We start from the raw sequence: 115,343 nt of genomic DNA, 5'->3' as shown, positions 1-115,343 counted from the left end.
TGTATCTTTTAAAAAGTCATCCAGTACACCTATTAATGACGGAATATCCTTCACAACAAAGGCTACCCGGTTTTCCATGGCATCTCTTCCTGTTTGTAAAGTATAAGCGATATCCACCAATGATAAGGTGTTATCTTTTTCTAAACTATATTTTAAGTTAAATACCTGTTCCTGAAGGCGTTCTTCATTTTTAGCTGATAAGACAATGATCGCAGGATCCTGTTCTAATTCATTTTTAGAAGTCTGTTCTGGTACTCTGAATTCTTCGATAATAAGATGAGCATTGCTTCCTCCAGCACCAAAAGAACTTAGCATCGCTCTTAATGGCAATTCTTCAGACTGTCCGTTCTGATTAATGAGCACAGGTCTTTTCCATGGCGCTAAATTCTGAGGAACATAGAAAGGCGTATCTTCAAAACTGATATTCGGATTCAGTGTTGCAGAATGAATAGATGGTACTAAATACTGATGTTTAAACTGTAACAATATTTTTGTCAGTCCTGCAATACCCGCTGCGGCTTCTAGGTGCCCGATGTTTGATTTTACAGAACCGATGGCACAAAATTGTTTATCATCTGTATATTCATCAAAAGCTTTACAAAGTCCCGTCATTTCAATAGGATCTCCTAAAGAAGTTCCTGTTCCATGGGCTTCTACATAAGATATGGTGCGTGGATCGATTCCTGTCTTTTGCAAAGCAGACTGAATCAATTCCCCTTGTAAATTAGGACTTGGTACGGTATATCCATTGGTTCGTCCATTATGATTAACGGTAGTTCCTTTGATCACCCCATAAATCTGATCACCATCAGCAATTGCTTTTTCCAGAGGTTTAAGCAAAACTGCACCGATTCCTTCACCTGGCACGTAACCATCTCCGATCCCGAAGCTTCTGCAACGGCCATCACTGGCTAAGAAATTATTCTGACTGAGGAATAAATATTTGCTCAATGACAGCGATAAGTTCACTCCTCCGGCAATACAGCTGTCTGATTCTCCGCTTCTGATGCTTTCACAGGCATAATGTAAAGCCGTTAATGATGCAGAACAAGCAGTATCTATGGCCATACTTGGCCCTGTCCAGTTAAAGAAGTAAGAAACCCTGTTAGGAATACTGTATAAAAGTCCGCTCGGTGCGACAGGATTTCCTTTTGCTGTTTCTTCTATTCCAAGGTTAACGTATGGCTGCCATAATGCACCTACGAAAACACCTACTTTTTTAGATTGTTCTGTGAGTTTCTCACGGGTAATTCCGGCATCCTCCAAAGTGGACCAGACTACCTCTAAAAATAATCTTTCCTGAGGATCGATTTTCTCTGCTTCTCTTGGTGAGATGTTAAAAAATAATGGATCAAATTGATCAACATCATTGATAAAACCGCCCCAACGGGCATATAGCAGTCCGTTTTCTCTATCTTCATCAAAATGTCCCTTATAATCAAAACGATCTTGCGGAATTTCCTCAATGCAGTCGTCTCCTTTTTTCATCAAATCCCAGAAATCAGAAAGTGTATTCGATTTTGGATATTTTCCACTCACTCCAACAATAGCAATATCTTTATTAGTGCTTTTTTCTGTTGAATGATCAACAGGAGCAATTTCTTCTACCCTTTCCGGTGTTGAATCAATTTCTTCCGGTTCTCCTAAAAGATCCTTTAATACACCCGCATGTTTTTTCTGGAAATACCCTGCCAGCTCATTGATATTGCGGTATTCAAAAAACAGGGTCTTGGATAAATTTCCGAAAGTTTTTGCCAATAATCTGTTCAGATCGATGATCATTCTGGAGTTAATTCCCAGTTCTTCAAAAGATGTTTCAGCATCCATTTCTTCTTCTTCCAACCCAACGCCTTCGTGTAACAATGTTTTCAGTAGGTTCTCAATACGGTCTATCGCAAGTTCACCACTTTCAGCAACTTTTATTTTTGGAGCTGCTGATTGAGCTGAAGCTACAGTATTGGATGCATTGGTTGTCTCTTTGATTGAAAACCCATTAAGTTTGGCTATAATATTCCCTTCAGTGTCCATCACCTGCGCATCAAATTTTCTGATGCCGCTTCTGGTTTTATTGGCTTCGTGCGCTACAGTATGTACATAACACTCAGCAGGAATCTGACCTGTAAATACAATCTCATCTATGGCCACCGGAATGTATTTTGAGTTTTCCAAACCATTAGGCTTATTATTGATAATTGCGGTCTGGAATACACCAGTTAGCATACTCGGATGTAAGATATAATCTGGTAATGTTTCTGCTACATGTAAAGGTAGGATCAAGTGTCCTAATGCTTCTTCTTTGTTGGTCCACAGTTCCTTCATCGGCATAAAAGAAGGTCCTACATGTAATCCTTCCGCGATGATTTGTTCATAAACCGTTTCTCTGCTTATTGTTATGTTTAATCTTTCTTGGGCTGCCTGAATATCGAAAGTTCCCAGTTCACCCGGTTCAATGGATGTTTCCATATTGACATCACCCATTGCATGTACTGTTTTTCTGCCACTTGTATCTTCACTGAATATTTCGTAAGCATACAATGAACCCTTTGGTACCATCTGAATATATGCATTGATTGCAGGTCCTTCAGAAGATAATACTTCCGGCCAATAATTATTGGATAAACTGCAGATCCTTTTTCCAAGCAATGTGGCAGCCTGTCTGCCCATTTCAATATAGCAGGCTCCCGGAACATTGTATTTCCCATCCACGACATGATCCTGCATGAAGAATTCTTCATTGCTGTAACGTTTTCTAAATAGTAAGTTCTTTACATCAGACCTTTCTGCATCTACCAATGAAGTAGTTGCTATATAACTTTTTGCAGTGTCGTTTGATAGAGATTCTCTGATCTTTTCAGGATCAAAAGATGGAACCTCGTTGGCAATATTAGCAGCAAGATTTTTGATGGTATTGTATTCAATCAATAAAACCGGATTGATTGTTGCTCCCACATATTCAGTCAATTTTGCAGAAAGCTTTACCAATCCTGAAGAATCAAGACCTAGTTTATTAAAGCTGTCTGTATCTGTTATAACTGAAGTTTTAGGTAAAATATCAGCAATCATATTTCTAAGTACCGAAGAGAAATCACCTTTTTCAGAATCTCCTCTTTCAATATGGGTCTGATCAAATACATGCTCGACACTAAGGTGAGATTTTATTTTAGCTGCAATTCCTTCAATCAATACGGCCTGACCAGATATTGAGGTATTGTCTGTGCTTAATAATTTTACGAAACCTTTTAAGGCATCTTCATTAAGCATCGGTTTCATTCCGAATACCTGCCATAAATGCTCTCTTTCTTCATCGGAAACGGTAATTCCACCGCTTTCCCATAAAGGCCAGTTAATAGCCAAACTTATTCCATGATTTCCTTTTTCTATTTCTCTTCTGTTCCTGATCTCCATCATATGATCAAGGAAATTGTTAGCAGAAGCATAGTCGCATTGTCCCTGATTAGGCATCAATGAAGCTATTGAAGAGAATACGATAAAGAAATCAAGCGTTTCATTTTGAAGGCATTCATCTAAATTAATCGTTCCATATACTTTTGGAGTGATTACCCTTTCAAATGAATCCACTTTTTTATTGATGATAAAAGAGTCTTCAATCAGACCAGCTGCATGAATGACTCCATTAATCGTTTTAAATTTCTTTTTGATTTTGGAAATGGCTACTGATAAAGCTCTTTTATCAGCCACATTAGCTCTGTAATATGCTGCATTTCCTCCAAGTTGTTGTAATTGCTGAAGTTTTTCTTCAATGGCTTCATTCTTTAAACTTCGGCCGATCAATACGATATTGGCCTTATAATGCTCTGCCAGGTAGGCCGCGAATACCATTCCTAAACCGCCAGTACCACCGGTAATGATATAGCATCCGTTTTCTTTTAACAACAGTTCTGATGATGAGTTGTTCAGTTGTTTTACTGGTACAACAGTTCTCTCCTGTCTTAGTCCGTTACGGTAAATTACTTCCAGGAGAGGAGCCATCACATAGTGTGTCATCTCCTGTACAATGATATCCTGATAGGAAGGTGCATCTGCCTCACTGATTCCCAATGTTAGAATTGAAATTCTTGGATTCTCATAGGCGAGCGTTCTCGCAAATCCACCTGCCATTTGCTGTATCGCAGCAGATTTTGTATCATTATAATTGTATGCAAACAGCAATTTAATGCGCCCTGAATATTCAGCAGTAATTAAAGCTTGTGACAGATATAATAATGCATAAATATCCTGCATATTTTCAGCGACCTGCTCACCACGGCTCATCCCCCATCTGTAGATCCAGTTATCTGTAACAATTCCGTCTTCTTCAAGATCTTTAATCAAATTTTTAAAAGATGCCGCATCTGTAACATCAAGCTGATAGGTATACTGATCTTTTTTCTCATAAGAATCCCCAGGCAATACCAAAACTGGTTTTGTATAGGCTAGTTCTCCCTTTATCTTTTCATATAAGGAAGCATCCGTATCAAAAATAATAACGGAAGCAGGTCTTTCTGCATGGATTCCTAATGGTCTTTCTAACCAATCGGCTGTATAATGTAAGCTCTCAATAACCGGTACAACCGTTTCCTCAATGGCTACAGGTCCTGATTTATAAGCTCTTTTCATAAATTCATTAAATTCAAGGATCACATTTCCATGTTCGTCACACAAAAACAGATCAAATGAAAACCTGTTTCCATTCTGGTATGTATCGGATTTTTTTACATAGGCATAATGAGCATCTGCCAGATTACCGTAACAACGGATCGCTTTTAAATAGAATGGTAACAGCTGATGTTGAGTTTCTACATTACCCCAGATGCATAATCCAACTACGGTCTGAAAAACCCCATCCAATAAAGACGGTTCCCAGACTTTTGAGGAGACCGGATTTTCTTTTGCAGTGGATTTTAATAGGCATATTGCTTCATCAGCGGCAAAAAAGCCTTCTGTGATGGTTTGGAAAGTTTCCTTGTAAGCCAAACCTTCTTTTGCGAATTCATGATAGATTTCTTCTGCTGTTTTTACAGTGGAGCAACGTTGTTTTATTTTTTGCAAGTCAATAGATCCTGCAGAAGCTGTATTGCTTTTCAATAAGACATTTCCATTGGAGTGAACCCCTTCAGTAGTCGTAATTTCAAATGAAAATCCAGTATTTACCGGAGTAAGCTTTATCTGTAAAGGAACATTCTCTTCATATACTTTTACTGAATGCATCCAGCATACATCATTCAGTTCATTAACCGGACGTCTACAAGCCTGTTCTGCTACCGATCTGGCAATTTCCAGATAAGCAACACCCGGCATCATGCACTCGCCTTGCACTACATGGTCATGAATAAAATAATCAGTTGATTTTAATAATGTTTCATATTCCCATTGTTGCTGATCTTTGTTTGAGAACTGCATCAAAGGTACTCCCAGTTCCTGAACAATTGCTGAATTTGAAGTGGCCACTGAAACAGAAGCTCCATCCATCCAGCATCTTCTCCTTTCAAAAGGATAGCCCGGTAAAGAAATTCTCACTCCATCAGCCAATTGATTTTCAGCATCCGTTGCGGTTTTGTTAATTTTTCCGGTGGAAATATATTCCTCTAGTTGTTTAATAAGATCTTCTACGTCAGAAACTACTAAAACAGCTTTAGCAGCCATTGTATCTCTTCCGTTTTGTAAGGTAAAGGCAATATCTTGTATGCGTAGTTCCGCACTATTTTTTCTTATAAAATCTGTAATTCTTTCAGTATATGCTTTTAATTGTTTTTCTGTTCTTGCTGATAATGGGATACTATAACTCTTTAACTCTTCCTCCGTATTCCTTTTTTGTTCTCCATCATATGCCTGCAAAATAACGTGGGCGTTCACTCCCCCCATTCCAAAAGAACTTACTCCAGCTGTCAGAGCTCCACTTTGAATTCCGTTTTCAGAAGGTTTCCATTCTGTGGTCTCAGTAGAAATAATAAAAGGGCTTCCTTTTAAATCAATATAAGGATTCAATTTTTTATGATGCAAAATCCCGGGGATCTTCCCATGTTTCATACAAAGTAAAACTTTGATAAGTCCAGCTATACCTGCTGCACTTTCCAGGTGTCCAATATTGGTTTTCAATGCGCCTAAAGTGCAATTGATATCATCTTCTGTTTTATATTGGCCAAAAACTTTTTTTAAAGCACTGATCTCGATAGGATCACCCAAAGGTGTTGCTGTTCCATGTGCTTCAATATAACTCACCTGTCCGGCTTCTAATTCTGCATCTTCTAAAGCTGCATTAATTACTTCAGCTTGTGCACGAACACTTGGGGAAGTCAGTGAATTGGAACGACCGTTATGATTAACTCCGGTTCCTTTGATCACTCCAATGATCCGATCATTGTCAGCGATTGCTGCAGCCAATGGTTTTATGAAAATACATCCTACTCCCTCCCCACGTACATATCCATCAGAACTCTCATCAAATGTTTTACACTTGCCCTCTGAAGATAGCATGCCAGATTTTCCGTGAGACAAATACATCGTAGGGGTGATCAATGCATTAACCCCTCCAACGAGTGCAGATTCGCAATTTCCCGAACGAATATCACGAATGGCATTATGCAGAGCGACTAAAGAACTGGAACAGGCGGTATCTACGACCTCACTTTTTCCTCTGATATCCAGGAAAAAAGAAACTCTGTTCGCTAAAATTGAATGTACTGTACCAGTAGAAACAAACGAGCTGATTTCCTGATGGGTAGATTGGAGCATTTCTGCGTAATCATTTTTAGAAACCCCAACATATACTCCTACTTTTTTTTCGGATAAACTCTCTGTACTATATCCGGCATCTTCTACCGCATGCCATGCGGCTTCTAAAAAGATCCTGTGTTGAGGGTCAATATATTTCGCTTCTTTAGGGGATATATTAAAGAATAAAGGATCGAATTTATCCATATCATTGATAAACCCTCCCCATTTACTGTTGGTTTTTGGTATGTCTGAAGCGGGATCGCCATAGTATTCCCTCCAATCCCAGCGGGATTCCGGAATCTCCGTTACACTGAAGGTTCCATTGATAAGGTTGTTCCAAAAATCATGATAGTTATCCGCTCCGGGAAACCTGCATGACATTCCGATAACGGCAATATCTGTACTGTTCAGCCGGTTTTCCAGCTGAAGATTATTTTTTGAAGTATCTTCCATGTTTATATATTTTTAAAAAATAGAAATAAGCTATCCTGCCCACCTGATTGCGCAATCATTGGGTTGTTCTAAAATAGCCTCACGCTAAGTGTATTCTATAGGGTATTTAGCAGTAGATAATTAATGCCGTATTGTATTCAATATTTTGGAAGAGTGAATGTGATCCGTAGATGAAAATTCGTTCAGGTTAGGATTGAAAATATCAAACATCCTGAACAGGTGTTTAATTTTTTTTTGTGTTGGCACATTTTTCATAGAAATTTAATTTTTGTTCATATAGTTTTAACATGCAAAGCCCGTATTTATGGGCATTTCATACTTTTTTGTTCTTTATGTCTCATTTTGGTGATATGCTAATGTAAGTTTTTTATCAATACAAACAGCATTAAAATAATATTAAATTATAAGGTTGTTTAATTAAATTACGCATAACAATTTGAGATATTTAAGTTAGTTTATTCATTATAAAGCTTTTAGACTAATATTATACTACACATAATAATAATCACATCGAGGTGAATTTTTTTTCAACCGTAAAGCTTTATTGCTTAACTATATAGTCAGATATGACCTAATCGATGATTTGGAATTAAAAAGGCTAAAAATAAAAATCCATTGCTGATTTCATTTTTAACCTTTATTAATATCATTTTTCATGTTACGGTGAAACACCATAATAGAGTATCCTAAATCTTCAGCCTGCAGCCCTAAATTTGGTTTATCGGCATAATTTTATGCTGTTCACATTTTATTAATTAACTGATAAATTCTGGTGATATTTGTTTCAGACAATCAAAATAACGGGCTCATGTATTAGAAAATATTTGCGGCCAACCCAATCTGGATTTGTCTGCTTTTTGGAGAATCACCAATTTCACTTATTTTACTAAAGCCCCAGGTGTATCTGCCATACAATATAAATGGTTTGAAATTGACTTCAACGCCTGCAACCAGACCAAAATCTGTTTTCTTAAAAAGGCGCTTACTGTTTTGAAGAGTGGTCTCATCACTATTGGCTAAAAAACTAAATTGAGGGCCTCCTACTATGGTTATCAGTCCCTTGGTATTAAGGCGTAGCAAAACCGGTACAGAAATATAGTTCAGCTTTTTCTTTTTATCAAAGACATTAAAAAGAACTTCTGAATATCTTTCTTCGATCTTCGTATTGGATTGATTAAACTGAACCTCCAGCTGCAATCCAAAAGCTTTTGAAAAATCATAATAAGCATATCCTCCCAACTGATACCCCAGTGCGAATTTATCCCTGAAAGCCTCCCCATCAATTTTTGTAAGATTGGCGCCTGCTTTTGCTCCTAAATGCAATTGAGCACTTCCTTCCGCTAAACCTGCAAACAACAAGATTGCAAAAAACATTTTTCTCATAATAGTATATTTAATGTGTAATTCTGGTAAAGTTACATGGTGATGAAATTGTAAATACCGAGAATTATACATATCCACCTAATTACTATACTAAACTCGAAAATATCTGATGGGAATAACGATTATTTTACGATAAGAACCGGAATAATAAAAGGGATAATCAGCTTACAGAGAATGTTTGGCAAAGAAATCATCCCTAAAGCTTTTCCCTAAGGTTATTTCAATTTCCTTAATCCACACAGTGGTGTTATCAAAAGACGTAACAAATCGATTATTTACAATATGGCTTCTGCTGATTCTGATAAATTGGTCCTGAGGCAATTTTAAATACATATTCTTGAGATTCATCCAGGTGATATGTCGTTTTTCATCAGCTGTATAAATAATAACATAATCTTTCAGGGCTTCTATATGGGTAATATTATTATAGAATAATTTATGAAAACGTTTATCCGCCCGAACAATAATATGGTCATCAGAAGTATTTTCAATACTATATTTATCATTTTTCAGGAGTGCAAGATAACTTGCTGCCTTAGATACGGTTTTATTAAAGCGTTCCTGTGATATCGGCTTCAGAAGATAATCCATTGCATCTAATTCATAGCTTTCAATGGCATAATGAGGATAAGCTGTAGTGAATACAAGCAGTGTTTCAGGAGGTACTAACGGTGCAAATTCAATTCCACTTCTGACAGGCATTTCAATGTCTAAAAAAATAATATCTACTTCATGGGTTTTCAGATATTCTTCAACACCAATTGTACTATTAAAAGCACGCAAAAATGTGAGACCTGGAGAGTCCATTATTAAATCTTCCATCCCCATTCGGGCAACAGGTTCATCATCAATGACTATACATTTCATAACGGAAGCTTTAAAGTGGTCATATATTCATCTTTAGTCCTGCTCGACTTCAACGAGTAGGTATCTTTATAAATCAGCTCTAACCGTCTCTGCATATTATTTAAGCCTACACCACTCTCTTTATTTTTAGTGATACTCACGGTAGGAACTGAATTGACCACATGAACTTTTAGAAATCCATTTTCAATTAATAATACGGCATCTATGTACGATCCGTCTGATGAATCCATACTGTGTTTAATCGCATTCTCAATTAAAATAAGGAAAATATTAGGTGGGATTTTTACATCTCTAATTTGATCTTCACAATATTTTATCGTGTATTCAAAATTGTCTCTTCTGATTTTTTCAAGACTCAGATAATCATCCATAAACTTGATCTCTGAAGAAATATACACTTCATTCTCGTTATCTTCATATAAAAGTCGCCTTAAAAAATCTGAAAGTTTCAAAATAATATAGGAGGCTTTTTTAGGATCTCTTCTGGTAAGAATGTTAATATTATTAAGCATATTGAATAGAAAATGAGGTTGTATCTGGTTTCTTAAAGCTATTAATTCGCTTTCTGCTGATTTTTTTTTCAATTCATAAAATTTTTCAATATCTGCCATCCAGTGCTGAAACAATTTCAGCCCACTCGAAAACAAAATGATGGGTATTAAAAAACAGGTAACAACTAAAACTTCCAGCAGTGAATTTTTTATGTTTATAGCAGGAAGTAAACGATGACTTTCCAGTAAAACCTTTCTATGAATGAGTAAAAAGCTGCATCCAATAAGAACCGAAAAACATAAAATAATCAGGTAATTAATCGATTTTCCTTTATAAAGAAATTTTGGAATTAATATATACATATTAAAATAGAACAGGAGCGATAATAATGATACATTAAAGATCCAGTCCAAATGATCATAAATACCATCGAACTCTCCCCATCTTCTTCCCGCGGTCATGAAAAACAAAATACATGAAAAGCTTAAAAGATGTCGGATTATTCTATACTTTCCATCTACAAGAAACCTCAGCAAAAAATCATCTTTTACCTGTTTTTCTTTAAAAATTAGATTAAAGTTTTCCTTCATGACTATATTCTCAAGATGTATTATTTACTAATTTATAGTCTTAAGAACATGCAAAATAAAAGCAATTTTTACGATCTTAGAAATAAATTATACAAGACTGCTTATTTACTATACTAAATTTCTTCTAAAGGAAAGACTTCTTCAGCCTTTTCATTGTACTCAATTATCTTACACTAAATTGTGATCTGGGTCACATAACTACCCTGGAAATTCTATTGACATTTGTAATAGGAAAAAGGAATACTCCAAAAATTTCAGATAAACAATTTATCCAAATACATTATATAAAATGGAAACAGTAAATAATAAAATTGGAATGCCGGTACTTGGGTTTGGAACATTGATTCCAGATAAAGCTTTAACAATAAGTGCAACTGTCGATGCTCTAGAAGCAGGATTCAGACATTTTGACTGTGCAGAGCGATACCAAAATGAAAATGAAGTAGGTATCGCACTACGCGAGGGGCTTGCAGCAACTGGCATTCGTCGTGAAGATATCTTTGTAACCGGAAAATTATGGAATATCAACCATCGCCCTGAAAGGGTTGAAGCTGCTTTGGACGCCAGTCTGGAAAGATTGGGGCTTGACTATCTGGATGCTTATCTTATTCACACTCCATTTGCATTTCAACCGGGAGATGATCAGGATCCTCGGGATGAAAATGGCAATACCATCTATGATAAAGATGTCACTTTATTAGATACATGGAAAGCAATGGAAAAGCTTGTAGATATTGGAAAAGTGAAAAATATCGGATTATCTGATGTAAGTTTGGAGCTGCTTTCTCCTATTTACGAATCCGCAAGGATCAAACCTACAGTGGTTCAGATAGAATCACATCCTTATTTACCAGAAACAGAGCTTTTGAACTTTTGTAAAGAAAGTGATATTGTCTTTTTAGCTTTTGCTCCACTGGGTCATGGAATAAGGCCGGGCTTACTGGAAGATCCTGTTATTCTAAAGATTGCTACAGATATTGGAAAGACCCCGGCACAGGTGCTACTTGGTTGGGCGGCCCAACGTGGAACCGCTTTACTTACAACGCCCAAAACCAGGGCTCGTGCAAATGAGAATTTTGATGTAGATTTTTTACCGCAATATGCATTTGATGAAATTAATCGTATTGAAACCAGGCAAAGATATAATCAAGTGGTGAAAACTGGGGTTCCCGGGTTTATTGCGAGGGTAGATTAGATAAATAAATCGGCTTAAACAAAAGTTTAAGCCGATTTATTATTCGGTTGTTATGTTATTTTTTTATGAAAATCTATCATTACATAATTTTATCCATTTCTTTTTCCACAATATGTGTCAATACCAAGCCGCTATAGATTTTCTTAAATAAGTTCATGCTGTTTTTCTGTTCACCATATTGAGGAGAAGTCCATTTTACATAGCCTTCAGTTATTTCACTTACTACAGCAAAGCTTCCACCGTTTATATTTAAAAATGCGATTGCAGGTAAAGTACTGTTTGTCAGATCGTCAATACTTTTTTTCCCAACCACATTTTCAACTTGAAAAGTTGAAGACAGGATGTTGTGTAGCGTTACAAAATCCAAATTTTCGCAATCAACTTCCTGTACAGTTTTTTTTGGTTCGTAGTGCTGGAAGAATATTTTAAAAATTTCGTATGTTTTAATCTTATTATAATCTGCAGGTAACATTATATATATATTCTTTTATTTATGTTTCTATTTATTCATTAAATACATTGTTCCTCTTTCTGTGAGATTGAGATCTTCTATTTCAATTTTATAGGCTTTCTCCTCTCCTTTTAGATAATGAAACTTAGCAAAATATTGAATTTTATCAATCTTATTCCAACAGAAGTAATGATTTTCTTTGATTTGATAAAGAAAAATTTCACTGTACATATAATTGTCCAAAGTACTTGTTGAGGTAAGCATAATCACACTTTTTTCAGATTTCTTATAAAAGAAGATCTCCTGATTGGCAGATCTATATGGCGTATCTTCTATAAAAGGAAAAGCATAAGGCCGTTTTAATGCAATAGCATACGTCTTCGACATGAAATTTCTAACCTTCTTCTGATAGGGGCTGATAAATAGCTGGAAATTAAATTTCCTTTTTAAATCCCTGCCAAGAAATTGAGGCGATATATAAAATACCTCTCGTTTGTTTACTTCTGTCTTTGTGTATTTTTCTATATGGAAGGTAGGTAAACCTTTAATATTAATAAAATGAATTAATAGATAATGTTTTTCTGTAATAAGGTCATAAATATTTCCATCTCTCCATATATGGGCATTTCTACTGTGTAAAAATTCCTGAGCCATATCCGCATGGAAATATCTGATTTTATTACTTATTTCCAACTTCCGTAATAATAAGGCCATACTTTCTATTTCAGAATCAATATATTGTATGTCCTGTGTCTGAACGGTATTAAATTCAAAGTTACATTCATCGAAGCAGAAATGCCTGTCACTTTGTACTATTTTCTTAAAGTCCTTACTTAGCCTGAATATTTTATTTATAAAAGGAGTATTTCTGTATAAGGTAAAGAATCCGGCAGGATATTTATCCACAGGAGAAATGACATCATATTCATTTAGCATATCATGGGTAACAAATGCTCGTATGTTCCCAAACATTAAATCTACATCACAATATCCCCAAAAATCATACTTTGAAATATATTCTTGTAGGATCTCCCCATACAAAGGCTTAAAGTCACACAGTTTATAGGCATCCTTTACGTTGACCGAAATTTTTAGTTTTTCAGTTGCCATTTCATTAAACTTTTGTAAATCAAACTTAATGAAATGAACATTCTTTATTTTGTATTTAGGAGCAATATTGGTAAAAATGTAAAAATCTATGGTTGGATTATATTCACAGCCTTTCAGGAAATAATCAAAATAGTCCGGCCAGGTTTTCCCGAAAAAACAATTTATAAATGCTATTTTTTTCATAATAATTAGGATAATAATTAGAGACTAAAAATGATATTAACTAAAGAACCCCCAGTAATAGAAATACGAAAGGATTAATATAAATGAAAATAGTACTGAAATGACAATGATCTTATATGTAAGTTGTCTGTAGGTTACCAAAAATAGTATGAATGATAAACCGAATAGGATCATATGTACTTTTAACAAATAAAATAAATTGATAAACTTTTCGGGAATACCAAAAGCACATATAAAAAAATTCGTATTATTGGAATAAACGATCGCATAGATAAGCCCCGCCATAAGTACTACTCCTATGATACAATTAATGATAAGTATCCCGTAGAAAGCTTTCATGATTAGCTTGTCTACCTTTCGTCTTCTCCATATACTTACAGAAAAGAAAATAATGGCAACTAATAAAATTCCATAAGCTAGAATCAACGGAGCAACTTTTAGAATATCAAAGCCACCAAATAATAACATGGCTAATTTGGTAATTCCTGAGTTGATATGAATGTCTGTGATAAACCTCACTTCCGGGGAATTAATAACTTGTGTACTGCCTGAATTCAAAGGCGTTTTATCATTGATGAAATTATTGATAAGATCACTTCCTTCCTTTCCAAATAAGAGAGCATGTCCTTCATTTTTGAAGATGATCAGTTGGGCTTTCAGTAGTCCTGCCAGGGATTGTGCATTTGAAACAGGAGTAATAGGATCAAATTCTCCTCCCATAATCATCGTTGGAATTTTAGACATCTTTCCATAGTCTAATATATTTTGCGGAACCTGTTTATTATTATTCCACTGGCTGCCCACAAGAAAGTCGGCTCTATAAAATGATAATCCCCCTTTTAATCCGGGATAATTCGCTGCATCCTCATCATAATACTTCAATGAATTATAAGGAATCGCATCATTAAGTACCATACTATAATAGGTCCCAAAGTCCAATGCTTTAAAAACGCCAGAAAATACACCTACAATTGAGCTGAGTGTTTCGGCATCTCTTTTATGAAATAAGGTAATGATAACGGGTAATACCTCTATTAATTGCTTCGTGTATAAAGCCTGGTGAATTACAATTTTAAAATCTTCGCTATTAAAAGTAAAGCTACCTTTTTCCAGAAGATCTTTAGGAACTCCTACCGTTAATGGATTTTTAGCCAGATCTTCTATTACTTCATAATAGGTCTTTTCAAGATTTGGGAATTTTTTATTTACCGCCGGGTTTTGCTTACATTTAGCAAAAAATATATTGAGTTCTTTGACATAATGATCATTGATCTTGTTATAATATTCAGAGATATTATCAACCGGAGAATCCAGAATCATTTTATTGAAATCTTCAGGAAATGAATTGGCGTATACCTGCGAAATATAAGTCCCATATGAAACTCCAAGTACATTCCATTTGTCATAATGTAAAGCCTTTTTAAGCGCATGAAGATCATTGGCGATATTGATACTGCTATAGTTAGCAGGGTCAATCCCTTTTCTTATCAGCTCATTTTTACAGTTCATTGCGGCAAATGACCTGTTTTTCTCATCTGCTGTTGAAGATTCGTTTGAAGATAAAATTTTAAATATTTCCGTTCCTAGTTCCGGGCATAATTTAGGTAGCGAATTCCCCACTCCTCTTGCATCCACCAATATGATATCTGAGTAGTCTCTTAGAGGATGATTCCTAAAATATCCAAACGCACCTACCCCGGATTGTCCTGGTCCACCTTCTATATATACCAGAGGCTTTTGAGTGGATTGTTTTTTCTTTTTTAAAACAACATATGCTATTTTTATTTTGCTTGACGGAGCGATCCAGCTTTCAGGAACTGAAAGGTACCCCCACTCAACCGATTGGTCATCTTTGAGGTTTTCAACGTCAAAAAATGGTTTTGTTTTTGTAATTGTGTATTCTCCTTTCTGAGCAAACAGAAACGAGGATACCATCATAAGTAGTAAAAAAATTACTTTCTGGGTCTTCATATAGAATTATTAATTTTTATTTTTTTGTTATTTATAGAGTCACTGTATCCGCTGATTTCTTATCATGATGGACCTTAAAAGTCAAAATCAATGTCTACCGGATTTTTGCTGTGGAAAAACTCTTTATACCCCAGCTCAGCCTCAGATCTCAATGTTGACAGGTATTTCAGAAAATCCGTATAGGCTTGTGAAAAATCTGTAATGATATGTTCTTTATATAAACTTTTGATATAGCTTATTTCAACCTGAATGCCCTCCGGTTCATTGATGACATTTATGATAAGAGGAAATTTATTATAAATTGTATCCTGTGGAATATTTTGCAGAGAAAAGTCAGCAAAATCGCTTATTGTGTTATAGCTTAATTCTGGATCCTGGGTTACAAAAAGGATATCTACATTATTTTTCACGAAAGAATGGTCTGAAACTTCTTCATATTTTGTGACTTTTAAAAATTCTTGAGTCACTTTGCGGAGCATCTCACCTAATTCTTCTTCTCCAAATGTTACGCGCAGTAACAGGCTTTTAATAAAAACACCTAAAAGCGATTCTATCTGTGGCGCAGATCTTCCTGAATCTATTGTAGCAATACAGATATCTGTTTTCCCGGATATACTACGTAAAAATATCAACAGAGATGTTAACATAAGTAGATAAGGTGTCGTTTTCATCTCTTTTGCTAAACCAGATAATCCTTGTGTTACTTCCAGATCAAGTGGAATTGTAAATATATTCCCTTGATAAGAACCAGCAGTTACCGTTTCTTTTTTTACAAAAGCTTCATATTGATATCCTTTTGTATAGTTTTTCCAGAAAATGCCATTATTTTCAAGATCTGCATTCTGATAGTACCAGTTTGAATAATCCCGGAACTGGATCCCTGTAAGTGATTCTAGTGTCTGATTTGAATTGTTATTATAAAGAGATGTCAGCTGTTTTATAAATAATCCGGTGGATATTCCATCAAAAATAATATGATGAATCAGGAAAATAACTTTGTATTTCTCCCCGACTTTCAAAATCATCATTTTGAGCAGTAATTCTTTTTCAAGATCAAAACAATAGCTTTTATAGTTATCAACAACTTTCTTGTATTCGGATTCCTTCGCTACCTCATTAATTTCTAATACAAAATGAATATCTTCAGAAGAATGAATTTTCTGAATCACGCCTTCATCTTTCAGTATAAAATTTGTTCTTAAAATTTCAGTAACAGATATTATCTGTCTTACTGCTTTCTCCAGTATTACAATATTCATCGTTCCGACAACATCGAACTCCATCAACATATTATATGAGGGAGAAATCTCTTTTTTCTGACATGCTAACCAGATATTTTTTTGTGTAGGTGTTGCTAAAGGTATGTGATGATCCGGTGCTTTTAAAATCAAATTATTTTTATTATTTTTCTTTAAAATGAGGTGACATAAAGAAGATAAATCAGGATTTTCAAACACGTCCTTCATCGTCAGTTGGACAGAAAACTTCTTGTTTAACACATTCACTAGTCTCGAAATCAATAAAGAATGGCCTCCCAGTTCAAAAAAATTATCTTTATCTTCAATATCTTTCTTATAGTTTAAAATTCTCTGCCATATATCCTTTAATTCCTGCATCATTTCTGCATCTTCAATGATCTGGCTTGTAGCAGGTTCATCAGAAGGGAGATCTTTCATTAAAAGAGACTTCCTGTCTATTTTCTGATTGGGAGTAAGGGGAAATTCCTCTATCAGAAAAATATATTGGGGAACCATATAATAAGGGAGCTTTTCCTCCAATTTCTCATACAGAGAAGAGATCTCAATTGGTGTATGAGTTTTCAAGTAAGCGACCAATTGATTTTCGCCCTCCACTTCTTTAACTATTACAACAGAATCTTCAATATTTTCTACCGTATTCAGATGGTTTTCAATATCTCCTAACTCTATTCTATATCCTTTTATCTTAACCTGGTGATCACTTCTTCCGAAGAACAAGATTTCACCTTGTTCATTCCATTTGCCTACATCACCTGTTTTATACATTAGTTCTTCTTTCCTGAAAGGATTTTTTATAAACCTTTCAAGCGACAACTCCTCATTATGATAATATCCCTTTGCAAGCCCCTTCCCTCCGATATAAATATCACCAATAGTATCCATTGGAAGTAGATTTAAATCTGTATCTAAAATGTAGAAAGAAGTTTCTTTAATAGGCTGTCCAATATTCTGAGGCGACGTTCCGGATTCAATCTTTTTCGTTGAAGACCAGATCGTAGTTTCTGTGGGTCCATACATATTCCAAAGTTCTTTGCATGATGCCAGCAATTCTTCAATAAGATCATTATTGATCAAATCACCACCACACAATATTTTTAATTCGGAATTTGGTTTCCAGCCTACACCAAGCAGTCTTTTGAAGAAACTTGGGGTCGCCTGAATAACAGAGGGTTTCACTTCGAAAATTTCCTGTATTGTGGCCAGTGGATCTCTCAAGGTCTTTTCACTGGCAACATATAACGTGGCACCAGTAATCAGAGGGGTAAAAAACTCAAGAATAGAAATATCAAAAGAATAAGTCGTTACTGAATACATTGTATCTTTATCGTCTATTCCCGGTTTCTCATTTATACTTTCTAATAGGTTTAACAATGAAGCATGTCCAATTTCAACCCCTTTAGGGTTTCCTGTAGATCCTGAAGTATAAATAATATATGCAGTATCTTTTGAAGTAATATATACTTCTTTATTGCTCAGGTTTTTGTTTACAATATCTGAAACAAAAATTGTCTCGATATCAGTGAGACTAAGAGAAATATCTTCTTCCGATATTAAAAGCTGCGCTTTACTATCCTGTAAAATGTACTGCAACCTGTTTACAGGAAATTCAGGATCGAGAGGGATATAGGCCTTTCCCGCTTTCATTATTCCCATCAGAGTACAAATCATATGAACAGACCGGTTGAGTAAAACAGCAACCACCTTTTCATCGTTATGATGATGTAGAAGATAATCAGCTATCCGGGTAGAGATCTGATTAGCCTCTGCATAGGACAAAGAAATAGTTTCATCAGCAATAGCTACTTTATCGGAGAATTCTAAAACCTTCTCATTGAATAGGTCAAGGAATGTTTTGCTGTCGTCTTTTTCTGTATCGCCCTTAAAGGAGAATCTTTCATTAAATGAGAAAATATTTGCTTTTTCTTCCTCAGATAAAAATGAAAGTTTATTCAGAGGTTCAGCTGCTAATGTTTCAATGTTTATGATCAGATGATGGATATGTCTTACACACTGCTCTATAGAATGCTCATCAAAAAATTCAGTATTGTAATCAAAATCTATTTTGATATCTTCATTATCATCGAACTCCCTTACATAAATTGCTAAGGCGGATCTCTCAGATTTATTGGTAAGAGGGATCACCGTCGTTTGAGTGCCCTCAAAGTGGTCTGCATAATTATGCTTCTCGTAAGATAATGTAATATTGAAAAGCTTGTTTTTTTCATTAAAAAGTTTCAGGTCACTTACAATTTTTCCTAAGGGGTACCTTTGATGCCTGTAATCTGACATCAGCTGTTTTTTGGTGTTGTTGATTAGATCCAACAAATTAGCCTGATAGTCCAGTTTCATCCGTAATGGCGAAACTCCCATAAACAATCCAACAGTTTTTTTAAAGGCTTTGGAGTTTCTGTTCAGTACAGGAATTCCAATGGCCAGATCATCACTCTGATTAATTCTTCCAAAATAGAAGAAAAACAATCCTAAAAATCCATGAAATGTAGAGAAATTATGCTTTTTACCTAATTCGATAAACTTGTTATAATCTTCCCTCCGAACTATTAATTCTTTCCTGTCACTTTCATGGACTGAATATTCTTTGTTCTCTTTTCTGTTAAAGATCACCGGCGGTAAAGTTGAATATCTTTCAGCCCAGTACTGCTTATCTTTATAAAATTCATCGGAATCCTGATAAGCCAGATCGTGGGTTACAAACGTACTATATTCGTAGGGATATTGGTCCTGAACCGTATTAAATTTCAGGATGTCATTATAATTTTTAATCAATCTCTGGAACATAAGAGAGGTTCCCCATCCATCTGTGATGATGTGATGGTACACTGAGAAAAGATAATAGTGAACATTACTGCATTTAATAAGAACAAATCGATACAGACAATCATCTTCCAACACATTGAAAGGTATTAAAAACTCCTTCTCCATATAGTGTTCAGCGATACTCACAGCATCAGTTTCATTTGAAAAATCGATCCATTCCAAATGTCTTGGTTCTCCTTCTTTTATATGCTTTTTTACCTCATCTTCAGATTGTCTGAAAAAACTTCGATAGGCATCATGCTGATTGATCATCTCACGATAGGCCTTCTTAAAAGTTTCAATCTGAATTTCACCTTTAATCTCTATTTTGGCCCCTATATTATAGATCGGAGTATCGGGATACAGCAGTTGTTCAAAGAAGACATCCAGTTGGGGAAGTGTTAGTTTCATAAGCCTGTCGTATTAAAAATAAGCGTTTTGAAAATTCGCAGGAACATCTTCTTTGACTATTTTACCATAATCAAACTTTAAAAGTTTATCACAGTAATGGAAATATCTATCGTCATGAGTAACAGCAATGATGGTTTTACCTTGCGATTTCAATTTGGGGATCAATTCTTCATAGAAATATTTTCTGAAATACGGATCCTGATCTGCCGCCCACTCATCCAGTACTACAATCGGTTTGTCTTCCAATAAAGCAAATATCAACGCCATCCTTTTGCTTTGACCTTTTGAAAAACTTCTTCTGGCAGATTCTTCTGAATCGTCTTTTACGATATTTTCAAGTTTAAATGTTTCAAGTAATATTTTATATTTTGGATTATTTTCCAGTATATAATCATCATAATTTTGTGAAAAGAGGTGATTGCTGGTAAATACAGCAGAAATAAGATTCTGGATTTCCTTCTCTGAATTTATTCTTTCCCCGTCAAAAAAAATATCCCCCTGGTCAGGAACATACAAACCTGAAAGAATATTGATAAAGGTACTTTTACCGCTTCCGTTTCCTCCTACAATAAAGATAACTTCTCCTTTATTAATTTCAAGGTTGATAGGCCCTAACTCAAAATTAGCATCTGCACTATCATTTTTATAGTTAAAATGAATATTCCTAAAGTTTAATTTTGAAAAGTCGGCAGCCAGTTCTTTATCATGTTCATTAACAATCTTTTCATTTTTAAAATCCTCATAAAATGTTTCAAGACGTTTGTTCGCTACAAACAGCCTGGTTACCACATCCTGAAGATTGATCAGGTTATTAATGGGACCTGCAATAAATAATAAAACAAGTACATATGGAATTACAAATTCTCTTTTCAGCCATCCTAATTCAGGTAATATAAAAAGAATAATACCCATTATAATGTACATCCCATACTGACTGATAAGCCCTATTGATAAAAAGGAAAAACTAATTTTAAAATCCAGCGCATAGGATGCAGTCCTGTTTTCGTATACATAGTTTTCAAGCAGTTTCTTTCTTCTTTTATCACTGATCATTAATTCTTTAAAACCACTGATCACGTCCTGTACATACCCGAAATAATGCTCGTTATATTTTTTCACTTTTTCAATTGACTTTGACAGGGAATTGATGACTACATAATAAATTCCTGCAATGGCCATAATGGCCACCATGATAATTACCGCAGATACCGGGGATAATTTGACAAGATAGAAAAGGCATAATACCACCATCAGTAAGGAGGAAAATGCTGCAGTTACCACAGCTGGCAGTGAATAAAATGTTCTTGTATCTTCCACAGCTGTATAAAACCTTTGAGTTCCTAATTTCTCGATTTTTATCAATGGTGTATCCAGTATTTTCTGGAATAATTTCTTTTCTAATTGGGAAAGCAATTCAAAAGTTATTTTATTGAGTTCTCTCTGAAAAAAGATACTTAATAAATAAGCATAGATAACAAAAGCAAAAAAGGTTATATAAATATAGCTGCTTGTTGAAAGCTGATTGGACAGTGTATTGTTGATTATATAAATAATAGCAAAACTCAATAAACTGCTTATAACCGCATATACGGCTATTAGGATGATGTGTTTAGATTTTATTTTTAACATAATTTGATTCTTTTAATTTAAAACAATGGTTAATGAGTTTTCCTATTTCTGGTCCGTTATCATGAAGAAAAAAGTGATTTCCAGGTAATATTGAATGATGAAATTGGGATTCTGTAAATCCTCTCCAATTTTCAATTTTTGTGTTGAGTGATTCTTCGCTGCCCATCATCGCATAAATGGGTGTTTTAATGACGACATCATTTTCAAAACCCTGTCCTTTTTCTATGCATTCGAAATCAGCCCTCATGATTTTAGCGAAAAAAGAAAATGCATCCTGGTTTTCGAGGATTTCGATTGGAATTCCACCCATCTCTGATATTCTTTTTTTGAAAGTATCATCATCTAAATTATATCTGGTAGGAATTTTATGATTTTTTAAAGGCCCGGGATTTCCTAATACCATTAAAAACTCGGGGAAATCATGATCTTCTTCAAGCATCCGGGTAACAGAAAGGCCAAGCAAGGCTCCCATACTATGCCCTAATATGATAAAAGGAGAACCGTTCCTCTTTCTTTTTATCTGCAGAAAAAGGTCATCAATTGCTTCTTTTTTTTCGGTTATTAAACTCTCTCTAAATCTTTCTCCTCTACCCGGCAGTTCTATCGGAATAAATTCGATGTCGGAGGTTATTGTTTTTTGTAAAAAATTGTAAGAATATTTATTTCCGCCTGCAAAATGTAGCAAAAAAAGCTGTTTATTCATTATTTAGGGGTTAGTGTTTAGGGGTTAAACTTTGTCCATGCATCATCTTGCGATGCTTTTTCAAAACTGGATTTCATTTTAGATAAACTATCTTTTATAATGGTATCATTCTGAAGCTTGTGAATTGTTGAAATGATTCCTGTATTATTTATAGAATGGGGTTCTATTTTGATTCCTAATTGGTGGGCAGCTACCCGGTCTGCATTTTCAAACTGGTCTAGCCCTAATGGAATAACAGCCATCGGAATTTCATGCATGATGCATTCTTTAACACCCCCCATTCCGCCATGTATGATGGCAAGATCTGAATGTTGAAGCATGGCCACCTGAGGAAGCCACTGGTGAATCCTTATGCTATCGGAAGTCTGGGATTTATAGTCATCAAATAAGTTTCCAACCGATATATTAAGGATATAATCTTCCATAGATTCCTGTTGAAAACTATCGATAAGTGTTTGCGTAATGTGTTGTGCTTTTTCGTTATCAATTTGTTCGGCCCACGAACCTAATGAACAATAAACCATCTTTTTTCCTGACCTTTTCTGCTCAGAAAGCTCACTATCAAGCTTATCCATATCATAATGTAAGTGAAATATATTCTGCTCAGGGATACAAGGTCCAACATACATATCATTTCCATTGACCACTGCATTTTCTATTAAAAACTCTTTTGAGGCAGGTACTACATTATAGAAGTTTTCAAAAACAGATAAAACATCGTTCAGAGAATTCATTGCATATCCTTTATCGATAAGGTAATTAATCAGAAGATTAGTGGATTCCAGATTGGCATCATCCATAAGCATATTAATGCTCCATTCTTTTACCTTTTCTGTAAATGATGTTTTACTGAAATCGTTATCGACAGGAAAGTGGCAATATACCAGGAATGTTTTTATCTTATATTTTAAATAGAAAGTGGCTGCTTCTATTGGATTATAGGCTGTAAAAAGAATAGCTGACGGATTAAAATCCTGCATCAACTCATCAAGACCGCCATGGATAATTGTACGAATAACATCCGCATTGATTTTACCAGACTCATATTTGCTGCCTTTCGGATAATAATCCCCAAAAATAGATGTAGATGGAAATGATGTTCCGGATATTATTTCTGTTACATCAGGCACACCTATATAATGAACATGAGCCCCCATCTGATGAAGTTTTTCACTGATTCCCAGCGTAGGAATTATATTTCCTCTGAATGCATCAGTATAAACCAATATTTTTTTCATAAGGTTATTGTTTTTTTATGGTTATCTGCTTCTCTCTCGTTCACTTTCATTTCCAAGTGCTCTTTCTCCTTTGGAAATTTTATCATTTCCAAAACTATAGTTGATGGAAAACCTAAAGAATCTATTATTGGCGAACGATTTATAAGTCTGTGCGATTCCGTTAATTTCCGACAGCATGGTCCGTGGACTGGAATTAAATATATCGTACGCTGCAATGCTTAGATTCAATCCTTTATACGGCGTCTTGTAAGAAAGAGCCATATCTAATGAATTGGCATCAGAGTAATGAAACAAATTCTGATTAGATGATGATCCGTACCAGTAATTGATATCCAGGGTCAAGGTTTTTGACTGATTAAGAGTCAATGAATTATTAAGGGCTCCAAAAAACTCAAATCCGTTTCTTAAAACCAGATTAATATCCTGGGACTTCTTTGACTGGGAATAGTTCAGGAAAAGAGTAACATAACTTTTCCACCATGAAAGGGCATTAAATTCATACGTTTCCGATAAAGAATAGCCATAACTTTTAAAATAATTATCAAAGGTTACGATCTGCTCTTTAGTTTCGTCATTCATTTTAAAGAACACATTGTATGCATTTGAATTTACATTAAAGGCCAATTTGGAAGTCAGGCTCTTATAAGTATGGGAAAGTTCAATATTATCTACATAAGATGGCTTCAGATATGGATTACCCATAGAAGAAATCTGACTGTTAATATAAGATCTTGCCGGGTTTAGCTGCCCATAAGATGGTCTTTGTATCCTTCTGGAATAGTTTAATAATAAGCTATTATTTTCATTAATTGTATTTTTGATAAATACTGACGGAAATAATTTCAGGTACTTATTATAATCAGTCTGATCTAAGATGACAGAATGTCCTTTGGTCTGTGTATATTCTGTTCTCAATCCTATTTGCCCCTCCCATTTATCAGAAAACTTCTTTGTTGCATTAAAATAAAGAGCCTGAATCGCTTCGTCATATTTGAACTGATCTGATTGAGTTAGAGTATTATCGGAAGAAAGATCATAATTATTGAGTAAATAATTGGTTCCTGTAAATCCTACTTTACCTCCATAGTTAAGATTCATAAATTTTCCGGGATGTTCAATATCAAATTTTAAGCTATAATTATTAATATCCTGGTTTGAAATCCCTCTATTAAAGAAATTAATTCCCTCAAAACTGTAATCCGGATTATATTGATTGGAAAGGATGGTATTATTCCTATCTGTTACATAGCTAAGATAATCCAAATCTATATTTAACTTTTTTCCCAGGGTATCTAACTTCTGTTCCAAATGGAGGTTCAATGAATGATTATTATTTTTATCACGGATATGCCCATTTCCTTTCAGAAAATAAAGAGGTACGTTTGCCTTGTTAACAACAGCTGTATTTACATTATCGTCAACGTAATTGTTGTATACTCCCCCCAGATACTGTAACCCTATCTTTGTTTTGGGCGTTATGTCATAATCTATCAAAAACCTCCCGGAGAACTGATTATAATTCCACTTTTGCTCTGTCGTTAAGAAATAGGGATCCGAAAAGAAAATATCCGACATCTGTTTTGTAAAGGTATCACCGTAGGTATATCCCGTGTTGAGTAAAAAACTGAGTTTATTCTTCTGATAGGTAAAATTGTTATTTACCGTCTGTAAGATATATTTTGTTTTTGCAACATCAGTTGTCAAAGTAGTATTGTTATTCCATGAATTCTTTTTGGTCTTTTTAAGAACAAGATTCACAATTCCACTGTTTCCTTCGGCTTCATACCTGGCTGATGGGTTACTAATGACTTCCACAGATTTAATGTTTTCGCTCGGTATAGATTTTAAAAAGTTTTTCAAATCGTCTCCGCTTAAATTGATCATTCTCCCGTCAATCATTACTTTCACCGCATCTCTTCCAAGCATTGATATCTGATCATTTTTCAGAACAAGCCCTGGTACAGATTTCATCGTTTCGAAAATATTCCCCCTGTTCGCAAGAGCATTGTTTTCAACATTAAACACGGTCCTGTCCAGTTTATGGATGATCATTTTGGGTGAAGAAGTCAGTTTAACCTCTTCTATTAATTTAGATACGGTTACCAACTCTATGTCAGCCAATTTAGTATCCGAATTAATGATTATTTCTTTTTCAAAAGAAGTATACTCGGAGTTTTTAACGGTCAGTATATATTTACCTTTTATGAGCTCTATACTAAAGTTTCCTCCATCATTTGTCATTACTTTCCTGTTATTATTTGAAGGAGTAGTTTTAAAAAGAAGTTCTGCATTTTTTACAGGCTCTTTTTCTTTGTTTAATACCCTCCCTTCTATTTTATATTGAGCATAAAATAGAACAGGAAATAGTAAAATTAAAAGATGTAGTAGTTTAACGTTTTTCATAAATATGTAATTTACTGCGTTTTTAAAAAGTCTGTGAATTCTTTAATATACTTTGAAAAATCAATGCTGGCAGTAGATGCGGGTTGTGATAATTGAAGTAAGACTCCATTAGAATATTCAAAGGCTTTCAGATTAATTCCGTCAAATTCTGTCATTTCTTCCATGTATTCATTGAAATAATCATATTCCTTTTCTTCATTCTGGCTTAAATAGCTATAAAATCCAAAAATATTCTTTTCGACATCTTTACTTTCCTTCGATTCTATATCCTGTCTAATGACTTGATATGGAATTTTTTGCTCTGATCTGCACTCAATCATTCTTACATAGTTCTTCATCATTTCCTCAATTGAATAATTTTTAGAATCAGCATGGGAAACCATAACAAGATTAGTTAATACCCCCGTCATATTACCATACTCCGAATTTTCTCTATTACTGCTTAGCATTCCGAATAAATTTTTGACTGGACCTTTATAATCGGTCATAATTCTGGAAAATACCGACAGGCATAGAGCATTCATAGGAACAGACGCTTTTTTAGATACTTCCCTAAGATGCACGAAATCTTCATTTTTAATAAAAGCTTCCCTGATCATAAAATTCTGGAAGAAAACATGGTCACTACCGGAATCTTTATTTTCATACAAAGGAGTTGTCAATAAGGAATTAACCTGATTATTTCTAAGTTCAATCCCTTCATCGGATTTCAAAAATTTCTCCTGAGAATCAATAAAGGTAAAATGGTGAGGTTGCATACTAATTTCTTTACCAGAATTAAAGTAAGCCTCCAATTCATGTTTTAAATAATTAGATGAATAATTATCCAATAAGGAGTGGTGTATTCCGAAAAATAACGAAGCTTGTGGAGTACCGGAAGTTTCGGTTTTAACAACAAAAACTCTTATCAGTTCGCCCTCAAATAAGTCGTACGGCTGGAATATAAACTCTTTTCCAATAGCTTTAATCTCCTCTTCTGACCTCACCTGTAAGCTTTCAGTATGTATTTTTACAGCTACTTCTGTTTCGGAGATATAACGTTGTAAAACCTGGAGCTGATCCTGCTCATATTTCGTCATCAAAGAAGGAAATCTGGAAAAGCACTTTCTAAGGGTCTGTTCAAAATTATTTTCATCAAATCTTTGTACATCTATATTAAAGTTTACTGATGAATATTTATTCCTGAACAGATGATATTGGTTAGGAGACAACGTCATTGTATCTCCATATTGCCATTCATTGCTACTTTCATTTTCATTTTCTTCCAGAATCTTTATCATATTTTTCTTATACAATTGCGATAGTTTTTCGATTGTAGATTCATGAAATATGTTTTTTGAATAAAGGATATTTACAGATAGTACTCCGGACACTATGATCCCTGAAACATCCAGTAAAATAGAAGTTTTCAAATTGTCAGCAGAAACCGCTGTACCTATACTTTCAGATGAGAAATCAAGCCTCATTTTTTTGTTGTTAACACCTCCTGCATCATCAAAACTTCCCATAAAATTAAAGCATATGCTCGGATCTGATGAGGATTTAATTTTTTCATTCAGGTAGTGAAGAACTCCATATCCAATCCCTTTTTGAGGAATGTTATTCAGGCCTTCTTTTACACTTACTATAAAAGGTCTGGTCTTATCACTAATATCTAATGAAAAAGGATAAACACTAGTAAACCAACCTATTGTTCTACTAACATCTACATCAGCAGAAATGTTCTCTCTACCATGTCCTTCCATCAGTACCTTAGTTTTGCTTATCCCAAAATGTTCCTGCAGAGACATAGCCATTGCTGTTAACAGAATATCTTTAACTTCAGCATTATATTTCTTGCCTGCATTGGTTTGTAATAAATGCGTCTGCTCTTTATCAAAAGAGAATCCCATACTACTATCAGAAACCTGATTTCCTGCTAAAGGATAATCTGTAGGAATCATTGAATAATCTACGGATTCTATGCTCTCCCAGTACGCACGTTCTTTTCCTAAAGAAGGGCTGGTACTATAGTCCTCCAACACTTTACTCCACTTTTGGAAGGAATGTGTTTTAGCTGGAAGGATATATACATTTCCTAATATAGCCGAATCATACAGATTGTTCAGATCTTCCAACAGAATACGCCAGGATATTCCATCCGCAACCAGGTGGTGAAGAATTAACAGAATCCTGTCGCCGTCACTCATAGACACATGTCCTACGTGGAACAAAATCCCTGAAGTGATGTCTATTGAAGTCTGAAGCGTTATTCCAATATCTTCTAAACGTTCAAGTTCTTCTGTTTCTGATGTGCTTGAAGTGATATCAAAATACTCATATCGATAATGCCTACCGGATATATCGGAATTGAATTGTCTCCAATTACTTTCCTCATTAGTATACATCATTCTCATCGCATCATGATGATTGACCAGCTGCTCTACACAATTCTCTAAAATTGAACCTGAGAGTCTTTCAGTGCTTTTTAATACAACGGATTGATTAAAATGATTTTTATTAACGATCTTTTCATCCTCAAAAAAACTACGCTGAATAGGCGTCAGGCTGATCTCTCCACTTACAACAGACTGTTCTATTGCTGAGACTTCGCTTGTAATATGCTTACTCATTTCTTCTAAAACAGGATACTGTAAAATATACTCTACTTTCAGGGTATATCCTTTTTGTCTTAATTTTGATACAATCTGAATAGATTTGATGGATTCTCCCCCAAGGTTATAATAATTATCCTTCATACTGATAGGACTGTGTTTCAGAATCTGTTCACAAACTTCTACCAAAGCAGATTGTGCTGGTGTGTTGGGAGCAACATATTCATTCTTTATAAGGTCGGCAGAAGAAACATCAGGCAGTTTCTTCCGGTCAATTTTCCCATTGCTGGTTAAAGGAATATCTTCCAGCTCGACATAAAAGCTCGGCACCATATACTGTGGTAACTTTTCCTCCAGATATTTGGTTAATTCGTCTTTGTCAATCTCAGCATCTGCTACATAATATACCACAATGCTTTTATCCCCTTCATGCTCTTTCACATCAGTAACGGCAGTCTTAATGGCATGGCTGTAAGAAAGTACCTGGCTGTCGATCTCTCCCAACTCAATACGATGTCCGCGAACCTTTACCTGGCGGTCGATCCTGCCAGAATATTCAATAGTTCCATCAGGTAGCCATCTTCCCGTATCCCCGCTACGATACATTTTAGTACCTGGTATAAAAGGGTTTTCTATAAACTTTTCAGAGGTAAGTTCAGGATTATTCAAATATCCCTTTGCCAAACCTGCTCCTGAGATATAAATCTCCCCTATTACTCCTACAGGCACCAGGTCCTTATCTGCATCCAGAATATAAATTTGCGTGTTCGCTATGGGCTTACCAATGGGTATGATTGATAATGCCAAATCACTTCCTTTTTCTATTTTATGCACAGTAGCACAAATACTTGTCTCAGTAGGCCCGTAAGCATTGTAAAAAGTACCATGCTGAAGGAATTCTTTTGTCTTCCCGATAACTGCCGATTCTCCCGCTGTAATTACTGCTTTCAGGTTTTGAAGCTTCTCTACATTGAGTAAGTTGAAGAATGCAGGAGGCAGCGTTACTATATCAATAGAATGCTTCTCTACATATTCTTCAAAGGCAAAGGAATCTTTTCTAACTACATCGCTAAGAATATGAAGGGACTTTCCACAAAGTAGGGTCATAAAAATCTCGAAAATAGAGGCATCAAAAGAAAAAGAGGCAAACTGCGCTACATTTTGGTAAGCAGAGACTCCAAAGAATTCCTTTTGAAACTGTGTCATATTGAGTATACCTCCATGGGTATTCATCACGCCTTTTGGTTCCCCAGTAGAGCCTGATGTATAAATGATATAGGCAATATCATCCTTTTCTAAAACTTCAGAATTAAATTCTGAATTAATTTCTCCCATCAATTCTAAATCTATTGAAAAAGATCCACCAGAATAAAAATCCAGATCGAAGAAGTAGTAAGATTCAGTGATCAATAAAGACAAACCGGAGGTCATCACCTCTTTTCTGGATTCAGGAAGGTTGGCATCAATCGGCACATATACTGCACCCAGTTTTAATATGCCCAGGATAGAAATGATCTGATTTTCCCCACGGTTAAGCATCACACCTACATGGTCGCCTTTTTTTATTCCATGGGTATTCTGCAATTCCCAGGCAAGGCTAGACGCCTTATCATTTAACTCGGCATAGCTTAATTTCAGATCCTCATAAATAATTGCAGTATGATCAGGAGTCTGCTTTACCTGATCCTCAAATAAACTAACGATACTTTGATTCTCAGGATAAAAAGAAGTGGTATTGTTGAAACCTTCTAATAAAAGTTTTTTCTCATCCCGGACTAAATAACCAGCTTCTAAAATTTTTCTTTCGCCATCAATGAATATATTTTTTAACAAATTAGTAAAATGCATTCCGATATTATCCATTAATACCCTGTTGAAAACAGAAGCATCATATTTAATATCAAGCATTACCGAGTCTTCTGATGGGAATACAGTAATCAAAAAGTAATAATTGGTTTCATCAACTACTTCTACGTTTTTGATCTCTTCAATTGATGAGCTGCTTTCATTATCCACATAGTTGTCCATGATAGAGTCCTGAACAGGGTAATTTTCAAAAACAATGATATTGTTAATCATGTTATTTCCTAACCCCGAAATTGTCTGGATATCTGAAAGTTTAGAATAATGATAAGGACTGCTTTGAATGGACTTGGTATGTAAATCAAGGAAAAATTCTTTAACCGTATCTTCCTTTTTATATTTTACTCTGATCGGAATGGTATTGATAAATAGTCCTACAATATTTTCAACATCTTCCAGTGCAGGAGGGCGGCCAGACACTACTGCTCCAAATACAGCATCTTCTGATCCGTTATATCTGGAAAGCAGATATCCCCAGACTCCCTGAATATAGGTGTTGATCGTAATTCCAATATTCTTGCATAATTTTTCAATTCCTTTGAAAGAATCTCCTTCAATTTTAATCTTATTGCTTACAATTACTTTAGGCTCGTTGGCAGAAGCACGGTCTCGTTCAAACGGAATTACTGCTGGCACGTTAACACCGCTAAGATAGGATTCCCAATATTTCATTGTTTCCTGGTCATCAACTTCTCTTAACCACTCAATATAAGACGAATACTTCTTGGTTTCCGGCAGATTTATTTCTGTTCCGTGTTCCAAAGAACTTAAAATTGCAGAAAAATCATTGATCAGGATACTCAGGCACCAGCCGTCCATAATGATATGGTGGTGGCTCCAGATGAATTCATAATAGCCATCCGGTAACTCCACAATAACCAAACGCATTTGTGTAGGTTCACTTAGGACAAAGCCGCGGTTTACATCCCCTTGCTTTATATTGTCCAGTTCAAGCTCTGATTCTAATATCAAATGTTTGAAGTCTACATGAGCTTTTTTATGAACAATCTGTAAAGGCACTTCTCCATAACGACTTTCAAAGGAAGTACGAAGAATGGAATGACGGTTGAGCAACATTCCAAATGCTTTTTCTACCAGAGATAAGTTCAGTTCCGATGATTTAATACGGTAGGAGGTCTGCATATAGTAAATTGAGCCGTGAGGATCTACCAGCCAATGGTAATACAAGCCTTGCTGCATTGGGGACAACTCATAAATATCTTCTATATCATTTCCTTTACTGATCTCCTCAATGGTGCTGAATGATAATCCTTTGTAAGTAAGGTCTGATGGCGTTAGAATCACAGATGAATCTTCACTCTCTTTCACGATAGCTTCCAGGTGTGCCTGATAAGCAGCTAAAAGTTTCTGTATCGTATTTTCTGTAAATAATTTCTCTGAAAAACGGATATTGATACTCATCACTCCGTTTACCGTCATTCCTGAGACATCCAATAAGAGATCTGTAGATAAATTAGCAGAATCTACAGAAGAACCTATATTTTCGGAGCTGTAATCAAATAAAGAGCGCTTCCCTTCAGTTTCGGAATCTCCAATTTCATTAAAATCTCCAAGGTAATTGAACTGTATGGAAGAATTACTTGTTGAAGAAAATGCATTACCCAGATAATTCAAAATACCATAACCAATTCCTTTGTTTGGAATACTTCGTAAACCTTCTTTTACACTTACCAAAGCAGGCTGACTCTTATCGCTGATATCAAGGTTAAAAGGATATACACTGGTAAACCAACCTATCGTCCGGCTGATATCAAGTCCTGTGCTCATCACTTCCCTACCATGGCCTTCCATGAGAACCTTGGTCTTGCTAACTCCAAACTGATTCTGTAATGCTAATGCCAAACCAGTCAGTAAAACATCATTGATCTCTGCACTGTATTTTCTCCCCGCGCGAGTCTGTAATAATTTCGTAGCATCAGTACTTAAACTAAAGCCTAAGCTTTTATCTAAAACCTGTTTGCCTTCTACAGGATAATCTGTAGCTAGAGGAGCATAGTTTTCAGATTCTACTCCTTCCCAATATAAACGCTCTTTGGACAGTTCCAAACTTCTGCTGTATTCATCCAAGGCTTTACCCCAACTCTGGAAAGAATCCGTTTTCGAGGGCAGGTCAGAAGATAAGCCCTGAACTCCCGATTCATACAGCTTTCCTAAATCTTCCAGCAAAATTCTCCATGAAACCCCATCCATTACCAGATGATGAACCACTAAAATAATACGGTCACCATCGCTCATTGATACATGACCCACATGGAATAAAATGCCTGAGCCAAGATCTATACTGCTTTGAAGGTCTTCACCTATCTGCTGCAATTGGGATAGCTCTTCTGATTCACTACCACATTCCCGGATATCAAAATACGCCAAACGGTAATGTACGCCATCAATTCCCGAATTATACTGATTCCATTCTTCCTCTTTCTGGCTATATACCATTCTCAGAGCATCATGATGTGACACCAAAGTCTTTAGAGAGGATTCAAGAATCTTTCCGGAAAGTCTTTCTCTGCTTTTTAAGATAACAGACTGGTTGTAATGGTTTTTATTAGTGATCCCTTTACTCTCAAAGAAATATCTCTGGATAGGAGTTAGAATACTTTCCCCCATAACTGCTGACTGGTCAATATTCACAACATCTGTTGTCATATAACGAGCCAGCTCTTCTAATACTGGATACTGTAAAATATGTTCTACTTTTAAACTGTAACCCTGCTGACGAAGCCTGGAAACAATCTGAATGGATTTTATGGAGTCTCCTCCTAAATTATAATAGTTATCACGGATACTGATCGGACTGTGTTTCAAGACCTGCTCACAAACAGAGACTAATACACTTTCTTCCTTGTTTCTAGCAGCTACGTATTCATTCTTTATTAAATCTGAACTGCTTACTTCTGGTAAACTCTTTCTGTCAACCTTTCCATTGCTTGTCAAGGGAATTTGATCAAGTTCTACATAAAAACCAGGAAGCATGTATTTGGGAAGCTTGCTCTCAAGGTGTCTCGCCAAATCCTGCTTGTCAATCGGGGTATCACTTACATAATACACCACCAAACTCTTATCTTCTTCATGCTCTTTTACTTCAGCAACTGCTGTTTGAATACTTGAATTATAAGAAAGCACCTGGCTGTCGATCTCGCCAAGCTCTATCCTGTGACCACGGATCTTCACCTGATGGTCAATCCTTCCTAGATACTCTATTGTGCCATCTGCTAACCATTTGCCTAAATCTCCTGTGCGGTACATCTTCGTACCCGGGATAAATGGATGATCTACAAACTTCTCTGCGGTAAGCTCTGGATTATTTAAATAACCCTGAGCCAATCCAGCTCCAGATATATACATCTCGCCGCTTACTCCTGCTGGAACCAAATGTTTATACTCATCTAAAATATAAATCTGCGTATTGGCAATAGGCTGACCGATAGGTATGGTAGAAGATTCCAGAACACTTCCCTTTTCAAGTTTATGTACGGTAGCACAGATGCTTGTCTCTGTAGGACCATAAGCATTGTAAAAAGTACCATACTTTAAATATTCTTTCGTCTTACCGATTACGGCTGATTCTCCTGCGGTAATTAAGCCTTTTAAATTTTGAAGCTTTTCAACATTCAATAAACTGAAAAATGCTGGTGGCAGCGTTACCAGGTCAATAGAATGATTATTTACATACTCTTCAAAGGCATAAGCATCTTTTCTTACTGAATCGCTAAGAATATGAAGACTCTTACCACTTAGCAACGTCATAAAAATCTCCGAAATGGAAGCATCAAATGAAAAAGAAGCAAACTGAGCAACATTTTCATAAGAGGAAACTTCAAAGAATTCTTTCTGGAATAACATCGTATTTAAAATACCGCCATGGGTATTCAAAACTCCTTTGGGTTCTCCCGTAGAACCGGAAGTGTAAATGATATAAGCAATATCATCTTTTTCCAAAACTTCTGATGTAAAGCCTGAAGCATCTTCCTCTGTGAATTCCAGATCAATGGAAAAAGATTCACCGGAGTAGAAATCAAGGTCAAAGAAATAGTAAGATTCAGTGATCAGTAGAGATAAGCCGGAAGTCATCACTTCTTTTCTGGATTCTGGAAGGTTGGCATCCACAGGGACATAGATGGCTCCTAGCTTCAATATCCCAAGAATGGAAACGATCTGATTCTCTCCACGGTTAAGCATCACTCCTACCTGATCGCCTTTCTTGATCCCATGATCCACCTGAAGACGATAAGCTAAAGCATTCGCTTTATTATTCAGCTCTTCATAGCTTAATGCTGTATCTTCGAAAACAACAGCTCTTGAATCTGGATTTTTGGCCACTTCCTCTTCAAACAAACTAACAATATTTTGATTGTCAGGGTATGAAACAGAGGTATCATTAAATTCTTTTAGCAATATTTCCCGATCAGCAGAGCTTACATATTCTAATTCTGATAAAGGAGTATTGGGAGAATCAACAAATTTTAATAGTAATTCTTTGTAATGTTTTATAAAGTTCTGAATAATATCGGAATCATACAGATCCTTATTATAATTTACTTTGATGTATAACTGGTCATTAATAACACCAAAGTGAAACTCAATATCATTCTTACAGTTACCTTCTTTAAATTCCTGAATATTATCTGTTACTATTTCATGTATTGAATAAGGATCTGTTGTCGCTTCATGAAATGTAATTGAAATATCAAAAATTGAGCTTTTAGACTGATCTCTTTTAAAATCAATATCATTGAGTATCTCACTCAGCGGATAGATAGAATGTTCATAAGCGGAGATCAGGTTCTCTTTAACTTTTTCAAAGAAAGTATTAAAGCTATCTGTGGAACTTACTTTATTTCTTAACACCAATGTTCTTAAAAAATAACCGATCTGCTGAGAAAATTCATCTCTTTCCCTGATAGCCATCGGGGATCCTACAATAATATCTTCATGATGGGTATATTTGTACAATAATGCCTTTAGCACCGTAAGAACTCCCATGAAAAGACTTCCGTGACGTTTCTGAACCAAATTACTAAGCAACTTGGTATTCTCAAGGGATAAAAACATCTGAAAAGCTACACTGTCATAGGTTTTGAAAGATGGTTTTATCTTATCTGTAGGAAACTGAACTGCTTCCGGTAACGGTAACAAAACATCCTGCCAGTATTTTTTGTGATCCTTTGAAGCTGACAATTGTTCATAGGTCCAGTCAATATAATCCTTATACTGATATTTTACTTCTTTTTCCGGCTCTGCCCCAATTAAATAGGCCTTATATACTGAGAATATTTCATTTTCAAATATCTTAACGGACCATTCATCCGCTATAATATGATGTATATTATAATAGAAAATGCTATTTCCTTCAGGAAGATGAATTAAATAACATCGTAAAAGCAGACCGTTTTCTAAATCAAAATTTACAAGATTATCTTTATTGATAAATTCCATCCCATCCCCATAATTACCATGGGTATAATCGACTTCATGTATATCCGCTTCTACTTTATGATGGATTATTTGCTCCAAATCTCCTGAAGCATTTAATTTAAAATTGGTTCTTAAAATTTCATATTTGTTAAGAACAAAATTCAATGCCTTTTTTAATAATTCAAGATCTAAAGTTTCCCGAATATAGAAATTTGAAGGTAAGTGGTAGGTTATGGATGCTGTAGGGTCCTGGCATGTTATCCATATTTCCCTTTGAACATGAGATGTTCTGTAATGGATATTACCTTGTTCATCTATAGAAGCATTTGAGAGTGATTTATTTTTAAAAAATTGAACTAAAGAATCTTTGTTTATTTTTATTTCCTTCAAAAGCTCAGTTGGAATACTCTCTTTTGTGGAAATGATTTCTAAATCATCATTCTTCAATACAACTTCTATGTTATTTTCTTTTAATTTATCAATAAAATTTTTCATAAATTTTGGTATAATTGATATTTCTGTTAAAAATTATCCTTAGTTAATGCAGCTTATAATCTTTGATTACTTTTTAATATATAAAACAATATCAATCTGTTAAGGGATATAATATTGAGTTTACATAGAAATATCGTTGGGATTCAAGCAGATCATTTAAAAACTTTGCATTTTTATTTAAACCAAATGCAAAGTTTATAATTGATCATTGATTTAAAATCTAACTTTACATTACAATTCAGTAATTCCGTTATACATATTCTATTGTCTTTTCCCCGAATAATCTTTCTGCCTCGATGCCTCTGGATATACATTCTTCCAGCAGTTTATTGGATTCTACAATAGCTTTGGATTCATCTGTATATTTAATAGAACTGATGAATACCAGCCAAGGTTCCATTCCCATTGCATATACAAATACATCTTTAGGATTAAAAATATCGATAAAAGCTATTCCCTGATTGTAGTCAGATCCGGCCAGACGTCGGGAAAGGTCTTTGTCCCTTTCTAATTTCTTATACATTAATGGTCCGTACAGCCATGATAAAGGAGCTCCTTCACATTCCATTCCCAGGAATAACACATCCACTTCTCCAACGATTCCTTTTACTTTTTCATAGATCTTTGGCTCGATGTTACAAGAATCTGCGGCAAATAAAAGTCTGATGCCATTGTGTAGGGAGAAATGATAACACAGTTTACTTCTAACATCAAGATCGGCATGTTCTCCTAAGAACGGAAGTCCTGTGATCACACAATTCTCCATTTCGATGCTTTCCAGTTCATTCAATTCAATAACCTGTTTAAAGCCTATTTTCTTAAACATCAACTTAAGGTCCGGATCCTGTAAGTTTCCTTTACTGCTGCTTGGAACAATTATCGTTTTTATTCTGTGGCGTAATTGTAATAACGTTTCCAAAAGAATATGATCCTGATGGTTGTGGGTAATTAAAACATAATCAATTTCTTCAGGAAGATCATTAATGGTATATCTGTTCACATCTGTTTCATATCCGTCATAGCTTATAACGGGATCTACCACGATTGATACTTTTTTGGTTTCAACCAAAACGCAGGCATGTCCGAAATATCTGGTTCTCACTCCCGGCCCATCATATTTTCGGAATTCTGCCGGTTTTTCTTTAGTAAAGAAGGTTTTGAAAAGCTCTTCCTTTTCAGCAGGAATATTTAATAATTCTTTGATTCTATTATAATCCCCCGGAATTTTTTTCATTGTAAACAGCTCATCTATTACTTCAGATTTGAAAGGGATATCAAGATGGATAACATTCTCATCCGGTAATCTTGGAGTACTTAACACAAATGACCTTGAATCATCGGAATCAATTAATTGTAAGCTTATAGACTGAGCCGACTCATCATAATACTTACTCGCATATAATAATGGTTCTATTAATCTGTAGTTGACATTATTATTTAAATCGTAATAAAGCTCAACATATCCTTTTAGAATTTCAGGAATCTTTTCATACATGCTATTCAGAGAGAAGCCCTGAACTTCTGATTGCAAAATCTCATTTAATTCTCTTAAGGCATTGTCCAATTCTAATAAATGTGCTCTTTTTTCGATGGTCTCGTCGTGTAATCTTGAAACTTCATTTACTCTTTCCGTCTGATAATCGATGAACGGACCTCCCAGCATTTTAGGATTTTTAACCGCTAAACTATGTGTCTTTGCATTTTTAATATAAGAGGACATAATTCTCAGGTGTCTGTGCTTTATATTCATTGCCGCAGTAACCGGAGATATAAGATGTGACCAAGCATACCATAGATCTACCAATGGCTCGATTACGACATTAAGTTTTAAATAATACATATCATTTTGCAAATTTTCCATTTTTTAATAATTTTTATAGTGTTTACTAGGTTAAATAATAGTTCTAAATGTGTTTTCTTCTTTGTTTTCGATTTCGTTCATCACTTCAGCCAGCTCCTTAATGGTGGGTTTCTCAAGGAATACATTAATTTTCACCACCTTTTTCATTTTCTTTTGTATTTCTCCAATGATCCTGATGGCATTCATACTGTTTCCGCCCAGCTCAAAGAAATTATCGGTAACTCCTATGCTTTCAATTCTTAATATTTCCTGCCAGATTTCTTTCAACTGTTGTTCTGATTCATTGGTTGGCGCGACGTATTCGTTCTTGATTAAATCGGAATTGCTTACTTCTGGTAAACTCTTTCTGTCAACCTTTCCATTGCTTGTTAAAGGAATCTGGTCTAGCTCTACATAAAAACCAGGAAGCATATATTGTGGAAGCTTGCTCTCAAGGTGTCTCGCCAAATCCTGTTTATCTATCGGGGTATCACATACATAATACACCACCAAACTCTTATCTTCTTCATGCTCTTTTACTTCCGTCACAACAGATTTAATTGATTCACTGAAAGAAAGTACCTGGCTGTCGATCTCACCAAGCTCTATCCTGTGACCACGGATCTTTACCTGATGGTCAATCCTTCCTAAATACTCTATAGTACCGTCTGCCAGCCATTTGCCTAAATCTCCCGTGCGGTACATTTTAGTTCCTTCCACAAATGGATTATCTACAAACTTCTCTGCGGTAAGCTCTGGATTATTTAAATAACCCTGAGCCAATCCAGCTCCCGAGATATACATCTCGCCGCTTACTCCTGCAGGAACCAAATGTTTATACTCATCTAAAATATAAATCTGAGTATTGGCGATAGGCTGACCGATAGGTATGGTAGAAGAAGTTAAGTCACTTCCCTTTTCAAGTTTATGTACGGTAGCACAGATACTTGTCTCTGTAGGACCATAGGCATTGTAAAAAGTACCGTATTTTAAATATTCTTTCGTCTTACCGATAACGGCTGATTCTCCTGCGGTAATTAAGCCTTTTAAATTTTGAAGCTTTTCAACATTCAGTAAACTGAAAAATGCCGGTGGCAGCGTTACCAGATCAATAGAATGATTGTTTACATACTCTTCAAAGGCATAAGCATCTTTTCTCACTGAATCACTAAGAATATGAAGACTCTTACCACTTAGCAACGTCATAAAAATCTCCGAAATGGAAGCATCAAATGAAAAAGAAGCAAACTGAGCAACATTTTCATAAGAGGAAACTTCAAAGAATTCCTTCTGGAATAACATCGTATTTAAGATACCGCCATGGGTATTCAAAACTCCTTTTGGTTCTCCCGTAGAACCGGATGTGTAAATGATATAGGCAATATCATCTTTTTCCAAAACTTCTGATGTAAAGCCTGAAGCATCTTCCTCTGTGAATTCCAGATCAATGGAAAAAGATTCACCCGAGTAGAAATCAAGGTCAAAGAAATAGTAAGATTCGGTGATCAATAAAGATAAACCGGAAGTCATCACTTCTTTTCTGGATTCTGGAAGATTGGCATCCACAGGGACATACACTGCTCCTAATTTCAATATCCCAAGAATAGAAACGATCTGATTCTCTCCACGATTAAGCATCACTCCTACCTGATCGCCTTTCTTGATCCCATAAGCACTTTGCAGCTGAAGGGCAAGGCTGGATGCTTTTTCATTCACTTCTGTATAGCTTAGGCCAAGATCCTCAAAAACAACAGCAATATGGTCAGGAGTAAGACCTACTTGTTCTTCAAACAAACTAAGAATACTCTGATTGTCAGGGTATGGAACAGAAGTGTCATTAAATTCTTTTAATAATACTTCCTGATCAGCAAAGCTTAAATAGTTCAATTCTGAAAGAGGCTGATCCGGGGAATCAACGAGACTTTCTATCATGTTCTTTAAATGATCAACAAACTTCACAACAGACTCTCTGTCATATAAATCAGTATTATAGGTAGCAATTCCTAATAATTCATGATCACCTTCGGAGAAGTTAAATTCAATATCGTTCTTAGAAATATCATAGGCATACGGATAGCTTTCGATCAGCAGATCATCCATTTCTTTCGGTCCTTCAAATAAAGCCATGTTATTGTGATTGTTCAACACGACAGACACATCATAAAGAGCTGATTTGCTGATGTCTTTTTGATAGTTTATGTCATTAAGGATTTGATCAAAAGGATAATTCCCATTAGAAAATGCATCGATAATATTCTTTTTCTCCTTTGTCAGGAGCGTATTGAATGAGTCATTATTATCAACATTTGACCTTAAAGGAAGAGTATTTAGGAAAAGTCCAAGCTGATTTTCTAAATCCGGATGGTCCCTGCCGGAGAATGTTGTTCCAATGATAACATCATTTTGATGGGTATATTTATTCAGTAATACTTTGGTACAGGCTACTAAATAAGTAAATAATGAGATGTTATTTCCCTGTAAAAAATGTTTAACTTTTTTTACATTTTCCCCATCAATTACAAATGCAAACTTATCACCATTGAAAGTCTGATATTTCTTTCTTTTTCCTGAAAAAGGCAGCTCAACTCTTTTTATATCATCGGAAAGCGTTTTGATCCAGAAATCCCTGCTCTCTTCAACATTTTTCTTATTTACCCAATCTGCGTAGTCTTTATACTGTATTTTAAGATCCGGTACGTTGGGAGACTCATTTCGTACTAAATAATTGTACGTTTTTATTATTTCCGAAGCAAAAAGATTACTTGACCATCCATCACAGATGATATGATGGGTATTGAACCACAGAATGTATTCATCAGTATTCACTTTAATCAGATACACTTTGAATAAAGGAAACTCATCTAATCTAAAGTTGATCTTTTTGGTATTCAAAAGTTCGGTTAACTCCTGATCCTTATTCGGAGAAGAAGATAGATCAACGCTCTCAATTTTAAATTCAATCTTATCAAAAGGTAAAATCTGCTGGAAAACGGTTCCGTTGATATTAAGGAAAATTGTTCTTAAAATTTCATATCTATTAACCAGTAACCTGAATGATTCTTCAAGTTTAGATGCTTCCAGATCTCCCTTTAATTTATAGGCTTCACTCACATTATAGGTGGCAGAAGCTTCATAATTTTGCTGGATCACCCAAAATCTGTACTGAGCAGCAGTGATCGGGTAATATTTAGCTTCTTCAACATTCGGGATGGGTTCAAAGTTTTCAACATTTACATCTCCTGAGATTTTTTGGGCTACCAGATCGATCCTTGGGTTTTCCATGAAATCTTTTATTGAGATGGTTTTATTAAATGTAGTTTTAATCTTGTTGATAATTCTTATAAGAATCAGGCTATGTCCTCCCAATCCAAAGAAATTATCTGTAACTCCAATATTTTCTACTCCCAGTATTTCCTCCCAGATCTCTTTTAACTGCTTTTCAGTTTCATTTCTCGGAGCTATATATTCCTGTTTTATCAAATCTGAAGGAGATACATCCCTCAGTTTTTTACGATCCACCTTTCCATTATTGGTCAATGGAATATGCTCCAACTGAACATAAAAATCCGGAAGCATATAATTCGGCATCTTCTTCTCAAGATAACCTGAGAGTTCTTTTTTATCAATTTGCTCATCAGATACAAAGTATACCACAAGATGAGCGTCTCCCTCATGATGCTTCACTTCAGTTACTACTGTTTTAATCGTAGAGCTATAAGAAAGTACATGACTGTCTATTTCACCCAATTCTACACGGTACCCTCTTATTTTCACCTGATCATCAATCCTGCCAAGATATTCTATATTTCCATCAGGAAGCCAACGTCCAAGATCTCCGGTACGGTACATTTTTGTTCCGGAAGAGAAAGGATTCTCGATAAACTTCTCATTGGTGAGTTCTAAATTATTCAGGTATTCCTTAGCTACTCCTGCTCCGGCTATGCATATTTCACCAGGAACCCCAACCGGAACAAGATCATTTTTCTCATTACGAATGTAAACCTGAGTGTTGGATATCGGCTGACCGATATTTTCACCCGCCTGCTCTATCTTACGGGCTATACAGCCTATAGTAGTTTCTGTAGGACCGTATTCGTCATAAATGTCAATGTTTTCCCGGATCGAACGAATAGTCTGAATATGGTCTGCATGAAGTTTCTCCCCTCCTAAAATAATTTTAGACAGACCGGAAGATGTCACTTCAGTATTTTTTAATAAAGAAATATGAGATGGAGTAAGCTTAAGAACATCCACCTCTTCATTTCCAAGCATTGAAAGTAAAGACGCTACATTATCTTCCTGCGAATTGCCAAGGAAAAGCTTTCCTCCTCTTGTAAGGCAACAAAAAACAGCGGTCCCCGATAAATCGAACGAAATTGATGTAAATAACCCCCAATTACCTCTGTCTCCTGCAGTAAAATAAAAATCGTTACTCCATAGTATATAATTAAGGATATTAGCATGCGTGATAACGACTCCTTTTGGGTTGCCTGTAGTTCCTGAGGTATAGATAACATAAGCAGAATCGTCGGAACCAATTGTCACAGAAGGATTATCTTTTGAATAATCTTCCTTCTGTTTATCAAACTCTGATAAAAAAGCATCGTCTATAACTACTTTCGCATTACTATCTTCAATAATAAACTGTATTCTTTCAGCAGGATAATCGCAATCTACAGGCACGTAAGCGGCTCCGGATTTTAAAATCCCGATGATAGAAATAATCATCTGTTCACTGCGAGGAATTTGAATACAAGCCAAATCCTTAGCCTGGATATTATAGTGAGCCTTAAGATAGTGTGCCAGCTGATTTGACTTTTCATTAAGTTCCTGATAGCTTAATGATCTTCCATTATACTCAATTGCCTCAGCGTTTGGGGTTGCTCTAACCTGTGATTCAAACAGATGGACGATATTGTTTTTGTCTTCAAAATTAGCTGCCGTAGAATTGGCAAGTGCTATAATTTTCTTGTCTGCTGGGGTCAATTCCGGTTTTTGCAGGTACAATAATGTATTATATATTCCTTTGAACTGCTCTTCAAGAATTTCTTTTTCTACAGGCGAGAAAACATCACTATTGTAATAAAAATCTACAGATAAAGTTTCACCGGAATCAATTACCGTCAACTTGCAATCAAAAATATCCTGTACGGAATAGGCATTAATGATACCAGCTTGTGATTCGTCAAGGATTTTTCCTGTATTAACGTATTCAAAGCAATATTTGAAATAAACTGTATTTTGCTTTTTACGGTTTAAAGTAAAGTAATCAGCCCAGCTTTTTACCGCTTCTACCTCTTTTTTGATTTCTGCAACAGCTTCTGATAAAACAAGATTTCCCGAATGTGCTTTGAGATTTAACGCTACCTTAGAGTTGACATACCCTATGGTATGCGCAAGTTCTTCGTATGGCCTGTCCTGAGTTACATAACCGATGGTCAGATCTTTATCATCTGTTGAAAATTGTGAAAAATAATTACTTAAACACAACAAAAGATAGGACTCAGTAGTAAGAGCGTTTTCCGCTAAATCTTTGGTTAATTTCTTATAATTTTCCTTATCAACAGAAATGATATTTTCCTTTACAGGCTTAAAAGTTTCGAATTTTTTTCCAAAAGGAATAATCTTGTTTTCAGGATCTGCATTATAGGTCTCCCAGAATAATTTTGCTTCTTCTTCAGGTTCTGATAAAAGCTCGTTTTGCCAGGAGCAATAATTATAGAATTCTATTTTTTCAGGATGTTCATAACTTCCTTTTATCCTTTGTATAATTTCATTAGCCAAATAGATACAACTATAAAGGTCTCCAAATAATGAATATATTCTAATCGCTATATACCTTGCTTCTCCGGAAGTACCTACTCCGATTTTAAGTGCCTTATTTTCATGATAATGATAATAAGAATCAAAATCATTATCAACCACTTTTATAAAGTGGTCCTGATCAATTTCCGTATCAAAATACCAATGTTTGATTTCATGCTCTTTGGTATCTTTATATTGGATCGCATTCTTTACATCATTATTGGAAAACAATGTATAAAACAATACTTCATGTCCTTTTATGGCTTCATTAATATGAGCGGTAATTTTTTCGTCAGAGCATTCATCATTTATTTTAATAATAACCTGATTATAAAGACAGTCGGCATTATAAGCCTGATTTGACACATAATTAATCTGATTCTCAGATAATTTATATCCTTCGATTTTCTCCATTTATTTAGTATTTTTTTGGGAATTAGCAAATAGAAACAATTATTTTACGCTCGCCTTCATACGCATTTCTTCCATGAGAAGACAAATAGTTGTCAAGGAATAAGACATCTCCTTTTTCCCACGGAAAATCTATCGTTGCTTTTTGGTAAGCTTCATAAAGTTCCGAATATTCTTCTTTAGTGATTTCCTGTCCGTCACCAAAGTAGGTATTATTAGGAAGCTCGTCATCTGATTCAATGGCTGAAAGCAGAACCTCATCATAGCTGTATTTATTAAAAAATACCCCATGATTAAACCATATTAATTCTTTGGTCACAGGATGCTCTATAATGGCTTTTTTCTTCCAGTTGATTACAAGATCATTATCATCCAGCCACTCATAGGTGATTCCATTCTTTTCACATTCCTGCTCTACCTCATCTTTATTTTCAGTCTGGAAAACCTCTTTCCAGGATAATCCTAACATCCCATTCATTCTTCTTCGGTACAGAATTCCTTTTTCAAGGAATTTATTCCTAAGATCATCACTGATATATTCCAATACCTTTCTGTTATCCGCAATAGGTGTTTCTCCTTTTAAGGTTGCCGGAGTAATGCAGCAAAATATAATTCTATTAGGTGGTACCGGAGCATAAGAATTTTCACTGTGCATATTGATGCTATAGCTATTAGGATAAGTTGTTGATACATAAACATTTTCCATAATAGAATGCCTTGGGGAAGAGCGGAATTTGTATTCCAGAAGAGGCTGATCAAAAACAGAAACTAAATCCTGAAATTTTTCCACAGTATCAATTTCAAAATTTCTGCATAATATGGCTCCGTTCTCTGATAAACAGGTATTAAAATATTCATTATTCTCAATCAGCCAGTTTTTTAAACCTGTATTGGGGTTTGAAGGCTGAACTAGCAAAGGAAATTTATTCTCATTAAAAAATTCCTTCAAAGCAGGCTCCTCCGAAGATACCGGAGCACTGTTTTGATTTTTTAATTTGTTTAATCTGTTCATAATATTATTGTTTTTTATTTTTTATAAATGCACTAAGCTTGTTTGAGTTCTTTTGCTTGATCAGATTGGAATCTGTAGTGTTGACAATTTCTTTAATGTCCTTTTGTCTGATTGCTTTAAAATATATGCTCTGTTTCTCCAGTTCATCGTTAATTTCAGCAAAAGGGACATTTATATTTTCTTTGAAAAATGCAAGGATTTCTTTAAATACCCTTACAATATTAACCACTGAATAGTCATCAAAAACATTTTTATTATAATCAACCAGGATCCTTAAATCTTCATCTGTAGGAAAGACCTCGAAATTAAAAGGATAAGTTGTCTGCAACTGAAACTTAGATTTTTCAATTTTTATAGAGTCAGGATCTTTATCATTTTCAGGATCAACTGAACGCTCAGCCATTAAGAAATTTTCAAAGATCAGAATATGATTAATGAGATTTCTCTTCAAAGTACTTTTGTTCTGTATTTCCGCTAAACTCAGATAATGATATTTTGTACTTCCTATAGACTCACGGTGCATTTTATCCAAAAGGATCTGCGGGGTTTCATCTTTATTGATCGCCACACGCACCGGAACGGTATTAATAAACAACCCCACCATACTTTCAATGCCACGTACTTCTGGCGGCCTTCCTGATACTACTGCTCCGAAAGTCACCTCTTCAAAATCATTATAAGCACTTAAAAGATAAGACCATACTGCCTGTATATAGGTATTTAATGTAATTCCTGAGTTTTTGCAAAACTGCACAATCTCTTTATATACATCTTTGTCTACAAATGAAATATGGGACGACAGATCATACTGGATGGTATCTTCGTGAAATTCTTTTGCAAAAGGAATCAGGGTCGGAGAATCTTTTCCCTGAAGATAATCTTCCCAATAAGCCAGGACTTCATCCTTATCAATATTTTTCAACCACTGGATGTATGAAGAATATTTCTCTACCTCTGGTAATGACAAAATAGTTTCCTGTTGAAGGCTTTGTAAAATGGCAGCAAAGTCATTGATCAGAATACTCAGGCACCATCCGTCCATCACGATGTGATGATGGCTCCAGATAAATTCATAGTAATCATCCGGTAATTCTACCACAACCAAACGCATCTGGGTTGGTTCATTCAAAATAAAGCCTTGATTTATGTCTTCCTGTTTGATGTTATCCAATCCAATTTCTGATTCTAGGATCAAATGCCTGAAATCTAAACGGGCTTTTTTATGAACAATCTGAAGCGGTACTTCTCCATAACGGTTTTCAAAGGAAGTGCGAAGAATCGTATAACGGTTTAGTAACATTCCAAAAGCCTGTTCTACCAAGGATAGATCCAGATTGACAGACTTGAATCTATATGAGGTCTGGACAAAGTATGCTGAACCTTTAGCGTTCATCAGCCAGTGAAAATATAATCCCTGCTGCATTGGGGAAAGTTCATAAATATCTTCTATTTCATGACCAACACTGATCTCTGTAATGGTATTGAAGGATAATTCTTTGTAAGTAAGGTCTGATGGTGTCAGAATTACAGATGAATCTTCACTCTCTCTCACGATAGCTTCCAGATTTGTCTTATAAGCAGATGAAAGATTCTCTATGGTACCTTCTTTAAATACCTTAGTTGAGTAACGGATGCTGATATTCATTTCTCCGTTCACCGTCATCCCTGATACGTCGAATAAAATATCTGTTGATAAATTGGAAGGATCGACGGAAGAGCCTATATTTTCAGAGCTGTAACGGAATAAAGGAAATTTCTGTGTTGCATCGTCCTTTTTATCTCCTTCTTCATTGAAGTCCCCAAGGTAATTGAATAAAACAGAAGGCATTGATTGTGAATCGATCTCTTTTTTTAGATCACGTAAAATACCATAACCAATTCCTTTGTTTGGAATACTTCGTAAACCTTCTTTTACACTTACCAAAGCAGGCTGACTCTTATCGCTGATATCAAGGTTAAAAGGATATACACTGGTAAACCAACCTATCGTCCGGCTGATGTCAAGCCCTGTGTTCATAACTTCCCTACCATGTCCCTCCATGAGAACCTTGGTCTTGCTAACTCCAAACTGATTCTGTAATGCTAATGCCAAACCAGTCAGCAAAACATCATTGATCTCTGCACTGTATTTTCTCCCCGCATGAGTCTGTAATAATTTCGTAGCATCAGTACTTAAACTAAAGCCTAAGCTTTTATCTAAAACCTGTTTGCCTTCTACAGGATAATCTGTAGCTAGAGGAGCATAGTTTTCAGATTCTACTCCTTCCCAATACAAACGTTCTTTGGACAGTTCCAAACTTCTGCTGTATTCATCCAAGGCTTTACCCCAACTCTGGAAAGAATCCGTTTTCGAGGGCAGGTCAGAAGATAAGCCCTGAACTCCCGATTCGTATAGTTTTCCTAAATCTTCGAGCAAAATTCTCCACGAAACACCATCCATTACCAGATGATGAACCACTAAAATAATACGGTCCCCATCACTCATCGAAATATGACCTGCATGGAATAAAACTCCGGACTCTATGTTGATTGTACTCTGAAGGTCCTCTCCTATTTGTTGTAATTGGGATAGCTCTTCTGATTCACTACCACTCTCCCGGATATCAAAATATGCTAAACGGTAATGTACACCATCAATTCCCGAATTATACTGATTCCATTCTCCTTCTGTCTGGGTATATACCATTCTTAAAGCATCGTGATGCTCTACAAGACGTTTCAAGGAAGTTTCTAAAACAGAAGCTGACAGTCTTTCACTGCTTTTTAAAATAACAGACTGGTTGTAATGGTTTTTATTAGTGATCTCTTCACTCTCAAAGAAATATCTCTGGATTGGCGTAAGAATACTTTCTCCTGTAACTGCCGACTGATCAATTTGAGCAACCTCTGTTGTCATATAACGCGCCAACTCTTCTAATACAGGATATTGTAAGATATGTTCTACTTTTAAACTGTAGCCCTGCTGACGAAGCCTGGAAACAATCTGAATGGATTTTATGGAGTCTCCTCCTAAATTATAATAGTTATCACGGATACTGATCGGACTGTGTTTCAAGACCTGCTCAAAGACAGACACTAATACCCTTTCTTCTTCGCTGGCAGCAGCTACATATTCTGTGGTGATAAGATCTTCTGAACTTACCTCTCGTAAATTCTTTCTGTCAATCTTTCCATTGCTTGTTAAAGGAATCTGGTCTAGTTCTACATAAAAGCCGGGAAGCATATATTTGGGAAGCTTACTCTCCAGGTGTCTTGCCAGATCCTGCTTGTCAATCGGGGTATCACTTATATAATACACCACCAAACTCTTATCTTCTTCATGCTCTTTTACTTCTGTCACAACAGATTTAATCGATTCACTGAAGGAAAGTACCTGGCTGTCGATCTCGCCAAGCTCTATCCTGTGACCACGGATCTTCACCTGATGGTCAATCCTTCCTAAATATTCTATTGTGCCATCTGCTAACCATCTTCCCAAATCTCCTGTGCGGTACATTTTAGCACCTGGTATGAAAGGGTTTTCTACAAATTTTTCTGCTGTTAAGTCTACACGGTTCAGGTAACCTCTGGCCAAACCATCTCCCGAAATATATAATTCTCCGGTCACTCCTATTGGTACTATACCATGCGCATCATCTAAAACATACATCTGGGTATTATCAATAGGTTTACCGATGGGTATTATTGTATTTTTTATGTCTTTTTTACAATCATAGTAAGTAACATCTATGCATGCTTCTGTAGGTCCGTATAAATTGACCAATGAAATATGTTCAGGGAACAGTCTGTAAAACAACTCTTTCTGATAAACGGATAACGCCTCACCACTGGTAAAAACGGTCTTCAGGCTTGTCAGTTTTTGCTTTTCTTCAGGATAGGTATCTATATGATTCAGGAAAGCGGTAAACATAGACGGAACGAAATGGATAACACTTACGTGATCCCTTTCTATTGTCTCTATGATAAGAGACGGATCTTTTTCAGCTCCTTGTTCAGGGACAGATAATGTAGCACCATATATACACCACCAAAGAAGTTCCCATACAGAAACATCAAATGTATAAGGTGTTTTCTGAATGAGTACATCTTTATCAGCTAAAGGATAGCGCGATTGCATCCACATCAACCGATTGACAAGAGAACCATGCTGTATCATCACTCCCTTTGGATTTCCCGTTGTCCCTGAAGTGTAGATGATATAAGCTAAATGATCCTGTCGTATTACGGACTCTGGATTCTCTTTCGAATATAGCTCTTTACAAGATTCAAACTCCAAAAGGAAAGATTCATCAATATTAACTTTAGCCCGGGTATCGGATAAAATATAATTGGTCCTGTCTTGTGGATAATCCGGAGAAATCGGTACATAAGCCGCACCTGATTTCAATATTCCTAAAATAGATACCAGCATTTTTTCACTGCGGGATAATTGGATACAAATCAGATCATCTCCTTTGATAGAAAACTTTTCCCGTAAATAATACGCCAGCTGATTTGCTCTTGCATTTAATTCAGAATAGCTAAGAGAAACTCCTCCATAGATAACTGCCGGATGATCAGGAGCTGTTAATACCTGTTTTTCAAATAAGCTTACAATAGTTTCATCTGAAGGATAATCAACTTTTGTATGGTTGAATGAATCCAAAGCTGTTTTTTCCTCAGCACTTATATAATCCAGAGATTGTAAAGAAACATCCGCTGCAATCACAAACTGCTGAAGAACCTGCCTGAAGTGATTTATAAACGAAGTAATAGTTCCTTTATCATAAATGTCTGCATTAAACGCAACAATCATTTCTAAAAATGAACCTTTATTTATAAATTCAAAATTGATATCAAAAGCCCTTTTCGTAAATCCAATTTCTTCTATTTCATCGCTGTACACTTCACCTGATTCGTTATCCAGATAGTCCTGGAAAACCACCGTAATATCAAATAAAGGATTTCTCGAAGTATCCTGGGATAAGTGTAAGTCTTCAATTAAAAGATCAAAAGGGTAATCCTGATGCGTAAATGCTTTTGTAAAAGAATCCTTTACCTTTCTGAATGTATCTGTTAAGGTGTCTTTCTGAGGGTCCAGTATATTATTTAATACAATGGTATTTACAAAAAGTCCGGGCATTTCATTAAGGCTTGGATGATTTCTTCCGGAGGTAAAAGTTCCTAATGTAATGTCATTTTCTGAAGTATATTTATTTAATAAAACATAAACAGCGCTCAGTAAACTAACATTTAAAGTTCCCATGTTCTGTTTAGCAAAAGCATCAAGCTTTTGGGTAAGTTCTGATGAAATAACTGTTTTTAGCGTGTAGCTGTTGAATGTTTTAACGGAAGGCCTCTTAGCATAAGAAGGTAAATCGATCGTTGGAATTTTCTTTGATAATAGATCTGTCCAATGCCGTTGCGCAGCATTGTAATTTCCGTTATTAATTCCCGCAAGTTTCCAGTACGTATAGTCCAGATACTGGAGCTTTGGACCGCTTATTTCTTCTGAATGCACTATTGCATGGTAATAGCTTAAAATGTTTTGCTTCACAACATTCAGAGATACTCCGTCGATAATAATATGATGAAAGATAAAATAGGTGACGATCTTGTCTTTAAGTTCAAAAATTTTACATCTAAGCAAAGGACCTTTACCCAGATCGAACGCCTGTGAATTCAGATTTTTAACCTGTTCTTCTATGGATCTAATATCAGCTAATTCTCTTTTAAGATCTATAACCTCAACATCGAATCCAACGTTATTTTCTTCCAAAACGATTTGCCTTACTTCACCCTGGTCATTGAAATGAAATACCGTTCTGAAGATCTCAAAATTTTTGATCAATTGTAAAACAGCAAGCTTCATCACTTGCGGATCGTAAGAGGAGGGAAATTCAATAGGAAGATTGATATGATATGATTTGGATCCTTCTTCAGTAAGACTTTGCAGCCACAACCTTTTCTGAGCATCTGAAACAGGATGATCTTCTCCGGCAGAGGTATGTTTGGCAATACTGTTAGAATTATGTTTTAAAATATAGGATATGATTTCCTCTTTATAAACTCTGATTCTTTTAATAAGACTTTCTTCAATATCTTCTGTTGTATCAATAACAAGGTTATTATCTTTTACAGATATATGAATATTTTTATCTTTTAATTCTTCTAATAAATTTAACATATAAAGAATAGGATTTATATAATGATGGTCTTTCTATTAGGCTCACTGCTTACTTCTGTTTTTGAAACATATGATATCATTTCTATATGCAGGGCAAGACCTTTAATAGTAGGTGAAGTATAAAGATCCTGTGGCGCCAGCTCCAGATTGAATTCTTTATTGATATTCTTTAAAATGGTCATTGCTTTTAATGAATCCCCGCCTAATTCGAAGAAATTATCGGTAGTCCCAACCTTTTTGGGTTCAAAAAAGTTATTAAATAGGCTACACAGCTTAATTTCTGTTTCAGAAGTAGGGGCTACATATTCAGTACTGGATAGGATGCCTCCCGAAATTTGACCTCCCGATTTGTTAGTCGTTTTGTAATTATAGGTAAGGTATTGATTGGGATTTTTTGCCGATGCAATGATCTGATGATTTTGAACATTGGAAAGTACTGTAGCCTTAAAAATCTCAACAAGTTTAGTCTCATTTATTGCACCCTCACTAACTCCATCCAGATTTACGCTGACCCAATTCTTAGGTTTGGATTTTCCAATAAAATAATCCAGATAAGAATTGGCTACTGAATACGCTCCAAAAGTCTGACCACCAAGGATTGCTGATAAACTGGAAGTAATCCATACAAATTCAAGGTTTTTGCCGGAGAATACTTCATACAAATTAATGATTCCCTGCACCTTAGGAGACAACTGATCCTGAATTCCACCCATATCCAGATGCTCTACTAATTTTAAGGAATCATCTGAAGGGTTCCCTGCTAAATTCAGTACGCCATGGATTTTTCCATATTCCTGTTCTATGCGGGCAATTGTTAAGTCTAAAGATGCCAGATCTGAAATGTCAGAAGTAAAGTAAGACAATTCATTTCCTATTCTGTTTCTGAATCCTTCGTCCAGTTGATCAATTGGTTTCCTACCCACAACAACAACTTTGGCTTTGTTTTCTACCAGATAACCGATCAAAACTTTTCCAATCTTTCCCGAACCTCCAATGACAACGACAACTTTGGAATCAAGCTGAACATCACCTTTCTCTTCATTCCATCTTTCATAAAACGGAACATATCTCTGATCTCCTTTATAGGTTACAAGAGGATCAGAAAAGTTGTATTCTATTTCATCAATGATCTTTTCGTAAGCAATATTATTCCCTGATGGAATATCTAAAAGAAAACTGAAGATATTTTTATTTTCCTGCGCACAGACATACAGCTGAGCAAATGAAGACAGCAGTGTGGTGTTGCTGTTTGCATTGACCTCCATATTATTGAAATCCCCTACTAAGGTAATCTTCGAATTTAATGTAGGATCATTAGAGATTAAGAATTTCCCGATGATATTAAACAACCTGAAAACAGAGACCATGGAACTTAATTGATCATCCTGTATATTCCAGGTGAAAATAATCTGATAATTAGTACTGTCTGAAGTATTAATTTTATCCAGATAATCCGTAATACTTCTAAGATCTATCTCCACATTTGCTTTTAAAAATTCATTTTTTTCTAATTCAATAAAGCGAATCTCTCTGCTTTCCAGTTCGTGAAGGATACTTTGCGATACAGCACTATTTTCAGAAAAAATAATAAATGTTGCCTTTTCCTCCTTTACGCCTTTAGACAATTGGCTGCTCTTCCATTTTTTCTGATAAAAAAGGTCTAAAGACGAAGGATTGTTGTCTACCGTAAATCTTTTAAAAGGATTGACATGAAAGTCCAGTTTATTTTTTTCAAATGCATAGGTGGGCAATGAAATTTTCTTTCTTTTCTGATTTTGATAATATTTTTTCCAGTCTATCTCAATACCCGATTGCCACAATTCACCCAAAGCTTTGTTTATAAATTGCAATTCCTCATTTTGACCGGACCTTTGCAATAACCGGATAATGGTATTATCATGATAGAACTCATTTTGTTTAATTGCATTGGTTAGTGTGGAAGGTCCTAATTCTATGAATATATAGTCTTTTGGATCCTTAAGAATATTCTTAATTCCTTTTTCAAAAAGAACGGTATTCAACATTTGTTCTTTCCAGTATTGAGGTGATTTTGCTTCGTCCCCTGAAATAAAGTTGGCCGTAAGATTTGATAGATACGGAATCTCAGGTACCGACAACTGAATATCAGAAAATAAATTTTCAAAATCTGCGGCAATATCATTCATCATTCGGGAATGAAATGCATGTGAAGTTTTTAAAAGAGTAGTTGTAATATTCTTTTCATTAAATACATTAATACACTCCTGAATATCTTCTTCTGTTCCAGACAAAACTGTTGTATGATCCGAATTGATCGCTGCTACTGAAATTCTATCCGGGATCTCATTTTTTATCTGCTCAAAAGAGGCATTTACAGCAACCATTTTTCCGGTTGGTACTTTACTCATTAATAAAGCTCTTTCTGCAACCAGTAATAATCCATCTTCAAAAGAAAGTACCCCGGAAACGCAAGCTGCAACATATTCTCCCAAACTATGACCTATCATTAATGAAGGTTTTATTCCAAGTTCAGTAAGAAATTTTGCCAATGCATATTCAATAAGGAATAATAAAGGCTGAGTATATTGAGTTTCATTAATTTTTAACGGATCAGAAGTTTGGGTATTACCATATCCCAGGACCTGAGAATAGTCTGCATTGAATTTATTCTTCAGGATTAAAAGCCCTTTATCTATGTACTGTTTAAAGCCTTCTTCCTGATGATAAAGCTGTTCCCCCATTTTAAAATACTGGGCTCCCTGGCCTGGAAAAACAAAAACAATATGTTGTGAAGATTTTGCTTTTTGGTAAAAATCTTTTTTAGCTTCTAACTCATTTAATAAATCTTCTCTGTCTTTGAAAACAATTGTATTTCTATAATCAAACTGAGCTCTGCCTGTATTTAAGGAATATGAAAGATCTGAAAGGTTCATTTCCTTATTTTCGGCAATGAACTTTTTTAGCTTTGTGAAATATTGTCTTAACGCTTCCGGTCTTTTGGCAGAATAGGTTATGACATTACTTACCTGTTTGTCTTTATGATCGTTGGAATGATCAGGTATAAAGTTTTCTAAAATCGCGTGAGCATTGGTTCCTCCAATTCCAAAACTACTTACTCCCGCAATCAATGGTCGGTTGTTTTTTGCCTCCCATTGTTTTGCCAGAGTATTAACATAAAATGGACCTTTGCTAAAACTTATTTCTGAGTTAGGTTTTACATAATGTAAAGATGGTGGTATGACCTTGTTTTCTAAGGATAAGGCTGTTTTAATAATTCCTGCAATTCCTGCCGCATTACCGGTATGACCCAGGTTTGACTTCACAGCTCCTATGGCACATTTCAAAGATTGATCATAGTTAAATGACTTGTTCAGTGCCTCGATTTCAATAGGATCTCCTAATTTTGTTCCTGTACCATGGGTCTCGATATAAGAAATCTCATCAATGGAAACCTTAGCAAAATTATGGGCTTGCTTTATACAATCAGATTGTCCTGCAATGCTCGGTGCGGTATACCCTACTTTTCTTTTCCCATCATTGTTAACGGCAGTTGCTCTTACAATAGCATAGATATGATCATTATCATTGAGAGCATCTTCCAGCCTCTTCAAGACAACTATACCACCGCCTTCTGTACCTACTGTTCCGCTTGAATCCTCATCAAACGTCCTGCAATGTCCATCTTTAGAAGAGATCATTCCCTCTTCATACATATATCCTTTTTCATCTTTGGTGTTTAAAGCAATTCCTCCTGCTACCGCCATGGAACACTCTCTTAATAACAAAGCCCTGCATGCAGTATGCATTGCTACCAGCGAACTTGAGCATGCCGTATCCATAAAAATACTTGGCCCTTTTAGATTTAGATTATAAGAAATTAAAGAACTGCAAAAGTTTTTATTGTTGATTTGTGACAAATAAAAAGGATCAACCGTATCTTTTTTATTAATGGTAGTATGGGCAATCCAGTTGAAATTATCCGGAGCAGTAAGATACAAACCTACTTTATCCTGAATTTTTGATGGATCATAACATGAATCTTCAAATGCTTCCCAAACCAATTGATGTAAAATTCTGGTTTGTGGATCCATACTATTGGCTTCATCTTTTGTGTAGCCAAAAAATGTATAATCGAAAGCATCAGAATGATCAATAAATGTCTTTACTTTCACATAATTGGGATCCTGAATACGCTTGGGTTCTACTCCGCTTTCCAATAATTCCTGATCTGTATAAAACTCAATCAGCTCATTTCCATTGGCGAGCTTTTCCCAGAATGTATGGGGATTATCGCAACCTGAAAACATACAGGAAACACCTATTATGGCTATATCTCTTTTTAAGGATTCTCTTTGCATAGTACAATTTAATCGAACAGGTTATCAATAAGGTTATCTACGTGATCCGACAGATTTTGATCTTCTGCTGTCGTTTCTTCAGTGTATGAGTTCATGCTTTGTATGAAGTTGGCTAACTCTGATACACTTGGGTAAGAAAAGAATTTGGCAATCTCTATTTCTAAACCAAAATCTTTACGCAATAGTTGGGAGAGCTTTACAATAGACAATGAATTTAATCCCATATCAAAGAAGTTGTCCTGGGTACTGATCTCTTCTTTCTGATAATTTAAAATTTTTGCTAGTAATTCAACCAGTAGTTGCTCGGTTTCCGTCTGAGGTGCTACATATTCATTCTTGATTAGATCTGAACTTTCCACTTCAGGTAAGCTTTTCCGATCAATCTTGCCATTGCTGGTTAATGGAATAAAATCCAGTTCCACATAAAAACCTGGCAGCATGTACTGCGGAAGCTTTGTTTCCAGATACTGAGACAAGTCTTGTTTATCAATCGATATGTCCGAAACATAATACACTACCAAACTCTTATTGCCCTGATGTTCTTTAACGGCAGTAACTGCATTTTTGACAGAATCTCCATAAGAAAGCACCTGAGTGTCGATCTCTCCAAGCTCTATCCTGTGCCCGCGGATCTTAACCTGATGATCAATTCTTCCCAAATATTCGATATTACCGTCTGGTAACCATCTTCCAAGATCACCGGAACGATACATTTTACCGCCTTTTACAAAAGGATTATCGATAAATTTCTCTTCGGTTAAATCTTCAAGATTAAGGTAACCTCTAGCCAAACCATCACCGGAAACATACATCTCTCCAATCACTCCTACAGGAAGCAAACGTCCCTGTGGATCCAGAATATAACAGCCCAACGTTGGGATAGGTTTTCCTATATTGGATAAAGAACGGGTCATATCTACCGTGTTAAGCTCTTTATAGGTAACATGGACAGTAGTTTCCGTGATCCCGTACATATTGATCATTCGGATTTCCGGATATTTATGATGCCAATCCTGCAACAGAACAGGATTAAGAGCTTCTCCTCCAAAAATCACATAGCGTAACGACAGTTTCTCATTATTAAATTCACTGTCAAATTCAAGAAGATTATAAAAAGCAGCAGGAGTTTGATTTAATACAGTGATCTTGTTCCTGATCAGATAGTTTAAGAAGGCTCCGGGATCCTGGGCAGTCTGTTTCGAGATTACATGCAGACTTCCTCCGTAAAGTAAAGCACCATAACATTCCCATACCGAAAAGTCAAAATTATAGGAATGGAATAAAGTCCATGAGTCATTACTGTTAAAATCATACAATGCTTCGTCATTGAACAATAAACGAACTACATTTTTATGTTCAATCATTACCCCTTTTGGATTTCCTGTAGTCCCTGAAGTATAGATAATATAAGCCAAATGATCTGGTCTGATTACTGTCTCAGGATTCTCTGTTGAATATCTTTCTTTTAAAGAATCAAACTCTAAAAGGAAAGATTCATCAATATTAGCTTTAGCCTGAGTATCATTCAAAATATAATCGATCCTTTCTTGTGGATAATCAACATCTATTGGCACATAAGCTCCTCCCGACTTCAGTATCCCTAATATTGCAACCAGCATATTCTCATTACGAGGCAATTGGATACAGATCAGGTCATCTCCATTTATAGAATATTTTTCACATAAATAATGAGCCAGCTGATTGGATCTTGCATTGAGTTCAGCATAAGTCAGCGAAATATCTTCGTAAACAACCGCTGTATGATCCGAAGTTGTTACTACCTGTTTTTCAAATAAACTCACAATGGTTTCATCAACAGGGTAATTAACTTTCGTATTATTGAATGATTCTAAAACTGCCTTTTCTTCAAGACTTAGATAATCTAGTGCTCTTAATGGAGTATCTGCTGCACTTACAAACTGATGAAAAACTGCTCTAAAATGAGACAACAAAGACGTTATTGAAGATGGAGCAAATACGGAAGAATCATAGCGGAACTCAATATGCAGACTGCCATTATCAGGAACCACAACAATGGTAAAAGGATAATTCGTCTGTTCAAAAGAACCTGCTGACTCAGACGATAGGCCTGCATCTGAACTTGCTTCAGCATTCCCTTTTTCATTCTTTACATAATTCTCAAAAACAACAATATGATTAATCAGCTCTTTACCTAAAGAGGATAAAGACTGGATCTCTGCCAGACTGTTAAAATGATAACGGCTGCTCTGAATAGAATCCTGATGAATCTGATCTAATAAACTTCGTGGAGTATCCTGCTCACCTATTCGGGCACATACTGGTATTGTATTGATAAATAGCCCCACCATATTCTCAATTCCGGGAATTTCAGCAGGTCTTCCTGAAACCACACTCCCAAAGACTACTTCTTCGGATGCATTATAAGAGCTTAACAAGTAAGACCACACTCCCTGGACATACGTATTCAGTGTAATACCTGAACCCTGACAGAAGTCTTCAATAGCCTTAAAATCATGTTCTCCTATGGTAAGGGTTTCAGTAAGGTAATGGTTGTGGGATGATTCATCGGTATTGACGAAAGGAATTAATGTCGGGGAATCGATTCCCTGAAGATAATTTTTCCAATAGGTTAAAGCTTCTTCCTTATCCACACTTTCAAGCCATTTAATATAGGAAGCGTATTTCTCAGTATCCGGTAATGGAACAGCAATACCAGTTTGAAGGTTGCTTAATATGGCGGAAAAATCATTGATCAGAATACTCAGGCACCAGCCGTCCATAATGATATGATGGTGACTCCAGATGAAGTCGTAATAACCATTAGGTAATTGTACAACCAGTAAACGCATCTGCGTAGGTTCACTCAAATTAAAACCACGATCTATATCACCTTGTCTGATATTGTCTAATTCAAGTTCTGATTCTAAGATTAAATGCTTAAAGTCAATTCGAGCCTCTTTATGAACAATCTGCAAAGGAACTTCTCCATAACGGTTTTCAAAGGAAGTACGAAGAATCGTGTAACGATTTAGTAATATTCCAAATGCTTTTTCTACCAGAGATAAGTTCAATCCAGAAGCTTTAATACGATAGGAAGTCTGCATAAAGTATGATAAACCTTTAGGGTCTACCAGCCAATGGTAATACAAGCCTTGCTGCATTGGGGACAACTCATAAATATCTTCTATATCATTCCCTTTACTGATCTCCTCAATGGTGCTGAATGATAAGCCGTTGTAAGTAAGATCTGACGGGGTTAAAACCACCTGTGAGTCTTCACTTTCGCTGATCATAGATTCCAGATGAGACTGATATGCGGATAAAAGTTTTTCGATCGTATTTTCAGCAAATACCTTATCCGAGAAACGGATATTGATACTCATCACTCCGTTCACCGTCATCCCTGAGACATCTAATAACGTATCAGTCCCTAGATTCTCTTTAGACACGGGGCTTCCAATATCTTCAGAACTATATTTGAACAATGATTCCTTATCTCCGTTATCATTACCACTGGCATCATCAAAATCTCCAAGGTAATTGAATTGTATGGAAGGGTTACTTGTTGAAGAAAATGCATCGCCCAGATAATTCAAAATACCATAACCAATTCCTTTCTTTGGAATACTTCGTAAACCTTCTTTTACACTTACCAAAGCAGGCTGACTGTTATCGCTGATATCAAGGTTAAAAGGATATACACTGGTAAACCAACCTATCGTCCGGCTGATGTCAAGTCCCGTACTCATCACTTCTCTACCATGTCCCTCCATGAGAACCTTGGTCTTGCTAACTCCAAACTGATTCTGTAATGCTAATGCTAAACCGGTCAGCAAAACATCATTGATCTCTGCACTGTATTTTCTCCCCGCGCGAGTCTGTAATAATTTCGTAGCATCAGTACTTAAACTAAAGCCTAAGCTTTTATCTAAAGCCTGCTTGCCTTCTACAGGATAATCTGTAACCAGAGCTGTATAGTTTTCAGATTCCACTCCTTCCCAATACAAACGTTCTTTGGACAGTTCCAAACTTCTGCTGTATTCATCCAAGGCTTTACCCCAACTCTGGAAAGAATCCGTTTTCGATGGCAGGTCAGAAGATAAGCCCTGAACTCCCGATTCATATAGTTTCCCTAAATCTTCCAACAAAATTCTCCATGAAACCCCATCCATTACCAAATGATGAACCACTAAAATAATGCGGTCCCCATCACTCATCGAAATATGACCTGCATGGAATAAAACTCCGGACTCTATATTGATTGTACTCTGAAGGTCCTCTCCTATGCTTTGTAAGCGTTCCAACTCTTCTTCGGATGAAAGATGCTCATTCAGAAGATCATATGAATTAAACTTATAGGGTTTATTTTCGGTTCCTGCATTATACTGATTCCATTCTCCTTCTGTCTGGCTATACACCATTCTTAAAGCATCGTGATGCTCTACAAGACGTTTCAAGGAAGTTTCTAAAACAGAAGCTGACAGTCTTTCTTTGCTTTTTAAGATAACAGACTGGTTGTAATGGTTTTTATTAGTGATCCCTTCACTCTCAAAGAAATATCTCTGGATAGGAGTTAGAATACTTTCCCCCATAACTGCTGACTGGTCAATATTCACAACATCTGTTGTCATATATCGCGCCAACTCTTCTAATACAGGATATTGTAAGATATGTTCTACTTTTAAACTGTAACCTTGCTGACGAAGCCTGGAAACAATCTGAATGGATTTTATGGAGTCTCCTCCTAAATTATAATAGTTATCACGGATGCTGATCGGATTGTGTTTTAAGATCTGCTCACAGACAGAGACTAATACACTTTCTTCCTTGTTTCTAGCAGCTACGTATTCATTCTTTATTAAATCTGAACTGCTTACTTCTGGCAAACTCTTCCTGTCAACCTTTCCATTGCTTGTTAAAGGAATCTGGTCTAGCTCTACATAAAAACCAGGAAGCATGTATTTTGGAAGCTTGCTTTCAAGGTGTCTGGCCAAATCCTGCTTGTCAATCGGGGTATCACTTACATAATACACCACCAAACTCTTATCTTCTTCATGCTCTTTTACTTCTGTCACAACAGATTTAATCGATTCACTGAAGGAAAGTACCTGGCTGTCGATCTCACCAAGCTCTATCCTGTGACCACGGATCTTCACCTGATGGTCAATCCTTCCTAGATACTCTATTGTGCCATCTGCTAGCCATTTTCCTAAATCTCCTGTGCGGTACATCTTCGTACCCGGGATAAATGGATGATCTACAAACTTCTCTGCGGTAAGCTCTGGATTATTTAAATAACCCTGAGCCAATCCGGCTCCCGAGATATACATCTCACCGCTTACTCCTGCAGGAACCAAATGTTTATACTCATCTAAAATATAAATCTGAGTATTGGCAATAGGCTGACCGATAGGTATGGTAGAAGAAGTTAAGTCACTTCCCTTTTCTAGTTTATGTACGGTAGCACAGATGCTTGTCTCTGTAGGACCATAAGCATTGTAAAAAGTACCATACTTTAAATATTCTTTCGTCTTACCGATAACGGCTGATTCTCCTGCGGTAATTAAGCCTTTTAAATTTTGAAGCTTTTCAACATTCAATAAACTGAAAAATGCTGGTGGCAGCGTTACCAGGTCAATAGAATGATTATTTACATACTCTTCAAAGGCATAAGCATCTTTTCTTACTGAATCACTAAGAATATGAAGACTCTTACCACTTAGCAACGTCATAAAAATCTCTGAAATGGAAGCATCAAATGAAAAAGAAGCAAACTGAGCCACATTTTCATAAGAGGAAACTCCAAAGAATTCTTTCTGGAATAACATCGTATTTAAAATACCGCCATGGGTATTCAAAACTCCTTTTGGTTCTCCCGTAGAACCGGAAGTGTAAATGATATAAGCAATATCATCTTTTTCCAAAACTTCTGATGTAAAGCCTGAAGCATCCTCCTCTGTGAATTCTAAATCGATAGAAAAGGATTCACCGGAGTAGAAATCAAGGTCAAAGAAATAGTAAGATTCGGTGATCAATAAAGATAAACCGGAAGTCATCACTTCTTTTCTGGATTCAGGGAGGTTGGCATCCACAGGGACATACACTGCTCCTAGTTTCAATATCCCAAGAATGGAAACGATCTGATTCTCTCCACGGTTTAGCATCACTCCTACCTGATCCCCTTTCTTGATCCCATGATCCACCTGAAGACGATAAGCTAAAGCATTCGCTTTATTATTCAGCTCTTCGTAGCTTAATGCTGTATCTTCGAAAACAACAGCTCTTGAATCTGGATTTTTGGCCACTTCCTCTTCAAACAAACTAAGAATTGTTGCATCAGAAGGATATGGAACAGAGGTGTCATTAAACTCTTTTAACAATAAGTCCTGCTCACCAGAACTTAAATAGTTCAATTCTGAAAGAGGAGTATCAATGTAAGTTTTAAATTGGTTAAGGGTATTTTTCAAATGAGAAACCAGAATCTCGATAGAAGAAGAATATACTGATGCATTATATTCAAAATCCATATTTAAATGATCCTCATATGGTTCTGCTACTAATGTAAAGTTATAGTTGGATTGATCAAAAACTTTTACATTTTTAAAGTTTTCATTTGGTTCATTCTTTACATAGTTTTCAAATATAATAATGTTGCTTAGCAGATCTTTCCCTAAAGAAGATAAGGATTGAATTTCTGCCAAACTGTTGAAATGATATCCTGTATTCTGTATAGAATCCTGATGTACCTTTTTCAAAAGGCTACGTGGTGTATCATCTTTGTTGACCAAAATCCTTACAGGGATGGTATTGATAAACAATCCGACCATACTTTCTACATCATCAATTTCTGCCGGTCTTCCTGACACGACAGCTCCGAATAGGATTTCTTCCGAGGAATTGTATTTGCTTAAAAGATAAGACCATACTCCCTGTATATAAGTATTGAGAGTAATTCCAAGTTTCTGACACAGCTGATCAATTTCTTTAAATTCATCTCCTGCCACACTAAATTTTTCGGTAATAAAATGAGGAGTTTCTTCTTTGAAATCCTTTTCAAAAGGTATTAGTGTAGGAGCACTAATTCCTTCTAAATAGTTTTTCCAATGCAACATTGCCGAATCTTTATCAATCCCGCCTAGCCATTTAAGATAAGCAGAATATTTCTGAGGTTCTGGTAAATTCGCTTCCAGACCTTGTTTAAGCGAGTCTAATATTGCAGAGAAATCGTTGATCAAGATACTTAAGCACCAGCCATCCATGATAATATGGTGATAACTCCAGATAAATTCATAAGTATCATTTGGTAATTCTACTATTATCAAACGTAACTGTGTAGGTTGATTCAGAGCAAAACCACGGATAATATCATTTTCTTTAATAATCTCCAGATCGCTTTCCAGAGAATCATTAGATCCTATTGTATGATATTTAAAGTCAACTTGTGCTTTTTTGTGAACAATCTGCAAAGGAACTTCTCCAAAACGATTATCAAAAGAAGTCCGTAAAACCGTATAGCGGTTGACCAGAATTTCAAATGCCTTTTCTACTTCTGACAGATCAAGACCCTCGAATTTAGCCCTGTACGAAGTCTGCATAAAATAAGTGGCTCCTTTGGGTTCCACAAGCCAATGGTAATACAAGCCCTGCTGCATTGGCGAAAGCTCATACATATCTTCAATATCTTGATTCTTATTAATCTCCTGAATCGTACTGAAAGACAACCCTTTATAAGTAAGATCTGATGGTGTTAAAATCACCTCTGAGCCTTCACTCTCACCAATCATTTTCTCCAAATGACGCTGATAACTGTCTATCAGTTTCTGAACCGTAGCTTCAGTAAAGAGATCCCCTGAATAACGGATCGTGATAGTCATGGCACCACTCATCGTGATTCCTGAAACATCCAATAGAATATCAGTTCCGAGGTTTTCTTCTGACACCGCATGACCAATAGACTCTGAACTATAATAAAATGCTGATCCTACTGCATCATCAAAATCTCCAAGATAATTGAACTGTATAGAAGGACCCTCTGTCGAAGAAAATGAATCCCCCAGATAGTGTAGAATACCATAACCGATTCCTTTATTTGGAATCTCTCGTAAGCCTTCTTTTACACTTACCAAAGCGGGCTGACTCTTATTACTGATATCTAACGAAAAAGGATATACACTGGTGAACCATCCTATCGTTCTGCTGATATCCAAACCTGTACTCATCACCTCTCTACCATGACCTTCCATCAGCACCTTGGTTTTATTAATACCAAACTGATCCTGTAAGGATAAGGCAAGACCGGTTAATAAGACATCATTGATCTCTGCACTGTATTTCTTCCCTGCTTTGGCTTGTAGGAAACGTGTAGCATCTTCATTCAATGAAAAGCTGATGCTGTTATCTAATATATGTTTGCCTTTTGCAGGGTGATCGGTTGGAATAACCGGATAAACCGTTGATTCTATACCTTCCCAATAAACAAGCTCTTGGGAAAGAACGGAACTCTTACTATACTTCTCCACTGCTTTACCCCAACTCTGGAACGAATCTGTTTTGGAGGGTAGCTCATAAGATACTCCCTTCATCCCGGATTCATATAAGTTTCCTAAATCTTCCAACAAGATCCTCCAGGAAACTCCATCAACAACAAGGTGATGAATTACCAATATGATTCGGTCACCATCACTCATCGAGACATGACCTATGTGGAATAATATTCCGGATTCTATGTTGATGGTACTTTGGAGGTGATCTCCTATTTTTTGTAAAGAACTCTGCTCGTTTTCAAGAGATTTTTCTTCCCTGATATCAAAATATTCAAAATGGTAATGATTACCTTCTGATCCTGCGTTATATTGATTCCACTCACCTTCTTTCTGGCTATACACCATTCTTAAGGCATCATGATGATTTACTAAAGTATGGATCGAAGATTCCAGGACAGAACCTGAAAGTCTTTCACTGCTCTTTAAAATAACAGCCTGGTTGTAATGGTTTTTATTAACCATATCAATGCTATCAAAGAAATACCTTTGGATGGGAGTAAGAATGCTATCTCCTGTTACAACAGATTGGTCGATAACGGCAACATCCGTTGTCATATAACCAGCAAGCTCCTCTAAAACAGGATATTGTAAAATATGCTCTACTTTCAAGCTATAGCCACGCTGACGTAATCTCGATACAATCTGGATCGACTTAATCGAATCTCCTCCAAGGTTATAATAATTATCACGGAGACTGACAGGACTATATTTTAAAACCTGCTCACAGACTTCCACCAAAGCTTTTTCTTCCGCTGTTTCAGGTGCCACATATTCAGTCTTGATCAAATCTGAAGAGCTTACTTGCGGCAAACTCTTTCTGTCGATCTTTCCGTTACTGGTCAGTGGAATGCGCTCTAGCTCTACGTAAAAGCTTGGAAGCATATATTGGGGAAGCTTCCTCTCTAAATAATATGCCAGTTCCTGCTTATCCAGAGCAGAATTACTCACATAATAAACAACCAGACTTTTATCACCTTCATGTTCCTTAACTTCTGTAACCACAGATTTAATCGTTTCACCAAACGAAAGAACCTGATTATCAATCTCGCCAAGCTCGATACGATGTCCACGGATCTTTACCTGATGATCAATTCTTCCCAGATATTCAATGGTACCGTCTGGCAGCCATCTTCCCAAATCTCCCGTACGGTACATCTTAGTGCCTTCCACAAACGGATTGGCTACAAACTTCTCTTCCGTTAAATCTTCACGGTTTAGATAACCTCTGGCCAATCCTGCTCCAGCGATATACAATTCCCCATGGACTCCCACTGGTACCAAATGTCCATATTCATCCAATATATAAACCTCCGTATTTGTAATTGGCTTTCCAATTGTTGTCGCAGATGCATCAACTTTCCGGGCGATACATCCTACTGTTGTCTCAGTCGGACCATATTCATCATAGATCTCGATATCTTTATTTATAGCGTGAATGATCTGAATATGTTCATTATAAAGCTTTTCACCTCCTAAAATAATTTTTCGGATACCTGTATTATGAATTTCTATATTCTTTAATAATGAAATATGAGAGGGCGTTAATTTTAAAATGTCTACATCCTTATTTTCAAATGCTTTAATAAGAACAGCTAGAACATCTTCTTCATTCTCTCCCAACCATAAAGAACTTCCTCTTGTCAAAGAGCAGAATACTGCTGTAACAGAAAGGTCAAAGGAAATTGAAGTGAATAGTCCCCAGTTACCACGGTCTTCACTATTAAAATAATATCCATTACTCCAAGAAACATAATTCATCAGATTGGAATGGCTGATACATACTCCTTTAGGGTTTCCTGTTGTCCCCGATGTATAAATAACATAAGCCAGATCAGAAGGATGAATCTCTGCAGAAAGATTTTCTGTTGAATAATTTTCTTTCAATGAATCAAACTCTTTCCAAAATGATTCATCGATATATAATTTAGATTTGGTGTCTTTTACAATATATTCCGTTCTTTCCTGAGGGTAATTCACATCAATCGGAACATATGCTCCTCCTGATTTTAGAATTCCAAGGATCGAAACAATCATCTTTTCATTACGTGGCAATTGCATGCAAACCAAGTCATTCGCATTGATGTTGTAATGATTTCTCAGGTAATGAGCAAGACGGTTAGATTCTATATTTAGATCTGTATAATTAAGTTGTGCTAAACCTGACTGTAATGCTACATTATTCGCACAGCTGTTCACTTGTTCTTCAAATAATTTTACAACAGTCTTTTCAAAAGAATATGAAGTTTCTGTACCATTGAAGTCTTCCAATAATTCATTTACTTCCGGATTACTTAAATAGCTGAAGCTTTTGATTGCCTGATCGGGAAAAGCAGCAAACTGTCCCAATATATTCTTAAAATGTCCGGCTAAAGATCTTATCAAAGATTCGTAAAATACAGATGCATTGTATTTAAAATCTATCGATAAGCTATTCATTCCCGGAACAGCAACAATATTAAAATCATAATTCGTCTGTTCAAAAGCATCGGCATTTTGATCAGTCAATCCCATCATTGAAAGATCATTACTGACATCCTGCTTTGCATAATTTTCGAAAATGATAATATGATTGACCAATTCTTTCCCTAATGAAGATAAAGACTGGATCTCGGCTAAGCCGGTAAAATGATATCCGGTAGTCTGAATAGAATCCTGATGTAGTTTTTCCAGCAAACTTCTTGGTGTATCATCCTTATCCACATGCACACATACAGGAATCGTATTGATAAACAATCCAACCATACGCTCTACATCCTCAATTTCTGCTGGTCTTCCTGATACCACAGATCCGAATATAACTTCTTCAGACGCATTGTAAGAACTTAGCAGATAAGACCACACTCCCTGGACATAAGTATTCAGAGTGATCCCCAAGCTCTTACAGAAATTGTTAATACCAGCGAACTCCTCATTTTCTACTTTTATTATTTCGGTAATAAAATGAGACTCTTTTTCTGATGTATTCTTGTTAAAAGGAATAAGTGTTGGTGACACTACCCCTTTGAGGTAATTTTCCCAATAACTTAAAGCCTCTTCTTTATTTACGGTTTCCAGCCAGTTGATATAAGACGAATATTTTTTAGATTCCGGTAAATTAATCTCTATGTCTTGCTTTAGTGAGTTCAAAATGACAGCAAAATCATTGATCAAGATACTTAAGCACCAACCATCCATGATAATATGATGATGACTCCAGACAAATTCATATTCCCCATCAGGAAGTGCAATAACGGTAAGACGCATTTGAGTAGGTGTACCCAGATCAAAGCCACGAGCTATATCTTCTTGTTTTATATGCTGTAACCTTACATCAGATTCTAATACTAAAGATCTAAAATCAACTTTTGCTTTTTTGTGAACAATCTGCAAAGGAACATCTCCAAAACGATTATCAAAAGAAGTGCGTAAAACCGTATAACGATTGACCAAAATTTCAAATGCTCTTTCTACTTCTGACAGATCAAGACTTTCGAATTTTGCTCTGTACGAAGTCTGCATAAAATAAGTAGCTCCTTTGGGTTCCACAAGCCAATGATAATACAAGCCCTGCTGCATTGGCGAAAGCTCATAAATATCTTCAATATCCCCTTTCTTATTAATCTCCTGAATCGTACTGAAAGATAACCCTTTATAAGTAAGATCTGATGGTGTTAAAATCACCTCCGCTTCTTTCTCTTCATCAATCATTTTCTCCAAATGACTCTGATAAATGTCTATCAGTTTCTGAACCGTAGCTTCAGTAAAGAGATCTCCTGAATAACGGATCGTGATAGTCATGGCACCACTCATCGTGATTCCTGAAACATCTAATAGAATATCTGTTCCTAGGTTTTCTTCAGATACCGGATTCCCGATAGCCTCTGAGCTATAATTAAATGCTGATCCTACTGCATCATCAAAATCTCCAAGATAATTGAACTGAACCGATGGATAGTTTACTGGTGAAAACGAATCTCCAAGATAGTTTAATACTCCGTAACCAATCCCTTTATGAGGAATAGCTCTCAAATCTTCTTTGATACTCACCAAAGCCGGCTGACTCTCATTGCTGATGTCTAACGAAAAAGGATACACACTGGTGAACCATCCTACTGTTCTGCTGATATCAAGGCCAGTACTCATCACCTCTCTACCATGACCTTCCATCAGCACCTTGGTCTTGTTAATACCAAACTGATCCTGTAAGGATAAGGCCAATCCCGTCAATAAAACATCATTGATCTCTGCACTGTATTTCTTACCTGCACGCGTTTGTAACAATTTCGTAGACGATTCATTTAAGGAAAAGCTGATGCTGCTATCTAAAATATGTTTGCCTTTCGCAGGGTGATCGGTTGGAATAACCGGATAAACCTCTGATTCTATACCTTCCCAATACAAACGCTCTTGGGATAAAGATGAACTATTGCTATACTTTTCCAATGCTGCTCCCCAACTCTGGAAAGAATCTGTTTTGGAAGGAAGTTCATAAGATGTTCCCTTCATCCCCGATTCGTACAAATTTCCTAAATCTTCCAACAAGATCCTCCAGGAAACTCCGTCGACTACAAGGTGATGAATAACCAATATGATTCGGTCACCATCACTCATCGAGACATGTCCTATATGGAATAATATTCCGGATTCTATATTGATGGTACTTTGGAGGAGATCTCCTATTTTTTGTAAAGAATTCTGCTCGTTTTCTACAGAGCTTTCTTCTCTGATATCAAAATATTCAAATCGATAATGATTACCTTCTGATCCTGCATTATATTGATTCCATTCACCTTCTTTCTGGCTATACACCATTCTTAAGGCATCATGGTGTACCACAAGACGTTTGATCGAAGATTCCAGGACAGAACCTGAAAGTCTTTCCCTGCTCTTTAAAATAACAGCCTGGTTGTAATGGTTTTTATTAACCATATCAACGCTATCAAAGAAATACCTTTGGATGGGAGTCAGAATACTATCACCCGTTACTACAGATTGATCGATCACGGCAACATCCGTTGTCATATAATCAGCCAGCTCTTCTAAAACAGGATATTGTAAAATATGCTCTACTTTTAAACTATAACCACGCTGACGTAATCTGGATACGATCTGGATCGACTTAATTGAATCTCCTCCAAGGTTATAATAATTATCTCGGATACTGACAGGACTGTATTTTAAGACCTGCTCACAGACTTCTACTAATGCTTTTTCTTCCGCTGTTTTAGGTGCCACATATTCAGTCTTGATCAAATCTGAAGAGCTTACTTCCGGCAAACTCTTTCTGTCGATCTTGCCGTTACTGGTCAGTGGAATATGCTCTAGCTCTACGTAAAAGCCAGGAAGCATATATTGGGGAAGCTTGGTCTCTAAATAGTAAGCCAATTCCTGCTTGTCGATCGCAAAATTACTCACATAATAAACGACCAGACTTTTATCGCCTTCATGTTCCTTAACTTCTGTAACCACAGATTTAATCGTTTCACCAAACGAAAGAACCTGATTATCAATCTCTCCAAGCTCTATTCTATGCCCGCGGATCTTTACCTGATGATCTATTCTTCCCAGATATTCAATGGTACCATCTGGAAGCCATCTTCCCAAATCTCCCGTACGGTACATCTTAGTGCCTTCCACAAACGGATTGGCTACAAACTTCTCTTCCGTTAAATCTTCACGGTTTAGATAACCTCTGGCCAATCCTGCTCCAGCGATATACAATTCCCCATGGACTCCCGCTGGTAACAAATGTCCATATTCATCCAATATGTAAATCTGAGTATTCGAGATAGATTTTCCAATATTTACATTTGTGTCATTGACGATGGAAACAGATGACCATACTGCACATTCTGTAGGACCGTATTCGTTATACAGAATAGCATCGCTGTATTTCTGATGATGTAATACTAAGTTTTTACTTAACTCCTCTCCTGCTACAATGACATGTTTCAGCGTATTTTCTCCTGAAGTGTTTTCACTGAGATAAGGAAGCAAGCTAGAGTAATAATTGGGAACACATAAGATCCCTTCAATTTTATTTTTTATAATCCGATGCGAAATATATTCCACATCTTTAATATTCATATTGCTTTCAATAAACAATCTTCCGCCACTGCACAGCGTTCCGAAGATTACGGCTACCGAAGAGTCAAAGGAGAAAGAAGGGACAAGCAACATACTTTCAATAGCATAGAAAGCAATTCTGTTGATCGTAGAATGAAATACATTCTGATGCTCGATCATTACTCCTTTAGGATTTCCAGTAGTTCCTGATGTATAAATAACGTATGCCAGATGATCCCCTTTTATTGCAGAATCACAGTTTTCCGATGAATATCCCTGTTTTACTTCATTAAACTTTGCCAGGAATACATCATCTATATTCACTTTAGCTTTGGTATCAGTTAGAATGTAGTCAATCCGCTCTTTTGGATAATCCATATCAATCGGAACATATGCTCCTCCAGATTTTAATATACCCAATATGGATATGATCATCTCTTCATTCCGGGGAAGTTGAATACAGACCAGGTCATCAGCTTTTATATCATATTGATTTTTAAGATAATGAGCTAATTGATTGGACTCCTTATCGAGATCAGCATAACTCAATGCTACATCTCCATAGATTACTGCAAGCCCGTCGGGATTTTTCCTTACCTGAGAATCAAATAAATCAATAATTGTTTGATCAGAAGGGTAATCGGTTGTCAAGTTAAACCTGCTAAGCATTTCTGCTCCCTCCTCTTCTGAAACAAGGGCATAATCGGTGAGACTTGTATCTAGTAATTGATCATAATTGGAAAGAATATGCACTAAACTCTTCAATAAATTCTCAATTAAATATCCTCTATAAATATCTTTATAACAAATACTTAAAATAACCTTTTCTTCAGATTCGTTATACAAAAGAGAGAGATTATCCTGTATGGATTCAGGCCTCTTCCCATACTGAATAGAAAAATTAGAATATTCCGTTAAATCAAGATCATTGGTATTGTAATCAGAATGAGAAACAGCTTCTTTAATATTGCTGGCAAAACTCTTCAAAAGATCTTTAAATGTAATCTCTTTCGTTTTCTCAAGATCCACTAATATTTTATTTTTTAATGGAATTTGATCAGATGCATACACCTTAATAACACCTTGAAAATCTTCACAATACCTGTCAAGCAAAAAAGAAAAAACAGATGCAATAATGGTTAATTTAGATAGAGAAGTGTTTTTTGAAACTTTCAGAAAACTATCCAGATCACACTTCGAAATCTCTATTTCCAATGATTCTGCACTATCTTCAGATAAGACCACAGTTTCCTTATTTTTTGTCTTATTCAGCCAAAAAATATTTGATAAAGATGATGTATTTAGCATTATATTAAATGATAAGGGTGGATTTCAGCGATCAGACTTTGTTGTAATGAATCTATTCTTACACAAATCTTTTGCTTGTTATTAATTTTCAGAATTTCACATGGATAGGACTCGAAAGGACCGGATGTTATTACTTTCCTTTCTCCTATATTCAGTTCATGAATGCCTTTAAGTTCAACTTCAGAATACTGACTAAGAAATATTCTTATCCTGTTAATTTCTTCATCAGGAACTCTAACCAGTTTATTACCCAAACTAATAAAAAGAACTATTCCTTCTACCGTCAAAGCTTTCAAATAGTCTTTAATCGTTTTTAAATAAACAAAGACATACGAACTAAACAATGGTTTTTCAACTTTCTTTTTACGATCAGACCATTGAGACGTCACATTACTGGTAGGAAGATAAACATCAAACTCATCCTCACTAAGCTTAGTGGCAATTTTCTTTTCGAAACGAGATTTGGTATAGGCAACATACCATCCTTGAGCAAAATTCATACGGTTTTCTAATGGTTATTTTTACGGCTTCGCCACTTAAGTCACATTCAAATGTGCGAAAGATTTTTTTGTAGGAAAAAGACGAAATGGAATGCTTAAAAAGAGTTTTTTAAGTTTATTGAGTGTTTAAATTGTGTTCTTTATCCTTAGTTTTATTTTGCTAAAATATAAAAAAAAATCACTTAATGATGAGTTTAATAAAAAATTAATGTTTTTTTTTATCTCAAAAAAAGAAAATAATAAACAGCTACAAAAACCATATTGAAAATCAGCAAAATACCCATAAACAAAGCTAATTATCTATTGTAAACATTTCATAATATTAGCCAAAAAATAGTCATTTTAGCTGGTCTTTTTTCTGATATCCACTAAAATATATTCACTATAATATGAGTTGAATAACATTTTTTCAAGATTTTGGGAATTACTAGAGATTAAAATTGTCAAAAAAATCAAAACACAGATGATCACGTTTATTTTGAAATTTTAAGCATATGGCCATGTGAATTAATTTCAATATATAACGCAATAAATAGTAAAAAATAACGAAATTTTAAAATTAAAAGGTTTTTAGTTTTTCATCTTTATATAAGAATTAAATCACATATAAACTATAAAATGATTTGACTTTTTTCTTAATCTTACCAAATACACATCCTCCTCTCACGTGACAAGGAATTTCTGGAAACTTTTGCATCTTACTTAAGTTTCTCAGGGATTGGCAACAATTATTTAAATTAGTACCACCAAAATCTAAAATCATGAAAATATTAAAACCCGTTGAGGCATTTGACAAAGCTGCAAAAATATACCAGGACAAGTTTATGGATGTCAGCTCATTTGGTAATACTTTCGATCTATTTTGCAATAACATAAAATCCAATGATGCAGACATTCTGGATATTGCCTGCGGTCCCGGAAATATTACAAAGTATTTATTAGACAGAAAACCAGATTATGATATTCTGGGAATCGATCTATCATCAAAAATGCTCGAACTTGCAAAGATCAATAATCCTACAGCACGCTTTGAACTGATGAACTGTAATGATATAAGCAAGATAGAACAGAAATTTGATGGAATTATCTGTGGGTTCTGTCTTCCCTATTTAGCAAAGGAGGAAGCTATACAACTTATCGCTGACTCATCCGGGTTATTAAAACCAGGGGGTATGTTCTATCTAAGCACTATGGAAGATGACTATAGTAAATCGGGACTGATAACATCCAGTTTAGGCGATCAGGTCTATCTTTATTATCATCAGGAAGATTATTTAACAAAAGCATTTCAAGACAATAATTTTGAGGTTATCAAGTTAAAGCGTTTTGATTCTATTGATAAGGATGGAGCTCCAATTATCGATCTGGTACTGATTGGAAAACTCATCTGATTGATAGAAGTATCTTTTACCCAATGAAAATCTTTAGATTCTGAACTTTTAAACAAATAGAACTTGGACTTTTGAACACATTCGTCCTGTCTATTATTACCGAAATTTGTTCCATTAAAATTTAAAAAAAAATGGAAAATAAAGAAACAGTTTTGGTAACTGGAGGTTCAGGTTTTATAGCTTCTTATTGCATCCTTACCTTGCTTAAAAATGGATATAAAGTAAAAGCTTCCCTTCGTTCATTAAAAAAATCTGAATTGGTGAAACAAATGTTGAAAGAAGCAGGTTTTTATTCATTTCAAGACTTGTCATTCGTAGAAGCGGATTTACAAAATGAATCTTCCTGGGAAAAAGCAGCAGAAGGTTGTCAGTATGTTATTCACGTAGCTTCTCCTACTCCCCATACCGATGCTAAGACTGAAGATGATTTTGTAATTCCTGCTAAAAATGGAGTGCTCTTTGTATTACGCGCAGCCAAAAAAGCAGGGGTAAAAAGAGTGGTTCTTACTTCTGCCTTTGGAGCTGTGGGATTTGGTACCGTAAAAACGACTCCTTATACTGAAGAAGATTGGACCATACTAGATGACACTGTATTTCCTTATCAAAAATCAAAAACTATTTCCGAAAAAGCAGCCTGGGATTTTATACAAAATGAAGGTAACGGAATGGAATTATCCGTTGTAAACCCTACTGGAGTTTTAGGGCCTGTGTTAGCCGACGATTTTTCGCATTCTATTCAAAATATGAAACAAATGCTGAACGGGGATATGAAAGCCTGTCCTAAAATAATCTCAGGATATGTGGATGTTCGTGATGTAGCTGATCTGCACTTTAAAGCGATGACTATGCCTCAGGCTAATGGTGAACGATTTATAGCAGTTGCCGGGGAGGGATTTTCTCTGATAGATATAGCGAATGTGCTGAGAAAAAATTTAGGTAAAAAAGCAGAAAAAGTACCTACAAAAGAATTACCCAACTGGTTTATTAAACTATTGGCATTATTCAATCCAAAGTTAAAATCTGTAGCTCCTTACTTAGGAATGATTAAAAGAGCAAGCAGTGAAAAAGCGATAAAAATGCTCGGATGGACTCCACGTTCCACAGAAGAGGCTATTTTGGCTACTGCCAATAGTTTGATTAAATTAGATATTGTAAAATAAACAGAGATGAAAATAATGATTACCGGTGCCACAGGGTTGGTAGGCGAAGGCGTATTGCTTGTTTGCCTGGAAAACCCTATGGTTACAGAAGTGCTTATAATCAACAGAAAGCCACTTGCCCTCCAACATCAAAAATTAAAAGAACTGATCGTGGAAGATTTTTCGACCATTACGAATTATGCAGAACATCTGAATAACTATGATGCATGTTTTTTCTGTGCCGGAGCAAGTGCTGTCGGAGAAAATGAAGAGTCATTTACAGGTAAAACGTTTGATTTCGTTGTACCATTTGCAAAGTCCTTATCTCAAATCAATCCGGAAATGACCTTTATATATGTTTCTGGTAACCGGACTGACAGTACAGAACAAGGAAAAGTGATGTGGGCAAGAGTAAAGGGTCGAACTGAAAATGCTCTGCTGAAATTGCCTTTCAAAGCAGTATATCATTTTCGTCCCGGCTTTATGAGGCCTGTAAAAGGTCAAAAAAATGTAAGAAGTATTTACCGTATTTTTGATATATTGTCTCCTATATGGTATCTGCTTTTTCCTAATTGGATATGTACAATGCGAGAGGTGGGTTCGGCAATGATCAACTGTGTATCAAGAGGATACACTACATCTATATTGGAAGTAAAAGACATCAAATCACAAGCAAAATCATGAAAATAACAGAAATAAAATCTTGTATTGTAGGACCTTCCATTTCGGCGGAACAATTCATTTCCGAACATTTCTTTTTATTTGTGATAAAAGGAAGTATGAATGGTTACGATGGTAATAAACATCATACACTCAAACCCGGAGAAAGCTGCATTGTTCGTAAAAACAGACTGGCACGATACAATAAAGTAAAAGATAATGGCCAGTTTGAAAAAGTCATCTTTTTCTTTGATGAAGTATTTTTAAGAAACTTTCAAAAGAAACACAGCATTACTTTTCTCAAACATGTTTCAGATGACACTTTTATCAAGCTCAAAAAAGATATACTTATTAGTAGTTTTCTTCTTTCACTAGAACCCTATTATAACAGCTCTGGAGATATAAATAAAACATTTTCCGATGTAAAAAGAGAAGAATTACTTCTTATTCTGTTAGAACTGCAACCCGAATTATCAGATATATTATTTGACTTCGGTATTCCGGGACGTTTGGATCTTGAAGAGTTTATGCAAAAAAATTATAAGTTTAATGTAAGTATGGAACGATTCGCCTTCCTTACAGGACGAAGCTTATCATCTTTCAAAAGAGATTTTAAAACGACCTTCAATGAAACACCTAATCGTTGGTTAACTAAAAGGCGGCTTCAGGAAGCACGGTTTTTGGTGGAACAAAAAAGACAAAGACCTACAGATATTTATCTTGATCTGGGTTTTGAAGATTTGTCTCATTTTTCTTTTGCATTCAAAAAAGAATTTGGCGTATCAGCGAGCAGCTTATAATTTGTAACCGTTCAATTACCTAGCTATATTTCATTTTATTGACTACAGGATTAGCATACATAGCTAAAAAACTGTTCTTTAAAACAGCATCTGAAATGTCGATACGCATTTCCATTCTTCGTCCAAAGAGCATTTTTTCATCTTCTGTGTAATGGTCAGAATATTCATTGGTTCCATTGAGTAAATCATAAGCAATGAAATTGGTTGGCCAGAGTTTATAATTTTGAATAATAGAATCATCGATAACCTGCGCAATAGCCTGTAATTGCTTATTTTTATTTTCAAATTTTGACATAATTTCGTCAAATTCAGTATTAAGTACATCTCCCGCATGCAGATGAATCCTTTTTTTTTGCCCCAATACTCCACTTAGCATGGTTGCAAAATCTTCTCCTTTATCTTTTACATATACCTCATTTCTTGATTTTGCCATCAATTGTGGCATTTTAAGTACGTCTGTCGGATCGTATTCGTATGAAATAGAAAGGGGAACTATTTTTAGTTTTTTGAAAAAATCAGTTAGAGGCTCATCACCTGCTGCCATGGCAAGCATTTTTAAAACACCTTGCTGTGTAGCATCATTTCCATCTTTCGTTCTTCCTTCACGTTGTGCTATCCAGACAGAACGATTTTCTTTATTTAATAAAGTGTAAATATATTCGGACATCACCATTGAGCTATTCAACTGCTCACGAATTGGCAATCCTCTTTGAACTAAAAAATTACGGTTTAGTTTTGCCAACACATGCAAAAATGTCTTTTGTACCAGATTATCTCCAATCGCAGAAGAAGTCATGACAAGTCCTCTATCCAATAGGACCAAATTAAGCAAAGAAGTATCCAGAACAATATCTCTGTGACTGGATATGAATAAATAAGCAACATCTTTATCCAACTGATCAAAGCCAGAGGTGCTTAAACCTTCTGAACTCTGTTTCAGAATTTGACGAACCGTCTGTGAGATAAATTGATTTTGAAAATCACTTATCGAATGAATATCTTTAAATTGTTCAAGCCAAAATTGCTCATCCTTTTCAGGGAACGTAAACTGCATTAATGCCTTCATCATAGGATGTTTTGCAACACTTAGCAAAGCATCATTCACTTCCTGATCATAAAAAGGCCTTATATCATCAAATTTCGACATGTTCTTTTTTAAAAAATTAAACGCAATGCAAAAGAACAAAAAAATATTGACTACATCCGATGATTCATGTCATAATTACTATTTTGTAAATAGAAAGCCCCATTTTATAATAAAAATCAAACTTTATCATACAAACTATCATTTAGATTCTTATTGTACTTATTTTTATAATGTACGGGTGATATTCCCGTTATCTTTTTAAACATTTCTCTGAAAGCTTTGGTGTCTGAATACCCCACCTCATACATTACTTCACTTACAGTCTTGCCTGTAGTTTCGAATGATTTTTTAGCTGATTCAATCTTTACCCGTTGTAAATATTCAATGGGGGTATTGCCGGTTGCTTTAATAAAACGTCTGTCAAAATTTCTTCTGCCCACGGAACAAAATTTCGAAAGATCTTCCACAGATAATTTCTCACAAAAATGGTCTTCAATATATTTTTGTGCTTTTATGACAACATCATCTCCGTGAGACTTCTGTCCAGTGAATATGGTGAAAGCAGACTGTGTCTGCCTATCGATCTCTATCTGAAAAATTTTTGAGCAATGGATTGCAGTTTCTCGATCATAATATTTTTCAACCAGATACAGCAGTAGGTTTAAAAATGAAAAACCTCCTCCATTGGTATAAATACCATCTTCATCAGTAATCAGTTTTTCTGTTTTTAAATTAACATTCGGAAATAATGATCTAAAATTGTCAGCCGAGCTCCAATGAATGGAACAGTTTCTTTTTTCAAGCAACCCGGAAGCTGCCAACATAAATGCTCCTGTACACATACTGGCTACTTCAGCACCATTTTCATATTGTTTCTTGAGCCAGTCAATCAATAAGATATTCCCTTCCAAAGCAGTTTTAAACTCAGGTGTTAGTGAGGGAATCAGGATCAGATCCGTCTTTTTTAAAGTAGAGACATTTACCTGTGGCTTCATTGACAATAAACCATTAATAAACACTGCTTCTGTTCCTACTCCGGCAGTCACAATAGTAAACAAGGGTTCTTTTCCTATTCTTTTCCAATAGTCATTGGCACCTGTAAATATCTGGTAAGCACCAACGATACATGATATTGTACTATTGGCAGTCTGTACATCGGGTACTAAGATGGTAAGATGTTTCATACGATTTCTATTTTGAAAGGACTCATTATTGCATTAGCTGATCCCGAAATGGCATTTCATTGTGTACCTCTCCTATTTATTACAAAGATAAACAATAATAGTGTCCATATCAACCCGTTACAAAGTCTACTTAACACCCGAACAGAGTCTGAGCAGGTCGCTAACTTTGGGTATGAAAGTTTCTCATAAGAGATTAAAACTATGTATTAAAAAAAATAAGTTATGAAAAATCAAGATTTCACTACTTCTGTTATAGTAGATGCAAGCCCTCATAAAGTTTTTAACGCCATTAATAATGTACGAGGCTGGTGGTCTGAAAATATTGAAGGAAGCACCAATAATTTAGATGATGAATTCCAGTACCACTACCAGGATGCTCATCGGGCACAATTCAGGATTATCGAAATGGTCCCTGATAAAAAAGTAGTCTGGCATGTACTTGATAATTATTTTAAGTTTACAAAAGATGAAACGGAATGGAAAGATACAAAGGTAATTTTTGAATTGTCGGAAGATAATGGTAAAACCGTTTTGAAATTTACTCATCAGGGATTAACTCCAGAGTATGAATGTTTCAACCTATGTCATGATGCATGGACTCATTATATCCAAAGTAGTCTGAGAGATCTTATCACGACCGGGAAAGGAAGCCCTACACCAAAGGAAACCGGGAAAGAAGACCTGCTAAAATCTGATCCAATCTCAGAAAATCAACAAGAAGGCAAAAGTATTTGCCACAGATTACTTATCAAATCCCCCATCGAAAAAGTTTTTGAAGCAATTACTACACAAAAAGGGTTAGCTGGTTGGTGGACACCAGATACGATTGCAAAACCGGAGATTGGAAGTATGCTGAAATTTTCTTTTGGGCCTGATTATTTTAAAGAAATGAAATTGGTAGAGCTCAAACCATACAGCAAAGTACAATGGTATTGTGTAAAAGCATTTGAAGAATGGATAGGCACTTCCCTTACTTTTGAACTCGAACCACACAGTAAGGGAGCCATATTATCCTTTCGTCACAGTGGTTGGAAAGACTATACTCCTGAATTTGCAACATGCACTTATGATTGGGCTCTTTTTTTCAGAAGCCTGAAACGACTCTGTGAAACGGGAACAGGTATCCCTTATCCACTTTTTGATCAATAATATTTACAATGCGGAAAGTCATCCCCTAAACTACTAATCATCAGAGCAGATTATCAATTCACAAAATGTTATAGATAAAAATAATTATGTCACCTTTTATTAAATACATCAAGGTATCAACAAATAGCCTTATAAATTTTTAATTAAAAATTTTATTTTTTCAAAAAGATAGCAAGCCCTTCTGAACTACTACTTCCGCCATTTGACAAATGAGTTGCCACCCCATTTTTCCAATAAGTGACGAAGTTTCCTTCATAACCGGCTATATATACCGCACTCCCAGAAAGAGCGATAGCATTCGCCTGGGAATTTTGTGACCCATTGGTAAGGTCTTTGGCTACCCCATTTTTCCAATATTTGGCGGTGTTTCCACTACCTGTATTATTTTGATATCCGCAAACATATACGTTCTTACCTGAAACAGCAATACCTGTTGCTACATTATAGTTTGTTCCATCTGTAAGTGATACCGCTACCCCATTTTTCCAGTACTTGGCAACGGGAGGACTTCCTGCTGCTGCAGTCAGAGTTTCATATCCAGCAACATATACATCATTCCCATCAACTGCAATTGCTGAAGCATGTGCTGATTTGGTCCCGTCGGTAAGTGGTATTGCAACACCATTCTTCCAATATTTGGCAACACCTCTGCTTCCATTAAATTCACCCCCCGCTATATATACATCATTTCCTACCACCACTATTCCTTCAGCATTGGTATGGTGACCGGGTGTACCATCTGATAGATTGGTAGCAATCCCATTTTTCCAGCATTTTCCTACTTTAGTACCCCCACTGTTAGTTTGTGCCCCTGCAACATATACGTCGTTACCACTTACGGCAATACCTCCGGTAAGTGTATTAGTATCACCAACAGCCAATTGAGTGGATACTCCATTTTTCCAATACTGGAGCTTTCTTCCGCCAACTCCATCTTCCCATCCGGCAACATATACATCATTCCCTGAAACCGTTAATCCTGTAGCATAACCATAGCTTGATCCAGGAGTCAGATTGGTAACAGTACCATTTTTCCAATATTTAACATCTCCGCTTTCATAACCGGACACGTAAATTTCAGATACGGGGATTTCAGGGACCTCCGTTTCATCAGGATTGGAGGGATCGGATTTATCTGTATCACAGCCAACAAGAAACAGAGCGAGTATAGAAACGGTAAAAAGAGTACGATAATGTAATTTCATTTTTATGTGATTGGGTTGGTTTTCTTTAGCTTTTTGATTTTAATTATTAATAATTAATTCACCAGGCTTCGAGATTAATGAGCAATATTTATACCGAAGAAACTCGTGTGATTTTTCATAATTTAGCAGACAGTTTCTACAAGAAGAATGTAAAATTAAAAATTCATATTTCTTTTAAATAACGTCGCTACATAGTAAAATATTAGGTTTTTATGAAAAATCAGGAATTAAATCAGCTCATTGAAATTCTCTTTAAGTCTGGAAAGGTAGAAAATTACAAACCTAAGACTGTTATTATTGAGGAGGGTGTCATTTCAAAAAAATTTTATTATTTGAAAAAAGGAATTCTCAGAGGATGGACCAATTATGATGGTAAAGAAATTACCTTTCAATTTCTTTTTGAAGACCGTATCTTTTGTTCCTCCGAAAGTTTTTTTCACAATATACCCAGCTCCTATTCTGTTGAAACAATTGAAGACTGTACAGTCTTGTCAATCGAAAAAACAGTGATAGATAAATTGTCTGAAAACAAAGAATTCTTACACTTATTCAATCAATACCTGATCGGCAGAGTAAATGATTACCAGCGTCTGTTAATCTCAAGAATACAGGACAAGCCAGAGATACGGTATAAAAGGCTGCTTGAAGAAAGTCCTGAAATTATTCTTCGTATTCCGCAACATTTAGTGGCATCGTATCTGGGTATTACTCCGGTGAGTTTAAGCAGAATCAGAAATCGATGAGGAATGCATTTCTTTACAATTGTTATCGACTTGTCACTGTGAAGCCATGTACTTTTGTTGAAAATAATATCAACAATGGAAAAATTAATAAGAGCCCTATTTATCGATGTCATTGAAAACAAAAATTATGACGAGTCATTAATCAATAAATACTTTAGCGAAGATTATCAGCAGGATGTAGATAATGTCATATTGGATTTTAATTCTTTTAAAAAGCATATTCAGAAATTAAAAGAAAAAGTAAGCACGCAAAATGTGCTATTCGCAAATATAGCAAGTAATGAAACTTCCATATTTACCAAACATTATGTTACAAGTATTCTCAAAAATGGAGAAACGGTCAAGCACAAAGTTTTCGCAGAATTCACTATCAAAAATAATAAGGTGATCAATTGTGATGAACTAACCATCTTACTGGAAGGTAATAGCAGTGAAAAAAAACTAGGTTCAGAAATATAAGCAAATGGTAAATAAATGGGGTTGAGATAAAATCCTACCCCATTTTATCCTATTATATTCTTAATTTTTAAGATATGCTTCAATTAAAGGAAGTACCTCTTGTTCATATTTCAGTCTTTTAGCTTCTTTTGTTAAAAACGGACTTATGGGTGAAGCATTCCCATATACATTACTTTTTTGGGAAACAGCATAAAAAAAACAGCCATTAATGCTTCTTGATACAATAGTTCCGCTGCTAAATGAGATTTTATTGATTTGGTACTTATTGAAAATTAATTGATAAATTTCCCCCTTACCTTTGTCAAATACTACTTTCATTTGAACATTATAAAAATAATAACCAAGGGAAAGCAGGCTCAGACAAAGTCCAATAGAGGTTGGCAATTGCCAGAAATCTGAAAATTTGAACCAAAGGAACACTGCTAAACACAAAAATAAGACACCAATCAAACAAAAAACTTTTATTCTTTGTAAATGATTGATATAAGGTTGTATGATCAGAGTGGATCCATCTTGCTTATAAATGGGTCTATCCATTTTCACTTCTATTATTAAAACCAAGTATTCTTTCAGTTTCGATCAGGAGTTCTTCCATAGGTTTAGGAGTCATAAGGCTCTGACCTATTCTCAAAGCTTTATCATCTATCAATAGGAAGGCTCTGACATTCAATACCAATACATAAATCTTACTACTCATGCTTAGATCAATAATATTATTTAAGGAATAAACCTTAGTGGCAGAATACAATGTAGGTTTGTAGGTAATGGTTTGGTTTCCAAGGTCAATTATTATTTTACTGAACATTCTTGCAAAATAAAATAAAGATACAATACCTAAAAAAATAAGATATAGTAATGAAAACATCGTTTGGGTACGATACCACAATACAAAACCTATAGCCAGAAAAAGCAGCCCGATGACAGCGTACATTTTCGTTTGCGGAATGCGGTGGTATTGATCTCCTTTTTGCGTGTAAAATTTATAGGTATTCATATGTATTTTTCAAGGTAACAATTCGGTGATTGGATTCGTAGATTTTGGTTTCTAAAAAGGCATTTTTTTAACTTCTATTCCATTGTCTTTAGCATAGATTTCTGCAAGCTTCCAAAGATTATCGTATTTCTGAGCAAAAATATCATAGCTTTTATTATCCATTTCGATTATGGCAGCCTCGATGTCTGCTTCCGGTGCTTTGTTGTCGATCATTTTGGCAATCTTTAGGTGATCTGTTTTATAACTGTTTAAAACAAAAGCATACAAGTCGAGGGCTGCATCGATCATGGGTTTAGTTTTCGGAGTAGATTGCAATTCCTTTATCTTTTGGACATTCCGCTCTGCCGTTGCAATAGAGTTATTTTTAAGATATTTTTCACAGGTATTAAAGTCAGGTGTACTGGCTCCTCCTTTAATATATTTCAGATAGGTATTAAAGTACTGACCTCCAAACCGTGTTATTTGATTCGTGTTGAGAGCAACCCGATCAAAGTACTCTGTGGGTGTATTACGTGAAAATTCACATGCTGTGATCGTCAGGAAGGTTCCCATAAGTATCACATTTTTAATGGTGTGGTGCATAACTATTTTTTAATAAAGAATTAAAAGAATTTATTACTCCCGATTCATGTTATCCAGTATCCAAAATTCTATAGTTCAAAGTTCAGATTAATCTGGCATATTGAAGGATTTTACGAGCTACAGAATATCTACAGAAAATAAAAATAATGTCTACAATACGTCTACATTCTGTATGAACTGTCAATTGTTATACATCAACCATCTAGTCGTAGAGCTAATCAATATTCAGAAACATGACTTTTACAACAAAGTAAGTATGACCAATAGAACAAAGTGACATGGAAGTAAAGCTTATAAATTTGCTATATAATTAAAAATAAAAAAGACATGGAAAAAGTATGGTTTATAACAGGTAGTTCAAGTGGGTTAGGAAGAATCTTAACAGAAGCAGTTCTTTCAAATGGCGGAATCGTTGCAGCTACCGCAAGAACCTCATCAAAATTACAGGATCTTGCCGCAATTTATAAAGAACGTATACTCGTATTGGAACTTGATGTTACGAAGTCGGATCAGATCCAGGCAGCAGTATCGGATACCATTTCAAAATTTGGGCGTATTGATGTTCTTGTTAATAATGCTGGTTTTGGGGTGACCGGAGCAACTGAGGCTTTTACAGCAGAACAAATACGTGATCAGTTTACAGCTAATTTATTGGCACCTGTCGAAATATGCAGAGCCGTATTGCCTTATATGAGAAAGCAAAAATCCGGAAGGATCTTAAATTTAAGTTCAGTGGGTGGGCTCGTAGCCAGCATTGGTCTTTCTATTTACCAAAGTGCCAAATTTGGGTTAACCGGTTTTAGTGAAGCATTGGCAAAAGAAATGATGCCACTTGGGATCAGAGTAACTTCGGTTGAACCTGGGGGAATGGGCACTAATTGGGCGGGACAGTCGATGTCATTTGCTCCGCATGTAGAAGGCTATGAAGAAACGGTTGATGCCCGTGTTGATTTCTTTAAAAGTGGAAAATTTGTTCCAAAAAGCGATCCGAATAAAGTCGCAAAGGTATTAATTGAATTGGCAGATCATCCAGAACCTCCTATTCATCTGGTGTTGGGAAGTGATGCCGTTGGAATTCTTAAAAATGCTGAACTTGTGCGAAAAGAAGAATCCGAAAAATGGATGCCTGTTACCTTATCTACTGATGCAGATAATCATAAATAATCAATATTTTTGAGGAGAGAAAGTATTAATAGAGATCATATGACAGACCATAAGAAAATAAACCAGATCACTTACGCCTGCTATTCCAGGAACGTAAGAGATGGTGAACAATTCATCCCGGAACATGTTTTCAGTTATCAGGTTTCAGGTAGATTGGTATATAATGATGGTCAAAAGGAATATATTTTTGATCAGGGAAGTTTTAGGCTTACGAGAAGAAATACGCTTATTAAGTTTAATAAAATTCCTCCTGAAAACGGTGAATATGCAAACATTTCAGTTTTTATGGACCAGGATACATTGAAAAATGTAAGCATGGAATATGATTATAAGGCCACAAAAAGTCACCATGATGAACCCGTTTTCCGTATACCAGATAATGACCTGCTTTCAGGTTACATCGAATCATTAAAGCCATATGACGAACTTGACAAGCCCGGGAATGAGGTATTGAAAAACATCAAGCTAAAAGAACTTATCGTGATCCTTTTGCAAACCAACCCTTCTTTAAAAGATGTATTATTTGATTTTACAGAACCTGGAAAAATAGATCTGGAGTCCTTTATGAATCACAATTTCCGTTTTAATGTATCTCTTGAAAGGTTTGCCTATCTCACAGGCCGTAGCCTCTCTACATTTCAACGTGATTTTGAAAAAATTTTTGCTGTAAGTCCAAGAAAATGGCTGCAACAGAAGAGGCTTCAGGAAGCTTATTATCTCATTAAAGAAAAGGGAGCAGCTGTTTCTGATGTATATCTGGATACCGGATTTCAGGATCTCTCCCACTTTTCTTTTGCTTTTAAGAAAATGTTCGGGTTGCCACCATCACAAATCATCTAGAAAAATCCGGGTATTTTCTATATCAAACACGGCTTCTGTTGGCCGACCGGGTTGATCAAAATTAATTTTTATGATTTATATTTGATAAGTAATTCAATCAGCGGAAATACCTGATTAAACACGAAGACAAAAAATAGAATTATGGTAAATGATTATAAAAAGTATGACCTGTTTGGCAAGACTTTAATGCAAAAAATTGCATTGACATCACCATTTAATTTTGATTTTCCAGTTACTGAACAAGCGTGTTTTCTATATGTTTTAAAAGGTGAATTTCAATATCAGGTGGATAATGAAGAAATTAACATTCCTACCAATTACTCCCTGTTCCTGAATTGTATCACATCAGGAAAACAAATACATCATTCTGCTGTCCAAAGTGATTGTGAAATTGTAATTGTTACGTTCTATCCGGACATATTGAAAAAAATTTATGACAGGGAATTGCCGTTATTACTTCACTCGCCTAAGCATGTCGTTTCCAATCAATCCAATAAAAAAATAAATAATGAATTTCTCATTCAGAAATACATTGAAGGGTTATTATTTTATTTTGAGAATCCATCTTTGGTTAATGAAGACATTCTGATTCTGAAGCTAAAGGAAATTATTTTGTTGTTGGCTCAAACTCAAAATGCAGAGGCCATACAGGTGATATTATCACAGCTTTTTTCTCCGGTAACCTATACTTTTAAACAAATCATTGAGGCTAATTTATTTTCACAGTTAACGATTGAACAGTTGGCAGAACTGAATAATCTCAGCGTATCTTCTTTTAAAAGAGAATTTGCCAAATTATATAATGACACTCCCGCCAACTACATTAAAAACAAGAAGCTCGAGAAAGCTGCCGAACTGCTTTTAGTCTCAGACCAGCGGATCACTGAAATTGCATTCGATTGTGGATTCAATGATCTGGCGAATTTTACCAAAAGCTTTGGTGAAAAGTACAATCTTAGTCCTACCAGCTATCGCCATGAACTAAAAAATAAACATTTGAAATAATATTTCATTTTCCAGAGTACTAATTCTCACAATATTCCCCAGTAAAACCAAGCATTCTTAAAGCTCAATTAGGAATGATTTTTTATGAACCAAAATGCCAAATAATTGAACGAAATCGCAAAGTTTTCCTGTCATTTCTATTGCAATTTTGCATTGTCCATTAGGAAAGTGATTAAGCAGAAAGTTAACTCCTTGTTGCGACTGCTTTTCTATAATAACAGAATTTATAACATAAAAAACATTATCAAATGGGACTTTCAGGTTTAGGAATTTTTCACACAATTATTGGCATTGCAGCTCTAATAGGTGCAATAGTATCATTTATTAAATATGGCAAGATCAATCTGGGTAACCTATCCGGGAAAATATATTTTTACGGAACCCTTGTCACTTCACTCACCGCATTAGGAATATCGAAACATGGAGGCTTTAATCCGGGACATGTCTTTTCTATTTTCATCATCATTTTGGTATCTCTGGCTTATTTTCTCTTTTCAAAAAAACAAAATAGCAAAAGAGCCCGGTATTTTGAAAACTTCTCGCTCTCTTTTAGTTTCTTTCTGTCTCTTGTGCCGACGGTTAATGAAACATTTACCCGTATTCCGGTAGGACGTCCGTTAGCAAAAGACATCGCTGATCCATTAATAGGCAAAACACTTCTGTTTCTTTTTATCCTTTTTATAATAGGTTCTGTTTATCAATACGTGATTCAGAAAAAAGTCAACAAACAAATCTCAATTTAAATGCTTCATTTTGTCTTAAACAAAAAAATGTTCGGAATCCCGAACATTTTTTTTCTATCTGAATTATTCTGCTAAAGGAATAGGCTCATCAACCGGAGCCTCTTCTATATTCACTTTCTTTTTAGCTAAATTGTTAACTCTCCACATTAAAAATATACTTAAGATCGAAATAGCAACTATTACATAACCTACAATATTATAATGTTCTAAAGGTGCCCCTTTACTTTTTTGGGTAACAATTACACCAGCGGCTGCCGCTGCAACACCTCCTGCTATCTGTTGTAAAGAAGAGTTGATACTCATAAATGCACCTCTATCCTGTAAATCAGGTATTGCACTCGTCAGCGCAGAAGAAGGAATCATCCTGCTCATCACCCCGATCATCATTAATACATTGAATATCATCACCAGCCATAATGGTGTTACGGATAGATTGGTATAAAGTACACACATGATCATCATCCAGACAGAAGCAAAAGCAAATATTTTAAACTTATCTATTTTGTCACTCAATTTCCCGATTAATGGCATGATCACAAGTGAACTTACCCCGGAAACCATAAATAACATAGGAAGCTGTTCATTGGTAAGCCCAAGGTTATTAACGGCAAAGGCAGTCCCGAAAGGCATCATCATAAAACCTCCGATAGATAATAAAGCGGTAGCCGTAAAACCTACACGGTAATTACTTTTTGCAACCGTATGCCATAGATGCTGAAATACGGATTTATCTCTTTGTACAGAAAGATGTTTTGTTACAGGCTGTAGCTTCACAAAAATTAAAGCAGCAATGATGATACTTAAAGCAGCTACCATCCAGAAAGGAGCTTCCCAACCCCATGCATTAGCCAGATAAAGTCCGATAGGTACACCTAATACCTGGCTTCCTCCAAACCCCATCTGAATAAATCCCATCACTCTTCCTCTTTGTTGAAGCGCAAATAAATCGGTAATGATCGCCATAGAGATAGAACCGATCACCCCTCCAAAAAGACCTGTGATAATACGGGCTGCTACTAATGCTTGATAAGACTGTGCCACCCCACAAAAAATAGTTCCTGCAATAAATCCGATATAAAAGAAAAGTAAAAGTTTCTTACGATCAAATTTATCTGCAAAACCAGCTGTCAGCAAACCTGAAATCCCGGCACTAAAAGCATAAGCAGAGACCGCAAATCCAAAGGCTGAAGGTTTAAGGCTAAGTGATTTCATAAGCATGTCGCCCAATGGAGACATTACCATAAAATCCAATATTACCGTAAATTGGGTAATAGCTAAAATAAATATGACAAACTTCTGATAACCCGTAAAGGGTAAAGGTTCTTGTTTTTCCATAATTTTTAATAGTCAATTAGATAATACCGGAGTGGGTATTTTTTATTATAGCCCCTCCTGTATTGATTAGTTTTTGTTGTAATTAATAATAGATATTGAAATTTTATCAAGCCTTTTTTAATGCCTTTATAACCAGATCAAAGGTTTTCCATAAGATCTCATCGGTCATTTTAAAAGCTTTTCCTCCAAGGCTTTTTCCTTCATTATGGAAACGTGCTAAGGAATACATAGGTGAAAAAGCAACCGACCAGTATACCTCAAATGGCATGTGGTCTAATTCACCTCGCTTCACTGCATTGTCCCAAAACTTACCCAAAACCTCTTTAAATCGTTGTAAAAAGTGATGCAAAAATTCTTCCTGATAACTCGAATTTCTCAATTGTTCAAAGAAAAAATGTCTGTCCGGATAGGTCGTCATATACCCATATCGATTTTTCCATTGAACCCTTAGTCCTTCTTCAAAATCAGCTTCAGGATCAAAATCTTTAAGAATGGCATCTGACATCCTCTGCCCTTCTTCTTTAGCGATGGTCAAAATTAAATCATCTCTATCCTTGTAATACAGATAAGGAGTAGCAACAGAAATCTTACAGGCTTTAGCAAGTTTGTTCATGCTGAATCCTTCCAATCCATCTTTGATGATCATTTTAATCGCTTCTGTCTTGATCAGTTCCTTTTTGTCTCCTTCTTTTAAACGCATGAGTAAAGTTTTAAAATTTCAAGGTGTAAAATTAATGAATATTTATTAATTAATAAAAAATTATTTTCAAAAAAATCTCTCCTTACTATTTTTTCATCTTCATTAAAATGGTATATATTTAACAAAAAAATCATTCAGTTTAATTAATTTGAATAATACCAATACTTCCTACATCACACAACACAATGAAAAAAATAAAAATTATCCTACTATCCTACTTATTAAGCTTAGTAGCCTGTTCTCAAAATATCCCGGCAGAAGAAATATCAGGAACTGTAAATAAAAAAACAGAAGCCAATAGCATTGGGAATACACTTGTCCACAATCTAAAACTTTTCCAGATCAATGTCTGGCAGGAAGGCACTTCAGTATCTGGTGGTTATGATGCTATAGTCAACGAAATTGTACGATCAGATGCCGATTTTGTATTTCTAAGCGAAGTAAGAAATTACAATAATGTTGATTTTACAAATAAACTGGTTCAATCCCTCCAAAGCAAAGGCCTTACCTATTATTCCTTTCGTTCAGATGATTCCGGTATATTATCCCGATATCCTATTATTGAAAATGCTTCTGTATATCCTGTTGCCAATGACCATGGCTCAGTCTATAAATTAGTCACTCAGATTGATGGACAGCGCATTGCTGCCTATACCTGTCATTTGGATTATACCCATTATGCATGTTATCTGCCTCGTGGGTATAGTGGAACCAATTGGTCCAAGTTACCGAATGGCCCAGAGACAAACGTTACAAAAATATCAGAAATGAATTTGGCTTCTTACAGAGATGAGGCTATCACAGCATTTATTGATGATGCCAATACAGAAAAAAACAATGGTGCAATTGTATTTTTAGGAGGAGACTTTAATGAGCCATCTATGTTCGACTGGACGAATACTACAGCCAATTTATATGATCATAATGGAGTTGTTTATAATTGGGATACTACAAAATTATTGAACAATGCTGGTTTTAAAGATTCATACAGAATGATATATCCTTCCGCGGTCACCCATCCCGGTTTTACATTTCCTTCCGACAATCCTGCCAAATCTCCTAATCAATTGTCATGGACTCCTGATGCAGATGAAAGAGAACGAATTGACTATATCTTCTTTACTCCCTCTCCCAAACTTACTTTAAAAAGTTCAAGTATTGTAGGGTATAACAAATCCATTGTAAAGAATATCCGAACTATAGAGAATACCCAGGATCCGTTTATACCACCGATGGCAATCTGGCCGTCAGATCATAAAGGCTTACTTTCTACATTTGAGCTCGTAACTCAAAAAACGGCCACTCCACATAAACCTTAGTATTTTCTAAAACTATTGGCTTTAGTCAGGTAAAATATCTAAATCTTGTAATTTGTTTTATCATTAAGATAAGGTTAACAAAGAATTAATAATGCTTCGCGGATTTGTTTTTCAACAAAGTTTAGTTTTGCCAGACTAAACTTATCACATTTTATGAAAACCAAATTCTTACTGATACTAATTCTACTTGCTCAATTAGCGGGTGCACAGACAAAAAAAACAAAGAACATCGTATTCATTTCTATTGATGGGTACCGTTGGCAGGAAATCTTTAAAGGGGCAGATGCTTCTCTTTTGAAAAATAAAAAATACCGCCAGCAGGATTCTGTTGATGTTTATAAAAAATTCTGGGCTGAAACAGAAAGCGAACGCAGGATGAAATTGATGCCCTTTTTCTGGAATACAATTGCTAAAAACGGACAATTGTATGGCAACAGAGATTTGGGAAGTCTGGTTAATGTAAGAAACAAATACTGGTTTTCTTATCCGGGAAGAAGCGAAACCATAACGGGCTATTATGATGAAAAGATCAATTCAAATTCATATCCGAATAATCCGAATGAAAATGTACTGGAGTTTGTCGATAAACAGAAAGAATACCAGGGTAAAGTCGTTACTATCGCTGGTTGGGACGCGGTTTCCAAAATTGTTAACCGTGACCGGAACCATATGCCCTTAATCAATCCTTTTGAAAATGCAGAAGGTAAAAATCTGACTGAAGCACAGAAACTGGCTAATGAAATACAAAATTACCTTCCTAATTATTTTGGTACTTCAGTTCGTTGGGACATGGGCACCTATGCCATTGCTAAAACTTATATTGCAGCCAATCATCCTAAAATGGTGTATATCGATTTCGCTGATCCGGATGATCTTGGCCATGCAGGACAATATGATTATTACCTGGATGCAGCACATTATCTGGATACCATGATCGGAAATCTTTGGACAGCTATGCAGGCCGATCCATTTTATAAAGACAATACTACTTTCATTATTTGTCCTGATCACGGAAGAGGTCTGGAAAGCCAATGGACAAGCCATGGAACTTCTGCCGAGCATTCTAATGAAACCTGGCTGATCGCAATGGGACCTGATACTCCTCCTTCCGGAGAAATGAAGAATACTTCACAGGTCTATCAGGATCAGATTGCTCAAACGATGGCCAACCTACTTGGATTTACTTTTAAAGCTAATCATCCTGTTGGTGAACCTGTAAAAACTGTCTTCGGAAAATAAAATCCATTAAATATTAATAGCAAAGCCCCGATCGTACAGATCAGGGCTTTATTCTTTTCAAAAAGTAAATCTTACAAGATGATTATGCTGTGAGATTTTATAATGATTATCTTTTCTTTTTAGATGGCTTTTCTATTTTTTCCGGTTCAGGAGTTCTGTTTAAGAGAATATCCAGAACTTTTTCTGTATAATCGTATTTTTTCTCGAGATAAATAACATTGCTGTCTTGTTTATCAATAACTGTAGCCAATCCGTTTTTTTCAGAAACTGCCTCAACCGCTTTGCTGATCTGATCTTCGAAAGGAACAGCCAGATTTTTTCTCAGCTGAGCAACTTCTCCATTAACACCAAATCTTAAACTGGTTGTGGTTTTAATGTTCTTATCCAAATCAGCAACTTCTTTTTCTCTCTGTTTTAACTGATCACCGACTAATAGTACTCTTTCGTTGTCCAATGCTGATTTTTTCTTTTCATATTCGGACTCAATATTTTGAAGTTCGGTCTTCCATGTTTCAATCTGCGCATTAAGTCTTGCTTCAGCTTCTTTATATTGGGGCATCTTACCCAATATTGTTCTGGAATCTACAACACCAAACTTTTGGGCCTTGCTGAAACTAAATAGCAAGAGTAATATCAGGGTAACAGGAAGTTTCAAATTTTTCATAGGACCAGCCATTAAATTTTATATCAAGTTTTTAATCTGTTTAATTTAAAATTCTCTATTTAAACAGTTTTTATTCTCAAAGAGCAAACTTAGTAAAAAAACAATTAAAGATTATACAACCTAACGTAAACTTAGCAACTGTATTGCATCAACAAGTAAATGTGTTGACTAATAAAATTAAATTGTAAAAATAATACGATACTTCAATCAGTTAATTAAAGTTTTTTTCACTTATTATTGTTTTATTATTATTTATTCCGTTATACCTTTGCTTCATTCGTAAAATAATGAGATTTGCATAAAAATATACTATTAATTTTCATATTTATTTTTTTCAACGTCAGTAGCCAAAAATATAATATAGAACTGTATAATACTGATAGCGGCCTTCCTCAAAACAGTGTAAAGGATATTATAAAAGATAAATATGGATTTATCTGGCTGACAACAGAAAACGGAATTGTACGGTATGATGGTAATCAATTTCAGGTCTACAAGAACTTTCCCTTGAACAGCCAACGTTTTACCTATTTCTATGGGCACCCTGAAAAGGACAGCATTTTCACAGCATGCGATTATGGAAGAATCATCCTGCTACATAAAAAAATCCCAAAAGTGATCAATTCTGAAAAAAGGTTTCCCACTTTGGTATCTAAAGAGCATGTCAATTACCTTTTGTATTGTTCCAATTACAGTTATACCACGTATCCGGGTATCAACTTTTATCTGAATTTTAAAGAAGGAAGATATTACATCAAAGAAAACACACTTACATTTAGTGATAATCGTTCAAAGGCTGAAGAAAATCTTAAAATCAAAGCCATTTATAAGAATATCCCCAGGATTTTTATCGCCAATGAAATGCTGTTTTATATCAATTTTACTACAAAGAAAGTAGAAAAAATAGAGAAAGGGAAAATTGTAAATTCTTATAACGTTCCCTTATTAACTGATAGTAATAGTAAACTTTTCTGGAGCAGAATCAATAATCAGGTTTTCATTCTGAATAAGAATACCTTCTATATGTGTACTTATGAAAAGGAACAATTTAGTATTTCCAAAATAATTCAAATAGATAAAATAAAGAATAATAATCTTATAAGTATCTATTATGACAAGTGGTATCAAAAATTTTATCTTGGAAGCAGTACAGAGGGACTACAAATTATTCATCTCCCCAGTTTTGTTCCGGTAAAAAACTCTCAGTCGGAATCGGTTTTCTATGCTACCCTACCTTTAGACAGTTCTTCAGTCATTAATCCTTATGGAAACGTCTACACCCGTAATGGAGTGATAGGCAATAAAAATTTTAAAAACACGGTTCCTTTTTTCATGGCCTATGATTATTATGGAAATATCATAGTGCGAAAAGATGATGATTTAAAAATCTACCAAAAAACGACTTTATACAACAGTTTCACTTCAGTAAAAAACTTTTTCTTAAAGGATTTCGTTTTTGATACAAAAAGATATTACACTCTGGTTGCAAAGCGAAAAAAAGATGGCACCCCTGAATTTAACGGAGTCCTTCAGATATATAATGACACATCTTTTAGTTCTGAGAAAAAAGAATTTTTATTTGATAGCGAACCTACCAAATTCATTAAGCTTGATCAGGATCATATCTTAGTTGGTACTGTAAAAGGATTATACAATGTTCATATAAAAACGAACACAGTATACAATATACCTGCTAACCAAGAATTATCTATCCGTAATATCATACAATCAAAAGATGGTAATGTATGGATCACTACTTTAGGAAAAGGGTTTTATTTACTGAAAAATAACCAACTTTTTAAAATGCCATCTGATCGTGATAACAATATCTCTTCATCACATACCATTCTGGAAGATGCAAAAGGTTTCTTTTGGATTCCTACCAATAATGGTTTGTACAGGGTTTTAGAAAGGCAGTTATTGAAATATGTCCAAAATAAAGATGTTAAAATCAATTATTACAGGTTTTCAAAAGATTCAGGTTTTAATACCAATGAGTTTAATGGCGGCAGCAATGTATGTGGAAATCAATTGGCAAATGGAGATTTCGTTATTCCATCATTGGATGGTCTCGTTTTTTTTGATCCGTTGAAGATCAAAAGCTACTATCCGAATCATATGTACATAGAAAGAGCTCTGGTAGATAATAAAGAACAATACTTTAAAAATGATCTGCATGTGGAACAAAAATCCAGCAGAATAGATTTGTTCATCGATGTTCCATATTATGCAAACCCGGACAATATCGTTATAGAAGCTAAGATTATGGGCCTGGAGAATGCTAAATGGGAATCAGTGGGGAAAAGCAGAAAATTTTCTATCTCTAATCTCGGGTACGGAAACTATTCTTTTATCGTAAAAATGCTTGTTTCTGATGATGGAAAGTATATTTACAAAAAGATCAATATCATCATCAAGCCTTACTTCTATCAGACCATAGGATTCAAAACACTTATCGTTGCATTACTGTTATTGCTATTATATCTTATCGTAAAGTGGAGAATCAATTTCTTACAAAGGAAAAACTTAGAATTGGAAGAAGTCATTAATGTCCGTACCAAAAGTCTTTCCACCACGGTAGAAAAACTGGAAGCCACAAAAATACAACTTCACAAAGAGATCGAACAGCAAAAGAAACTTATTGGTACGATAACCCATGATATTACAACCCCCGTTAAATTTATTGCGATCACCGCTGAAGAAATGTTGAAAAGCAAAGAGTTCAATCAGCAACGGACAGAAAAAGTTCTTGCCTCTATTTACAAGTCTTCAGATCAACTGTATAATTTTACATCAACCTTAAAGGAATATGCAGATATCTATAGCCATCACAGGTCGGACAAAACGGAAATTTATTCTTTATACACGATTATCAAAGAAAAGAAAGTTCTTTTCAATACAATAGCTGAAAGTAATAATACTTCCATCATCATTAATGTCAATGAGAAAATAGACACACAAATCAGTAAAAATATTCTGGCTGCCATCATTCACAATCTATTAGACAATGCAGTGAAGTACACCAGAAATGGAACTATAACAATAGACGCTAAAACTGATAAATACGGAAATATCATTGTAGTAATAGATGATACGGGTATTGGTATGGATTCACAAAAAATAGAATATTACACAAGGTTACAGGAGAATATTGAAAACGAAAAATTACTACTCCAAAAGTATGGGATGGGTCTGCATCTCGTACTACAATTATTACAAATGATAGAAAGTAAAATTATCTTCAAAAGAAACGATAGTGGTGGAACGATCTGCCAATTGATTTTAAAAAATAAAAAAGATGATTAAACACATTCTTATAGCAGATGATCATGATGTTGTTCTTACAGGAACAAGTCTGATCCTGGAATCAAAAATACCAGATATATCTATTGATCAGGCCGAAGATTATCCGGAGGCCCTAGATAAGATCTCCAGGCAAAAATATGATCTGATTATTCTGGATATCAATATGCCTGAGTCTAAAAATAAAAAAATGATTTCTGAGATCAAAGAACTTGATCGGGATATTAAAATACTGATATTCTCTGCTTATGAAGAGGAAATAGCCGTGCAATACATAAAAGAGGGAGCCAATGGATACCTGAGTAAACTGAGTAAAGTGGATGAGATCTCAGAAGCAGTGATCAAAATATTCAAAGAAGGTTATTACTATCCATCCGGTCTCGTCAATCAATTATTACAAGATTCTCCTTTAGATTCCATAAAAAAACTTTCAGAAAGGGAATATGAAATTTTTATTTTAATGGTGAAGGGATATGGAAATTTAGAAATATCAAACGAAATGAATATCCAGATGAGCACGATTAGCACCTATAAAAAAAGAATCCACAACAAACTGAAAACAAATCACCTTGCTGATCTCATTAAGCTTTATCAAACTTATATTTCCTAGAATCAAACTTTTTAAGAAGTTGCGCAATCATTCCTTAGTGAATGGCAATTTTCGTTTAAAATAATCTTTTCCAGAAGCCTGACAGCAGTAATTTACACAGAATCATGTAGAAAATTTTCTACATGATTCTTTATTTCATTCTACAGACTCCAATAGCTACTTGTAGGGGTAATCCTATAATTTTACACCAACAAATGATTTATCATATAAGTTTCTGTTTCTATCCTTTAATAAAGGATTTTTAAAGCATCACAATCTATTAAAACATGTAATAAATGCGTAGAAATTTTACAACACTATTGAAAACATTAGGATTATTGGTATCGGCAATTACTTTTGCACAAACAGGAAATGTTGGTATCAATACAGTGACCCCAGGATCAACAATTGATATTAATGGGTCGGTAGCTGCGAGTTATAAAACTGTGAATACAGCATCTTACAATTTAACTTCAACCGATTTTCATGTTTCATATAATGGTACTTCTAATGCTATATTCAGTCTTCCATCTGCTATTAATGGGGTTGGAAATTTCAAAGGAAGAATATATACCATTAAGAACAATACCAATTTCACCATAACAATAAATCCAGCAGCACCAGAAATGATTAATGGAAATACAAGTGTTTTGATAACTGCAAATCAAAGTATACAGGTAATCAATACAGGACTAACTGGAACAGCAAGCACCTGGGAGATCATAACAGCAAATAATACCACAACGGCCAGTAATGGACTTAACATGTCGGGAACTGATATTAAATTAGGTGGTACGCTTTCACAGGATACAGATATTGCCACAACAGGAAACAATCTAAGTGTAACCGGTACAGGTAAGGTTTTATTGGGGACTACTACAGTTCCGGCAGGCGCTGCTGGTGCGAAAATAGTTATTGATAATGGTACCACAAATGGAGCATTACAAATTAAGGATGGTACACAACAATTAGGGTATGTACTAACCAGTGATTCTAATGGATTGGCTACATGGTCTTCTACAGTTACCACAGCATTTGCAAATAACTGGACTTCTTACACAGGGGTATTAGCAAATCCTTTTACAGCACCCACCGGGGGTGGCGGTCTGGTAACAGCAGTTTCTCTTACAATTCCTGCAAAAGGATGGTATTTCATCCGTAGTGGCGTGGCTATTAATTCTGATTGCAATGATTATTTCTTTTATATCAATGGTATCGGGGATGTTTGGAGAAGTTATTGTGGATCCAACTCTGCGGCTTTTATGTTTCCCCGGGACCAAAACCGTGTATTATACTTCGCAACACCAGGAAACTATACTGTATTAGCAGGTAAAACCAATGGTATAATTCCAGCTAGCTTTAATGCGGGTAACCCTTCTTTTTATCTGGATTTTGTAAAGTTTCAAAATTAATCCGAAATGAATTTGATATAATCATTCACCATTCAATGCCATCCATCTACTTTGATAATTTAACAACAACAATTCTATATGAAAAGAAATTCAATTTTTCTAAGCTTATTAGCAACTTTAAATGGTATTCTGATCTATTCGCAAGCCGGAAATGTTGGAATAAACACCGTAACTCCTGGCAGTACCCTGACAGTGAATGGTTCATTTGCAGCAACGTACAGAACGGTTACAACGAGTGGAAATGTATCTCCTACGGATTACTATCTTGCTTATAACAGCAATACGAGTGGGACTTTAACTCTACCTGCTGCTATTATTGGTTCCGGTAACTTTATGGGGAGAACCTATCATTTCAAAAATACAGGAACTGCAGCACTCTCTATAGCTGCTAACGGAGCTGAATTAATTGACAATCAAACAGGGGCTGGTGTACCCACCGTAAATGTTCCCCCAGGCTATTATGCATTTTTTATAAGCAAAGGGACCCTATCAGGAACAACCTGGGAGTTAATTTTGCTTTCAAGTTCAGATAGTATACCCGCGGCAGCCACAACATATCCTTTTTCAACGATAAGTACTACAAGCAGACAAGACCTTACTGCCAGTACAGGACCTTATGTCAGAAGAGAAATCAATTATCCTCAGGGAACGGTAATCAATACCGGTAATGTACTGGATATTAGTAATGGTAGATTTACTGCACCTTCAGACGGATACTATATGTTTTATGGCTCCACTCAGTTTGATAATGGTAATATCCCTGGTACTCCAAATTTTGATTTTGTAGTATTATACCTTATGAAAAACTATGCTGTGAGCCCGGATAATATACTGGTTCAGTCTTTCCAGCCTAGTCCAGGTACACTAACTGGTAGAAATGTTTCGTGCATTACCTACCTCAATAAGAATGAAACGGTAAGTATGGCAGCGGCTGCCGGAGTAACTGGTAGTCCAATATATCAGGTGGTCGTAAGCTCCTTTTATGGATACAAGATCGCCAATTAATTTTCTGCAAAAAAATCGCTGGTAGATTCTAATAACACAATCGAAACTCAAACTTGTAGAAGCCCCTCATTTTACAAGATTCTTAATTAAAAAGACTGCCTCAAAAATAGGCAGTCTTTTATTTTAATTCTCAATAGAGTGAAAATTTAACATTTATTATGCATCACATTTGATTTATACTTATATCTTTATTGAAAAATAATTAATATAAATCAATTATAAATAATGTATTAATACATTAATATTAAATTTTAACAAATTAATATAAAACATAAATAATTATTTTAATAATATTTTACACACAATATTATTCCAGGCATCAATTGTCTTTTATTTAAAACATCAATCATGTTATAGACCTTAAAATACAACACCAAATCAAAAAAACTAATATGTCCAACACAAATTCAGCATCAGGAGCACAAACAAGCTCCGCCCTTCCGGTATCTCCTGAAGAAAGGAACAAACTTTTACATGAGTTCAATAAAACGCAATGGGACTTCAACAAAGAGCAAACACTCGTTTCATTATTTCAGAAACAGATTAAACTGCAGCCAGACAACAAAGCCGTTGTCTATAAGGACCAGCACATTACCTACCATGAATTGGATGAAAAAAGCAATCAGATTGCCAACACCTTAATTGCAAAAGGCATAACGGAGGGCATGTATATTCCTGTGTGGCTCGACCGCTCATTAGAATGGGTCATTGCAATCCTGGGAATCATAAAATCAGGAGCTGCTTATGTACCTATAGATCCAACCTATCCCGTAAAACGTGTCGAATACATCCTGCATGATACCAAAGCGGAAATTATAATCACCAATCACACCTTGTCTCAAAATTTATCTGAGCATCCAAACTTCGGGATCTTTTATCTCGATCAAAAGGAAGACCTGATAGATTCTTCTATCCAGCAACCAGAGGTTATTATCCATCATCATGCTCTTGCTTATACCATATATACATCCGGCTCTACCGGAAGTCCTAAAGGAGTAATGATCACCCATGAAAGTATTCAACATCTCGTTACCTGGCATAACGCCTATTTTAAGGTAGATCACACCTCTCAACTCAGCCTGGTTGCAGGCCTGGCATTCGATATATCAGTATGGGAGATATGGTCAGCACTTACCGCAGGGGCTACTCTTTTTATAGCCGACAGTGAAGAGAGAACTGAAGCTTCAGCTCTTGTAAGCTTTTATCAACAAAATAAAATTACCCATGGTTTTGCTCCGACCGTTTTAGTTCCGGCAGTGGTTGCTCATACCAGAAACCATAAAGATCTTCACCTGCAATATCTTTTTACCGGTGGTGAGAAGCTTAAGCCTGTCCTTACCGATGGATTAAGTTATGAACTTATTGATTACTACGGTCCGACAGAATGTACCGTATATGCTACTTTTAAAAAGGTTAAAGATCTTCATGGAACATATGTTTCTTCAATTGGAAAACCCATCGCGAATGCTACGGCATATATACTAGGAAATCAAATGGAACTATTACCAATAGGTGCAACAGGAGAATTGTACATCGGCGGAGCATTGCTTGCTAAGGGATATTTAAATAATGAAGAACTAACATCTTCAAAGTTTATTGTTAATCCTTTTATGGAAACAGAAAAACTATACCGTACAGGAGATCTTGCCCGATGGTCATCTGATGGAGAAATTCAATTCCTGGGAAGGATGGATAATCAGGTAAAAATAAGAGGATTCCGCATCGAGTTAGGAGAAATAGAACGCACATTTGAAAGACTAGACGGGATACAGGAAGCTGTAGTGATTACAAAAAACACTTCAGGAAATAACAAATATCTCGTAGCTTTTATTGTTTTAAAACCTGGCACTCAAAAGGATATTTCACAAATCAGAAACTTGCTCAAAGAAGAATTACCAGGCTATATGATTCCTGCACAGATCATCAGCATCGACAACATTCCATTGACAGCCAATGGAAAAACAAATACTACCCTTCTACACAGCCTTGCAGAAAAAGAAGCAAACGAACTTATTTCACTCGAGCCACCCACAAACGAAACAGAAAAGATGATAGCTGACATATGGTCTTCAGAGCTGGAACTTCCGGTTATTAATATAACCGATAATTTTTTTGATATTGGTGGAAATTCACTTTTAGTAGCTGTGGTCGCAGTCTCTTTACAGGAAAAATTAAATGTAAAAGTCTACTTACGCGATGTCTATCAGTATCCTGTTCTGAAAGATCTCAGTGATATTCTGACAGCACGTATTCATGAGGCCAGAGAAGCGATTCCCTTAGAAGATGTAGAACCTTATGTTGAATTGCAACAAGATGTTTACCTGAACCCTGGAACCCGGTTTGAAGATAATTTTGATCCTGATAAGCTGGAAAATCCATCTGCCATATTTTTAACGGGAGCCACTGGCTTCGTGGGAATTCATCTCCTTCAGGAGCTTTTAGATACAACAAAAGCAGATATTTATTGTCTGGTAAGGGCACAGGATGAATTTTATGCCATGGAAAAAATCAACCAATGCTTTGTTCAGTTTCATATTCCTCAAAATCATTTGCAAAGTTCAAGGATCATTCCGGTCTTAGGAGACCTGGCTTTACCATCATTAGGTTTATCGGATGACAAATTCAATATGCTGGCAATTACGATTGATCTGATTTATCATTCCGGAAGTTCAGTAAACTTCATTGAACCATATTCTTATATGAAGGCGCCGAATGTAGACGGAATCAGAGAAATTATTCGTCTGGCAGGAACCGAAAGAACAAAATGCCTGGCATTATTATCAACGATTTCGGTTTACAGCTGGGGACATGTATTCACAGGAAAAGAGGTTATGATGGAATCTGATGACATTGAGCAAAACATCATGTCGGTAAGTAAAGACATTGGTTATGTACGAAGCAAATATGTAATGGAAGCCATAGCAGATCTTGCAGCAAAAGAAGGACTACCATTGATCACCTACCGCCTGGGATATGCAATGTGCCACAGTGAATCCGGAGCCAGCGCACCTTATCAGTGGTGGTCAGGACTTGTGAAAAATTGTATTGAATTTAAATCTTACCCTGCATTAACAGAACTTAGAGAAGGACTGATCACCGTTGACTACATGACCCGATCAATGGCCCATATCACAAAAAATAAAAAAGCAATCGGAAAGAAATTCAACCTCATTGCCAGTCCGGAAACCAATCTCACCCTGGAAGATTTCTTTGGCTTGCTTAAAAAAGATTACCCTTATGAACTTACCCCACTCCCTTACAAAGAGTGGCGCAAACATTGGGAAAACGACAGCAAAAACAGATTGTATCCACTGACAAGCCTGTTTAAAGATAATATGCATGAAGGCCTGTCTACTGTGGAACTCTATCAGCACACTTATATTTGGGACTGCTCTAATGTAAAGGAATTCCTCAAAGATTCGGATATTAAAGAACCCGTCTTCAATAAACCCGTCCTCGATTCTTATTTAAGATATTTGGGCATATATTCTTAGTTTCAGTTATGGTTTATCCCCGGCCCTGGTCGGGGATTTATGATCTCACCATCAAGTTCCGGTAATTCTTTTTTTGGTTAATATCGTTGAAAAAATCGTGCGGATCTGGGAAAACAATAATAAAGAAAACAAAATGGAGAAAAAAAATCTTTTGAGTGCTCTTATTTTTTTAAAAAATTAGTTTTAATTCAAACTAATTTTAAGTATATTTGTTAGAGCAAGTGATGACTATTATCAAACCTCCACTATCCGTTAATTACTAACATATGTTTGCAACACAAAATAATATATCAGAATTAGCCTTAGAACTGGGATTGGCAATGAGTGAGATGAAAAGCCGTCTACGGCAGAAGATTCAAACCAAAATTAATGAATACGATCCGGATCTTTCTTTTGAACTTATTGAAATATTGGGTGTTCTTTCCCGTAATGATGGAATCAATCAGCAGGAAATAAGCAATAAAATAAGCAAAGACAAATCCAGTGTTACCTATCTGATCAACAATCTTGTAAAACGGGGACTTGTTGAGCGAATAGAATACACCAATGATCGAAGAAATAAACAAATCTTCCTTACCGTAAAAGGAAAAGAGATTGTAGAAATCGTCTATCCCTGGGCATTGGAGCTGTATGAAAAAGCAGCCAATACAATTAGTGAGGCTGAAATACAGAAAGCCCTTTTCCTGGTAAAAAAAATGACAATGAATCTCGAATAACTAAGTTTAAATTTATTAATATGAGAACAATCCTTGTACCAGTTGACTTTACCTCAACTACTGAAAATGCAGTAAAACTGGCTGCAGAATGGGCAACACAATACCAATACACACATATTATTCTTTTAAAAACTTCACAGGAATCTGAATTTGATTATCTGCATATCGCTGAAGGGCATCTCTTGGTCAATGAAGAAAATGTAAATAGCCTTATTAAAAGTACAGAACAACTTCTGAGCAAATTAACCGGTATCATAGCTGAAAAATCTCCCGATGTAAAAGTTTTAAAATCAGTAAGCGAATGGACTCTCACAAGAAGTATTAATGATCTGGTAAAAGATCAACCCTCAATTGAGCTGATCATTCTGGGAAGTGATGATCAGGCCTATTCAAGCAATAGCTTTGTTTCGGAGAATATTATAAGCATTGCAAGAACAAGTCCCGTTAAAGCATTAATTGTTCCTCACGGCTACACGTATACTACTATAAAAAACATCCTGATTCCGTGCGATGTAAATAGTATAACAAAATTGGATCGACTATTTCACCACAAATCCATTATTGAACACATGGATGTTCGGCTCATGTTTCTAAATATCCATACCAGAAAAGGCGTGGATGATAATGAAGATAAAAAGAGAGAGCTGGAAGAGTATATTCATCAATATTTAACCAAAATTCCGAGTACTATTCATTATTATTACGATGAAAATATTATCAATGGAATCCTGACTTTTGCCTCATCAAATAAAACGGATCTGATAATTGCTCTGCCGGGAAGACACAGTTTCCTTTATTATCTGGCAAGCAGAAGCATTTCAGAGGGAATTTATCAAAATGTTAATCAGCCTGTTTTAATATTAAAATAACTTCTATCTTATTTTTTTAATTTCAAAAGCCGGTTTAATACAATCATAAATAACTATAAATAAGAACGTTATAACAATATAATGCATTTTTAATGCAAAATAGTTGACAAAGTCAACTATTGATGTATATTTACATCATGAAACAAAAGTATATTGAACAAATACGAGCCTTCAACAGGTATTATACACAGGTACTGGGATTGCTCAACAAGGGTATTCTAGATGGAGACCTGGGAATTTCCGAGGTCAGAGTTATGCGTGAGATTTATTTCAATACTGCTGTAAGACCTACTGAAGTGGCTGCAACTCTGGGATTGGACAAAGGTTTTCTAAGCCGTATTCTTAAACGTTTTGAAAAATTGGGGCTGACTATTAGAAAAAAATCAGGAGAAGACAACCGTTCCAGTGTGATTAGTCTTACAGATTTAGGACGTAGCACTTATGAAAAGATCAACCGTGATTCAGACATTCAAATAGAAAATTTATTTTCAGATCTTTCTGAGCAAAACCTGAAAACGGTCATTCGGAGTATGAACACGATTGATTCTCTGCTTCATCACAGGAATAATCATGCAATTATAGATCCTGTTATTATCCGCCCTATTGAAGAAAGAGACAATGAAGCCTTGGCTGCTCTTATCCGTACAGTTTTTGAAGAGTTCGGTGCTCCTCAAGAAGGAAGTGTATATGATGATCCCAGAACAAACCAACTATATCAACTTTTTCAAGATGTAAACGCAGAGTACTGGATAGTGGAATCTAATCATGTAATTTTAGGTGGATGTGGCTTCTACCCTACCATAGGATTACCACCATCATGTGCTGAGATTGTCAAATTTTACCTTTCTGATCAATTGAGAGGAAACGGTGTTGGCCAATATTTGCTAAAAATGATTGAAGAAAGAGCAAAAAAAGCGGGTTATAAGCAACTCTATTTAGAATCTTTTGAGGTCTTTCAGGGAGCAGTAACAATGTATGAGAAATTAGAATACAAACATTTAGATAGTTCCATAGGAGACTCCGGACATTATGCAACCACTATCCATATGTTGAAGGATATATTTTAATTTAAATATTTGATATTAAAAATAATAAGCAATATTGGTAACTGCTATTATCATTTAATTATAAAAATCTATCTGTTCGCAATTTTACAATTTTTTGCTTACATCAATCGGTTACTTTGTAGAAAAAATTGACAATGAAAAAAATACTCATTATAAGTGGACTTATAGCATCAGTCTGCTTTTGTAAAGCCCAAAATACAGACATAGAACTAGAAAATGTAAGAAAAGTCATAGAATTAAGCAATGCTAACTATGCTGATCTTGCCAACAAAGGGGATGGTTCCATTCTTACCAAATACACTGAAGATGCATGCTTATTCCCTCCCGGTTCTGCTCCGGTTTGTGGACATGAACATATCTCTTCATTCTTTAAAGGCAGTCCAAAAGTAAAAGTTAAGTTTACGATCCAGCATTTGTATGGTGATCCCAAAACATGTATAACAGAGGAAAGCTTTTATGAAATGACCGATCCTGAAGGAAAGAAAATGGATGATGGAAAAGTAATTGTGATTTGGAAAAACACAAAAAACGGATGGAAGATGCATCGCGATATGTTTAGCAGCAATCATCCTATGAAGTAGTATTAAAAACCAATATTAACAGCCTGTTGAAAGTCTTTACCATTTTCAATCAGGAAACTTCGGGACTCAGAAGGAGCAATACCTGTAAATCTTTTAAATTCTTTAATACAATGGGCCTGGTCATAATACCCACATTCATAAGCGATAGAAGTCAGTGATGCCTGGGTATTAAGTACCAGATGCAGGCACCTGTTAAAACGGGTTACTGCACTAAAAGCTGCTGGGCTAAGTCCAATATTTGCCTGATACAGTTTTTGTATATATCTTTCCGAGAGTCCCGAATTCTGAGATAATCCCGATAGATCTAATGGTTGATAATCAATGGAAATCTGTTGACTAAGAGCCAGAACCATTGAAGCTTTCTTTAATCGGGTTTCATTTTTTTTTCAATTGTTTCAGAAAAAATTCTTCAAGGACTTTTATTTTACCAGCAAGTCCATCAGCTAACATGATATGCTCGTACAAAATCTTACTTTCTCCTTTCATTACATCATACATATCAGTCGCGTAATTGGTAAATTCTGATATGGGGTCGGTAAAGAACAAAGTACTGGCATGGGGATAAATCCTTGCTATAAGTACTGTAGTCCCTTTGGTAGCCATAAGTCTTGTGGGTAAAGTGATATGTCCTAATAATTCTATTGCCGGAGTGTCTTTTCTTTTACCATTAATTACAGTTGCAGCTTTCCCGGAGATATTAATGATTAAATCTACATATCCGCTGGGATAAAATACAGCATCCTCGATATCTTTCTCAATCGTAACAACAGTATAATTCTTTATGTAGGCCGCCAAACTGACCGAAGGTAGAATCTGCATAATTAAGGCAAATCAATGAGGTAATTAACTCAAATAAAGCTTGTTAAAATTATAAAAAAATTCACTTTATCTTTAATAAAATTCCAATTATTGATTACGCTCCATTGGCAAAACGAATGGCTCTCTCTAATACCTCATCTCTGTTCTCCTGAATACCCTGTATAGTAGGTTTTACTTCTATATCAGGTACAATTCCGATCCTCTGTGTTTCTGTTCCATCAAGATTATACATCCCGATTCCTGTAAAAATTGTTCGGACATTTCCCGGTAGTGAAATAGGCGCCGTTACATTACCATCAGCTCCGGCGGTCTGGCTTCCAATGATTGTAGTATTAGGTCCTGCACGAAATGCCATAAGAGTCATCTCTGCGAAGCTCTGGGTATTTTCATTACACAGAACGATAAGTTTTCCTTTATAATAATCAGAATTATCTTTTCCTATCTTAATATTACTCATGTATTCATTACTTAAATAGCTGAATTGTCCTGGTGTCGATGCATTTCCCTTGGTCATTCGGCAGAAGTCTTTCGGTTTTTCAAGAAGATATTCTCCCATTTTCATGAGAAACATATTTTCTTTCGGATAGGTTCTCATATCAATAACTATAGCCTTAGCTTTTACTGCGGTTTGCATTAGGCTATCCAGTTTTTTTACATCCAGTCTGCCTGGATGGATATAGGCAATGTTATCTTTTAGCATTTTAAAGGCGGGTTCTCCATTATCTTCTTTGAGAATAGATTCCATTAACGGAAGTGTTTTTACCTTGATCATTTTTGTCACACCGGATCTCTTCACTTCTATATCAACCTGGGGATCATTAGTTCTTAAAAGACTAACTGCAATTCTTGATAACCTGGTAGGGTCATTAGAAGCTGAAGCATATGGCAGACGTTCTTTGAGAATAGCTCCTACAGGTTTCTGGTTTATTGATATGATTTCATCACCCCGCAGGAGTTCAGTTTTATTTCCTTTCTTTTCTTCCAGACTTTCAAAAACAACAGGCTTATCTCCTACAAATACAAGATCTACTGCAGGTCTCATTTTCCCAAGAGATTCATATAATGGAGCTTCTGACCAAGCAGTAAGCACAGCATGTGAATCCTTTATTTCTGCAATCATAGATGCCAATGCCAGCTTATAGTTCATCTCATTATCGGCATTTACAAACTTCGGAATCAGTTCTTCTAAAGTTGTGTCCCAATTTTTATCAAGGGTATTTTTATAGGGATAAAAATATTCTATCATATTCCAGTATCTGTACAGGCCCAGTAATCTGAAACCTACATCAGGATATTTAAATTGAGCATAGGCCGCCTCATTCTGAAAAAAAGGAATAGGCATATCTTCTGAATATATTTTCACATAATAATTTTCTGCCTTTCTCTCTGCCTGGGAAATATTCATCAGCTTTGCACTCAGCTCGTTACCTAAAGATTTGTTGATCCATTTAAAATCAGGCCGATATCTTACTTCCTCATTTTCAGTGATGCTTGCTCTTTTAGGAAAATCTCCCAAAGACGTAGTCCAGGTAAGAAGAATTTTGTTTCTTTCTGATTCATTTTTGGCTGAAAGAACCTTTGGCATTACTTTAAAAAGTTCGTAATCCCAATTGAGTGTACCGGAGCTCGCCTTCGGATGATAATATTTCAGAAAGCCCCACACTTTTCCGAGAACTGCAAGGTCTCTGATCTGAGTGTCTGATAAATTCTGAATAGATACGGAAGATCCTTTGTCAAAGGTTTGATCTTTAGAAATATTTGTTCCCTGGCTAGTTTGAGCAAAGCTAAAAACACCGGACAGAACCATTAATAGGGTAAGGAAATAATTTTTCATAGTGTTATCATTTTTAAAGCAATCGATAGCAACCGATATACATCAAAATTACTCCATACGTACTTCTAAAAATTGTAAAATGGTAACCCCTCTGCGAAAAGCTTAATAGATCAATCCTAATGATTCATTTTTCGTCTCACCTACAAAATTCACTGTACGCTAGAATCTTCTAAGTCTTTATCTCCTCCAGTAAATAAAAAATCCTGCAATTTTTATAGAGTTGCAGGATTTTTAATCCAGATTATTTTCTTTTTAAAAAGCCCTGCCTTTAAATTTGAGCCCAATGAACCTTCTGCTAATTGCAGGTAATTACGTTTACTCTGATCTTTTTCAATTTTTACAGATCCAACAGTTTGTACATTTTTCATTTCAAGAAAATCTGTTGAACTTAAGTTATTGTCACTTAACGCTCCATCACCATATCCTGCCAGATTGGTATAATCAGCAAAAATACAATCAGAAGCCTTATAGCGTAATGTACTTCCTTTTTCTCTTACCCACACCGTAGTAGTGTTGGCTATAATGTTATGATGAAAGTCAAAATCTTCTCCCCGGGTGCTTTTTGTAGTCCAGACTCCACTGAAATAACATCCATATACCAATGAATAACGCATAACACTGCGGCTGCCACTACCTCCATCATTCTTCCAGAAAACAACAGGGTTTTTGCAGTTGAAGAAAACACAATGATCGATAACCAAACCATAACCATTGGCTATAACTCCAACATGTAATGGCAATACATCAATATTCCCGGCAAAAAGACATTGGGTTACAAGCAGATCATCTAATTTTTTCCCATCCCTCCATATGGGATAAGAACGACGTAGATTCTTACCATCCATATAAGAATAGTCAGGACTGCCTGTAAATCGTAAACCTTCAATCGTCACATGGCTAACCTCTGGTTGTATACCTCTCGCTTCTTCTCCACCCACACCTGGCTCAAGGGGCACCGCAGTTACTACAACAGGCATTTTTTGAGGAATCCAACCTGCATCATCAGGCATAATTTCCGCACGAATGGTGAGACGATTTTTAAGGGTATATTTATCATTAGTAAACATGACGGTCTGGGTTATCAGATGTATTCCCTCTGAAAGAAAGATGGTGGTAGATCCCTGATCTTTGTTTTGATTTACGCGTCTTGCGGCCTCCATAATCGTTTTTAGCGGCTGCATCTTTAGCCCCGAATTGGCATCGTTGCCAGTCTGAGGATTAACATGTAGTTCTTCTGCCTGAACCAACAATACACTTATTAAAAATAACAGGGGGCTAAGTATGTATCTTATCATATCTCTTTTTTGTGTAAAATTAGGGACATTCTTATCCTGTAAAAAGGTCATTTTATCTTTAAAATGGTCATTTTACACTTTCCTTCGGTATTGTTGTGGCGTAGTACCCGTCAGCTTCTTAAAGAAACGGTTAAAATTAGAAGGGTCTGAAAAACCAAATTCGTAAGCAATTTCTTTAGCCGATTTGTTTTGATAAAGTTGTTTTTTTATTTCCGAAACCAACTTATGATGAATCATTTGTTGTGCCGACAATCCACTAAATTGTCTGCATATTTTATTAAGAAATCCTGAGCTGATATTCAACATATGGGTGTAGGCTTCTACAGTCCGGTCACTCACAAAGTTCTTTTCCAGTAAAGACCGAAACCTATAAAAATCCGGATGAACATAAGTATCCCCCTGAATATGATAAACCTCTGCATAATATCGGTTAAGAATAACAAGTAATTGATATAAAACCGATCTGATCAGATGACTGCTATCATTCTGAAGCTGCCTGAACTCCTTCTCTATTTCATACAAAAGTTCCAGACATTTTTGAAATGAAGCCTCAGATATCTGCATGCCGGTTGGAAATGAATATTGATGGAAATATTGAAATCGATACAGGAATAATTCATCCGCAAAAAAGAGATAGAGAAAATCTTTATCAAAAAACAGAGTATAGCCTCGTACCTCTTCCTCTATTTCCCAGCAACGCACCTGCCCCGGACTTGTAAAAATAACAGTTCCAGGTGTTATCGATATCTTATTTTCGTCCAATGTAAAAGTACCTGCACCTTGCTCAATAAAAAGAATTTCGTAAAAACTAAGCTGATGTAACGTGTTATCTAGTATAAAATGATTCAGACTTTCGATACGTCCAATATCTAATAACAATTCCAAACCATACTTATAGGGAAGAAAATGATATGTTTTAATTTTTGTAAGCGGTTCCATTTCTTCTTGCACTAAGGATGTCTAAGAATATATTTTTCAAACATTTATTATGAACTAAGGATATACTGTAAATGAATCCTGATTGAAATCGATCACTTTGATGAAGTTAAACCAGGCAATTCCTTACGTCTAGACCAAAAGTAAATAGCCAATAAAATACTGACTATCGGAACAGCCATACCGAACTCTCCTGTAAAATATTTTGTATGAGGATATTCAATAGTAATAGGATCGAAGAACCCCTGAATAAACAAATTATGGCTTGCATGCAGTACAACAGCTGTCCATAAACTGTTTGATTTTAACCGAAACCAGGTAAATATAAAACTTGCAGCTGTTATGGCCGCCGTAAATGTGACAAGCGAAAACCAGGAAGGTGCTCCATGGTTGTAACTTCCGAAAAGGATAAGAGGGAAATGCCACAAAGCCATAATTATACCGGCAATTAAAGACGTTCTGGTATAACTTTTTGTCTGATCAGCCAACTCCGGTATTAAAAACCCTCGCCACCCGATTTCCTCACCCAAAGCCGTGGACATACTTGCAATCATCCCAATACTGCCCTGTAAGAGCAAAAATAATATAAGAAAGACATTAGCAGGTATTTTTTCCCACCCTAACTCATGGGCCATTTGCTCGATATAGACTTTGTTATAAAAACCTCCGCCACCGCATAACCATACTGCAGAATAAGCAACTAATCCATAAAGTAGAGGGACTAAAAAAGACCATAGGATATACTTGTAGTTTCCCCATTGCCATGCCAGATCAGAGATATTTCTTCCTAGTATTTTGCAGGTAATATAAGCTGCAAGTGCCGGACACCACATAATCCCATACCCATATACACGATTACCAAAAGGTCCTGTAGTCCCCGAATTGGCAGTCAATATCCACACTATGGAACTTAAAATGAATGTAATTGTCAAAAAAACAATAATTGCCCTAAGACCTGAACTCTTACTATTAGCCATATTTACGATTTGAATTAATAAAAAATTCTACACCGTTAAATTACTAGTTTATTAAAAATATTAATACCTTTTTTTCATATTACATAACAAATACTTAATCAAGCCCTATTTATTTGATATAATAAAAGATTATCCCTTTTATAAATTAGAAAAATGAATAAAGGACCTTATATTCGTCATTACTCTAATCTGTCCAATCTCCAGGATCAAAAGGTTCAAAATTTCTTTCTTTAAAAGGTTCGGTTAATGTACCCGAAGAGCAAAGCCAATCAATCAGGTCACCCAGTTTTTCACCTACCTTAAAAATAATTTCTTCCTGCCTTGGTAGTATGTAGTATGCATTATTTAAAAATATAATTTCGTCACCCGCAAATGTGTCACCAATCCTTATTGAATTTAATACCTCTTCTTTTATTAAAACATCTTTTCCTTCATCCCAGAACCAGTACTCTGTTATTCTGGCTTTCCAGTTAAGCAGGCTTTCCCATATTCTTTTTGGTAGATATATCCTGATATAGGTTCCTCCTAATATTCCATTGCCATAAGTAAGAACATATTCTTTATAATCATTTTCAAAAGTCACATTCAAAAGTCCTTCATAATAAGCGATTTCCTCTATTGTCGTTAAGAATAGGTCGCTCTTTGATGTAAACATATTGGGGACGATACTATAATTCTTAAAATCCATCAGCTTTAAATGTTTGTTTTATTTTATTAGCAATAATACTGAAAAGCCTACTTTTTAAACTTAAAATCATTTATATATTCAACTTTAAGCTCTTAAAAACTATACGACAGATATTCGACCTAACCTTATTTTTTTGAAGTAACATTAATTTTAGGAATAAAAATACCAAAGACAATGGCTATTCGTAGCTCCTGTATCATTTGCAGAGACTGAGGAATTGGCACCCCAAACTATTACAATGAGTAGTTTCCAAAATGCTCAAAAAGTTTAAAAAAATTATTTTACCAGAGACCAAATTAAAACACCAATACCTGCGTAAGCGGCAACCGTAATAATATCAGCAATAGGTTGTGAAAAGCGTTTCTCAGCAATTCTCTCGGCATTGATCTGGCTCTTATGGAACTTCAGAATTTTTTTAGGATTATGAACCGGGTGTGCAACCAGACTATCACTTTCCCATCGGTCAACTATTACTTTATAGGTCTTACCATCAACCTCAATTCTAACATTTTTACTAGGTGCAAGCTTATCCTGAACATTGATCGGAGCTGGCGTTTGCTGTAAATTCATGTTTTGGGATTCAGCTACCGGGCTTTTCGTTTGTGGAGAAGCCGTATTTGCAAGAGGTGCATTCTTCTTAGATTCACGTTTATTGTCGTTTGCTGTATCCGGTTGTTTTTTAACCTGGTAGGTATAGCAACTCACAAGAGAAAATAATATAATGATAAAATAAAGATTCTTTCGCATTAGCCAAATTTAAGAATTAAACGGAATATTCAGTATTTTCTTTTGAAAGATCCCTTTTTTTTTAAAATTCATCTGCTTTTTTATACACCCCGACTACTTGTACGATTTACCAAATTCATACTAAAACTACTGATAAACCTTATCAAATAAAAAATTTGATAAATATGTAGGCAACAAAAATCTAATAAAAGCCTTCTGGTTAATGATAGGCCTAGATTACTTCTCTTTTATTTTTTGTCTATGTTTCAAACCAAAATTAAGTAAAGCTTCAATGACTGGATGAACTTCCTCCATGTATTCAGTAGGGCTATAAGAAACCGTAACCGGTTTTGTATTATTGACAGTTCGGGTAATCAGTAAATTGTCTTCCAATTCCTGTAACTCTTTTGATAAAACTTTTGGTGTTATGCCCACAGAATTTTCCAGCAAATCAGTAAATCTCATGACTTTATAATGATATAAATTATGTAAAATACAAAACTTCCATTTGCCGCTCAATAGCTCGATGGCATCTTTTATAGCCAGTATCTTTTCTTTATTAATGTCTTTTTTTTCGATCATAAATAGTGACTTTCCTGGAGGAAATGAATAGTAAATATAAAGCAAATATCTAATAGTTTTGTTCGACAATAAAAATCATTAGGAATGAAAGTAACATTAATCGCAAATATTTCGGCCAATGGAAAAGTCTTATTATCTGACAATCCACATCATCAATTACCTCCCGAAGCCATGGGATTTTATCTGGAATTTGCAAAACAAGTGGGAAACCTTGTCATAGGACTAAAAACCTTTGAAAATTTCCAGAATTTTCCACAAGAAGTTCGTCAACTTTTTGATGGAATAGAAATCATAGTATTGACTAATACAACGAGTACATTAGAAGGTTACAAGACTGTTGGAAGTCCAGAAGAAGCCATTGAATACATGTCAGCAAAAGGATTACACGAAATCGCAATCGGCGGCGGAACAGGTACTTTTAACGCTTTTATAGACAAAGATCTGGTAACTGATATTTATTTCAACATCAATCTGTTAATAACCGGTGTTGGGGGCATTTTGGGAACTAACAGCGAATTGAATTCAAAATTTAAATATAAAGAACATACAATTAAGGATGGTTTTATTCAGCTCCATTTGGCTAAGGAATAATATTTAGAAGCGTACAATGATAAAAATCAAAGATTTTTAAAACTTAAGTGTACTTCTTATGCAGCATAAATTGAACTTAAAAAGGCTAAAGTGGTTTAAAACTTTTGTGCCTTTGTGGTTTTGTTTTTTACCACAGATTGACACAGATGTTTGTGCTTATTTTTTAGTTCTCGCAGATTACACAGATACCGCAGATCTTTTATTTTTATCTATGATAAAAATCCTTGCCTTAAAAACACAACAACTTTCAAAAAGCTTTGAGTCACTTGCGTTTAATTATTTTAATTAATCAAAGAAGTCAATCTCTTCCAATCAATGTCATTTCGACGACAGGAGAAATCTCTTAATATTCTTAATCCCTTATCTTCTCTTAATGGTTAAATTTTGGGGAAAGAACATTTAATTTTGGTTCTCGCAGATTACACAGATACCGCAGATCTTTTATTTTTATCTACCATAAAAATCTTTGAGTCTCAATTGCAAAAAGCTTTGCACCTCTTGCGTTTAACTATTTTAATCAATCAAAGAAGTCAATCTCTTCCAATCAATGTCATTTCGACGACAGGAGAAATCTCTTAATATTCTTAATCCCTTATCTTCTCTTAATGGTTAAATTTTGGGGAAAAGAACATTTAATTTTGGTTCTCGCAGATGACACAGGTACCACAGATCTTTTATTTTTATCGTAGATAAAAATCCTTGCGCCTTAAAAACACAACAACTTGCAAAAAACTTTGCGTCCCTTGCGTTTAACTATTTTAAGTTGTCAAAGGGTAGCTTCGCTGATGAAGCTTATTTAAAAAAATTTAGATAGGTGCATTGTCAAATAGCCGCTTATAATACTGTTTAATCTAATCCTGAGAAGAAATTTATAATATCTTTTGAAAGTAATTCCGGTTGTTCCACGGCAGCAAAGTGGCCACCAGCAGGCATTCTGGTCCAAGATTGAATATTAAACCCTTTTTCAACATATGACTGAGGTGGAGTGGGCAATTCTTTTGGAAATTGAGCAAAGGCTACCGGCACTTTTACATAATCATTCTCTTTAAATACCAATGGCTTTTTACTGTTTTCGTTGTAAATCCGCATAGAAGAATGTATGGTTTGCGTTATCCAGTATAAGGTAACATTCGCAAGCAGCTCGTCTTTGGTAAAAGTATTTTCAATATATCCACCATTATCACTCCAGCCTTTGAACTTTTCAACGATCCATGCACATAATCCAACAGGAGAATCATTGAGTCCATATGCAGC

Annotated in this window: 63 protein-coding genes (2 of these 63 cut by a window edge); 24 read left to right on the top strand and 39 right to left on the bottom strand. The window is 35.6% G+C overall.

Going from position 1 to position 115,343, the window contains the following annotated elements:
• The 4 genes from JHL15_RS10680 to JHL15_RS10665 form a co-directional block, all read right to left on the bottom strand.
• On the bottom strand, positions 1–7,167 hold the beginning of the coding sequence (locus JHL15_RS10680) for an SDR family NAD(P)-dependent oxidoreductase (RefSeq protein ID WP_200245651.1). The gene continues 18,645 nt to the left of window position 1, outside the view; only the first 7,167 of its 25,812 coding nucleotides appear in the window; its start codon is at positions 7,165–7,167; its stop codon lies beyond the left edge, outside the window.
• 813 nt (positions 7,168–7,980) lie between these two features.
• Positions 7,981–8,550, bottom strand: a complete 570-nt coding sequence (locus tag JHL15_RS10675; RefSeq protein WP_200245649.1) for a porin family protein — start codon at positions 8,548–8,550, stop codon at positions 7,981–7,983.
• Positions 8,551–8,715: 165 nt separating this feature from the next.
• Positions 8,716–9,417: a LytR/AlgR family response regulator transcription factor gene (locus tag JHL15_RS10670; protein ID WP_200245648.1), complete on the bottom strand. Its 702-nt coding sequence runs from the start codon at positions 9,415–9,417 to the stop codon at positions 8,716–8,718.
• Positions 9,414–10,499, bottom strand: a complete 1,086-nt coding sequence (locus tag JHL15_RS10665) for a sensor histidine kinase (protein ID WP_200245647.1) — start codon at positions 10,497–10,499, stop codon at positions 9,414–9,416. Before JHL15_RS10665 ends, JHL15_RS10670 begins: the two co-directional genes overlap by 4 nt.
• 289 nt (positions 10,500–10,788) lie before the next feature.
• Here JHL15_RS10665 and JHL15_RS10660 point away from each other — a divergent pair, with 289 nt between their 5' ends.
• A complete protein-coding gene (locus JHL15_RS10660) occupies positions 10,789–11,694 on the top strand; it encodes an aldo/keto reductase (RefSeq protein ID WP_200245646.1) in 906 nt (301 codons plus the stop codon).
• Positions 11,695–11,773: 79 nt separating this feature from the next.
• Here the strand turns inward: JHL15_RS10660 and JHL15_RS10655 are convergent, their stop codons facing one another.
• The 16 genes from JHL15_RS10655 to JHL15_RS10580 form a co-directional block, all read right to left on the bottom strand.
• Positions 11,774–12,166: a cysteine peptidase family C39 domain-containing protein gene (locus JHL15_RS10655; RefSeq protein WP_200245645.1), complete on the bottom strand. Its 393-nt coding sequence runs from the start codon at positions 12,164–12,166 to the stop codon at positions 11,774–11,776.
• Between the two features lie 27 nt (positions 12,167–12,193).
• Complete coding sequence (locus tag JHL15_RS10650; RefSeq protein WP_200245644.1) at positions 12,194–13,438, bottom strand: DUF6625 family protein; 1,245 nt, start codon at positions 13,436–13,438, stop codon at positions 12,194–12,196.
• A 36-nt stretch (positions 13,439–13,474) separates the two neighbouring features.
• A complete protein-coding gene (locus JHL15_RS10645) occupies positions 13,475–15,409 on the bottom strand; it encodes an alpha/beta hydrolase (protein WP_200245643.1) in 1,935 nt (644 codons plus the stop codon).
• A 74-nt stretch (positions 15,410–15,483) separates the two neighbouring features.
• On the bottom strand, positions 15,484–19,893 hold the full coding sequence (locus JHL15_RS10640; protein ID WP_200245641.1) for a non-ribosomal peptide synthetase: 4,410 nt from the start codon (positions 19,891–19,893) through the stop codon (positions 15,484–15,486).
• Positions 19,894–19,905: 12 nt separating this feature from the next.
• A complete protein-coding gene (locus tag JHL15_RS10635; protein ID WP_200245639.1) occupies positions 19,906–21,522 on the bottom strand; it encodes a cyclic peptide export ABC transporter in 1,617 nt (538 codons plus the stop codon).
• Entirely contained in the window at positions 21,503–22,225 is a 723-nt protein-coding gene (locus tag JHL15_RS10630; protein ID WP_200245637.1) for a thioesterase II family protein, read from the bottom strand. The genes JHL15_RS10635 and JHL15_RS10630 overlap by 20 nt, the downstream gene beginning before the upstream one ends.
• Before the next feature lie 17 nt (positions 22,226–22,242).
• Positions 22,243–23,463, bottom strand: coding sequence for a glycosyltransferase (locus JHL15_RS10625; protein WP_200245635.1), 1,221 nt, complete (start codon positions 23,461–23,463; stop codon positions 22,243–22,245).
• Positions 23,464–23,484: 21 nt separating this feature from the next.
• Positions 23,485–25,866, bottom strand: coding sequence for an outer membrane beta-barrel family protein (locus JHL15_RS10620; RefSeq protein ID WP_200245634.1), 2,382 nt, complete (start codon positions 25,864–25,866; stop codon positions 23,485–23,487).
• 11 nt (positions 25,867–25,877) lie between these two features.
• Positions 25,878–36,254 (bottom strand): non-ribosomal peptide synthetase, encoded by a 10,377-nt coding sequence (locus JHL15_RS10615; protein ID WP_200245633.1) that lies wholly within the window; start codon positions 36,252–36,254, stop codon positions 25,878–25,880.
• Positions 36,255–36,504: 250 nt separating this feature from the next.
• Entirely contained in the window at positions 36,505–38,115 is a 1,611-nt protein-coding gene (locus JHL15_RS10610) for an MBL fold metallo-hydrolase (protein ID WP_200245632.1), read from the bottom strand.
• Positions 38,116–38,145: 30 nt separating this feature from the next.
• Positions 38,146–44,313 (bottom strand): non-ribosomal peptide synthetase, encoded by a 6,168-nt coding sequence (locus JHL15_RS10605; RefSeq protein WP_200245631.1) that lies wholly within the window; start codon positions 44,311–44,313, stop codon positions 38,146–38,148.
• Positions 44,314–44,335: 22 nt separating this feature from the next.
• Positions 44,336–45,322: a TauD/TfdA family dioxygenase gene (locus JHL15_RS10600; protein ID WP_200245630.1), complete on the bottom strand. Its 987-nt coding sequence runs from the start codon at positions 45,320–45,322 to the stop codon at positions 44,336–44,338.
• 4 nt (positions 45,323–45,326) lie between these two features.
• The gene (locus JHL15_RS10595) at positions 45,327–51,488 is read right to left on the bottom strand and encodes a non-ribosomal peptide synthetase (protein WP_200245628.1); all 6,162 of its coding nucleotides are present in this window, start codon (positions 51,486–51,488) and stop codon (positions 45,327–45,329) included.
• A gap of 14 nt (positions 51,489–51,502) precedes the next feature.
• The gene (locus JHL15_RS10590) at positions 51,503–55,825 is read right to left on the bottom strand and encodes a type I polyketide synthase (RefSeq protein WP_200245627.1); all 4,323 of its coding nucleotides are present in this window, start codon (positions 55,823–55,825) and stop codon (positions 51,503–51,505) included.
• Between the two features lie 8 nt (positions 55,826–55,833).
• On the bottom strand, positions 55,834–71,703 hold the full coding sequence (locus JHL15_RS10585; RefSeq protein WP_200245626.1) for a non-ribosomal peptide synthetase: 15,870 nt from the start codon (positions 71,701–71,703) through the stop codon (positions 55,834–55,836).
• Complete coding sequence (locus tag JHL15_RS10580; RefSeq protein ID WP_200245625.1) at positions 71,703–72,203, bottom strand: UpxY family transcription antiterminator; 501 nt, start codon at positions 72,201–72,203, stop codon at positions 71,703–71,705. The genes JHL15_RS10585 and JHL15_RS10580 overlap by 1 nt, the downstream gene beginning before the upstream one ends.
• Before the next feature lie 761 nt (positions 72,204–72,964).
• On the opposite strand from JHL15_RS10580, the gene JHL15_RS10575 reads away from it, so the two are divergent.
• The 4 genes from JHL15_RS10575 to JHL15_RS10560 all read left to right on the top strand — a co-directional run bounded on the left by JHL15_RS10575 (position 72,965) and on the right by JHL15_RS10560 (position 76,193).
• Complete coding sequence (locus JHL15_RS10575; RefSeq protein WP_200245624.1) at positions 72,965–73,594, top strand: class I SAM-dependent DNA methyltransferase; 630 nt, start codon at positions 72,965–72,967, stop codon at positions 73,592–73,594.
• Between the two features lie 131 nt (positions 73,595–73,725).
• Positions 73,726–74,754 (top strand): SDR family oxidoreductase, encoded by a 1,029-nt coding sequence (locus JHL15_RS10570; RefSeq protein ID WP_200245623.1) that lies wholly within the window; start codon positions 73,726–73,728, stop codon positions 74,752–74,754.
• Between the two features lie 6 nt (positions 74,755–74,760).
• Entirely contained in the window at positions 74,761–75,417 is a 657-nt protein-coding gene (locus tag JHL15_RS10565) for an NAD-dependent epimerase/dehydratase family protein (RefSeq protein WP_200245622.1), read from the top strand.
• Complete coding sequence (locus JHL15_RS10560) at positions 75,414–76,193, top strand: AraC family transcriptional regulator (RefSeq protein ID WP_200245620.1); 780 nt, start codon at positions 75,414–75,416, stop codon at positions 76,191–76,193. Before JHL15_RS10565 ends, JHL15_RS10560 begins: the two co-directional genes overlap by 4 nt.
• Positions 76,194–76,212: 19 nt before the next feature.
• On the opposite strand, the gene JHL15_RS10555 is transcribed toward JHL15_RS10560, so the two are convergent.
• Both JHL15_RS10555 and JHL15_RS10550 read right to left on the bottom strand, forming a co-directional pair.
• Positions 76,213–77,340, bottom strand: a complete 1,128-nt coding sequence (locus JHL15_RS10555) for a 1-acyl-sn-glycerol-3-phosphate acyltransferase (protein ID WP_200245619.1) — start codon at positions 77,338–77,340, stop codon at positions 76,213–76,215.
• A 116-nt stretch (positions 77,341–77,456) separates the two neighbouring features.
• Positions 77,457–78,464: a GlxA family transcriptional regulator gene (locus JHL15_RS10550; RefSeq protein ID WP_200245617.1), complete on the bottom strand. Its 1,008-nt coding sequence runs from the start codon at positions 78,462–78,464 to the stop codon at positions 77,457–77,459.
• 222 nt (positions 78,465–78,686) lie between these two features.
• Between JHL15_RS10550 and JHL15_RS10545 the strand changes: the two genes are divergently transcribed.
• Positions 78,687–79,613, top strand: coding sequence for an SRPBCC family protein (locus JHL15_RS10545; RefSeq protein WP_200245616.1), 927 nt, complete (start codon positions 78,687–78,689; stop codon positions 79,611–79,613).
• A 152-nt stretch (positions 79,614–79,765) separates the two neighbouring features.
• On the opposite strand, the gene JHL15_RS10540 is transcribed toward JHL15_RS10545, so the two are convergent.
• Positions 79,766–80,818, bottom strand: coding sequence for a PQQ-binding-like beta-propeller repeat protein (locus JHL15_RS10540; protein WP_200245615.1), 1,053 nt, complete (start codon positions 80,816–80,818; stop codon positions 79,766–79,768).
• Between the two features lie 212 nt (positions 80,819–81,030).
• Here JHL15_RS10540 and JHL15_RS10535 point away from each other — a divergent pair, with 212 nt between their 5' ends.
• Together JHL15_RS10535 and JHL15_RS10530 are read left to right on the top strand one after the other, a co-directional pair.
• Positions 81,031–81,561 (top strand): Crp/Fnr family transcriptional regulator, encoded by a 531-nt coding sequence (locus JHL15_RS10535; protein ID WP_200245614.1) that lies wholly within the window; start codon positions 81,031–81,033, stop codon positions 81,559–81,561.
• 75 nt (positions 81,562–81,636) lie between these two features.
• On the top strand, positions 81,637–82,020 hold the full coding sequence (locus JHL15_RS10530) for a hypothetical protein (protein ID WP_200245613.1): 384 nt from the start codon (positions 81,637–81,639) through the stop codon (positions 82,018–82,020).
• A 60-nt stretch (positions 82,021–82,080) separates the two neighbouring features.
• Here the strand turns inward: JHL15_RS10530 and JHL15_RS10525 are convergent, their stop codons facing one another.
• From JHL15_RS10525 to JHL15_RS10515, 3 genes are read right to left on the bottom strand one after another with little or no spacing between them, the layout of a single operon-like run.
• Positions 82,081–82,557 carry a hypothetical protein gene (locus JHL15_RS10525; protein WP_200245612.1) on the bottom strand — a complete coding sequence of 159 codons (477 nt, stop codon included), beginning with the start codon at positions 82,555–82,557 and terminating at the stop codon, positions 82,081–82,083.
• Complete coding sequence (locus JHL15_RS10520; RefSeq protein WP_200245611.1) at positions 82,550–83,014, bottom strand: hypothetical protein; 465 nt, start codon at positions 83,012–83,014, stop codon at positions 82,550–82,552. The genes JHL15_RS10525 and JHL15_RS10520 overlap by 8 nt, the downstream gene beginning before the upstream one ends.
• 51 nt (positions 83,015–83,065) lie before the next feature.
• The gene (locus tag JHL15_RS10515) at positions 83,066–83,596 is read right to left on the bottom strand and encodes a hypothetical protein (protein WP_200245609.1); all 531 of its coding nucleotides are present in this window, start codon (positions 83,594–83,596) and stop codon (positions 83,066–83,068) included.
• A gap of 327 nt (positions 83,597–83,923) precedes the next feature.
• On the opposite strand from JHL15_RS10515, the gene JHL15_RS10510 reads away from it, so the two are divergent.
• The 4 genes from JHL15_RS10510 (at position 83,924) to JHL15_RS10495 (ending at position 87,348) form a co-directional block, all read left to right on the top strand.
• Complete coding sequence (locus JHL15_RS10510) at positions 83,924–84,760, top strand: SDR family NAD(P)-dependent oxidoreductase (protein WP_200245608.1); 837 nt, start codon at positions 83,924–83,926, stop codon at positions 84,758–84,760.
• A 39-nt stretch (positions 84,761–84,799) separates the two neighbouring features.
• A complete protein-coding gene (locus JHL15_RS10505) occupies positions 84,800–85,600 on the top strand; it encodes a helix-turn-helix domain-containing protein (protein WP_200245607.1) in 801 nt (266 codons plus the stop codon).
• Positions 85,601–85,741: 141 nt separating this feature from the next.
• Entirely contained in the window at positions 85,742–86,605 is an 864-nt protein-coding gene (locus JHL15_RS10500) for a helix-turn-helix domain-containing protein (protein ID WP_200245606.1), read from the top strand.
• A gap of 248 nt (positions 86,606–86,853) precedes the next feature.
• Positions 86,854–87,348, top strand: coding sequence for a hypothetical protein (locus JHL15_RS10495; protein ID WP_200245605.1), 495 nt, complete (start codon positions 86,854–86,856; stop codon positions 87,346–87,348).
• A gap of 63 nt (positions 87,349–87,411) precedes the next feature.
• Here the strand turns inward: JHL15_RS10495 and JHL15_RS10490 are convergent, their stop codons facing one another.
• Together JHL15_RS10490 and JHL15_RS10485 are read right to left on the bottom strand one after the other, a co-directional pair.
• Complete coding sequence (locus JHL15_RS10490) at positions 87,412–88,683, bottom strand: MFS transporter (protein ID WP_200245604.1); 1,272 nt, start codon at positions 88,681–88,683, stop codon at positions 87,412–87,414.
• A 106-nt stretch (positions 88,684–88,789) separates the two neighbouring features.
• Positions 88,790–89,383 (bottom strand): TetR/AcrR family transcriptional regulator, encoded by a 594-nt coding sequence (locus JHL15_RS10485; RefSeq protein WP_200245603.1) that lies wholly within the window; start codon positions 89,381–89,383, stop codon positions 88,790–88,792.
• Positions 89,384–89,568: 185 nt separating this feature from the next.
• Here JHL15_RS10485 and JHL15_RS10480 point away from each other — a divergent pair, with 185 nt between their 5' ends.
• Together JHL15_RS10480 and JHL15_RS10475 are read left to right on the top strand one after the other, a co-directional pair.
• On the top strand, positions 89,569–90,702 hold the full coding sequence (locus JHL15_RS10480) for an endonuclease/exonuclease/phosphatase family protein (protein WP_200245602.1): 1,134 nt from the start codon (positions 89,569–89,571) through the stop codon (positions 90,700–90,702).
• A 153-nt stretch (positions 90,703–90,855) separates the two neighbouring features.
• Positions 90,856–91,941 (top strand): sulfatase-like hydrolase/transferase, encoded by a 1,086-nt coding sequence (locus JHL15_RS10475; protein WP_200245600.1) that lies wholly within the window; start codon positions 90,856–90,858, stop codon positions 91,939–91,941.
• 106 nt (positions 91,942–92,047) lie between these two features.
• Here JHL15_RS10475 and JHL15_RS10470 read toward each other — a convergent pair whose 3' ends face one another.
• Positions 92,048–92,605, bottom strand: coding sequence for an OmpH family outer membrane protein (locus tag JHL15_RS10470; RefSeq protein ID WP_200245599.1), 558 nt, complete (start codon positions 92,603–92,605; stop codon positions 92,048–92,050).
• A gap of 294 nt (positions 92,606–92,899) precedes the next feature.
• Here JHL15_RS10470 and JHL15_RS10465 point away from each other — a divergent pair, with 294 nt between their 5' ends.
• From JHL15_RS10465 to JHL15_RS10425, 9 genes are all read left to right on the top strand, one after another.
• Positions 92,900–95,911 (top strand): sensor histidine kinase, encoded by a 3,012-nt coding sequence (locus JHL15_RS10465; protein WP_200245598.1) that lies wholly within the window; start codon positions 92,900–92,902, stop codon positions 95,909–95,911.
• Complete coding sequence (locus tag JHL15_RS10460) at positions 95,904–96,518, top strand: response regulator transcription factor (protein WP_200245597.1); 615 nt, start codon at positions 95,904–95,906, stop codon at positions 96,516–96,518. The genes JHL15_RS10465 and JHL15_RS10460 overlap by 8 nt, the downstream gene beginning before the upstream one ends.
• 275 nt (positions 96,519–96,793) lie before the next feature.
• Positions 96,794–97,909 carry a hypothetical protein gene (locus tag JHL15_RS10455; protein ID WP_200245596.1) on the top strand — a complete coding sequence of 372 codons (1,116 nt, stop codon included), beginning with the start codon at positions 96,794–96,796 and terminating at the stop codon, positions 97,907–97,909.
• A 78-nt stretch (positions 97,910–97,987) separates the two neighbouring features.
• On the top strand, positions 97,988–98,914 hold the full coding sequence (locus tag JHL15_RS10450; RefSeq protein WP_200245595.1) for a hypothetical protein: 927 nt from the start codon (positions 97,988–97,990) through the stop codon (positions 98,912–98,914).
• 392 nt (positions 98,915–99,306) lie between these two features.
• On the top strand, positions 99,307–102,408 hold the full coding sequence (locus JHL15_RS10445; RefSeq protein ID WP_200245594.1) for a non-ribosomal peptide synthetase family protein: 3,102 nt from the start codon (positions 99,307–99,309) through the stop codon (positions 102,406–102,408).
• Between the two features lie 266 nt (positions 102,409–102,674).
• Positions 102,675–103,124: a MarR family winged helix-turn-helix transcriptional regulator gene (locus JHL15_RS10440; protein WP_200245593.1), complete on the top strand. Its 450-nt coding sequence runs from the start codon at positions 102,675–102,677 to the stop codon at positions 103,122–103,124.
• A 20-nt stretch (positions 103,125–103,144) separates the two neighbouring features.
• Positions 103,145–103,993 carry a universal stress protein gene (locus JHL15_RS10435; RefSeq protein ID WP_200245592.1) on the top strand — a complete coding sequence of 283 codons (849 nt, stop codon included), beginning with the start codon at positions 103,145–103,147 and terminating at the stop codon, positions 103,991–103,993.
• Positions 103,994–104,130: 137 nt separating this feature from the next.
• The gene (locus JHL15_RS10430; protein WP_200245590.1) at positions 104,131–105,060 is read left to right on the top strand and encodes a bifunctional helix-turn-helix transcriptional regulator/GNAT family N-acetyltransferase; all 930 of its coding nucleotides are present in this window, start codon (positions 104,131–104,133) and stop codon (positions 105,058–105,060) included.
• A gap of 134 nt (positions 105,061–105,194) precedes the next feature.
• Positions 105,195–105,641 carry a YybH family protein gene (locus JHL15_RS10425; protein ID WP_200245588.1) on the top strand — a complete coding sequence of 149 codons (447 nt, stop codon included), beginning with the start codon at positions 105,195–105,197 and terminating at the stop codon, positions 105,639–105,641.
• Between the two features lie 2 nt (positions 105,642–105,643).
• Here the strand turns inward: JHL15_RS10425 and JHL15_RS21225 are convergent, their stop codons facing one another.
• From JHL15_RS21225 to JHL15_RS10385, 9 genes are all read right to left on the bottom strand, one after another.
• On the bottom strand, positions 105,644–105,994 hold the full coding sequence (locus JHL15_RS21225; protein WP_234047748.1) for a helix-turn-helix domain-containing protein: 351 nt from the start codon (positions 105,992–105,994) through the stop codon (positions 105,644–105,646).
• Between the two features lie 22 nt (positions 105,995–106,016).
• Entirely contained in the window at positions 106,017–106,460 is a 444-nt protein-coding gene (locus tag JHL15_RS21220; protein WP_234047747.1) for a DUF6597 domain-containing transcriptional factor, read from the bottom strand.
• A 94-nt stretch (positions 106,461–106,554) separates the two neighbouring features.
• Positions 106,555–108,294 (bottom strand): S41 family peptidase, encoded by a 1,740-nt coding sequence (locus JHL15_RS10415; protein ID WP_200245586.1) that lies wholly within the window; start codon positions 108,292–108,294, stop codon positions 106,555–106,557.
• Positions 108,295–108,506: 212 nt separating this feature from the next.
• Positions 108,507–109,589 carry a hypothetical protein gene (locus JHL15_RS10410; RefSeq protein WP_234047746.1) on the bottom strand — a complete coding sequence of 361 codons (1,083 nt, stop codon included), beginning with the start codon at positions 109,587–109,589 and terminating at the stop codon, positions 108,507–108,509.
• A gap of 72 nt (positions 109,590–109,661) precedes the next feature.
• On the bottom strand, positions 109,662–110,528 hold the full coding sequence (locus JHL15_RS10405) for an AraC family transcriptional regulator (protein ID WP_200245582.1): 867 nt from the start codon (positions 110,526–110,528) through the stop codon (positions 109,662–109,664).
• Between the two features lie 92 nt (positions 110,529–110,620).
• Complete coding sequence (locus tag JHL15_RS10400) at positions 110,621–111,502, bottom strand: CPBP family intramembrane glutamic endopeptidase (RefSeq protein WP_200245581.1); 882 nt, start codon at positions 111,500–111,502, stop codon at positions 110,621–110,623.
• Positions 111,503–111,686: 184 nt separating this feature from the next.
• Positions 111,687–112,190 (bottom strand): SMI1/KNR4 family protein, encoded by a 504-nt coding sequence (locus JHL15_RS10395; protein ID WP_200245580.1) that lies wholly within the window; start codon positions 112,188–112,190, stop codon positions 111,687–111,689.
• A gap of 276 nt (positions 112,191–112,466) precedes the next feature.
• Positions 112,467–112,937 (bottom strand): hypothetical protein, encoded by a 471-nt coding sequence (locus tag JHL15_RS10390; RefSeq protein ID WP_200245579.1) that lies wholly within the window; start codon positions 112,935–112,937, stop codon positions 112,467–112,469.
• Between the two features lie 216 nt (positions 112,938–113,153).
• Entirely contained in the window at positions 113,154–113,498 is a 345-nt protein-coding gene (locus JHL15_RS10385; protein WP_200245578.1) for a winged helix-turn-helix transcriptional regulator, read from the bottom strand.
• Positions 113,499–113,582: 84 nt separating this feature from the next.
• On the opposite strand from JHL15_RS10385, the gene JHL15_RS10380 reads away from it, so the two are divergent.
• Positions 113,583–114,089: a dihydrofolate reductase family protein gene (locus tag JHL15_RS10380; RefSeq protein WP_200245577.1), complete on the top strand. Its 507-nt coding sequence runs from the start codon at positions 113,583–113,585 to the stop codon at positions 114,087–114,089.
• A gap of 846 nt (positions 114,090–114,935) precedes the next feature.
• On the opposite strand, the gene JHL15_RS10375 is transcribed toward JHL15_RS10380, so the two are convergent.
• Positions 114,936–115,343: the end of an epoxide hydrolase family protein gene (locus JHL15_RS10375; RefSeq protein WP_200245576.1), read on the bottom strand. Its footprint extends 840 nt past the window's final position; only the last 408 of its 1,248 coding nucleotides appear in the window; the start codon falls outside the window, past its right edge — the gene reads right to left on this strand; it ends in the stop codon at positions 114,936–114,938.

Origin of the sequence: Chryseobacterium paridis (assembly GCF_016595215.1) — a bacterium.
Classification (GTDB): domain Bacteria; phylum Bacteroidota; class Bacteroidia; order Flavobacteriales; family Weeksellaceae; genus Chryseobacterium; species Chryseobacterium paridis.
Note: the sequence above shows the minus strand (reverse complement) of the source record. Positions and strands in the feature narration are given on the sequence as shown.

Coding starts and splice junctions, on each gene's coding strand:
- JHL15_RS10675 (WP_200245649.1), bottom strand. CDS start 8,550: ATGAGAAAAATGTTTTTTGCAATCTTGTTGTTTGCAGGTTTAGCGGAA.
- JHL15_RS10670 (WP_200245648.1), bottom strand. CDS start 9,417: ATGAAATGTATAGTCATTGATGATGAACCTGTTGCCCGAATGGGGATG.
- JHL15_RS10665 (WP_200245647.1), bottom strand. CDS start 10,499: ATGAAGGAAAACTTTAATCTAATTTTTAAAGAAAAACAGGTAAAAGAT.
- JHL15_RS10660 (WP_200245646.1), top strand. CDS start 10,789: ATGGAAACAGTAAATAATAAAATTGGAATGCCGGTACTTGGGTTTGGA.
- JHL15_RS10655 (WP_200245645.1), bottom strand. CDS start 12,166: ATGTTACCTGCAGATTATAATAAGATTAAAACATACGAAATTTTTAAA.
- JHL15_RS10650 (WP_200245644.1), bottom strand. CDS start 13,438: ATGAAAAAAATAGCATTTATAAATTGTTTTTTCGGGAAAACCTGGCCG.
- JHL15_RS10645 (WP_200245643.1), bottom strand. CDS start 15,409: ATGAAGACCCAGAAAGTAATTTTTTTACTACTTATGATGGTATCCTCG.
- JHL15_RS10640 (WP_200245641.1), bottom strand. CDS start 19,893: ATGAAACTAACACTTCCCCAACTGGATGTCTTCTTTGAACAACTGCTG.
- JHL15_RS10635 (WP_200245639.1), bottom strand. CDS start 21,522: ATGTTAAAAATAAAATCTAAACACATCATCCTAATAGCCGTATATGCG.
- JHL15_RS10630 (WP_200245637.1), bottom strand. CDS start 22,225: ATGAATAAACAGCTTTTTTTGCTACATTTTGCAGGCGGAAATAAATAT.
- JHL15_RS10625 (WP_200245635.1), bottom strand. CDS start 23,463: ATGAAAAAAATATTGGTTTATACTGATGCATTCAGAGGAAATATAATT.
- JHL15_RS10620 (WP_200245634.1), bottom strand. CDS start 25,866: ATGAAAAACGTTAAACTACTACATCTTTTAATTTTACTATTTCCTGTT.
- JHL15_RS10615 (WP_200245633.1), bottom strand. CDS start 36,254: ATGAAAAATTTTATTGATAAATTAAAAGAAAATAACATAGAAGTTGTA.
- JHL15_RS10610 (WP_200245632.1), bottom strand. CDS start 38,115: ATGGAAAATTTGCAAAATGATATGTATTATTTAAAACTTAATGTCGTA.
- JHL15_RS10605 (WP_200245631.1), bottom strand. CDS start 44,313: ATGGAGAAAATCGAAGGATATAAATTATCTGAGAATCAGATTAATTAT.
- JHL15_RS10600 (WP_200245630.1), bottom strand. CDS start 45,322: ATGAACAGATTAAACAAATTAAAAAATCAAAACAGTGCTCCGGTATCT.
- JHL15_RS10595 (WP_200245628.1), bottom strand. CDS start 51,488: ATGTTAAATTTATTAGAAGAATTAAAAGATAAAAATATTCATATATCT.
- JHL15_RS10590 (WP_200245627.1), bottom strand. CDS start 55,825: ATGCAAAGAGAATCCTTAAAAAGAGATATAGCCATAATAGGTGTTTCC.
- JHL15_RS10585 (WP_200245626.1), bottom strand. CDS start 71,703: ATGCTAAATACATCATCTTTATCAAATATTTTTTGGCTGAATAAGACA.
- JHL15_RS10580 (WP_200245625.1), bottom strand. CDS start 72,203: ATGAATTTTGCTCAAGGATGGTATGTTGCCTATACCAAATCTCGTTTC.
- JHL15_RS10575 (WP_200245624.1), top strand. CDS start 72,965: ATGAAAATATTAAAACCCGTTGAGGCATTTGACAAAGCTGCAAAAATA.
- JHL15_RS10570 (WP_200245623.1), top strand. CDS start 73,726: ATGGAAAATAAAGAAACAGTTTTGGTAACTGGAGGTTCAGGTTTTATA.
- JHL15_RS10565 (WP_200245622.1), top strand. CDS start 74,761: ATGAAAATAATGATTACCGGTGCCACAGGGTTGGTAGGCGAAGGCGTA.
- JHL15_RS10560 (WP_200245620.1), top strand. CDS start 75,414: ATGAAAATAACAGAAATAAAATCTTGTATTGTAGGACCTTCCATTTCG.
- JHL15_RS10555 (WP_200245619.1), bottom strand. CDS start 77,340: ATGTCGAAATTTGATGATATAAGGCCTTTTTATGATCAGGAAGTGAAT.
- JHL15_RS10550 (WP_200245617.1), bottom strand. CDS start 78,464: ATGAAACATCTTACCATCTTAGTACCCGATGTACAGACTGCCAATAGT.
- JHL15_RS10545 (WP_200245616.1), top strand. CDS start 78,687: ATGAAAAATCAAGATTTCACTACTTCTGTTATAGTAGATGCAAGCCCT.
- JHL15_RS10540 (WP_200245615.1), bottom strand. CDS start 80,818: ATGAAATTACATTATCGTACTCTTTTTACCGTTTCTATACTCGCTCTG.
- JHL15_RS10535 (WP_200245614.1), top strand. CDS start 81,031: ATGAAAAATCAGGAATTAAATCAGCTCATTGAAATTCTCTTTAAGTCT.
- JHL15_RS10530 (WP_200245613.1), top strand. CDS start 81,637: ATGGAAAAATTAATAAGAGCCCTATTTATCGATGTCATTGAAAACAAA.
- JHL15_RS10525 (WP_200245612.1), bottom strand. CDS start 82,557: ATGGATAGACCCATTTATAAGCAAGATGGATCCACTCTGATCATACAA.
- JHL15_RS10520 (WP_200245611.1), bottom strand. CDS start 83,014: ATGAATACCTATAAATTTTACACGCAAAAAGGAGATCAATACCACCGC.
- JHL15_RS10515 (WP_200245609.1), bottom strand. CDS start 83,596: ATGCACCACACCATTAAAAATGTGATACTTATGGGAACCTTCCTGACG.
- JHL15_RS10510 (WP_200245608.1), top strand. CDS start 83,924: ATGGAAAAAGTATGGTTTATAACAGGTAGTTCAAGTGGGTTAGGAAGA.
- JHL15_RS10505 (WP_200245607.1), top strand. CDS start 84,800: ATGACAGACCATAAGAAAATAAACCAGATCACTTACGCCTGCTATTCC.
- JHL15_RS10500 (WP_200245606.1), top strand. CDS start 85,742: ATGGTAAATGATTATAAAAAGTATGACCTGTTTGGCAAGACTTTAATG.
- JHL15_RS10495 (WP_200245605.1), top strand. CDS start 86,854: ATGGGACTTTCAGGTTTAGGAATTTTTCACACAATTATTGGCATTGCA.
- JHL15_RS10490 (WP_200245604.1), bottom strand. CDS start 88,683: ATGGAAAAACAAGAACCTTTACCCTTTACGGGTTATCAGAAGTTTGTC.
- JHL15_RS10485 (WP_200245603.1), bottom strand. CDS start 89,383: ATGCGTTTAAAAGAAGGAGACAAAAAGGAACTGATCAAGACAGAAGCG.
- JHL15_RS10480 (WP_200245602.1), top strand. CDS start 89,569: ATGAAAAAAATAAAAATTATCCTACTATCCTACTTATTAAGCTTAGTA.
- JHL15_RS10475 (WP_200245600.1), top strand. CDS start 90,856: ATGAAAACCAAATTCTTACTGATACTAATTCTACTTGCTCAATTAGCG.
- JHL15_RS10470 (WP_200245599.1), bottom strand. CDS start 92,605: ATGAAAAATTTGAAACTTCCTGTTACCCTGATATTACTCTTGCTATTT.
- JHL15_RS10460 (WP_200245597.1), top strand. CDS start 95,904: ATGATTAAACACATTCTTATAGCAGATGATCATGATGTTGTTCTTACA.
- JHL15_RS10455 (WP_200245596.1), top strand. CDS start 96,794: ATGCGTAGAAATTTTACAACACTATTGAAAACATTAGGATTATTGGTA.
- JHL15_RS10450 (WP_200245595.1), top strand. CDS start 97,988: ATGAAAAGAAATTCAATTTTTCTAAGCTTATTAGCAACTTTAAATGGT.
- JHL15_RS10445 (WP_200245594.1), top strand. CDS start 99,307: ATGTCCAACACAAATTCAGCATCAGGAGCACAAACAAGCTCCGCCCTT.
- JHL15_RS10440 (WP_200245593.1), top strand. CDS start 102,675: ATGTTTGCAACACAAAATAATATATCAGAATTAGCCTTAGAACTGGGA.
- JHL15_RS10435 (WP_200245592.1), top strand. CDS start 103,145: ATGAGAACAATCCTTGTACCAGTTGACTTTACCTCAACTACTGAAAAT.
- JHL15_RS10430 (WP_200245590.1), top strand. CDS start 104,131: ATGAAACAAAAGTATATTGAACAAATACGAGCCTTCAACAGGTATTAT.
- JHL15_RS10425 (WP_200245588.1), top strand. CDS start 105,195: ATGAAAAAAATACTCATTATAAGTGGACTTATAGCATCAGTCTGCTTT.
- JHL15_RS21225 (WP_234047748.1), bottom strand. CDS start 105,994: ATGGTTCTGGCTCTTAGTCAACAGATTTCCATTGATTATCAACCATTA.
- JHL15_RS21220 (WP_234047747.1), bottom strand. CDS start 106,460: ATGCAGATTCTACCTTCGGTCAGTTTGGCGGCCTACATAAAGAATTAT.
- JHL15_RS10415 (WP_200245586.1), bottom strand. CDS start 108,294: ATGAAAAATTATTTCCTTACCCTATTAATGGTTCTGTCCGGTGTTTTT.
- JHL15_RS10410 (WP_234047746.1), bottom strand. CDS start 109,589: ATGATAAGATACATACTTAGCCCCCTGTTATTTTTAATAAGTGTATTG.
- JHL15_RS10405 (WP_200245582.1), bottom strand. CDS start 110,528: ATGGAACCGCTTACAAAAATTAAAACATATCATTTTCTTCCCTATAAG.
- JHL15_RS10400 (WP_200245581.1), bottom strand. CDS start 111,502: ATGGCTAATAGTAAGAGTTCAGGTCTTAGGGCAATTATTGTTTTTTTG.
- JHL15_RS10395 (WP_200245580.1), bottom strand. CDS start 112,190: ATGGATTTTAAGAATTATAGTATCGTCCCCAATATGTTTACATCAAAG.
- JHL15_RS10390 (WP_200245579.1), bottom strand. CDS start 112,937: ATGCGAAAGAATCTTTATTTTATCATTATATTATTTTCTCTTGTGAGT.
- JHL15_RS10385 (WP_200245578.1), bottom strand. CDS start 113,498: ATGATCGAAAAAAAAGACATTAATAAAGAAAAGATACTGGCTATAAAA.
- JHL15_RS10380 (WP_200245577.1), top strand. CDS start 113,583: ATGAAAGTAACATTAATCGCAAATATTTCGGCCAATGGAAAAGTCTTA.